Annotated in this window: 96 protein-coding genes, 1 tRNA gene and 1 riboswitch (2 of these 98 only partly in view); of the genes, 51 read left to right on the top strand and 46 right to left on the bottom strand. The window is 70.0% G+C overall.

Translation table 11 applies throughout. The annotated features are described in order from the left end of the window. Nucleotides 1-368: the 5' portion of a glycoside hydrolase family 65 protein gene (locus tag OG329_RS21070; RefSeq protein ID WP_405797195.1), read on the bottom strand. The gene continues 2,128 nt to the left of window position 1, outside the view; only the first 368 of its 2,496 coding nucleotides appear in the window; the start codon lies at nt 366-368; its stop codon lies off the left edge, out of view. A gap of 197 nt (nt 369-565) precedes the next feature. Between OG329_RS21070 and OG329_RS21065 the strand changes: the two genes are divergently transcribed. Further along, the gene (locus OG329_RS21065) at nt 566-1,297 is read left to right on the top strand and encodes a response regulator (protein ID WP_405797194.1); all 732 of its coding nucleotides are present in this window, start codon (nt 566-568) and stop codon (nt 1,295-1,297) included. 45 nt (nt 1,298-1,342) lie between these two features. On the opposite strand, the gene OG329_RS21060 is transcribed toward OG329_RS21065, so the two are convergent. The 4 genes from OG329_RS21060 to OG329_RS21045 form a co-directional block, all read right to left on the bottom strand. Beyond that, nucleotides 1,343-1,798, bottom strand: a complete 456-nt coding sequence (locus tag OG329_RS21060; protein WP_405801936.1) for a cyclic nucleotide-binding domain-containing protein — start codon at nt 1,796-1,798, stop codon at nt 1,343-1,345. Between the two features lie 166 nt (nt 1,799-1,964). Beyond that, nucleotides 1,965-3,536 carry a GAF domain-containing sensor histidine kinase gene (locus tag OG329_RS21055; RefSeq protein ID WP_405797193.1) on the bottom strand — a complete coding sequence of 524 codons (1,572 nt, stop codon included), beginning with the start codon at nt 3,534-3,536 and terminating at the stop codon, nt 1,965-1,967. Beyond that, on the bottom strand, nt 3,533-4,264 hold the full coding sequence (locus OG329_RS21050) for a GPR1/FUN34/YaaH family transporter (protein WP_405797192.1): 732 nt from the start codon (nt 4,262-4,264) through the stop codon (nt 3,533-3,535). The genes OG329_RS21055 and OG329_RS21050 overlap by 4 nt, the downstream gene beginning before the upstream one ends. A gap of 250 nt (nt 4,265-4,514) precedes the next feature. After that, nucleotides 4,515-4,919, bottom strand: a complete 405-nt coding sequence (locus OG329_RS21045; protein WP_405801935.1) for a cytochrome ubiquinol oxidase subunit I — start codon at nt 4,917-4,919, stop codon at nt 4,515-4,517. 137 nt (nt 4,920-5,056) lie between these two features. On the opposite strand from OG329_RS21045, the gene OG329_RS21040 reads away from it, so the two are divergent. Beyond that, nucleotides 5,057-5,569, top strand: a complete 513-nt coding sequence (locus OG329_RS21040; RefSeq protein ID WP_405797191.1) for a hypothetical protein — start codon at nt 5,057-5,059, stop codon at nt 5,567-5,569. A 47-nt stretch (nt 5,570-5,616) separates the two neighbouring features. Here the strand turns inward: OG329_RS21040 and OG329_RS21035 are convergent, their stop codons facing one another. The 4 genes from OG329_RS21035 to OG329_RS21020 all read right to left on the bottom strand — a co-directional run bounded on the left by OG329_RS21035 (nt 5,617) and on the right by OG329_RS21020 (nt 13,207). Continuing rightward, entirely contained in the window at nt 5,617-5,979 is a 363-nt protein-coding gene (locus tag OG329_RS21035) for a CU044_2847 family protein (RefSeq protein ID WP_405797189.1), read from the bottom strand. Nucleotides 5,980-6,059: 80 nt separating this feature from the next. Continuing rightward, nucleotides 6,060-10,370, bottom strand: coding sequence for a trypsin-like peptidase domain-containing protein (locus OG329_RS21030; RefSeq protein WP_405797187.1), 4,311 nt, complete (start codon nt 10,368-10,370; stop codon nt 6,060-6,062). 1,706 nt (nt 10,371-12,076) lie between these two features. Then, nucleotides 12,077-12,163 (bottom strand) — tRNA-Ser (locus tag OG329_RS21025). Nucleotides 12,164-12,727: 564 nt separating this feature from the next. Further along, a complete protein-coding gene (locus tag OG329_RS21020; RefSeq protein WP_405797186.1) occupies nt 12,728-13,207 on the bottom strand; it encodes a hypothetical protein in 480 nt (159 codons plus the stop codon). A gap of 405 nt (nt 13,208-13,612) precedes the next feature. Here OG329_RS21020 and OG329_RS21015 point away from each other — a divergent pair, with 405 nt between their 5' ends. Beyond that, entirely contained in the window at nt 13,613-14,242 is a 630-nt protein-coding gene (locus tag OG329_RS21015; RefSeq protein WP_405797184.1) for a dihydrofolate reductase family protein, read from the top strand. A 536-nt stretch (nt 14,243-14,778) separates the two neighbouring features. Here the strand turns inward: OG329_RS21015 and OG329_RS21010 are convergent. Together OG329_RS21010 and OG329_RS21005 are read right to left on the bottom strand one after the other, a co-directional pair. Next, nucleotides 14,779-15,900 carry an asparaginase gene (locus OG329_RS21010; protein WP_405797182.1) on the bottom strand — a complete coding sequence of 374 codons (1,122 nt, stop codon included), beginning with the start codon at nt 15,898-15,900 and terminating at the stop codon, nt 14,779-14,781. Between the two features lie 212 nt (nt 15,901-16,112). Then, nucleotides 16,113-17,672 (bottom strand): S1C family serine protease, encoded by a 1,560-nt coding sequence (locus OG329_RS21005; protein ID WP_405797180.1) that lies wholly within the window; start codon nt 17,670-17,672, stop codon nt 16,113-16,115. Between the two features lie 269 nt (nt 17,673-17,941). Here OG329_RS21005 and OG329_RS21000 point away from each other — a divergent pair, with 269 nt between their 5' ends. The 3 genes from OG329_RS21000 to OG329_RS20990 all read left to right on the top strand — a co-directional run bounded on the left by OG329_RS21000 (nt 17,942) and on the right by OG329_RS20990 (nt 20,701). Next, entirely contained in the window at nt 17,942-18,778 is an 837-nt protein-coding gene (locus OG329_RS21000; RefSeq protein WP_405797179.1) for a glycerophosphodiester phosphodiesterase, read from the top strand. A gap of 162 nt (nt 18,779-18,940) precedes the next feature. Beyond that, the gene (locus OG329_RS20995) at nt 18,941-19,462 is read left to right on the top strand and encodes an ATP-binding protein (RefSeq protein ID WP_405797177.1); all 522 of its coding nucleotides are present in this window, start codon (nt 18,941-18,943) and stop codon (nt 19,460-19,462) included. 258 nt (nt 19,463-19,720) lie between these two features. After that, nucleotides 19,721-20,701, top strand: coding sequence for a DUF5926 family protein (locus tag OG329_RS20990; protein ID WP_405797175.1), 981 nt, complete (start codon nt 19,721-19,723; stop codon nt 20,699-20,701). A gap of 279 nt (nt 20,702-20,980) precedes the next feature. Here OG329_RS20990 and OG329_RS20985 read toward each other — a convergent pair whose 3' ends face one another. Together OG329_RS20985 and OG329_RS20980 are read right to left on the bottom strand one after the other, a co-directional pair. Beyond that, complete coding sequence (locus OG329_RS20985) at nt 20,981-21,502, bottom strand: hypothetical protein (protein ID WP_405797174.1); 522 nt, start codon at nt 21,500-21,502, stop codon at nt 20,981-20,983. 216 nt (nt 21,503-21,718) lie between these two features. After that, nucleotides 21,719-22,402, bottom strand: a complete 684-nt coding sequence (locus OG329_RS20980; RefSeq protein ID WP_405797173.1) for a bifunctional DNA primase/polymerase — start codon at nt 22,400-22,402, stop codon at nt 21,719-21,721. A gap of 635 nt (nt 22,403-23,037) precedes the next feature. Here OG329_RS20980 and OG329_RS20975 point away from each other — a divergent pair. Next, the gene (locus tag OG329_RS20975) at nt 23,038-24,459 is read left to right on the top strand and encodes a PP2C family protein-serine/threonine phosphatase (protein WP_405797172.1); all 1,422 of its coding nucleotides are present in this window, start codon (nt 23,038-23,040) and stop codon (nt 24,457-24,459) included. Nucleotides 24,460-24,603: 144 nt separating this feature from the next. Further along, nucleotides 24,604-26,127, top strand: coding sequence for an aminopeptidase P family protein (locus OG329_RS20970; RefSeq protein ID WP_405797171.1), 1,524 nt, complete (start codon nt 24,604-24,606; stop codon nt 26,125-26,127). A gap of 98 nt (nt 26,128-26,225) precedes the next feature. Here the strand turns inward: OG329_RS20970 and OG329_RS20965 are convergent, their stop codons facing one another. Continuing rightward, nucleotides 26,226-26,708: an ATP-binding protein gene (locus OG329_RS20965; RefSeq protein ID WP_405797170.1), complete on the bottom strand. Its 483-nt coding sequence runs from the start codon at nt 26,706-26,708 to the stop codon at nt 26,226-26,228. A 192-nt stretch (nt 26,709-26,900) separates the two neighbouring features. On the opposite strand from OG329_RS20965, the gene OG329_RS20960 reads away from it, so the two are divergent. From OG329_RS20960 to OG329_RS20920, 9 genes are all read left to right on the top strand, one after another. Next, a complete protein-coding gene (locus OG329_RS20960) occupies nt 26,901-27,773 on the top strand; it encodes a hypothetical protein (protein ID WP_405797168.1) in 873 nt (290 codons plus the stop codon). A gap of 111 nt (nt 27,774-27,884) precedes the next feature. Further along, a complete protein-coding gene (locus OG329_RS20955; RefSeq protein WP_405797167.1) occupies nt 27,885-28,736 on the top strand; it encodes a YcnI family protein in 852 nt (283 codons plus the stop codon). Nucleotides 28,737-28,822: 86 nt separating this feature from the next. After that, complete coding sequence (locus OG329_RS20950) at nt 28,823-29,485, top strand: SCO family protein (RefSeq protein ID WP_405797166.1); 663 nt, start codon at nt 28,823-28,825, stop codon at nt 29,483-29,485. Beyond that, complete coding sequence (locus tag OG329_RS20945) at nt 29,482-29,949, top strand: copper chaperone PCu(A)C (RefSeq protein ID WP_405797165.1); 468 nt, start codon at nt 29,482-29,484, stop codon at nt 29,947-29,949. Before OG329_RS20950 ends, OG329_RS20945 begins: the two co-directional genes overlap by 4 nt. A 13-nt stretch (nt 29,950-29,962) precedes the next feature. After that, entirely contained in the window at nt 29,963-31,963 is a 2,001-nt protein-coding gene (locus tag OG329_RS20940) for a copper resistance CopC/CopD family protein (protein ID WP_405797163.1), read from the top strand. 78 nt (nt 31,964-32,041) lie between these two features. Further along, entirely contained in the window at nt 32,042-33,268 is a 1,227-nt protein-coding gene (efeB, locus tag OG329_RS20935; protein WP_405801934.1) for an iron uptake transporter deferrochelatase/peroxidase subunit, read from the top strand. 80 nt (nt 33,269-33,348) lie between these two features. After that, on the top strand, nt 33,349-34,284 hold the full coding sequence (gene pheA / locus OG329_RS20930) for a prephenate dehydratase (protein WP_405797161.1): 936 nt from the start codon (nt 33,349-33,351) through the stop codon (nt 34,282-34,284). Between the two features lie 575 nt (nt 34,285-34,859). Continuing rightward, nucleotides 34,860-36,149: a serine--tRNA ligase gene (gene serS / locus OG329_RS20925; protein WP_405797160.1), complete on the top strand. Its 1,290-nt coding sequence runs from the start codon at nt 34,860-34,862 to the stop codon at nt 36,147-36,149. Next, nucleotides 36,146-36,994: an HAD family hydrolase gene (locus OG329_RS20920; RefSeq protein WP_405797159.1), complete on the top strand. Its 849-nt coding sequence runs from the start codon at nt 36,146-36,148 to the stop codon at nt 36,992-36,994. The genes serS and OG329_RS20920 overlap by 4 nt, the downstream gene beginning before the upstream one ends. A gap of 254 nt (nt 36,995-37,248) precedes the next feature. Here the strand turns inward: OG329_RS20920 and OG329_RS20915 are convergent, their stop codons facing one another. The 6 genes from OG329_RS20915 to OG329_RS20890 all read right to left on the bottom strand — a co-directional run bounded on the left by OG329_RS20915 (nt 37,249) and on the right by OG329_RS20890 (nt 42,670). Beyond that, a complete protein-coding gene (locus tag OG329_RS20915; RefSeq protein WP_405797157.1) occupies nt 37,249-37,881 on the bottom strand; it encodes an NADPH-dependent F420 reductase in 633 nt (210 codons plus the stop codon). A gap of 203 nt (nt 37,882-38,084) precedes the next feature. Further along, the gene (locus tag OG329_RS20910) at nt 38,085-38,777 is read right to left on the bottom strand and encodes a hypothetical protein (protein WP_405797155.1); all 693 of its coding nucleotides are present in this window, start codon (nt 38,775-38,777) and stop codon (nt 38,085-38,087) included. A 295-nt stretch (nt 38,778-39,072) separates the two neighbouring features. Continuing rightward, complete coding sequence (locus OG329_RS20905; protein ID WP_405797154.1) at nt 39,073-39,792, bottom strand: ABC transporter permease; 720 nt, start codon at nt 39,790-39,792, stop codon at nt 39,073-39,075. 28 nt (nt 39,793-39,820) lie between these two features. Then, nucleotides 39,821-40,732, bottom strand: coding sequence for an ABC transporter ATP-binding protein (locus OG329_RS20900; protein WP_405797152.1), 912 nt, complete (start codon nt 40,730-40,732; stop codon nt 39,821-39,823). Beyond that, nucleotides 40,729-41,610: an ABC transporter permease gene (locus OG329_RS20895; RefSeq protein WP_405797150.1), complete on the bottom strand. Its 882-nt coding sequence runs from the start codon at nt 41,608-41,610 to the stop codon at nt 40,729-40,731. Before OG329_RS20895 ends, OG329_RS20900 begins: the two co-directional genes overlap by 4 nt. Then, complete coding sequence (locus tag OG329_RS20890) at nt 41,600-42,670, bottom strand: ABC transporter ATP-binding protein (protein WP_405797149.1); 1,071 nt, start codon at nt 42,668-42,670, stop codon at nt 41,600-41,602. The genes OG329_RS20895 and OG329_RS20890 overlap by 11 nt, the downstream gene beginning before the upstream one ends. Nucleotides 42,671-42,977: 307 nt before the next feature. Between OG329_RS20890 and OG329_RS20885 the strand changes: the two genes are divergently transcribed. The 5 genes from OG329_RS20885 (at nt 42,978) to OG329_RS20865 (ending at nt 48,467) form a co-directional block, all read left to right on the top strand. Further along, a complete protein-coding gene (locus OG329_RS20885) occupies nt 42,978-43,826 on the top strand; it encodes a M24 family metallopeptidase (RefSeq protein ID WP_405797147.1) in 849 nt (282 codons plus the stop codon). Beyond that, nucleotides 43,826-45,760, top strand: coding sequence for an SDR family oxidoreductase (locus OG329_RS20880; RefSeq protein WP_405797146.1), 1,935 nt, complete (start codon nt 43,826-43,828; stop codon nt 45,758-45,760). The genes OG329_RS20885 and OG329_RS20880 overlap by 1 nt, the downstream gene beginning before the upstream one ends. 92 nt (nt 45,761-45,852) lie before the next feature. Then, nucleotides 45,853-46,758 carry a metal-dependent hydrolase gene (locus OG329_RS20875; protein ID WP_405801933.1) on the top strand — a complete coding sequence of 302 codons (906 nt, stop codon included), beginning with the start codon at nt 45,853-45,855 and terminating at the stop codon, nt 46,756-46,758. A gap of 29 nt (nt 46,759-46,787) precedes the next feature. Further along, the gene (locus OG329_RS20870) at nt 46,788-47,732 is read left to right on the top strand and encodes a MerR family transcriptional regulator (protein WP_405797145.1); all 945 of its coding nucleotides are present in this window, start codon (nt 46,788-46,790) and stop codon (nt 47,730-47,732) included. A 144-nt stretch (nt 47,733-47,876) separates the two neighbouring features. After that, the gene (locus OG329_RS20865) at nt 47,877-48,467 is read left to right on the top strand and encodes an RNA 2'-phosphotransferase (protein WP_405797144.1); all 591 of its coding nucleotides are present in this window, start codon (nt 47,877-47,879) and stop codon (nt 48,465-48,467) included. Between the two features lie 59 nt (nt 48,468-48,526). Here OG329_RS20865 and OG329_RS20860 read toward each other — a convergent pair whose 3' ends face one another. Beyond that, nucleotides 48,527-49,420, bottom strand: coding sequence for an LLM class flavin-dependent oxidoreductase (locus OG329_RS20860; protein WP_405797143.1), 894 nt, complete (start codon nt 49,418-49,420; stop codon nt 48,527-48,529). 82 nt (nt 49,421-49,502) lie between these two features. On the opposite strand from OG329_RS20860, the gene OG329_RS20855 reads away from it, so the two are divergent. Further along, on the top strand, nt 49,503-50,384 hold the full coding sequence (locus OG329_RS20855) for an HAD family hydrolase (protein WP_405797141.1): 882 nt from the start codon (nt 49,503-49,505) through the stop codon (nt 50,382-50,384). Nucleotides 50,385-50,423: 39 nt separating this feature from the next. On the opposite strand, the gene OG329_RS20850 is transcribed toward OG329_RS20855, so the two are convergent. The 5 genes from OG329_RS20850 to hisC form a co-directional block, all read right to left on the bottom strand. Beyond that, on the bottom strand, nt 50,424-52,217 hold the full coding sequence (locus OG329_RS20850) for a GAF domain-containing sensor histidine kinase (RefSeq protein WP_405797139.1): 1,794 nt from the start codon (nt 52,215-52,217) through the stop codon (nt 50,424-50,426). Between the two features lie 61 nt (nt 52,218-52,278). Next, the gene (cydD, locus tag OG329_RS20845) at nt 52,279-56,151 is read right to left on the bottom strand and encodes a thiol reductant ABC exporter subunit CydD (RefSeq protein WP_405797138.1); all 3,873 of its coding nucleotides are present in this window, start codon (nt 56,149-56,151) and stop codon (nt 52,279-52,281) included. A gap of 29 nt (nt 56,152-56,180) precedes the next feature. Continuing rightward, complete coding sequence (cydB, locus tag OG329_RS20840; protein ID WP_405797136.1) at nt 56,181-57,182, bottom strand: cytochrome d ubiquinol oxidase subunit II; 1,002 nt, start codon at nt 57,180-57,182, stop codon at nt 56,181-56,183. Nucleotides 57,183-57,206: 24 nt separating this feature from the next. Then, nucleotides 57,207-58,736 (bottom strand): cytochrome ubiquinol oxidase subunit I, encoded by a 1,530-nt coding sequence (locus tag OG329_RS20835; RefSeq protein ID WP_405797134.1) that lies wholly within the window; start codon nt 58,734-58,736, stop codon nt 57,207-57,209. A 257-nt stretch (nt 58,737-58,993) separates the two neighbouring features. Beyond that, nucleotides 58,994-60,073 carry a histidinol-phosphate transaminase gene (gene hisC / locus OG329_RS20830; protein WP_405797133.1) on the bottom strand — a complete coding sequence of 360 codons (1,080 nt, stop codon included), beginning with the start codon at nt 60,071-60,073 and terminating at the stop codon, nt 58,994-58,996. Between the two features lie 460 nt (nt 60,074-60,533). On the opposite strand from hisC, the gene OG329_RS20825 reads away from it, so the two are divergent. The 3 genes from OG329_RS20825 (at nt 60,534) to OG329_RS20815 (ending at nt 64,294) form a co-directional block, all read left to right on the top strand. Beyond that, nucleotides 60,534-61,646: a LacI family DNA-binding transcriptional regulator gene (locus OG329_RS20825; protein ID WP_078076257.1), complete on the top strand. Its 1,113-nt coding sequence runs from the start codon at nt 60,534-60,536 to the stop codon at nt 61,644-61,646. 272 nt (nt 61,647-61,918) lie between these two features. Further along, entirely contained in the window at nt 61,919-63,319 is a 1,401-nt protein-coding gene (locus tag OG329_RS20820) for a metallophosphoesterase (RefSeq protein ID WP_405797131.1), read from the top strand. Nucleotides 63,320-63,472: 153 nt separating this feature from the next. Further along, entirely contained in the window at nt 63,473-64,294 is an 822-nt protein-coding gene (locus OG329_RS20815) for a hypothetical protein (protein WP_405797129.1), read from the top strand. A gap of 23 nt (nt 64,295-64,317) precedes the next feature. Here the strand turns inward: OG329_RS20815 and OG329_RS20810 are convergent, their stop codons facing one another. Further along, entirely contained in the window at nt 64,318-67,650 is a 3,333-nt protein-coding gene (locus tag OG329_RS20810; RefSeq protein ID WP_405797128.1) for a tetratricopeptide repeat protein, read from the bottom strand. A gap of 215 nt (nt 67,651-67,865) precedes the next feature. Between OG329_RS20810 and OG329_RS20805 the strand changes: the two genes are divergently transcribed. After that, on the top strand, nt 67,866-68,054 hold the full coding sequence (locus tag OG329_RS20805; RefSeq protein ID WP_405797127.1) for a hypothetical protein: 189 nt from the start codon (nt 67,866-67,868) through the stop codon (nt 68,052-68,054). A 219-nt stretch (nt 68,055-68,273) separates the two neighbouring features. After that, entirely contained in the window at nt 68,274-68,660 is a 387-nt protein-coding gene (locus OG329_RS20800; RefSeq protein ID WP_405801932.1) for a VOC family protein, read from the top strand. A 77-nt stretch (nt 68,661-68,737) separates the two neighbouring features. Here OG329_RS20800 and thiC read toward each other — a convergent pair whose 3' ends face one another. Continuing rightward, nucleotides 68,738-70,492 carry a phosphomethylpyrimidine synthase ThiC gene (gene thiC / locus OG329_RS20795; RefSeq protein ID WP_405797126.1) on the bottom strand — a complete coding sequence of 585 codons (1,755 nt, stop codon included), beginning with the start codon at nt 70,490-70,492 and terminating at the stop codon, nt 68,738-68,740. Then, a riboswitch (TPP riboswitch) is annotated at nt 70,487-70,629 on the bottom strand. It overlaps the preceding gene by 6 nt. A 71-nt stretch (nt 70,630-70,700) precedes the next feature. Between thiC and OG329_RS20790 the strand changes: the two genes are divergently transcribed. Then, nucleotides 70,701-72,119, top strand: coding sequence for a YibE/F family protein (locus OG329_RS20790; RefSeq protein WP_405797125.1), 1,419 nt, complete (start codon nt 70,701-70,703; stop codon nt 72,117-72,119). Between the two features lie 31 nt (nt 72,120-72,150). Here the strand turns inward: OG329_RS20790 and OG329_RS20785 are convergent, their stop codons facing one another. The 4 genes from OG329_RS20785 to OG329_RS20770 all read right to left on the bottom strand — a co-directional run bounded on the left by OG329_RS20785 (nt 72,151) and on the right by OG329_RS20770 (nt 74,642). Next, nucleotides 72,151-72,585, bottom strand: a complete 435-nt coding sequence (locus OG329_RS20785) for an SsgA family sporulation/cell division regulator (protein WP_405797124.1) — start codon at nt 72,583-72,585, stop codon at nt 72,151-72,153. A gap of 152 nt (nt 72,586-72,737) precedes the next feature. Beyond that, nucleotides 72,738-73,625: an IclR family transcriptional regulator gene (locus OG329_RS20780; RefSeq protein WP_405797123.1), complete on the bottom strand. Its 888-nt coding sequence runs from the start codon at nt 73,623-73,625 to the stop codon at nt 72,738-72,740. A 341-nt stretch (nt 73,626-73,966) separates the two neighbouring features. Continuing rightward, nucleotides 73,967-74,185, bottom strand: coding sequence for a DUF5326 family protein (locus tag OG329_RS20775; RefSeq protein ID WP_405797121.1), 219 nt, complete (start codon nt 74,183-74,185; stop codon nt 73,967-73,969). A gap of 139 nt (nt 74,186-74,324) precedes the next feature. Then, the gene (locus tag OG329_RS20770) at nt 74,325-74,642 is read right to left on the bottom strand and encodes a cupin domain-containing protein (protein ID WP_078076251.1); all 318 of its coding nucleotides are present in this window, start codon (nt 74,640-74,642) and stop codon (nt 74,325-74,327) included. A gap of 14 nt (nt 74,643-74,656) precedes the next feature. On the opposite strand from OG329_RS20770, the gene OG329_RS20765 reads away from it, so the two are divergent. The 5 genes from OG329_RS20765 (at nt 74,657) to OG329_RS20745 (ending at nt 78,512) form a co-directional block, all read left to right on the top strand. Further along, on the top strand, nt 74,657-75,037 hold the full coding sequence (locus tag OG329_RS20765) for a phage holin family protein (RefSeq protein WP_405797119.1): 381 nt from the start codon (nt 74,657-74,659) through the stop codon (nt 75,035-75,037). Nucleotides 75,038-75,043: 6 nt separating this feature from the next. After that, nucleotides 75,044-76,207, top strand: a complete 1,164-nt coding sequence (locus OG329_RS20760) for a cystathionine gamma-lyase (protein WP_405797117.1) — start codon at nt 75,044-75,046, stop codon at nt 76,205-76,207. A gap of 266 nt (nt 76,208-76,473) precedes the next feature. After that, on the top strand, nt 76,474-77,367 hold the full coding sequence (locus OG329_RS20755) for a LysR family transcriptional regulator (RefSeq protein WP_405797115.1): 894 nt from the start codon (nt 76,474-76,476) through the stop codon (nt 77,365-77,367). A 52-nt stretch (nt 77,368-77,419) separates the two neighbouring features. Then, a complete protein-coding gene (locus tag OG329_RS20750; protein WP_405797114.1) occupies nt 77,420-77,899 on the top strand; it encodes an NUDIX domain-containing protein in 480 nt (159 codons plus the stop codon). Nucleotides 77,900-78,005: 106 nt separating this feature from the next. Then, the gene (locus OG329_RS20745) at nt 78,006-78,512 is read left to right on the top strand and encodes a DUF2269 domain-containing protein (protein ID WP_405797113.1); all 507 of its coding nucleotides are present in this window, start codon (nt 78,006-78,008) and stop codon (nt 78,510-78,512) included. Here OG329_RS20745 and OG329_RS20740 read toward each other — a convergent pair. Next, nucleotides 78,439-79,677 (bottom strand): MFS transporter, encoded by a 1,239-nt coding sequence (locus tag OG329_RS20740; protein ID WP_405797111.1) that lies wholly within the window; start codon nt 79,675-79,677, stop codon nt 78,439-78,441. The two genes, OG329_RS20745 and OG329_RS20740, sit on opposite strands and share 74 nt — an antisense overlap. Nucleotides 79,678-79,885: 208 nt before the next feature. Here OG329_RS20740 and OG329_RS20735 point away from each other — a divergent pair, with 208 nt between their 5' ends. Then, nucleotides 79,886-80,359, top strand: coding sequence for a MarR family winged helix-turn-helix transcriptional regulator (locus OG329_RS20735; protein WP_405797109.1), 474 nt, complete (start codon nt 79,886-79,888; stop codon nt 80,357-80,359). A 10-nt stretch (nt 80,360-80,369) separates the two neighbouring features. Further along, nucleotides 80,370-80,834, top strand: a complete 465-nt coding sequence (locus OG329_RS20730; RefSeq protein WP_405797107.1) for a GNAT family N-acetyltransferase — start codon at nt 80,370-80,372, stop codon at nt 80,832-80,834. 125 nt (nt 80,835-80,959) lie between these two features. Here OG329_RS20730 and OG329_RS20725 read toward each other — a convergent pair whose 3' ends face one another. Then, nucleotides 80,960-82,342: a serine hydrolase domain-containing protein gene (locus OG329_RS20725; protein WP_405797106.1), complete on the bottom strand. Its 1,383-nt coding sequence runs from the start codon at nt 82,340-82,342 to the stop codon at nt 80,960-80,962. 185 nt (nt 82,343-82,527) lie between these two features. On the opposite strand from OG329_RS20725, the gene OG329_RS20720 reads away from it, so the two are divergent. After that, entirely contained in the window at nt 82,528-83,187 is a 660-nt protein-coding gene (locus OG329_RS20720) for a TIGR04222 domain-containing membrane protein (RefSeq protein ID WP_405797105.1), read from the top strand. 66 nt (nt 83,188-83,253) lie between these two features. Here the strand turns inward: OG329_RS20720 and OG329_RS20715 are convergent, their stop codons facing one another. Both OG329_RS20715 and dnaB read right to left on the bottom strand, forming a co-directional pair. After that, entirely contained in the window at nt 83,254-83,538 is a 285-nt protein-coding gene (locus tag OG329_RS20715; protein WP_405797103.1) for a hypothetical protein, read from the bottom strand. A 356-nt stretch (nt 83,539-83,894) separates the two neighbouring features. Beyond that, a complete protein-coding gene (gene dnaB / locus OG329_RS20710; RefSeq protein ID WP_405797101.1) occupies nt 83,895-86,168 on the bottom strand; it encodes a replicative DNA helicase in 2,274 nt (757 codons plus the stop codon). A gap of 423 nt (nt 86,169-86,591) precedes the next feature. Here dnaB and OG329_RS20705 point away from each other — a divergent pair, with 423 nt between their 5' ends. Beyond that, a complete protein-coding gene (locus tag OG329_RS20705; RefSeq protein ID WP_405797100.1) occupies nt 86,592-87,989 on the top strand; it encodes an MATE family efflux transporter in 1,398 nt (465 codons plus the stop codon). Between the two features lie 151 nt (nt 87,990-88,140). On the opposite strand, the gene rplI is transcribed toward OG329_RS20705, so the two are convergent. From rplI to rpsF, 4 genes are all read right to left on the bottom strand, one after another. Next, nucleotides 88,141-88,587 carry a 50S ribosomal protein L9 gene (gene rplI, locus OG329_RS20700; RefSeq protein ID WP_078076236.1) on the bottom strand — a complete coding sequence of 149 codons (447 nt, stop codon included), beginning with the start codon at nt 88,585-88,587 and terminating at the stop codon, nt 88,141-88,143. A gap of 18 nt (nt 88,588-88,605) precedes the next feature. Next, a complete protein-coding gene (rpsR, locus tag OG329_RS20695) occupies nt 88,606-88,842 on the bottom strand; it encodes a 30S ribosomal protein S18 (protein ID WP_003967857.1) in 237 nt (78 codons plus the stop codon). A 42-nt stretch (nt 88,843-88,884) separates the two neighbouring features. Then, a complete protein-coding gene (locus OG329_RS20690; RefSeq protein ID WP_405797098.1) occupies nt 88,885-89,505 on the bottom strand; it encodes a single-stranded DNA-binding protein in 621 nt (206 codons plus the stop codon). A 112-nt stretch (nt 89,506-89,617) separates the two neighbouring features. After that, nucleotides 89,618-89,908 (bottom strand): 30S ribosomal protein S6, encoded by a 291-nt coding sequence (gene rpsF, locus OG329_RS20685; RefSeq protein WP_023540278.1) that lies wholly within the window; start codon nt 89,906-89,908, stop codon nt 89,618-89,620. A 272-nt stretch (nt 89,909-90,180) separates the two neighbouring features. Between rpsF and OG329_RS20680 the strand changes: the two genes are divergently transcribed. The 3 genes from OG329_RS20680 (at nt 90,181) to OG329_RS20670 (ending at nt 92,970) form a co-directional block, all read left to right on the top strand. Next, entirely contained in the window at nt 90,181-90,504 is a 324-nt protein-coding gene (locus OG329_RS20680; RefSeq protein WP_405797096.1) for a hypothetical protein, read from the top strand. A 111-nt stretch (nt 90,505-90,615) separates the two neighbouring features. Next, nucleotides 90,616-91,734: a lipid II:glycine glycyltransferase FemX gene (locus OG329_RS20675; protein WP_405797094.1), complete on the top strand. Its 1,119-nt coding sequence runs from the start codon at nt 90,616-90,618 to the stop codon at nt 91,732-91,734. Between the two features lie 204 nt (nt 91,735-91,938). Continuing rightward, a complete protein-coding gene (locus OG329_RS20670; protein ID WP_405797092.1) occupies nt 91,939-92,970 on the top strand; it encodes an alanine racemase in 1,032 nt (343 codons plus the stop codon). Between the two features lie 114 nt (nt 92,971-93,084). On the opposite strand, the gene OG329_RS20665 is transcribed toward OG329_RS20670, so the two are convergent. Both OG329_RS20665 and OG329_RS20660 read right to left on the bottom strand, forming a co-directional pair. Then, nucleotides 93,085-94,581: a glycosyltransferase family 87 protein gene (locus OG329_RS20665; protein WP_405797090.1), complete on the bottom strand. Its 1,497-nt coding sequence runs from the start codon at nt 94,579-94,581 to the stop codon at nt 93,085-93,087. Between the two features lie 160 nt (nt 94,582-94,741). Beyond that, entirely contained in the window at nt 94,742-97,462 is a 2,721-nt protein-coding gene (locus OG329_RS20660; protein WP_405797088.1) for a transglycosylase domain-containing protein, read from the bottom strand. Between the two features lie 360 nt (nt 97,463-97,822). Here OG329_RS20660 and OG329_RS20655 point away from each other — a divergent pair, with 360 nt between their 5' ends. The 3 genes from OG329_RS20655 (at nt 97,823) to OG329_RS20645 (ending at nt 101,183) form a co-directional block, all read left to right on the top strand. Next, a complete protein-coding gene (locus tag OG329_RS20655; RefSeq protein ID WP_405797087.1) occupies nt 97,823-98,620 on the top strand; it encodes a PadR family transcriptional regulator in 798 nt (265 codons plus the stop codon). A 61-nt stretch (nt 98,621-98,681) separates the two neighbouring features. Further along, nucleotides 98,682-99,764 carry an inositol-3-phosphate synthase gene (locus tag OG329_RS20650; RefSeq protein ID WP_405797085.1) on the top strand — a complete coding sequence of 361 codons (1,083 nt, stop codon included), beginning with the start codon at nt 98,682-98,684 and terminating at the stop codon, nt 99,762-99,764. A 144-nt stretch (nt 99,765-99,908) separates the two neighbouring features. Then, nucleotides 99,909-101,183, top strand: a complete 1,275-nt coding sequence (locus tag OG329_RS20645) for an MFS transporter (RefSeq protein WP_405797083.1) — start codon at nt 99,909-99,911, stop codon at nt 101,181-101,183. A 162-nt stretch (nt 101,184-101,345) separates the two neighbouring features. Here the strand turns inward: OG329_RS20645 and OG329_RS20640 are convergent, their stop codons facing one another. Further along, entirely contained in the window at nt 101,346-102,812 is a 1,467-nt protein-coding gene (locus OG329_RS20640) for a CCA tRNA nucleotidyltransferase (protein WP_405797082.1), read from the bottom strand. A 198-nt stretch (nt 102,813-103,010) separates the two neighbouring features. Between OG329_RS20640 and OG329_RS20635 the strand changes: the two genes are divergently transcribed. The 7 genes from OG329_RS20635 (at nt 103,011) to trxA (ending at nt 113,133) form a co-directional block, all read left to right on the top strand. Continuing rightward, nucleotides 103,011-105,572, top strand: a complete 2,562-nt coding sequence (locus OG329_RS20635) for a DUF6049 family protein (RefSeq protein WP_405797080.1) — start codon at nt 103,011-103,013, stop codon at nt 105,570-105,572. Nucleotides 105,573-105,617: 45 nt separating this feature from the next. Continuing rightward, nucleotides 105,618-107,891 carry a murein biosynthesis integral membrane protein MurJ gene (gene murJ, locus OG329_RS20630; RefSeq protein WP_405797078.1) on the top strand — a complete coding sequence of 758 codons (2,274 nt, stop codon included), beginning with the start codon at nt 105,618-105,620 and terminating at the stop codon, nt 107,889-107,891. Between the two features lie 165 nt (nt 107,892-108,056). Continuing rightward, nucleotides 108,057-109,850 (top strand): protein kinase family protein, encoded by a 1,794-nt coding sequence (locus OG329_RS20625; protein WP_405797076.1) that lies wholly within the window; start codon nt 108,057-108,059, stop codon nt 109,848-109,850. 29 nt (nt 109,851-109,879) lie between these two features. Next, nucleotides 109,880-110,638 (top strand): RNA polymerase sigma factor SigM, encoded by a 759-nt coding sequence (gene sigM / locus OG329_RS20620; RefSeq protein ID WP_405797075.1) that lies wholly within the window; start codon nt 109,880-109,882, stop codon nt 110,636-110,638. After that, on the top strand, nt 110,635-111,639 hold the full coding sequence (locus OG329_RS20615) for an anti-sigma factor family protein (RefSeq protein ID WP_405797073.1): 1,005 nt from the start codon (nt 110,635-110,637) through the stop codon (nt 111,637-111,639). Before sigM ends, OG329_RS20615 begins: the two co-directional genes overlap by 4 nt. A gap of 125 nt (nt 111,640-111,764) precedes the next feature. Next, complete coding sequence (gene trxB / locus OG329_RS20610) at nt 111,765-112,739, top strand: thioredoxin-disulfide reductase (RefSeq protein ID WP_405797071.1); 975 nt, start codon at nt 111,765-111,767, stop codon at nt 112,737-112,739. A 43-nt stretch (nt 112,740-112,782) separates the two neighbouring features. Further along, nucleotides 112,783-113,133 (top strand): thioredoxin, encoded by a 351-nt coding sequence (trxA, locus tag OG329_RS20605; protein ID WP_405797070.1) that lies wholly within the window; start codon nt 112,783-112,785, stop codon nt 113,131-113,133. Nucleotides 113,134-113,240: 107 nt separating this feature from the next. Here trxA and OG329_RS20600 read toward each other — a convergent pair whose 3' ends face one another. The 3 genes from OG329_RS20600 to OG329_RS20590 all read right to left on the bottom strand — a co-directional run. After that, entirely contained in the window at nt 113,241-113,858 is a 618-nt protein-coding gene (locus OG329_RS20600; RefSeq protein ID WP_405797069.1) for a GNAT family N-acetyltransferase, read from the bottom strand. Between the two features lie 304 nt (nt 113,859-114,162). Beyond that, complete coding sequence (locus OG329_RS20595) at nt 114,163-115,305, bottom strand: ParB/RepB/Spo0J family partition protein (RefSeq protein ID WP_405797068.1); 1,143 nt, start codon at nt 115,303-115,305, stop codon at nt 114,163-114,165. Continuing rightward, a protein-coding gene (locus OG329_RS20590) for a ParA family protein (protein ID WP_079127908.1) crosses the window boundary here: on the bottom strand, nt 115,302-115,343 show its 3' end. It continues 1,035 nt past the right edge of the window; the window shows 42 of its 1,077 coding nt (coding positions 1,036-1,077); its start codon lies beyond the right edge, outside the window; the stop codon is at nt 115,302-115,304. Before OG329_RS20590 ends, OG329_RS20595 begins: the two co-directional genes overlap by 4 nt.

The following is a 115,343-nucleotide window of genomic DNA, read 5'->3' as shown; positions in this document are numbered from 1 at the left end:
TACACCGACCGCCGCGTGAGTGTGCCGTGCCGTAGATCCAGCGTCTGCCCGTACTCGATCAGCTCGGGGCCGCCGGGCGCCAGCCAGTGGCCTGGGCCCGCCCCTTCGACGCGTACGCGGTAGCGCAGCGGCAGCCAGTCGGGCAGGTTGACCATGTCCTCGTTCTCGACGCGGCGCCCGGCGACGGTGGACTCCAGCCGGTTGTAGCAACCCGCCGCGTACGTCCCCGGGCTGTGCCAGGGGCGGGCGGACGTCTCCGACGCCGACCCGCGGGTGGCGAAGTATCCGTTGCCCAGCGTGCACAGGGCTTCACGCAGACGTTCCCGCTCCGGGTCGAAGCCCTCGTACGTCCAGGTCCAGCGGTCCATGGTCCGCACCTCTGTCCCTTCGTGGGGTGCCGCCTCGGATTCCAGCCTCCCCCGGAGAGCGATTCCCGGCCAACGCACGCAAGGCCCGCCCCGGCTCCCCGCTCCGCCCCGGCCCCGTGGCCCGGCCCTGGCCCGACCCCGGAAGGTGGGCCAGGATGGAAGCGGGGCCTGGTCCACCTATGGCGGGAAGGGCCGACATGAGCGAGGTACGGGAGTTTTCGCCGTCGCACCCGATCCGGGTGTTCGTGCTCGACGACCACGAGGTCGTGCGGCGCGGCGTACAGGACCTTCTCGACGCCGAACCCGACATCGAGGTGGTCGGCGACACCGATACGGCGGCCCATACGCTGGCCCGGGGCCCGGCCCTGCGCCCGGATGTCGCCGTACTCGACGTACGGATCCCGGACGGTGACGGCATCACGGTCTGCCGGGAGCTGCGCTCGCTCATGCCCGGCCTCGCGTGCCTGATGCTCACGTCGTTCGATGACGACGACGCGCTCCTCGACGCGATCATGGCGGGGGCGGCGGGCTACGTACTGAAGGAGATCAAGGGGGCCGACCTGGTCGCCGCCGTGCGGACGGTCGCCTCCGGCCAGTCCATGCTCGACCCGGCGACCACGACCCGGCTGATGCGGAGTCTGCGCGGCGAGGAGGGCGAGGCGGAGGGGGAAGGGGAGGGCGGGACGGCGTCGGGGCGGGAGGCCCTGTCGCGGCTGTCACCCCGTGAGCGGGACATCCTCGTACTGATCGGGGAAGGGCTCACCAACCGTGAGATCGGCGGACGTCTCTTTCTGTCGGAGAAGACGGTCAAGAATCACATCTCGCGGCTGCTGGCCAAACTGGGCGTCGAGCGGCGTATCCAGGCGGCGGTTCTCGCCACTACGGAGGCGGCCTCCCACCCTGACGACCACGGCGGCGGACGCCCCTGATCAGCGCTTGTCACCCGGCACCCGGCACCCGTCACTCATCACTCATCACTCGACGGGCAAGGCGCTCGCGCTCATGTGCGGCGCGTACATGCCCAGCAGCCTGATCCGGGTCGCCTGGAGACGGTCGGCCACCACTTCCAGTACGCGCCGGTGCAGCGCCAGTCCCACGACAGGGTCCTCGTCGCACAGAGCCCGTACGGCCACGGCGTCGAACTCGTGCGCCCGGACCATGCTGAAAGCCTCCGCGCCCAACTGCCAGGTGTACGGCGGAACGAGCCACGACCAGCCCAGCAGATCACCGTGGCCCAGCAGTTCCAGAGCGCCCGAGTCCCGTGCGTGCCCGCTCAGGTCGAGGTTGACCGCACCGGTCCGGATGACCCAGAAGCGGTCCGCGGAACCCCGGTCCTCGAAGATCCGTGTGCCCGCCGGGAAGGACACCGGACGGGAGAGCGCCATCAGCCGTTCGCGTGTCCGGCCGGGCAGAGCGTTCAGCAGAGTCATGGCCATGGCCGTACCTCCCGGGTGCGCTCCGGCCGGTGATCACCCGCCACCCCGCCGGATGGGACGTAACACCAGAATGCCCCCTTTGTGATGGAACGTGGCATGGGCCGTCCGGCACGGCCAGGGGCCCGAACGGCCCATTCGCCACCCTGATCGTCCTGACTGTTCACCGGGGGACGACCGGCACCGTCCATACGAGGCGCGTACCCCCCTCGCCGGGTGTCTCGACCGTCATGGCGCCGCCCAGGCCGTGCGCCCGCTCGGCGAGGTTCCCCAGCCCGCTTCGGCGCCGGTCCGCCCCGATGCCCATCCCCACCCCGTTGTCGAAGACCGACAGGGTCAGCGTGCCGCCCCGGACCACCAGGGCCACCGACGCCGACGTGGCGTGCGCGTGCCGCGCGACGTTGCTCAGCGCCTCCCCGAGGACGGCGACGACCTGCTCGACGGCCTCCGGAGGGACATCCGTGTCGAGCAGGCCCTCCATACGCAGGGACGGCGTGAACCCGAGCGCGCGCACCGCCTGCTGGACCGCGTCGCCGACGCGCGCCCGCAGCCCGCGCCCGGACCGCCCCGCCTCATGGGCGCGCAGCCCGAAGATCGTCGAACGGATGATCTTGATGGTCTCGTCCAGATCGTCCACGGCGCGCAGCAGTCGCTCCCGCGCCTCGGGACGGTCGACAGAGCGGACGACGCTCTGGAGCGTCATCCCGGTGGCGAAGAGTCGCTGGATCGCCAGATCGTGCAGGTCCCGGGCGATACGGTCACGGTCCGCCAGCACGCTCGTCCGCTCGGCGGCGCGCCGACGCCCGGCGAGTTCCATGGCGAGCGCCGCCCGCGCGGTGAACGCCGGCAAGGGGGCGGTCTCGGCCCCGGTGAACGGGGCGCCCGAGCGGAGCCTGGCCAGCAGCAGAACGCCTCGTACCTCCTCACCGGCGATCATCGGCACCGCGACGGCCGGCCCCAGACCGCCCCACCGCGCGGGGCCGCCGACGCCGGCGGCAGTCCGGGGGTCGTACTCCACATCGGCGCTGACGAGCGGCTTGCCGGCGGACAGAGCGGCACCGATGAGGGAGCCTTCCCGGGGCAGCACCAGACCGCGGTGGGCATCGGCGGCGACCCCGGTGGCGAGAACGACACGCAAGGACGCGCCGTCCTTCTCGGGCAGGGCGAGAACCCCCAGATCGGCGGAGAGGATATGGCGCGCCCGGTCGACGATCAGCCGCAGCGCCCGCGTCTCGTCCGCCCCGGACAGCAGGTCGGCCACGACATCCGCGCCGGCCCGCAGCCAGTTCTCCCGGTCCCGTGCGCTCCCGTACAGCCGCGCGTTCTCGATCGCCGCCCCGGCGGCCACGGCGAGGGTGGCCAGCAAGGTCTCGTCGTCGCCGTCGAAATCTCCGCCGCCGCGCTTCCCGGTGAGGTGGAGTTCGCCGAACACCTCGCCGTGGACCCTGATGGGCACGCCGAGGAACGGGCCCGTGGGGGGATCGTCCAGGCGGGTGTCCGCTCCCACGACACCCAGGGCTCCGTTCTCGGCGTCCACCAGCACCACCGCCGCCTCCACGACGCGCCGCAGAAGGTGGGGGAGTTCCAGCTCCCGTCCGACCGAGAGCACCGCCTCGAGCAGGCCCCGCACCGATTCGGGACGACCGCGCTGTACGGCTCCGAGCCGCGCCCGCAGTTCGTCGGGCAGGACGTCCGACGGCCCGGGTGGCCGACCGGACGACTCGGGGCGGATCACAGCGTCCGTCGTACTCCGGCCTCCCGCTCGATATCTCTCAGTTGGCTGGCCAGGTCGCCGGTGGTGGCATGGGCGGGGCCGACCCTCCCGATGGGCAGGACCTCGTGGCCACGCGTCTCCTCGAACAGCAAGGCCCAGGCCGTGTACATCGCGACCGCCGCCAGAGCGAAGCCGAGGACGGCCCCGGCCTTGCCGATGGAACCGTTGTCGGTGACCGACGCCAGCCCGGATACGAAGAACCTGGGAGCGGCCACCACCAGTACCGCGGCCAGCGCTCTTTTCGCCGTCGCCGTCAGCAGGATGAGAAAGATGAAGATGGAGAAGGCGATGAGGAAGATCCCCAGGACTTCCTTCCCCGACGCCGGTTGTACGAAGAAGATTCCCGCCTCGACGAGCCAGCTCGCCGCGAAACAACCCATGAGCGTCGAGGCCGCCGCATCACGGCAGAGCAGCGAGAAGATGCTGACAGTGAGCTGGAGGATGAATGCGGGCAGCACGACGAGCGCGACCGCGGCCTGAGACTCCGTGGGAAGAATCCCGAACTGATAGGCGGAGACGACGACCGAGTCAATGGCGACCGTGAAGAACCCCAGCGGCAACGGCGTGGCCAGGGCTCGTAGATTGACGCGGACGATCGACCGGAGATCGGCCTCATGGCGAGCCGAATCGTAGTTCGGGGAAGGAACGTCAGAACTGCCTCCTGGACGACCTGTTGACTCTTCCGCCATGCCATCACCCTCTGCGTCAGTCGCTTCACCGTTGTACCGAGACGTCTCACATTCCAGTCCGCGCGTCCGCCGGCGTCCTTTCCGCCGTGGCCGGCGGCGCCTGGTGGAAGGGCAGCTCAGCAATGGTCACGTCATCCACGGTGCGTCCCCGGCAACACCCCGTCCAACGCTGTTCGTCCATCTGACGCATGCGCGATCGACGGCCCGAGGGGCCGCCACGGGCCGCCGTCCGGCGACGGTCGAACAGCGATCAGGCGCGGACCGGACCGGCGGGGCGACGTCGCGGCTGCCGCCGGCTGCGGCTTCCGGCGGGGACGGGTGATCCGAGGGGCAGCACGGGGCAGCGGCCAGACGTACCCGGCTGTGTACGACCGTGGTGTGCGGCGATGCCGGCGATCAGCCGCGCCGTCGAGATGAGGACCCCCAGCACCATGTGCGGAAAGCGCCACCAGAATGCCTGCGTGAAGATCGCCGCACCCCAGTCGCTCGGCGTGAATACACCGTCGACGATCGAGTAGCCGGAGGGCTGCTGCATCCACGAATTCGCCGAAAGGATCCAGAACGTGGACATCATGGTGCCGACCGACACGATGGACGTCGCCACGGACATCCGCCGCTCACTCACGCGCCCGTCGCCGTAGAGCATGATTCCGATGAATCCGGCCTCTTACCGCCCGAACCACACTCGGCGAGTCGTAACGGCTCCGCGTACCGGTGCACGAACTGCCCGTTCAGAACACCGTTTCGCTACGAGCTAGCATCAGCGGCGGTCAGCCGAACCGTAGGAGAGACGTGGGCATCACAGCGATACTGCGAAGCGTCAACGAGGAACAACTGACCCGCGCCAGGCGGGACCCGTCGTACGCGGCGCGCCTCGTCGACGAGATCCCGGAGGACGACAGCGCCCAGCGCCGCACCTTCTACATAGAGCGGTTCTCGTTCAACCTGTGGGAGTCGCTGGTCTGGGACGCGCCCGTGAACGTCTTCACGGGCGAGGAAGAGATCGACCTGAACTGGGACTACGAGGACGAAGCTGAGGCCCAGGACGACGCGGACGAGGGGGACGACGACGAGGACAGTACGGCCATGCGACTCGATCCCGGATTGATGACCGAACTGGCCGGCTGGCTGCGCGACATACGGTTCGCCGACGCGTGCGAGGGCAGCGGCGAGGCATTCACCGTCGACGACGGTTACGCCTACGACAGCTACGGCTCCGTCGACGAGGACGAGTTCAACGATTTCCGCGCCTTCGTCCTCGCGGTGGCCGAACGCGGCGATGGCGTGCTGTTCCACTTCTCCTGAAGGGTGCCGAACCGGCCCACTGCGAGCCGGCCGGCGTTCAGATGTGACTACGCCTGGCTCTGTTCCGGTCTCCACGTGGCGGTGACCGTCAGATGCGCCTGCCCGCTGCCGCTGACAATGCCGAGCTTGAGGTCGTGGCCGAACTGAACGCCGAAGGTGACGGACACCTCGGCGGGTGGGGTCGCCCCTGTCGTAACCGAGTCGTGCACGTCCTGGACCAGCGAGCCGAGGGGTTGCAGCGTCGTACGCAGCGCGTCGGAGGCGACAGCGGCGGCCCCCCGCCTGCGCCTGGCGACGGGAACGAGCGGGCCGATGCCGTCCGGTGCCTGCTCCTGCTCCTGCTCCGCGGGTTCGACGACGAAATGAACCGTGGTTCCGTCCGAGAGCGCGAAATCCTGTGAATCCTCCATGCGGATCATTGTGCGGGAGGAACCCCGCCCGGACAGCGGAGTTGCCGGACTCGGCCGCGGGATCCTCTCGCCTCTCCAGGTCAGCCACAGGGCGGCTGCGCCGGGGTTCCGTCCGGCAGAAGGTTACGCTCGGCGGGGGTGTAGTCGCGGCCCACGACATCGCACAGGGCCCGGAACTGGGCCTCGGGGCGCAGGTCGAACGTCCGGCGGCGCAAGGTGAAGGACCCCTGCACCCCTCCGAGGAACACGGTAAGGCGGCTTCCTCTGACGTAGGCCGCGGCCGTTGCCCCGTCGGGGACGTGCAGCGTGGTGGAGTTGCCGCTGTCGGCCAGGTCATGGATCGTCACTTGGCCCTTGTTGGAGGTGAGAACCCGGTCTTCGTCGCTGACGCCGATCAAGTGCCCGTCCACGGAGCCGGACGCACTGCCGGGCAGCTCCTTGCGCCTGTCGACATCCCATACCTGCACGTCTCTGCTGGTGTTCTCGACGGCAAGTCGGGAACCGCGCTCGTCGAAGGCGAGTGGAGGGGTCGGCGGTTCGTCGCTGGGCTCGAATGCCGCCGCGATCGGGAGCCCTGGCAGGGTCGCGATGTGCCGGGGGGTTCGAAGGTCCCACAGCAGGACGTCACCGAAGCCGGCGCCGCGTCGGGTTACCGCCGCGACCTGACCAGGGTGGTGCGGCCGGGGAACGAGCCGGCCCTCGGTGAAGATGTCGTCGAGGGTGCCGGCACCGGCCCGGTCGGGATCGGGATGGGCGGTTGTGGGCCGCGTCAGGAGGTCCGCGTCGGCGGCGTCGAAACGGGCAAGGCGACCGTCGACCGTCAGCAGGGCCATCTCGCTGCCGCCCAGGGCGGCCAGCTCCTCCACCTCGCTGCCTTGGTGCCCGTCTTCCTGTGCCGCTGCCTTCGCCCCGGGCAGCGCACCGTCGAGTGACACCTTGTCCTTCAGGTTCCGTACGGGGTACGCGGCGAGAAGGTTGCCCTGCCTGCTCCACACCACGACCCACCGCGAATCCGCGGTCCAGGAGAGCGTCCAGGACGGCGCGTCGTCGATGAACGGAAGCGGAACGGACTGCCGCCGGGCGCCGGACGCGTCGAGGACCTTCAGGCTGCGCTGGTCCGCGATGGCCATGAAGCGCCGGTCCGGTGACACGCTGGAGGCCGCGTTGCTGTCCGTGACGGTGAATCGTTTACGGTCGTAGCGCTCGGCGCGCACGACCATGAGCGCGGTGCCGAGCGGTACCAGGACCGCCGTCCCACCGTCGTCGCGGGGCACCACCGCGGGGCCCGCGACGGAGAGTTCCGTGTCGCGGGCGCTGGGAATGCGGGCGATGTGGGTCTGCCCGGTGCTGAGGTCGGTCAGGATCTTCTCGTCGTAGAGTCCCTCATCGGTGCCGCTCGAGGAGTCGTCCGACGACACGTGGAAACGCTGGGTGCTGTCCATGCCCAAGCGGACAGCAAGCAGCTTGGTGCGACGACCGGGGGTGGTTCCGAGGGGCTGCGAGTACGAGTCGTCACCGTTCCCGCTGATGAGGAGTTCACCACCAGCCCCCAGCTGGACACCTGAGTCCAAGTTGTCCTTGACGGTGGCGGTGTAACGCAGCCGGGAGGTGCGCAGGTCCCTGATCTCGAGGACCTTGTGGTCCAGGTCAGAGGTGTAGCTGATGGTCGCGACGGAATCCGGGTCGGAGGTGAACGCCGCCTCGTGCACTCCTCTCTCGGGGACGAGCCCCTCCGGTACGCGGATGCGAGCACCCGACTCGGTCTCCCATGCCTCGGCGAACGAGGGCGGGCACTTGGGAAGGGGGGAGCATCTGCCCGAGGGCTTCACGGTCAGCAGGAGCCGCTTGCTGTCGCTGCTGAAATCGAGAGTGCTGGTGACCCCTCCGGCCGTCGGGTGGGCTATGGACAGCGGCTCGGGGCGGGAGGAGCCGTCCAGTCGCCACAGGAGCACGACATCGGACGAACTCGAAGCGGCGAAGAAGCGGCCGTCAGGGCTCAGAGCCTGCGTGTGAACCAGTCCTTCGGGAACACCACTCAGCTCTCGTGTGCGTGGCGTGCCGCTCAAGGCGTCGGTGACCACGGTGAACCTGGGGTGGTCGCTGCTCCGCGTCGAGGTGACCACCTGTACACGACCGTCCGGGGTGGACATCATGTCCGTGGCGCGCCCCGTCCAGACCGATGGGTGGCTGGCCAGCAGGTGCTGTCCACGGACGTACTGGCTCTGTAGAACCTGGCGGGTCGTGGCGGTCGGCCGGGCGTTGTAGGCGGCCAGCGCGAGTTGCAGTGCCGTGGCCGGGTCGTCCGGCGGGCGCGCCTCGGCGGCCTGGGCGAGGAGGCCCGCGGCCTGGAAGCGGAGCTGCTGTTCGGCACGCTTCAGGCCCTGCCAGGTGGAGAGCGCCAGGACGACGGAGAGCGCCGTGAGCACGGCGAGCACTCCCACCGCGGCCCTGCGTGCGCGAATCCTGCGCCGGGAGTGGCGGTGGCTCAACCGGATGAAGGCACGCTCCTCGGCGGAGACGTCCTGGCTGTGTCCCTCGAGCCTGAGATCCGCCTCGGCCAGGTCAGCGCCGCTGAGCAGACGCGCGGGATCGCTCCGCTGCGCCTGCCAGCGGCCCACATCGGCGCGTAACTGTTCCTGCCAGGCACGGAATTCCCGGGACTCCACGAGCCAGGTCCGAAGGAGCGGCCAGAGTTCGGTCAGCGCTTCGTGTGCCAGGTCGACGATCTCCTCCTGGCCGGATTCCCCCGGTGTGTACGACAGGACGAGGAGTTTCCCCGATCGGGTCAACTCGCGTACGAGTGCGAGGAGTTCCGGAGCGAGATCGGCGGTTCGGGCGGGCCGGCGGACGAAGGTGTCGCCGTCGCCCGGCCGGGCCAACTGCGCGAACAACCGGGGAGCAAGCTCTTGCTGCTCCCGCGTCAACTGGGCGTGGACGCCGTCCGCGTGTCCTACCAGGGCCCCCGCGATGCCTCCGAGTCCGTCGTAGGCGGCATGGGTGAGCATCGAGTCGCTGCGCCGGTGCCACAACTCGGTCAGGGCGAACTGGACCAGCGGCATCCGCCCCGGCTCGTCGCCCGCGTCCGCGACGATCCGCTCGGGCAGTCCCGGCTCGAACCACAGCCCCGGCACGGCGTCGACGGGAGCGGTCACCGCGCGCTTCAAGTCGTCGTCGCTCAGCGGTGCGAGGAACTGCACCGCATCACTGACGACGTCGGACGTACTGGCCGTCACCAGTACGTTCAGGGAGTCGGGACGCGCTGTGGCGACCACCCGCAGGGCTGCCGCGCCGCGTCGGCCGGCGAGGCCGGACAGCATGCGGAACAGCTCGCGTGCTTCGGCCGGCACGGCGCGTGCGTACTCCTCGAGCTGGTCCACGAACAGCACGTGCCCGGCACCCGGGCCACGGCCCAGGACACGGACGCGCAGCTCCTCAAGGACGTCCTCACCGTCGGCGAGGAGCCGGGCCAACTCCTCGGCCCTGGTGAGGCGTTCGATCTCGCCGAGCCCCGGCTCCAGGACATCGGTCAGGGCGCGGGCGAGAACGGAAGTCGCCCGAGCGCCCGGTACGGGGCGTAACCCGGAGGCGCCGACACCCTCGTCCCGTAACCGGGGCAGCACCCCGGCCCGTATCAGGGAGGACTTCCCACATCCGGAGGGCCCGACCACCAGCACCACCGGCCGCTGGTGAAGGGCCTCCGTCACCCGGGTGATGTCGGCGTCACGGCCGTGGAAGAACTCCGACTGCTCCTCGGTGAAGGGCTCCAGTCCCTGAAACGGGCAACGCGCCGGCATGGTGTGCTCATCGATCAGATCGGCCGACGGCAGCAGATAGGCGGTGCTCTCCCCCCGGTGCGCGGCGACGGTCATGCCGACGACCCCGCCCTGGGTGTCGTCCCACACCGGAGACCCGCTGAAGCCTTCCGTGACGCGGGGCCCTGGCAGGTGCGCCTCCATCTGCAGAAGCCCCTCCCCCTGCCCGGCGCGCAGGGTGCCCCGCACCCAGACGCCGTGATCCGCACCGTCCGGGTGTCCGAACACCCGGAACGGGTGCTCCCAGACCCCGGTGCCATCGACAAGCCCCGCCGGCCTCGCGCCCTCGACGGGCCTGTCGAGCCGCAACAGGGCGACATCGGCTCCACCATGGCGCCAGGAGACCACGCTCGCCCGCGCGGAGGGACGGGCGGACAGGAGCGGGAAGTCGAGGTCCACCGACCCGCCGGGCGCCTCGTCCACGGACGCCGGGAGGTCGAAGACCTCTTCGACAACGTGCGCGCAGGTACACACCAGGTCCGCGGCAACCAGGAACCCGGCACCGGCAACGTCTCCGTCGGCCGAGCGTATCCGCACCTGCGAGGTCCCCAGAACGTCACTGCGCCACTCTGCGGCCATGCCCTGCTTCCCTCCGGCTCCGGACAACACACCCACGATCCACCGCCACCCACCGCGATGACAACTCGCCTCGCTGGTACTGATGTTGACGCGCGGAGGCGCGTCGAAGGCCGAGACTGTCGCGACGGTGCGACACGACTCGGAGGGCCAGACAGGCCGACAGTTGACTCAGTGGGGGCCGCCCACTGAGCGCGGCGTCCAGGGCCTCCCGCGCCGTACGCATCGCCTGGGCGCACCTCGGCTCAGGCCATGCGGCCTGCGACCATCCGCGGAGCCACACAGCTCACCGGGCTGGTCGGCCGACTGCCTGTCGACGGACATGGCTGAGGGGCTGGAGCGGCAGGGATGCACTGAACCGGGCGCTGCTGAACGAGGTTTCCACCCGCGCGACCCTGCCGGTGCCGGCGGACACCGTCATCCCGGTCGAGTCATCCCGGCGCGCGTAATGGTTCCTTTACGTATGGTCGAAGGTTTCGGCCGGCCCCTGACACATGCGTCATTCGTTCAACAGGTCAGTGAGTTCCTGTTCCGACCAGTGGCCCGCCACACCTGGGCAAGCCGCGACGTACGAAGCAACCGCCTTGATGTCCCAGGCTGCTGCGGAGAGCAGTCCCGCCGCCAGGTAGCGCACGTATGCCGATGACGGAGGGTTCCACCGCACGTCCTTCAGACCCCAAGGGGCCGTAAAGGTCAGCACCGGTAGCCCTTCCACTTGGCCGGCACACACGAGCGTCTCGTATCGCCCCTCACCCAAGGTCGCAGTCCCTCGGGTAAGCACCTCCGTGAGATCGATCTCCGAACCTGGCCCTGGCTCCCTGTACATCTCCTGAGCCGCGATGTCCGAGAACTGGCCCGTTGTCACCAGGTGCGCTCTCGCCAGAACCCGGCCTTCGGCCCCCGGGTCGTAGAACGCCCTGCCGCCTCCCCATACCGGCGAATCGGTCGCGAAGTACAGGGCACCCCCCAACTCAACCGGGATCGAGCGGCTGGGCATTCGCGGGTCTCTGCAACCGGGATAGGTCTTCGTAGTACCTGGCGGCCGGCCACCTCGGATGTAGAACCCGAGACGGTCCAAGTGCATGTTGGATCCGTATGACGCGTACCAGACACACTCAGGGTTGAGATCATCTGGCACGGTCGGGTCGATGGATTGCAGGGCATTCACGCGTACGCACTCCCGGGAGACGTCTTCACTCGGCTGATACGTCGTACCCAATTACATGCCGGTCTCCCGGGTGTGGACAGCAACCGGAGTTGCGGCAGGCAGAGAAAGTCGCCCGGTTCGAGGACAGCTACCTGCTCTGCTACGTCAGCGGCCGGAGGGCATCATCGGCAGACTGGCCGAGCAGATGGACCGGGACGGAGGTTCCGCCCCACGCACCGCCACCTCTGAGCCGGCGCGGCGCGAACTTGCCCGCGCCGATCGGGCAGGCGCGAGCGGAACGCGCCCTTGATCAGCCGCCCCCGCCGGGGTCCGGCTCACCAACACCGCAGGCAGGGTGGGCGCCCTGACGGGCGTCGCCGAAGGCGTCCCCCTCATTGAGCGGGTCTGGGCGGTGGGTGAGTCCGCGATTCCGGCCCGCATATGGCCCACACGCACTGGTCAACGGTGGGATATGCCGACTCAGGGTGAGACAGAGTGAACACAGAGGGCGGGACCCAGTTCGGGGGCCCGCCCTCTGACCAGCACGTTCTCTGACCTGCTGCGGTGGGTGTGGGATTTGAACCCACGGTGACATCGCTGCCACGACGGTTTTCAAGACCGTTCCCTTAGGCCGCTCGGGCAACCCACCCACGCCCCGCCCACCAGCGACGGAGCGGCTACAGCCTACCGGCTGCGACCGGCCCCCCGTGGCGTTGGTCCGTCCCTGGTCCGTGGGCTCCGGAAACGGTCCGTGGCCGAGGCCCGTCCAGGGTGCAACGCACGGGCGCCGAGCCGCCATCGAGTAGAGCCAGGACGCGTCAGCCACTCGTCCGGTTGCCCTCTCGACGGGCGGCCGGCAGCAAGAGATCCCGCTCGGGGTGCTTCTCACCCGTTGCGCTGCCGAGCACACCGAGATCGGTACGAGCGGCTTCGTGGAAGTCGTTGATGGCTCGGAAGGCGCCACGGTAAAGCTCCCGCCACTCCTCAAGGGTCCCGGAGGTCTGTCCGGTCGCCTGCCAGTCGATCGCGCGGACGGCGCTGTGCGACTCGTCCGCGGCTTCTACGACGTCGCTCAGGTTCCTGGCGAGGTTGGGCGCGGCCGCGGGATTTTCGAATCCTGGGCCCTACCGAGCGCTTCCGCAGTCCCTCTCCCGCTCGGGGTGTCGTGCTCTGCCCTGCCTTGTCCGGCCGGCAGTTCGGAGCCAGTCCTCCGTCAGCCCCTCGCAATCGAGTCGGCCGTACCAAGGTCGCGACGCATAACATCGCGGAGTTCGGCCAGCGCCGTATCGAATCTGTTCTCCAGCTCGGTGTAGCCGTCGCTGTCGATCTCCGGGCTCCGCAGGAACAGGTCTCGTGTATCCCTCAGGACCACGAAAGCCGTGCGGGCGGCTTCAACGACATCTTGCGGAGCGACGATGGCCAGTTGGTGGCGGATCTCGTACGCTCCGGGCGCCAGAAACAGCTCGCGCACCCGCTGAGGGCGCTCCCGCGCGGGGATGTTTGTCTGGGCGCACTCGTTCAGTGCGGTTCGCATCCGCGACAGTGCCGCCGTGTAGTCACCGTAAAGCTGGCGCCGCGCGTCGAGGCTCTGGCCGGCGCGGTCCCTGCGCCAACTGAGTCGGTCGGCCAGCAGCGTCGAACCAACGCCGATCACCGCCCCGAGTGCGGTACTGACAGGTGCTACCCAATCCATGCTCACGGAGCCTAGGGCCCCTGACAGACCGGGGTCGGCGAGAGGGCCGACGCCCATGTGCGCACGCAGTGCGAGAAGCCCCGCCCGCCAGCGAAGCGGCGGAGCGGCCAGCGGTACGTCTTCCTTGTCGTCGTCCGACGAACCGGAAACGGAAACGGAAACGGAACCTGATCCCCGACGCCGGCGCCGGGGCGCCGAGTGCCGCTGGAACGGGCAGAGTCCACCTGCGCATATCTTTTTGTGCTCCCCGTTGATGCGTTCAGCGCATCGGTCGTCGTCCGCACCGCCGCCGGCGTGCGTGAAACTCGTTGGTCGTGTGGTGTCGATTGCGGGCGATCCCGTTCGTCGTGGTGAGTGAGGCCCGCCGACCGGTACGGCCAGGACGTACAAGCGAAGGAAACGCGCATGCGAAAGCTGATGGTGACCACATTCGTCTCCCTCGACGGAGTCATGCAGGGCCCCGGCGGCAGTGATGAGGATCGGGACGGCGGGTTCGAGCACGGCGGCTGGTCCGTGCCGCACTTCGGGCCCGATCTCATCGAGCGGATGACCGACGTGGTCCGCCGCGCCGACGCGCTGCTCGTCGGGCGCAAGACGTACGACATCTTCGCCGCCACCTGGCCCCTCGCCGACGCGGACGACCCGATCGGGTCGAAGATGAACAGCGTGCGGAAGTACGTCGCTTCGCGGACGCTCGATACCGTGTCGTGGCAGAACTCGACGCTGCTGGCGGGCGACGTCGCCGACGCGGTCCGCGCGCTCAAGCAGGACAGCGACGGCGGCGAGATTCAGGTGCACGGCAGCGGTGATCTGATTCAGACGCTGATCGAGCACGACCTCGTGGACGAGTTCCACGTGCTGGTCTTCCCGGTGCTCGTCGGTTCCGGAAAGCGACTCTTCGGGAGGGGCACCGTCCCGGCGGGGCTGAAGCTGGTCGACACCGCCAAGTCCGACAGCGGCGTCGTCATCAGCACGTACGCGCGGGCGGGCAAGGTCGAGTACGGGGCCATGGGCCCCGAGACCGGTAACTGGTAGGAGGCCAACCTGCGCCGCGGGGAGCAGATCCACGCGATGGGCGCCCGTGTCGTCCAGGAGCAGGCGCGGGAGCCGAGCGCGGCCACGCGGACGATCCACAAGGACGGGCTGGTCACGGACGGGCCGTTCATCGAGAGCAAGGACGTGATCGCCGGGTTCTTCGTGGTCGAGACGGCGGACCTCGACGATGGCGGCCTTGAGGACGCGCACCGTCGCGAGTGGGCCTCGGTGCTCGCCGCGACGGTGCGTGTCACCCGCGATCTCGACCCGGCGGAGGAGCGCGCCAGGTCGCTCTCACCCTGCGCCTCGTCTGCGGCGTGCCGACCCCCGGCGTCGCCGGGCGTGCGCTCGACCTGGTGTGAGGTACGGAGGCTGCTGGCGCTGCTCCTCGCTGGCTACCGCCATCAGCCCGCCGTCAAGGCCGATCCACTGCGCCGCCGAAACAAAAGCGGGACGCCGCCGTCGCGTGCGGGCGGGCCATCGGCCTCTGCGACAACGGCGCCGAACGCGCGCCCTCCTCGGCGACCGCCTCGCCGCTATCCGTGGCTCTGGAACTCCGCCGTCCCCAGCGTCGTGAACCACGTACGGATCTGCGCCACTTCGTCCGTCTTCGCCAGCGAGAGCAGCAGCAGTATGCGGGCCTTCTGCGGGCTGAGGTCCGCAGCCCCGACCACCGCGCCGCCGCTCTCCTCGTCGTAGACGGCGCCGTTGCCCGTACGCGTGGTGGACGCGAACACCACGCCCTGCTTGGTCGCGTCCGCGCGGGCCGCCGACATCGACGACGAGATGCCGCCCGCGCCCGTACCGGCCGTCACGACGCCGTCCGCGCCCGCGTCGGCGAACGCCTTCACGGCCTCGCCGCCCGCGCCCTGGTAGCTGTACGCGATCTCGACCTTCGGCAGACTCTTCTCGGCGATCCTGGAGACGTCGAAGGGCGTACGCCAGCTCGCCTTGCCGCACTTCTCGACCCGCGCGGGCGCCCTGTTGATCCGGACCCGGTCCTGGTCCACGACCCCCAGCGAACCGCTCGCGCCGCTGTTGAAGGTGTCCATGCGCAGCGCGTCCGTCTTGCGCACCTCGCGCGCGGCCTGGATCTCGTCGTTGAGCATGATGACGCTGCCGAAGCACGTCGTCTTACGGCTGGCGGCGAGCTGGATCGCGTTGTAGAGGTTCGCGGGGCCGTCCGTACCGATGACGGTCCACGGCCGCATCGCGCCCGTCAGGATCACCGGCTTGTCGCTACGGACCGTCAGATCGAGCCAGTAGGCGAACTCCTCCATCGTGTCCGTGCCGGTGGTGACGACGGCCGCGTCATTCGTACGCAGAGCCTTGTCGACCGCGAGGGTCAACTCGCGGAATTCGGCTATGGAGTAGCTGCCCGAGCCCTTGTTGCCGAACTGCACGGTGGACACGTCGGCGATCTCGTTCACCTCCGGCTCGAGGTCGCCGACCAGCTCGGAGATCGGGATCTTGCCGGACTGGTAGTCCTGGAAGTCCACCCTGCTCTGGCTCACGCCGGAGATCGTTCCGCCGGTGCCGATGACCGCCACCTTGGGGCGTTTGACCGGGGACTTGTTCTGTTCGGCGGCGGTGGCCGTGCCGGCGGTCAGGGCAACGACCGCCGTCAGCAACGCGGTTCGACGCAGGATTCCTCGCATGCCGTACCTCTCCCATCCCAGGCGGACTGATCACGCCAGATCTGGAAGAAAGGTGACCGAGGCATATTTCACGGCACAGCCGTCACAGTTAAATCAGCGTTTCGCGCACGTCCCACGGACATCAGGAACGGACAACGTTCAGGGCGGGGCGCCTGAGTCGGCGCCCCGCCCTGTCTGTCCGTTTCCGTGTCCGTGTCTGTGTCTGTGTCCTTCTACTGCGTATCGCCCTTGCGCTCGCCCAAGGTGACCTCGACCTGCGAATCCTTGCCGTCGCGCGTGTACGTGATCTTGATCTTGTCGCCCGGCTTGTGCGTCCAGATCTCGCTGATCAGCGTCGGGCCGCTGTCGATCGGCACGTCGTTGAACTTCGTGATCACGTCACCCGACTTGAGCCCCGCCTTCGCGGCCGGCCCGTCCGGCGTCACCGCCGTGCCGCCGGCCCCGCCGTCCGGCGAGATCGTCGCGCCGTCGCCGCCCTCCGACATCGAGACCGTCGCGCCGATGACCGGGTAGACCGGCTCACCGGTCTTGATGAGCTGCTCGGCGACGGTCTTCGCCTGGTTGATCGGGATGGCGAAGCCGAGGCCGATCGAGCCGGACTGGGCCGACCCGCCGCCACCGCCGCCGCCCGAGGGCTGGATCGCGGAGTTCATGCCGATGACCGCGCCGCGCGCGTCCAGCAGCGGACCGCCGGAGTTGCCGGGGTTGATGGAGGCGTCGGTCTGGAGGGCGCTCATGTACGAGTTCTTGTCGCTGGTGCCGTCGCCGGAGGCCACCGGGCGGTTCTTGGCGCTGATGATGCCCGTCGTGACGGTGTTGGAGAGCCCGAACGGCGCCCCGATCGCGATCGTCGAGTCACCGACCGCCACCTGGTCCGAATTGCCGAGAGCCAGCGGCTTGAGCCCGGACGGCGGGTCCTTGAGCTTCATCACGGCGACGTCGTAACCCTCCGCGCGGCCGACGACCTCGGCCGCGTACTCCTTTCCGTTGGAGAAGGCCACCGTCAGGTCTCCGCCGTCGGCGGCCGACGCCACCACATGGTTGTTCGTGAGGATGTGGCCCTGCTTGTCGTAGATGAAGCCGGTGCCCGTGCCGCCGTCGCCGCCCTGGGCCTGCGCCGTGATGGTCACCACGCTCGGCAGCGCGTCGCCGGCCACCGCCGCCGTGCTGCCCGCCTCGCGCTTGAGCGCGGGCGCGTCGGCCGCCGAGACCGTGGTCGATCCAGTGCCGACGCTGTCGTCGTTACGGTCCGCCGCCCAGTAACCGACCCCGCCGCCGACCACACCGGCGACCAGCGCCGCCGCGAGGATCCCCGCGATCAGACCACCGGGGCGCTTGCGCGACGGCTGCGGGCCGGACGCGGGCGGCTCGCCCCATCCGCCACCACCTCCGCCGCCGCCTCCGTAAGAAGGATGGACCGGCGGGGGCGGGGGCGCCGGCCATCCCGCGTCGGGGGCCGATCCGGTGGATCCCGTCGAGCCGGGGTGGTAGGCCGGTACGGCTCCGGGCAGCGGCGGCGTGGGCTCCGAGCCGTGACCGGGCTCGGACGGGGGCACCGACGGCGGCTGTGCCGGCGGCGGCGACGCCTGCGCGGGCCCGCCGAAACCGCCGGCCCCGCCGGGCTCACTGGACCGGCCGGGCTGGTCGGGGTACCGCTGGTCCTGGGGGAACTCCCCCTGAGCGGACGCGGGTGTGCCCTCGGGAGCGGCAACCGGCACGGGAGGTACGGACGGGGCGGACGGGACCGCTGTGCCCTCGTTCTCGGTGCTCACAGTCTTTTACTCCTCGGTTCCACATCAGTCTTCGGCAGGAGTTCCGCTGTTTTCCGCCGCGTCAGTTGTCCGCACATGCCTCATCGGCATGTACACGTCTGTCGTACGTCTCTGCCCTCAGCTTTTCCCACAGCACGTCAGGCCACGGTAAGCAGGACCTGTGCGTCTCCCTGTCATCCTTTATTACGGGGCAAACGGGACGCATCCGCAGTACGCCCCCGAAGGGGCCCCGACCCACGCTTACCCCGTCTCGGTGACACGATGGCGGGGTGACCCAAGCACGGCAGCACAGCATCCAGGTCGTCGCCCACCGAGGAGCCTCCGAGGACGCGCCTGAACACACTCTGGCCGCTTACAAGAAGGCCATCGAGGACGGCGCCGACGCACTGGAATGTGATGTACGGCTCACCGCCGACGGGCACCTGGTGTGCGTACACGACCGGCGGGTGAACCGCACCTCCAACGGACGCGGCGCCGTCTCCGCCCTGGAGCTGGCCGATCTGGCCACCCTCGACTTCGGTTCGTGGATGGAGAACATGGACAGCGAGGAGAGCCCCGACTGGAAGGACCGCTCCCTCACCTCCGTACTGACGCTTGAGCGGCTGCTCGAACTGGTAGCCGACACCGACCGGCGCGTCGAGCTGGCCATCGAGACCAAACATCCCACCCGCTGGGCCGGACAGGTGGAGGAGCGGCTGCTCCACCTGCTGGCACGCTTCGGACTCGACGGCCCGAAATCCGGCGGACCGCCCGGACCGCCCGGATCAACGGGGTCGCCCGTCCGCATCATGAGTTTCTCGGCCCGTTCGCTGCATCGCATCGCCGACGCGGCGCCGCACCTGCCCACCGTCTATCTGATGCAGTTCGTCTCCCCCCGGCTGCGCGACGGACGGCTGCCGGCGGGCGCGCGGATCGCGGGACCCGGCATCCGCATCGTGCGCAACCAGCCGGGCTATGTGGAGCGGCTTCACAAGGCGGGGCACCGTGTCCATGTCTGGACGGTGAACGAGCCGGAAGACGTCGCGCTCTGCGCGAGTCTCGGGGTGGAGGCAATCATCACCAACCGCCCCAAACAGGTGCTGTCCCAACTGGGGCGCCTTGCCTGACTTGCCGGGGATTCGGAGGCACGGGCTGTGACCGGGAGTGCACCGGCGCGTTCGGTACGTGTTCGACCCTGTTGAGTGCGTCACTGACCCTCCCTTGGCCGGTTTCCGGTCCAGGCCATTGGGGCATTCACACCGTGGCGTGGGGCAAAGGAGGTCTCGGGGGTGGCGTTTGTGGTGGCACAGGAAGTGCCCACGTCGTCGAGCATGGCCGTTCCCCATGGCCCTGCGGGCGTGGGACAGGCGAGGCATCGGATGCGCGAGCAGTTGCGCGACCGGGGAATGTCGGACGCGGTCGTCGACGATGCCGTACTGATCCTTTCCGAACTTCTCAGCAATGCCTGCAGGCACGGCAGACCGCTGGGCCGGGCGGAGATCGGCGACGGGGACGTACGCGCCGCGTGGGAGGTCGACCCCGCGGGCCGGCTGACCGTCGAGGTGACGGACGGCGGCGGCCCGACCCGACCGGTTCCGGCCACACCCTCGGTCACCGCGCGCGGCGGTCGCGGTCTGAACATCATCACCTCGCTCGCCCAGGACTGGGGCGTACGGGACAGCGCGTCCGGCGAGGTGACGGTCTGGGTGCTCGTCACCGAAGGCCACCGCCGCGAGGATTTCGCTACGCGCGTCAATGTCCCCGAACTGGACTTCGCCGACACCTTCGACGCGGCCGACGACCTCGCCTGACGACCGCGGGCCACGACTTCGGCCCAGGCCCGCGGCCCGCGACGTCGGCCCGATGTCGGCCCGATGTCGGCCCGATGTCGGCCGAACAACCTCGCCCGACGCGTCGCCGGACCCGGCCGCCGCACCCCCTCCCGTACGCGAGCCGGTGCGCGCACTCCCACCGGCCCGGCCCCGAGGGGGCGTTGCGCCCAGAGCCGTACGCGCTACGGGCTAGGCTCGCGCCCGACATCGCACTGCCGCTAACGGGAGAAGCCCACCATGGCCAAGAAGCGCCCCCAGACCAAGGCCGCGAAGGCTCAGTCCGCGAAAGCTCAGCTCACGGACGGGCCGATTCCGGTCGTGGGCGCCCGCGAGCCCTGCCCGTGCGGCTCGGGCCGCCGCTACAAGGCGTGCCACGGCCGGGCCGCCGCACAAGCCGTCACCGAGCTCGTACAGCGGCCCTTCGACGGGCTGGCCGGCGAGTGCGACTGGATCGCGCTGCGCGAGCTGGTGCCCGCCGCGACCGCCGAGCTGACCCTCAAGGGCGGCCTGCCCGAGGGCGTTCCGTCCGTGACGCTCGCCACCGTCCTGCCGATGGCCTGGCCCGCGCTGCGCCGCGACGACGGCTCCGTCCTGCTCGCGCTCCAGAACGACACCTCGTCCGGCGACCTCAGCCGCGACCTCGCCGACACCCTCCAGCGGGCGCTGACCGCCGAGCCCGGCAATCCGGTCGCCGCGCAGCGCGTGCCGGCCGACGGGCCGCGCCTTCAGGACCTGCTCGACCCGGAGGCCGGCTTCACGCCGGTCGTCCACCCCGGCTTCGAGTTCTGGGTGCCGGACGCCGAGAACGCGACCCCCGACGTGACCGCGTCGCTGGAGCGCGCCAACGCCGCCGCGATCCCGACGGTGAAGCTCTCCGGCACGGACGCCGCGTACTGGTGCGAGACGCCCGACAAGAACCATCTGCGCTGGGTCATGCCATATCCGGAGGAGAAGCTGCTCGACGCGCTCGCGCGGCTGCACGCCGCCGGTACGTCGAGCCTCGGCGAGGGGACCCGGCTGGTCGGCTCCTTCCGGGCGCACGGGCTCACGGTGCCGGTCTGGGACCTGCCGAGCGCGATGCGGGCGCAGGACTGCGAGAAGCCGGCGACGGAGCTCCAGGAGCGGCTTACGGCGGCTCTGGCGGTGGACGCGCCACTGACCGGCGACGAGCGCCGGGCGCGCGGCGGGCTCACCAACCGCCAGGTGACCCTCAGCTAGATCGGCTAGGCGGTGACTTTCGTCGCCCAGAGTGACAGCCGTCACAACTACCCGTACCAGTAAGTAATTTCTTGCCCGAATACATCAGATCGAATTTGCTAACCGCCGATCTCTTGTTACCGTTCTAGAAGCCCGGTCGCTGGTGCATCCCCCGTCGCCAGCGACCGGGCGTTGGCGTTCCCCGGTACGGTTCCTGCAATTTCCGGAGTGAAGACTGCAGAGTTGTCGCGCCACTCGCGGCATCTCCCGGCGGCCCGCTTCCGTGAAGCGCCCCGACTGTCAATTGACAGTCGGAGCAGCAGAGTTGCTGCCCGACCTGAGCAGCAGCGGCCCGGTCCCGTCGGCACTTCCCGCGAACTCCGCGATCGCCCAGTACCGTGCGGGCTTTCCGGCTGTGCGTTCATGCGGAGTTTCACAAGAACCCCGCTCATCGCCGTCTTCGACCGTGCAGTGGGACTCCACGGTCCGCCCGCCGGGACCCATCAAACTGAGCACGGAACTCAATTCCTCACCCGATGTATTCCGGTAGTACGTACGGCCCCAGGTGTCCCCGTTCTCGGTAAGTACACAGGTCTGGGCCTCGATCCCGTCACGCGACGTGAGCGCCGGGCCGCAGTGCTCGACGGCCGCCGTGTCGCCCTTCCTCGACTCCTCGGGCGCGGCCGGCGGGCCCGTGAGCCGGAGGGGGACGTCGCGCCCGGAGCCCGCCGTGGGGCCGCCGGCGGGGCCCGCCGAGGCGGCCAGCGGCAGCAGGGCGGTGACCACCACCACGGTGGCGAGCCCGATCACGCGAAGATTCATGCGGGCCCACCTGCCACTGCCGGGGAGATCTTGACGGTCGGCCGAAGATATCGGCGCGATCGGGCCACCCGGAGCGCCGCGCGCCCATTTCCCGTACAACTCGGCCCACGTCGCACCCGTACGAGTGACAGCGGAAACGCCGAACCGGGCCGTACCAGCGGTACGACCCGGTCCGTGCCCGATGGCCGACGGCCCCCGGGACGCCGTACGCGGCGCTCAGTACGCGAGCCTGCTGCCGCCGTCCGGTGCGCTCGTGCTCGCCTCGACCAGCGCGTCCACGACCGCCTCCACGTCCGGCAGCCACGGCGACGCCGAGCCGGGCAGCGGCGCCCGCTCCCAGCGGACCCGACCGCCGGCCGCCTCGGACGGCGGGAGCACCAGATAGCCGCCCTCGCCGTGGAAGCGCAGCGAGCTGGGCACCCAGTCCTTGGCGAAAAGCAGTTCGCCGAGCCGTTCCAGGGTGTACGGGGCCACCAGCAGCGACCAGCGCGTGGGTGTCGCCACGACGGGGCCGAGGCGCATACCCATCTGGTCCAGTGCCACCAGCGCACGCTCTGCGGCGGACGCGGGCAGACTCACCGCGCACGGCGCGGTGCCTCCGGTGGCCATCACGATGGGGGCCGTAGGCCGGTTGGCCCACCACCAGCGCACCATGCGTTCGTCGGTCGTCGCGGCCAGCAGGCCGGGATCGAAGGGGTGCGCGCCGGGTACGGCGCACTCGGGGTCCGGGCAGGCGCAGCCGAGGCCACGATCGCCCCGGCCGCCGGACGTCTTCAGGCCGGCTCCGGGAAGTACGGGCCACTGCCACGCCGTGGCGCAGGTCAGCGCCGCTTCGAGTGGGGCAGGCATCCCCTTGCGCCTGAACAGGAGCCTGCGTCGCCTTCCGAGGATCTCGCGCATGAGCGCTCGTTCCTTTCCGTTGAACGCCGAGGTCCACATGCCACACCGGTCAATCTGTGTGCATGGCTTCACTGTGCGTATCGCTGTGCGTACAGTCGACGCGTGTCGTCGACGCTCCGCCGCCCCCGTGGACGGGGCACAGTCGGACTTTGCCAACCTGCGGCTGGGCTCACCGCTCCTGGGCCGAACGCGGTCTTCTTCATTAACCCGTGGCGATGGGTGGCGCACTCAGTGGGCTGTCGCTCCGCTGTGACAGCCTCGCCGTTCCGGGATGGTGCGCGGGCTACGGCGGGTAAGACGCCGAAGCCGTCCGTCAGGTTCCGGGGCCGTCCCAACTGCCCCTGTCCGTCACCGTTTACGTACCCATCACGTGCGGGATGACGCTCCTCCCCGATGTCGCGTGCGCTTCACCGCAAAGGCCCCTGCCGAGTTCTCTCAGTCGATCGCAGAATACAGCGCTGGGAGCATTTTCGCGCCAAGTTGGACGTCCCGCGGACACCAGCGGTTCCGCCAGGACAATGCTGGACATCGCGTCAGTTGTGCGTGTACATGTGGATGTACTGATAGTGGCGCAGAATCATCTGGTGTTTCGCGATGCTATTGCGTGAAACGCACCAGTCAGAAAGCCGGTTGCCATGAGCGCTCCGCACATGCCGAAAGTGGCTGGAATCGATTCAGTAGTTCCGGCCCCCGCGCACACTGTCGCGCCACTTGACGAGTCTCCCGGCGCATCTCCCGGCGCACCCGTGATCCTGATCCAGGACCGGCTGGCCGGCTGGGTCTCCGACCTGACCACCCTCCACGAACTCACCGAACGTCTGGCCAGGACCGGTTCGGTGGACGCGGCGCTCAACGAGGTCGTACGCGCGGGCGCCGCCCTCGTCGGCTCCTCGCGCGGTCTGGTCGTCCTCGAACCGGCGCCCCGCGCGGACGAGCGCGTCCCCAGCACCTCCGTGGGACTCGGCCTCAGCCACGCGGACATCGGCCAGTTGGAGACCGTGCCGCGCGAGGCGTCCTCCTACGGAAGGCTGCTCGACGACACCGCGGAGCCCGCCACGGCGGCCGAGTCCGTAGGCGACGTGCTCGGCGACCCGGACCTCGACGCGCTGCACCGCGACGTGGCCCTGCGGCTCGGCTACGGCGCCACGTACGCCGTCTGTCTCACGAGCGACACGGCGGGCCGGATCGGCGCCGCCGTCTGGTTTTACGACGAACCCGCCGAACCGGTGGAAAGACAGCGCCATCTGGTGGGTCTCTACGCGCGGTACGCCGCCGAACATCTGGCGCGCCTGCTGGAGCTGGAGACCGCCCGCGCGCGTGAGGCCACGATCGCCGACGAGCTGCTGCCCAGCCGGCTGCCCCGGGTGCCCGGGGTGCGGCTCGCCGTACGGCACCGGACGAGCGGGCACGACGGCGGTGACTGGTACGACGCCCTGCCGCTGCCCGAGGGCGCGCTGGGGCTGGCCGTCGGCTCGGTCAGCGGCTCGGGGCCGAGCGCCCTGGCGGCCATGGGGCGGCTGCGCGCGTCCCTGCGGGCGTACGCGGTGATGGAGGGCGAGGACCCCGTCGCCGTCCTGTCCGATCTCGAACTGCTGCTGCGGCTGACCGAACCGGCGCGCACCGCCACCGCGCTGTTCGCCTATGCCGAGCCCGAGCCGCGCAGGATCGTGCTCGCCGGGGCGGGGCACGCGCCGCCGCTGATCGTGGGGGAGCGGCGTACCGAGTTCGTCGAGACGACCCTGTCGGCGCCGCTGGGGATGCTGTCCTGCTGGGAGGCGCCGAGCGTGGAGCTGTCGCCCGCGCCAGGAGAAACGGTGCTGCTGTACACGGACGGCCTGCTGCGGCGCACCGGCGACCCGATGGACCGGGCCTTCGCGCGGCTGCACGCGGCGGCGGCGAGCGTCCCCAGGAGCCTCAGGGACGATCCGGGGGCGATCGCCGACCATGTGCTGCGGCTGGTGCTGCCGGACGGGCTCGACGGGCCCGGCTCCCCCCGCGGGGGAGGGACGGCCGGGAGCGGGGAGGACGTCGTGATCCTCGCCGCCCGCTTCGAGTGAACGGACGGATCCCGTCCGGGCGCCGCGGTCCTTCCGGCCGGCCGTCGGTCAGGTTGTCCACAGGCCCCCTGGCCTGTCTCCCGTACAGACATACGATGGTGCCGGGACCCGAAAGGTCCGATGTCGTACAAGAGGAGGCAGACCGTGGCCGAGGAGCTCATCCCGGAAACGCCGGAGACCCCGGAATCCCTGGGAAATCCGGACACAGTGCTCGATGACGCCGACGAGGCGTCGGCCGACAAGCCCGTCAAGCAGCGCAAGAACGGCCTGTACATGAGCGTGTCCGACGAGCTGGCCGAGAACATGAAGTCGGGCTGGGCCGACACGGAGCTCCGCGATCTGGAGCCCGTCGCCCAGGCGCCGTTCGCGGCGGCCCGCCGCGCCGCGCTGTCCGCGCGATTCCCGGGCGACCGCCTGGTGATCCCCGCGGGCGGCCTGAAGACCCGGTCGAACGACACGGAGTACAGCTTCCGCGCCTCTACGGAGTACGCGTATCTCACCGGCGACCAGACGGAGGACGGCGTCCTCGTGCTGGAGCCGGTGTCCGGCGGCGACGGCCACCGGGCGACGATCTATCTCACCCCCCGCTCCAACCGGGAGAACGGGGAGTTCTGGCTCGACGGCCGCCAGGGCGAGCTGTGGGTCGGCCGCCGGCACTCGCTGGCCGAGGCCGAGCGGCTGCTCGGTCTGCCCGCCAAGGACGTACGGGAGCTGGCCGAGGCGCTGCGCGAGGCGACGGGCCCGGTGCGCGCGGTGCGCGGGCACGACGCGTCCGTCGAGGCCGCGCTGGCCGACAAGGTCACCGCGGAGCGCGACGACGAGCTGCGGGTCTATCTGTCCGAGGCGCGCGTGGTGAAGGACGAATTCGAGATCGGCGAGCTCCAGAAGGCCGTCGACGCGACCGTCCGCGGTTTCGAGGACGTCGTACGGATCCTCGACAAGGCCGAGGCGACCAGCGAGCGCTACATCGAGGGAACGTTCTTCCTGCGTGCCCGCGTGGAGGGCAACGACATCGGCTACGGCTCGATCTGCGCCGCGGGCCCGCACGCGACCACCCTGCACTGGGTGCGCAACGACGGGGACGTGCGCGCCGGCGATCTGCTGCTGCTCGACGCCGGCGTGGAGACCCACACCCTCTACACCGCCGACGTCACGCGCACCCTGCCGATCAACGGCCGGTTCGACGCGTTGCAGCGCAAGATCTACGACGCGGTGTACGAGTCGCAGGAGGCCGGTATCGCCGCCGTACGGCCGGGCGCGAAGTACCGGGACTTCCACGACGCGTCGCAGCGGGTGCTCGCCGAGAGGCTGGTCGAGTGGGGACTGCTCGACGGGCCGGTCGAGCGGGTCCTGGAGCTGGGTCTCCAGCGCCGCTGGACGCTGCACGGCACGGGCCACATGCTCGGCCTGGACGTCCACGACTGCGCGGCGGCGCGGACGGAGGCGTACGTGGACGGGACGCTGGAGCCCGGTATGTGCCTGACCGTCGAGCCGGGGCTGTACTTCCAGGCGGACGACCTCACGGTGCCGCGGGAGTACCGGGGCATCGGGGTCCGCATCGAGGACGACATCCTCGTCACGCAGGACGGCAACCGGAATCTGTCGGGCGGGCTGCCGCGTACGTCCGACGACGTGGAGGCGTGGATGGCGGCCACCAAGCAGGGCTGAGTCCGGACGCTTCGAGTGGGTGAGGCCCGGTCGCGCGCCACGCGCGGGCGGGCCTCGCGCTCAGGGGCTGCACGTTCCGGGGCTGCACGTTCCGGGGCTCAGACTCCGGCGGTCGTGCCGCCCCGTGCCACCAGCGGGTTCCCCTCGCGCCATTTCAGGATCTTGTCGAAGCTGATCACCGCGCCACGCCCCGGCCGGTTCCGGCAGTGGACATGGTCGGCCAGTTGCTCGATCAGCGACAGCCCCCGCCCGTCCTCGGCGGTCAGGGCGGCGATGGCGGACCGCCGCACGGCCCGGCGGGCGGGGAATCCCGGCCCGGAGTCGGACACTTCGATACGGCACTTCTCGCCGTCCAGATACGCGGTCACCCGGTACGCCTCCGACGCCCGGGACGGCTCACCGGGGCGGTCGTCACCGCCGTGCTCGACGGCGTTCGCGCAGGCCTCGCTCAGTGCGACGGACAGATCGAAGGAAATGTCGGGGTCGACGCCCGCGGTCTCCATCGTGCCGATCAGGAGACGGCGTGCGAGCGGGACGCTCGCGGCTTCGCGCCGCAAATGGAGGGACCACCAGATGCTCATGCTCCAGCCTCCTGGCCACAGCTCGACATACCGATACGTATTGCCCCTGTAAGCGCCCCGTAAGCACATCGTCCGCGGAAAACAACTCGTTCGGCGGACGCGCCTGACCCGTCTGCCGTTGTATAGGACAGAGGGTGACCTTCCGGACCTGCCGTACGAAGCCGCCGGGCGCAGTGCGATGATGACCCGGCCATGCCGGATCGTGTCGCACACGCCGGAGCCGGTCCGAGGCTCCTGAGGGCCGCGGTGTTCACCGCGGTCTGTGTCGTGCTGTCCGCGACGGGACATGTGCTCGCCGCCTGTCAGGCCGTCCCCTGGTGGACGCTCGTCATCGCTTTCGCCGGTGTCTTCGCCGTGGCCGCGCCGCTCGCGGGACGCGCCCGTTCGCTGCCCGCCATCGCGCTCGCCCTGACGGGAGGACAGCTCGCGCTGCACGCCCTGTTCGGGATGAGCCAGCAGCACCTGACGATGCGCGCGGGCGCCGACGACGTACTGGTGCGCATGGCGGCCAAGCTGATCTGCGGGGCCGGTCCGGCGTCGCTGAGCCCCGGGGACGCGCACCGCATCGTCACCGAGGCCGGGATCGATCCCGCCACGCTCCCCGGCGGGCTCGCGCAGGGCGGTCACCTGCACGGATCGTCCGCCGACACGGCAGCCCGGACAGCGGCCGGGGCCGCCGACGGAGCCGTCGGTGCCACCGGGCTGCTGCCCGAGCTGCCCACCCTGCCCATGTTCCTCGCGCATCTGCTGGCCGCCCTCGCGACCGGCTGGCTCATGCGCCGCGGCGACCTCGCGCTCGCCCGGCTCGCCACGCTCTCGGCCCACGGGCACGGTCTCGGCGACGGCTTCGGCGAGGCGGTCGCCGACAACGCGCGGCTGCGGGCGCTGCGGGCCGCGCTCGGTCTCGTACGGGCGCTGCGCGCCGGTCTGCCGGTCACGCCCGCCCCCGGGCGCCACGAACAGCCCGCCCCGCACCGCGACACCCCGCCGTCGTACACGGGGCGGACACTCCAGCATTCGGTGATCAGGCGCGGCCCGCCGGCCGTACTCACCCTCGCCGCCTGACGCGACGACACGCTCCGTACGTACTACGTACGTAGAGCGGTGGCGTCGCGATGCCGTCGCGTATCCGCGCACGGTCCACCGTCTCTCCCACCTCGTGGAGTGTCTTCTGTCATGAACGCCTCTCGTACGAACATGTCTCGTCGCGGCGTCCCACAGCCGTCCACCACCGGTCGTACCGGTCGTCGGCGCACCGCGCGCCGCGTGGCCGTCGTCGGCGGCGTCGCCGCGTCCGCCGTCGTACTGCTCGCCGGGCCCGCCCTCGCGCACGTCGGCGTACAGCCGGTCGGCGAAGCCGCCAAGGGCGGTTACGCGACGGTCAACTTCAAGGTGCCGAACGAGCGCGACGACGCCTCGACCGTCAAGCTCGAAGTGAACTTCCCGGCCGAGCACCCGCTGGCGTCGGTCTCGCCGCAGGCCGTACCGGGCTGGAAGATCGCCGTCACCAAGAGCAAGCTCGACAAGCCGATCGAGATGCACGGCCAGCAGATCACCGAAGCCGTCTCGAAGGTCACCTGGACCGCGACGGGCGACGGCGTGGAGCCCGGCTACTTCCAGCAGTTCCCGCTCTCCATCGGCCAACTGCCCGAGGACGCGGACCAACTGGTGTTCAAGTCCCTTCAGACGTACGACGACAAGCAGGTCGTGCGCTGGATCGACGCGCCGACCGAGGGTGCCGAGCCCGAGAGCCCGGCGCCGGTGCTGACGCTGACCGCCGCCGCCACGGACGGACACGACGCGGCGGCAGGCGCCGAGGCGGGCGCCGAGCAGGCGTCGAAGGACAGCGAGGGCGAGCACAGCGAGAACGCCACCGCCTCGTCCGACAGCGGCGACGGTACGGCGCGTGCCCTGGGCATCGCCGGGATCGTCGTCGGCGCCGCAGGTGTGGCCTTCGGCGTCCTGGCCGGACGCCGCCGTACATCGTCCACCGGCACGCCCGAAACGCCCGCCACACCCGCCAGTTGACCGCCGGGCGCGGGTCCGCCACCGGGCCCGCGCCTGTCGCCCGTACTCCACGTACACCCCGTACTCCACCAATGGGAATTACCTCCATGCGCAAGAAGACCGTGCTCACCGCCGCCGCACTCACGGCGGTGGCCGCACTCACCCTGTCCGCCTGCGGAAGTGGCGGCGACGACGACGCGTCGAAGGCCGTGGCCGACGTCTCCACACAGCCCAAGACCCAAGCGGCGACCGTCCTCGACAAGCCCTTCGAGAAGCCGAACCTCGTACTGAAGGACACCGAGGGCAAGACGTACGACTTCCGCGAGGAGACCAAGGGCAAGCCGACGCTGATCTACTTCGGCTACACGCACTGCCCCGACGTCTGCCCGCTGACGATGAGCAACATCGCCATCGCCAGGAAGGCGCTGCCCAAGGCCGACCAGGACAAACTCCAGGTCGTGTTCGTCACCACCGACCCCGAGCGGGACACCTCCGCCGAGCTGGCCAAGTGGCTCCCGAGCGCGGGCGATCCGTCGTTCGTCGGGCTCACCGGCGACTTCCCGACCATTCAGGCGGGCGCGCGTCAGGTCGGCATCGGCATCGAGCCGGCGACGACGGAGAAGGACGGCAGCGTCGTGTCCATGCACGGGGCCCAGGTCATCGCGTTCTCGCCGAAGACGGACGGCGGTTACGTCCTGTACGGCGAGGACACGACGGCCGACGACTACACGAAGGACCTGCCGAAGCTCATCAAGGGCGAGACCCCGTGAGGGGGCGCGGCGGCCGGCTCACGGTCGCCGGGGCGGTGGTGGCGGCACTGCTGGCGGCGCTGGCAGGGTGCTCGTCGGCGGACGCGTCGCAGGACCAGCCTCAGTTGAAGATCGGCGGGGCTTTCATTCCGCAGCCTGTCGGCGACATGGCGTCCGGCTTCTTCACCGTCACCAACAGCGGTGACGCGGCGGACAAGCTCACATCCGTCACCAGCGACATCTCGGACGACATCACGATCCATGAGACCAAGGACCAGAAGATGCGGGAGGTGAAGTCCTTCGACATCCCGGCCGAAGGCGAGCTGACCCTGGACCGCGGCGGCAACCACCTGATGTTCATGGGCCTGAAGAAGAAGCTCGAGGAAGGCCAGCGGGTCGCCGTGGAACTGCACTTCGAGAAGACGGGCCCGACGAAGGTCGACCTTCCTGTGAAGGCGGCCACCTACAACCCCACGCGGCACTGAGGGACTGACCCATATGACGGCCACCGCCCCCCGTATACGGCAGTCGCGGCTGATGCGACTGCTGTTCGTCACCGCCGTGCTCGTCTGCGGCCTCTTCGGCACGTTCTCCGGTACGGCGTCGGCGCACGCCGCGCTGACCGCGAGCGATCCGAAGGACGGGGCGGTGGTCGACGTCGCCCCCAAGGACGTCACGCTCACCTTCTCCGAGCAGATCGCCATGGGCGACGACTCCATCAGGGTCCTCGACCCCAGCAGCAAGCGCGTGGATGTCGCGAAGATGCGTGATCTGAGCGACGGCGGCACAGTCCGTTACGCCGTCGACCTGAAACCCGGACTGCCGGACGGCACGTACACCGTGGCCTGGCAGGCGGTCTCCGCGGACAGCCATCCCGTGTCCGGGGCGTTCACCTTCTCCGTCGGGGCACCGTCGGAGACGACGGCCACCGTGTCCGGCCAGGAGGCCGGCGGCGGAGTCGTCGGCACGCTGTACGACACGGTGCGCTACCTCTCGTACGCCGGATTCATCCTGCTCGTCGGCGGGGCGGCGTTCATCCTCGCGTGCTGGCAGCGCGGCGCGTCCGTACGGCCGTTGCAGCGGCTCGTCGTCGGCGGCTGGGTCACCCTGACCGCGGCGACGCTCGTCCTTCTCCTGCTGCGGACTCCGTACACCGGGTCCGGCCAACTGGGCGACGCGTTCGACCTCGGCGGGCTGGCGGACGTACTGGACACCAAGACGGGGGCCGCGCTCGTCTCGCGGCTGCTGCTGCTGGGGGCGGCGGCGCTGTTCATCGCGGTGCTGTTCGGCGCGTACGCGAAGCGCGTGGCACAAACGGAATCCGAAACGGACGACGGGGAAGGGCCGGACGGCGGGGGGCCGGACGGCGGGGAGGGGTCGGGTGACGCGGGCTCCGAGGCGGGGAAGGCGAAGGCCGATCTCACCTTCGGGCTGAGTCTGGGCGGCGCGGTCGTCGCCGCCGGAATCGCCGGGACATGGGCGCTGTCCGAGCACGCGTCGACCGGGATCCAGACCGGCCTCGCCATGCCGCTCGACGTACTGCACCTGCTGGCCGTGGCGACCTGGCTCGGCGGCCTCGTGTCGCTGCTGACCGCCCTCCACCGGACGCCGGACATCGAACGGGCCGCCGTGCGGCGCTTCTCCCGGATCGCCTTCGTCAGCGTCATGGTCCTGGCGGCGACCGGGCTCTACCAGGCATGGCGGCAGGTCGGCTCCTGGTCCGCGCTGGGCGGTACGTCGTACGGACAGCTTCTGCTGGCCAAGGTCGCGCTGATCGCCGTGCTGCTCAGTGCCGCCTGGTTCTCGCGGCGCTGGACGGGGCTGCTGGGCGATCGGGCGACGACCGCCACGCAAGCCGGCACGGAAGCCGAAGACGGGGAGGCGGAGGCCGCGGACGGGGACGGTTCTGACGGCTCCGATCCCGAGCGCGCCGCTCAACTCGCCCGCCAGCGGACCGCGTTGGCCACGGCCCGCAAGAAGCGGAGCCGGGACGCCGACACCGAGCGGTCCGGGCTGCGCCGCTCCGTACTGACCGAGGCGTGCGTCGCCCTCCTGGTGCTCGCCGTCGCGACCGTGCTGACGGGCACCGAGCCAGGACGTACGCAGGAGAAGGAGGTCGGCCGGTCGGACTCCGGGGCCGCCGCGCCCGCGACCGCCCGCCCCGTCAACCTCACCGCGCCCTTCGACACCGGCGGTGCGAACGGCAAGGGCACACTGCGCCTCACCCTCGACCCCGCCCGCTCGGGCAACAACCTCATGCACGTCTGGATCGACGACCCGGCCGGCAAGCCGATGGATGTGCCCGAGGTGAAGGTCGCGTACACCTTGAAGTCCGAGCAGATCGGCCCGCTCCCCGTCGTGCCCGAGCATCTGGCACCGGGACACTGGAGCGCGAGCGGCGTACAGATCCCGATGCCCGGCGACTGGCATCTCCAGGTGACCGTGCGGACCTCGGACATCGACCAGACGACCATCGAGAAGAACGTGAAGATCGGCTGACCCGTGAGCGACACCCGTACGACCAGCGACACCGGATCCGGCGCCGACACCGACGGCCGCGCAGCCTCCTCCCCTGCGATCTCGCGGCGGCGGCTGCTCGGTACGGCCGGCGCGGCCGGCGCCGCCGGGCTCGTCGCCGGGGCGGCCGGCGGGAGCGCCACGTACGCCGCCACCCGCCCCGAGGCGCCGACCGCCCTCACCACGGTCGGCTCGTCCACTGTGGCCTTCCACGGCGCCCACCAGGCCGGTATCACCACCCCGATGCAGGCCCGCGGCCATCTCGTCGCCCTCGACCTCGCACCGGGCGCCGGGCGCAAGGAGGCCGCGGCGCTGTTGCGCCGCTGGTCACAGACCGCGCGGCGGCTCATGGCCGGCGAACCGGCCGGGGCGGGCGACACAGGCGTCGCGCTGGACGCGGGGCCCTGCGCGCTGACGGTCACCTTCGGTTTCGGGCGGAGCTTCTTCGACCGTACGAAGCTTCTCGCCCGGCGCCCGTCGGCGCTCGACCCGCTGCCGGCCTTCTCCTCGGACCAGCTCGACGCCCGCCGCGGCGAGGGTGATCTGTGGGTGCAGGTCGGCTCGGACGACGCGCTCGTCGCCTTCCACGCGCTGCGCGCCCTTCTTAAAGAGGCGGGCGACGCGGCGCACGTGCGTTGGCAGATGAACGGCTTCAACCGCTCGCCCGGCGCCACCTCCCGTCCCATGACCGCGCGCAATCTGATGGGCCAGATCGACGGCACCGGCAACCCCAAGCCGGCGGAGCCCGACTTCGACCGGCGGATCTTCGTCCCGGCGAAGCCGCCGGCCGGGACACCGGACTGGATGGCGGGCGGCTCGTACGCCGTCGTACGCCGGATCCGGATGCTGCTCGACGACTGGGAGGCCCTGCCGGTCGACCGCCAGGAACTCGTCATCGGCCGCCGCAAGTCCGACGGCGCCCCGCTCACGGGCGGTGTGGAGACGACCGCGCTCGACCTCGACAAGACGGGCCCGGACGGCAAGCTCGTGATCCCGGACAACGCGCACGCCCGGATCTCGGCGCCGGAGCAGAACGGCGGGGCCGCGATGCTGCGCCGCCCCTTCTCCTTCCACGACGGGATCGCGGCGGACGGCACCCCCGACGCGGGTCTGCTGTTCATCTGCTGGCAGGCCGATCCGCTGAAGGGCTTCGTGCCGGTGCAGCGCAAGCTCGACCGGGGGGACGCGCTGTCGGCGTTCGTCCGGCACGAGGCGAGCGGGCTGTACGCGGTGCCGGGCGGTGCGCGCGAGGGCGAGTATGTCGGCCAGCGGCTGCTGGAGTCCTGAACGTTCCGCGAGAACGCTCTACGGGAACCCTCTGCGGGCGGGCGTCCTGGGCTGTCCGCCGGTCGGACTAAAGTGACCACATGTCGGCCACGCGCTATACGTACCTCGGCCCCGAGGGCACCTTCACCGAAGCCGCCCTCCGCACCCTTCCGGAAGCCGCCACGCGGGAGCTGGTCCCGATGGTCTCGGTGCCCGCGGCTCTCGACGCCGTACGGCACGGGGACGCCGCGGCGGCCCTCGTACCGATCGAGAACTCGGTGGAGGGCGGCGTCACCGCGACCCTCGACGAACTCGCCTCGGGCGAGCCCCTGATGATCTACCGCGAGGTGGTGCTGCCGATCGCCTTCGCGCTGCTCGTAAGGCCGGGTACGGCGCTGTCCGACGTCAAGACGGTGACCGGTCATCCGGTGGCGCAGCCGCAGGTGCGCAACTGGCTGCGGGCCCATCTCCCGAACGCGCTGTGGGAGTCGGCCGCGTCGAACGCGGACGGCGCGCGGCTGGTCCAGGAGGGGCGGTTCGACGCCGCCTTCGCGGGTGAGTTCGCGGCGGCGACGTACGGGCTCGAAGCCCTCGTCACCGAGATCCACGACGCCGAGAACGCGGAGACGCGCTTCGTCCTGGTGGGCAGGCCCGCGCGCCCGTCGGCGCCGACCGGCGCGGACAAGACGTCGGTCGTGGTCTGGCTCGGCGACGACCACCCGGGCGCGCTGCTCGAACTGCTCCAGGAGTTCGCCGTACGCGGGGTCAACCTGATGCTGATCCAGTCGCGGCCGACGGGCGCGGGTATCGGTAACTACTGCTTCGCCGTGGACGCCGAGGGCCATATCGCGGACCGGCGCGTGGGCGAGGCGCTGATGGGGCTGAGGCGGATCAGTCCGAAGGTGCGGTTCCTGGGGTCGTACCCGAGGGCCGGGGTGGCTCCGCAGGATGTGGGGCGGCTGCGCGCGGGGACGTCGGACGCGGAGTTCATCGACGCGGCCGACTGGCTGGCCCGTAGCCAGGACGGCCGGATCTGAGCCGGCGGGGGCGGCGGGGCGGCGAGGGCGGCGGCCGGTCCGTTGTCCCCAGAGTTATCCACAGGTGGGTCTGTCACCCTGGGGACAAGTCGACAGTACCGGCCGACAAGGTCGACAAATCGGCTCAGTCACCGCACTTCCGTCCACAGGGCGGCAGGTGGCCCGTGTCACCTCAATGTCACCCCAATTCCATTGATCAACTCCTTAGAGGGATCAAGCCCCACCGAATGAGGGCGTGAAACGGGTTTAAGAGGGGAATCCTCCCGCTCCCACATGGGCTTTCACCGTGATGCCGCTCTCGGTCCACAGATCCCCCACACAGCCTGTGGATAACTTTCCGAACGAGGATGCCTCTGTGGACAACGTCGGCCCAAGTGCCGCGCGCCACAAGGGAAATGAGTCAACGGCACACTCACCGATGCCCCTTTCCGGGGAATTGGCCACCCGATATTGACGAAGACGCCTCTTCCTTTTCGCGCTTTCCCCACTCTCCCCAATTGCGGCAATTCAGACAAAGTGCCACACACTGAAATATGAGGTGGGGCGGCGGAAGCGCGCACCGGTAGCCTGGTGGGGTGATTGACCTTCGCCTGCTCCGAGACGATCCCGACCGTGTCCGCGCCTCGCAGCGCGCCCGTGGAGAGGACGTCGCGATCGTCGACGCCCTGCTCTCCGCCGACGAGCGGCGCAGGGCCTCCGGCGTCCGCTTCGACGAGCTGCGATCCGAGCAGAAGACGCTCGGCAAGCTCGTGCCCAAGGCCACGGGCGACGAGAAGACCGAGCTGCTGGCCCGTACGCGCGAGCTGTCCGCCGCCGTCAAGGCCGCCGACGTGGCGCAGCACGAGGCCGACGAGGAGGCCAGGCGGCTGCTCCTCCAACTGGGCAACGTCGTGCACCCGGACGTGCCCGTGGGCGGCGAGGAGGACTTCGTCGTCCTCGACACGATCGGCGTGCCCCGCGACTTCGCCGCCGAGGGCTTCGAGCCCAAGGACCATCTGGAGCTGGGCGAAGCGCTCGGCGCCATCGACATGGAGCGCGGCGCGAAGGTCTCCGGCTCGCGCTTCTACTACCTGACGGGCGTCGGCGCCCTGCTCGAACTCGCCCTGGTGAACGCGGCGATCGCGCAGGCGACCGAGGCCGGCTTCATCCCGATGATGACGCCCGCGCTGGTGCGCCCGCGCGCGATGGAGGGCACGGGCTTCCTCGGCCAGGCCGCCGAGAACGTCTATCACCTGGAGAAGGACGACTACTACCTGGTCGGTACGTCGGAGGTGCCGCTCGCCGCGTACCACATGGACGAGATCATCGAGGCCGACAAGCTGCCCCTGCGGTACGCGGGATTTTCGCCGTGCTTCCGGCGTGAGGCGGGCACGTACGGCAAGGACACCCGGGGCATCTTCCGGGTGCACCAGTTCGACAAGGTCGAGATGTTCTCGTACGTCGACCCGGCGGACGCCGAGGCCGAGCACACACGGCTGCTGGAGTGGGAGAAGCAGTGGCTGACCGGCCTCGGGCTGCCCTTCCAGGTGATCGACGTGGCCACGGGTGACCTGGGGGCCTCGGCCTCGCGCAAGTTCGACTGCGAGGCGTGGATCCCGACGCAGGGCAAGTACCGCGAGCTGACCTCCGCCTCCAACTGCGACGGTTTCCAGGCCCGCAGGCTCTCCGTACGGATGCGTGAGACCAGGGACGGCAAGCAGCATGTGAAGCCGCTGGCGACGCTGAACGGCACGCTCTGCGCCGTACCGCGCACGATCGTGGCGCTGCTGGAGAACCACCAGCGGGCCGACGGTTCGGTGTGGGTGCCGGAAGTGCTCCGTCCGTATCTGGGCGGGCGCGAGACGCTGAATCCGATCGCGAAGTGACCGGCTCCGCCGTCCCGGCGTCCGCCGCCGACCCGGCCGCCGCCTTCCCGTACAAGCTCGTCGCGACCGATCTCGACGGCACGCTGCTGGGCGAGGACCACACGGTCTCCGCGCGCACGCGCGAAGCGCTCGCCGCCACCACGGCGGCGGGCGCCGCGCACATCATCGTCACGGGGCGGGCCGTGCCGTGGACGCGCGCCATCCTCGACGACCTCGGTTACGACGGGTTGGCGGTCTGCGGCCAGGGCGCGCAGGTTTACCACGCCGGTGAGCACAGACTGCTGACGTCGGTGACGCTGGACCGGCAGGTGGCGGTCCTCGCGCTGTCGAAGCTCGAGGCGGAGGTCGGTCCGCTGGCGCTGGCCGCGAGCCGTGACGGTCTCGACGGTGATGTCCTGGTGGGGCCCGGCTACCGGCTGGAGGGAGACCTGCTGCCCGTGCTACTCCTGGACGATCCCGCCGACATGTGGACCGCGCCGATCAACAAGGTCTACATACAGCATCCGGAGCTGAGCGACGACGAGTTGGCGCAGGCCGCGCAGGAGACGGTCGGCGGCATGGTCGCCGTGGTGATGGCGGGTCCGGGTGTGGTGGAGATCCTGCCGCTGGGTCTGAGCAAGGCGACGGGGCTGTCGCTGGCGGCGCGGCGGCTCGGTCTGACGGCGGCCGACACGATCGCGTTCGGTGACATGCCCAACGACATCCCGATGTTCGACTGGGCGCGGCACGGCGTGGCGATGGCCAACGCGCACGAGCGGCTGAGGGCCGTGGCGGACGAGATCACGGCGTCGAACGGCGACGACGGAATCGCCGTGGTGCTGGAGAGGCTGCTTCAGCACCAGTGAGAGTGGGGAGGGGGCGGTCCACGCGCGAGCGCGCGCTCGAAGCGACCGCCCCCTTGGGCGGGTCACCGTCGGCTGCACGGAGCGGAAGTGGTTACTCCGGTGCCGGGTCGGGACTGCCCTGTCGGGAACCCGACGGACTCGCATTACCGGTCATCGCCGCGCTCCTCTCCCGGTCCAGTGGTACCTGACATGACCACTGTCCCCCCGTAAGGGGGTTGAGCGCCAGCGATTTACCTCAGGCTTTGGCCTTTGGGCTACTTGGCGACCGTTTTCGGCGGTACGACCCTGATGTTGAAGGTGTGCGTCCCCAGGGCCTCGGCGATACCGATGAACAGCAGCGCGTGGTGCTCCTGGCCGCGCGCCGTCTCGATGCCGCCCAGGTCGAGTCGGGAGTCGGCGGGCCAGCCCAAGTCGCCCAGCAGCGCCCCCACCTCGGCCTTCGCACCGGCGTCGTCCCCGGACAGGAAGACCGTGCTCTCGCCGCTCAGCCCGCCCGGATCGACCATCGCGGCGCTGTCCATCGTGACGAGCGTCTTGACGACCCTGGTGTCCGGGAGCGCCCGCTGAAGCTGCTCGCCGATGCTGGAGTTGGGGTGGGCGAGGGCCATGTCGTCGGTGAGGCCCACCGCGATGTCGAGAAGGATCTTGCCGGCGAGCTCCTTCCGCAGCCCGCCGAGCAGTTCGAGTGACACGGTGCCGGGGGTGGCGTTGACGACTGTCTCGCCGTGCTCCACCGCCTCGGTCAACCCGGCCACCGGCAGGCCGAGTTCTCTGTCCGCCGCCGCCTTGGGGTCGCGTGAGCCGAGTACGACGTCGTGGCCGGCGGCTGCGGCTGCGGTGGCCACCGCGCGGGCGACGTTTCCTGTTCCGAGAAATCCGATTCGCATGACCACGACGCTAGGCGCGGACATCGGGGCAGGTCATCGGGCGCGGGGACCAGAACGGGCGTCCCGTAACCGCTTGCGTCCTAGGCGTATCCGTACGCGGACCTAGGTCCGAAGTGCCGCCTTCTGTACGGAGGCGGCCCCCGCCCGGACCGGGAAGGGGCCGCCCGCCTGCGTACGGAAGGGTTGCCGTCGGACCGGACGGATCAGCGGCGCTTACGCGCCCGCCGCAACTCCCCCACCTGCTGGGCGACGTGATCCACCTTGGCGTCCACCCGGTCGATACGGTCGGACATCTCGCACAGCCGGTTACTGATCGCGGCGACCACCTGGTTGGTGGCGTCGAGCCTCCGGTCGAGGTTGTCGAGCCGGTACGACATCCGGTTCAGCACCGGCCCCAACTCCTGGAGCGCCACGCCGACCCTGCCGAGGCAGGACTCCACGTCGGTGACGCGCCGGTCGAGCGAGGCGTAACCCTCGCGCCAGCCTTCTTCGGCGTCGAGGAGGTACGTACGGACGCACCGCGCGATGTCGCTGTCGCGCAGAAGCATCGCGATGTTGAGGACGGCGCGGCGGTTGTGGAGGGTGAGGCTGGAGCGCCTCTGTGGATAACTTCCGTCGCCTCCGGATGAGAGTGACATGTTGTCACTCTGATATTCACGCAGGTCAGAGCCGCGTAGCACTCGCAGACCATTCTCGGACAGCTCCGCGCGATGCCGCGCGGTCAACTGCCTGATGACGTCTGTGGATACTTCGAAGTAGCGGGCGACGTCCTCCGTCGTGACATGTACGCCGTCCGGCAGCAGCCGCAGAGCCTTGACCTTGTCGAGCGCGTCGACGCGCGTCATGACACTGTCGCGCATCGAGCGCGATTCGAGCAGGGCACCTTCGGGTGGCATGGATGTGCCTTCCATTCGTGAACCGATGATGGACGGCCCTCTCCCCGGGCATCAGGGGCGGAGGTCGGCTCACGGTGGCTACTCACTCAATGACCGGTGCGGCTTTCGATCCGGCACCGGCAATCCCCAGCTTCACGAAAACTCGGCGTCACGAACTCCAGTTGCCTCCACGCACGCGGAACAACGAGCCGATAAACCTACAGTTACGCGGCGACCCCCGCCCACCGGGCGGGGGTCGCGGCGCCGCGCGTACTCACGTACTCACGTACTCGGGTACGACGTGGGAGATCTGCGCTCACTCGTCGCCGGCGAGGGTCAGCGTGCGCAGCTTCTGCCCGGCGTACCAGGTCGCGACGATCGTCACGCCGGCCAACAGGACGATCGCCAGCGGCAGTCCGACCTCCGAGGTGATCATGCCCTCACCGCCGACCTTCTCGGCGACCGCCAGCGACCACTGCTGGACACTGAGCGTGCGCGCTCCCGCGATCAGGCTGCCGAACAGCGTCTCCCACACCAGCGCGTAGACGAGGCCGATGACGACCGCGTGCCGGCTGACCGTGCCGAGCAGCAGGAACAGCGCGCTGTAGGCGATGGAGGCCACCAGCGCGGCGATGGTGTAGGACACCGCGATCTGCTGGCCGTTGCCGTTGAGGATGTATCCGGCGATCAGGGTGGGGACCGCGGAGAACGCCATGGTCACGGAGATCGCGACGATCAGCTTGGTGAAGATGATCGTCGGCCGTTTCACGGGCTTCGCCAGCAGGTAGACGATCGATCCGTCGTCGATCTCGGGGCTGATGGCGCCCGTTCCGGCGATCACGCCGATCAGCGGGATCATGGTCGCGAGGGCGAAGCCGCCCAGGACGTCCGAGGCGGTCTGGTCGTCCACGCCTTCGAAGGCCCGCACGGCCACGGCGATGAGGATGAGCAGGGCCGGCAGGATGAACAGGACGGCGGCCCGGCGCCGGCCGAGCAGGGCCCGGTAGGTGAGCCGGGCGACTGTGGGGTGGTACATGGACGTCACAGCTCCTTGTCAAGGCCGCTCAGGCCGCTACGAGGTACGAGAAGACCGATTCGAGGGACTCGTCGGACGGCGAGACCTCGAGCAGCCGGATGGAGTGCTCACGGGCGACCTTCGGCAGCAGCTCGGTGAAGCGCCCGAAGTCGACGGCCTGGATGCGCAGCGCGCCCTCGGTGACGTCGACCTCGATACCGGCCGTGGACGGATCGGCGATCAGCGCGGCGGCCAGGACGCGGTCGTCGCTGGACCGTACGAGATAGCGGTGCGGCCGGTCGGTCATCAGCCGGCGGATCTTGCGGAAGTCGCCGGAGGCCGCGTGCCGGCCCGCGACGATCACCTCGATGTGCGCGGCCAACTGCTCGACCTCCTCAAGGATGTGCGAGGAGAACAGGACGGTACGGCCGGAGTCGCCCATCCGCCGCAGCAGGTCCATCAGTTGCATGCGCTGGCGCGGGTCCATGCCGTTGAAGGGCTCGTCGAGGAGCAGCACGGACGGTTCGTGGACGAGCGCGGACGCCATCTTCACGCGCTGGCGCATGCCCTTGCTGTACGTCGCGATCTTGCGGTCCTGCGCGTACTCCATCTCGACCGTGGCGAGCGCCTTCTGGGCCTCCTTCTTACCGAGGCCGTGCAGTTCGGCGTTGGCGACGACGAAGTCGAGCCCGGTGAGGAAGTCGTACATCCCCTCCCGCTCGGGGACGATGCCGATCGCGCGGTAGACGGACTCGTTGCGCCAGATCTTGGCGCCGTCGAGGGTGACGCTTCCGTTGGAGGGTGACAGGAACCCGGCCATCATGTTGATGAGCGTGGACTTGCCCGCGCCGTTCGGTCCGAGCAGTCCGGTGACGCCGGGGCCGACAGTCATCGTCACGTCGTTGACGGCGACCACGTTGCCGAACCAGCGCGACGCGTGCTCGATGTTGAGGGTGGTCACAGCCCGACCTTCCGGTAACGGCGCATGAGCACGGCGTACGAGCCGAGGATGAGCGCGAGGACGACCAGCAGATAGACGACACCGACGCCGGCCGAGGGGCCCACCTCGCCGGGGAACGACGACTTGGCGCCGAGGAACGCGGTCCCTACGCCGTCGATGAGCGTGATGGGCGAGAAGAGGCCGAGCCATTCGACGGCGTTGCCCGAACCGCCGTGGAAGGAGATCGCCTGGACGGTGGAGACGGCGCCGTAGGTGATGGTCAGCGTGGCGATCACGGCGGCGACGCCGAAGCCGCGGCGCGGGGTGAGGGCGGCCATCACCAGACCGAGTCCGCCGAACAGCAGTGACAGCAGCGCCACGGACACGAGTCCCTGGCCGAAGCCCTTGGTCTGGTCGACGAAGTCCATCTTGGCGAGCAGCGAGCCGAGGTAGAGGATCACCAGCGGCGCGGCGGTCAGGACGAAGAGGGCGGAGGCCATCGCGCCGTACTTGGCGACGACGTAGTCGACGCGCTCGATGGGGCGCGAGAAGTACAGCGGCACCGTCTTGAACCGCAGGTCGCGGGAGACGGACTGCGGGGCCTGGGCGGCCAGGAAGAGCCCGATGACGGCCTGGGTGACGATCGCGTACTGCGTGTAGGGGACCGGCAGGGTCTTGAGGTTGGTCGTGACGGCGACAGCGACCATGATCGCGGCGGGCAGGCACATCACGGCGAACAGGATCATCGGCAGGATCTTGGACTTGCCGGAGCGGCCGAGGCCGTAGGAGCCGCGCAGGGACTGCGAGTAGAGGGAGCGGCGGGCGTAGGCGCGGCCGAGCCGGGGGCCGTCGTAGTTGCGGTAGCCGATGTTGTGGATCTGGGTGAGGTCAGTGCTCATCGCTGCCGCCTCCCTTCTGGAGTGCCAGTTCCGCGCCGGTCTGGGCCCCGCCGCTGTGTGCCGTTCCGGTCTGTGCCGCGCCTGACGGCGCCGGTACGGCCTGCGCGCCGGTGGCCGCCGACGCGGCGTCCTTCGTGCGGAAGACCTCCGCGATGTGGTGGCGGCGCTGTTCCATCCGTACGAGGCCGAGGCCGAGTTCGGCGACGGTGTCGCGTACGACGTCGTACGTCTCCTCGCCCGTCGCCTCGATCAGCAGGATGTGGCCGGCGCCCGGCAGCCCGTCCTCCTCGCCCGCGTGGAGCGACAGTCCGGCCGCGGTCAGGGCCCCGCGCAGGGCGCCGGTGCCGTCGGGGTGGGTGTCGGTGTCGGTGACCTCGACGGCGAGCGTCGCCGTCGTCTGCGTGAAGTCGCTCGTGGAGCTGGAGCGCAGCAGCTTGCCGCCGTCGATGACGACGACGTGGTCACAGGTGCGTTCGAGCTCGCCGAGGAGGTGCGAGGTGACGAGGACGGAGATGCCGAAATCCGTGTACACACGGCGGATCAGGTTGAGCATCTCGTCGCGGCCGACGGGGTCGAGACCGTTCGTCGGCTCGTCGAGGAGGACGAGTTTGGGGTCGTGGACCAGCGCCTGCGCGAGTTTGACGCGCTGCTTCATGCCGGTCGAGTAGCCGCCGATGGGGCGGTACCGCTCCTCGTACAGGCCGACATGGCGCAGCGTGTCCGCGGTGCGTTCACGGGCGGCGGTCGGGGGGAGTCCGGACATGCGCGCCATGTGGACGACGAGTTCGGTCGCCGATACGTCGGGCGGCAGGCAGTCGTGCTCGGGCATGTATCCGACGCTCTCGCGGATGGCGGCGCCGTCGGTGGCGACGTCGAACCCGAGCACGGCGGCCCGGCCTTCCGTGGCGGGGGACAGTCCCAGCAGGATCTTGATCATGGTGGACTTGCCGGCTCCGTTGGCACCCACCAGACCGGTCACACCCGGTCCGATGTCCAAGGAGAGCCGGTCAAGCGCGGTTACCCGGGGGAACCGCTTACTCAGGCCTTCAGTAGCGATCACAGTCACGTTGAAGACGGTAGTGGCGCACACCACAGCGGACGTCAGCCCTGACGGTTGTCTCGAGGTCCGTCTTGAGGTGTACGGACCCGTAAGGGCAGCGTCAAAAGTCAGTCCGAAGGGTGGAGGTCGGCCGGAACTGACCGGAACTGGCGGGAACTCGCCGGAACCGGCCGGAACTGGCCGGGATATGCCGTCGGCGGAGAGTTTTCCACAGGCTTGACGGGGCTCTTGACGCAGCCGCCGGACATTGTCACATTCATCAGTGTCACGTTACGAACACGTACCGCACACGGCATGGAGGGGTGGCATGGCATCAGCGGTGACGGGCGAACAGACCGCGGAGCTGCGGGGATTCAGATCCGTGCAGCGCCTGGCCTACGAGTGCGCGGAAGCGGTGGCCGCGCGCCTGCGGCCGGGTGTCACGGAGCGCGAGGCGGCCCGGATGCAGCGCGACTGGCTGCGGGCGCGCGGGGTGCGCGACTGGTTCCATCTGCCCTTCGCCTGGTTCGGGGACCGTACGGCCTTCACGGGGTTCCGGATCCCGCTCCAGTTCTTCCCCACCAACCGCAGGCTGGCGCCGGGCATGCCGTTCATCCTCGACATGGCGCCGGTCCACCGGGGTTTCACCGCCGACGTCGGCTACTCGGGCTGTCTGGGCCCCGACCCGAACCCGCTGCACGACAAACTGCTCGCCGATCTTCAGGCCCACCGCGACCTGCTGCTGCGCGAGGTGCGCGAGCGGCGTCCGCTGCGGGAGATCTACCAGGACGTGGACCGGCTGATGGCGCGGCAGGGATATGAGAACAGGCACCGGGCCTACCCCTTCGGCGTGATCGCCCACAAGATCGACCGCGTGAAGGACCGGCGCTGGTCACCGCATGTCCTCGGGTTCGGTACGCAGGCGCTGAAGGGTCTGGCGAGCGACGCGCTGCACGGGCACCGGGAGGGCTGGTCGCCGCTGTGGAGCCCGTACAGATTCTCCGACCACCCGCCGAGACCGGGGCTGTGGGCGGTCGAGCCGCACCTCGGATTCCGGGGCACGGGCGCCAAGTTCGAGGAGATCCTGGTGGTCACCGACTCCCGGGACCCGGCGCAGAGCGCGTTCTGGCTGGATGACGATCTGCCGCATGTGCGGCGTTGGGCGGAGGGTGCGTGATGTCGCTTCAGTCAGTTCCGCGGCCGGCCGGGGCGCGTGAGCGCCGGGTGCGCACGGGCGGCGTCGATCTGTGCGTGGCCGAGCTGGGTGATCCGGCGCGGCCGACGGTCGTGCTCGTGCACGGGTATCCGGACAGCAAGGAGGTCTGGTCGCAGGTCGCGGAACAACTGGCCGGGCGATTCCATGTGGTGCTGTACGACGTGCGGGGGCACGGCGGTTCGACGGCGCCGAAGCCGCTGCGCGGCGGCTTCACCCTGGAGAAGCTGACGGACGACTTCCTGGCGGTCGCCGACGCGGTGAGCCCGCACCGGCCGGTGCATCTGGTGGGGCACGACTGGGGGTCGGTGCAGGGCTGGGAGTTCGCGACCGTACGGCGCACGTCGGGCCGCGTCGCCTCGTTCACCTCCATGTCGGGGCCGTCGCTCGACCACTTCGGGCACTGGATCAAGCGCCGGATGACCCGGCCCACCCCGCGCGCGGTGGGCCAACTCCTCGGCCAGGGCGCCAAGTCCTGGTATGTGTACATGCTGCACACGCCGGTGCTGCCCGAACTCGCGTGGCGCGGGCCGCTCGGCAAGCAGTGGCCCAAGCTCCTCGATCGGTTCGAGAAGGTGCCCCGGGGGCGGACGCCCGCACGAGGGGAATCGGGAGGGGAATCGGGCGGCGCGGAACAGGCCGACGCGTATCCGACCGCCTCGCTGCCGGACGACGCCGCGCACGGCGCCTGGCTCTACCGGGACAACATCCGCGCCCGGCTGCGCAGACCGCGCGCCGACGCGCACGCCCACGTTCCCGTCCAGCTCATCACTCCGACCGGAGACGCCTTCCTCTCCGAGCGGCTGTACGACGACCTGGAGCAGTGGGTGCCGCAGTTGGTGCGCCGTACGCTCCCCGCCCGGCACTGGGTGCCGCGTACGCGACCCGATCAACTGGCCTCCTGGATCACCGAGTTCGTCACGGCCCACGAGCCCGAGCCTGAACCCGGGCATGAATCCGAGGCGCGCAGGGAGAGCGGCGCCGGCGGCGCGGCGGTCAGCGGCCCGACCGGCAAGGCGCGTCGGGAGAGCCGGGCCCGCCGGGCGCGGGATCTGGTGGCGAGCGGCCCCTACGGGGAGCGGTTCGGCGGGCAGCTCGTCCTGGTGACCGGCGCGGCGAGCGGCATCGGCCGGGCCGTCGCGTTCGCGTTCGCCGAGTCCGGCGCCCGGGTCGTCGTGGTCGACCGGGACGCCGAAGGGGCCGCCAGGACCGCCGAGATGGCCCGGCTGATCGGCGCACCGCGCGCCTGGGCCGAGACCGTCGACGTCGGCGACGAGGAGGCGATGGAGAAGCTGGCCGAGAAGGTCGCCACCGAGTACGGCACGGTGGACGTCCTGGTGAACAACGCGGGGATCGGGCTCTCGGGCCCGTTCCTGGACACCACGAGCGAGGACTGGAAGAAGGTCCTGGACGTCAATCTCTGGGGCGTCATCCACGGCTGCCGGCTGTTCGGCGGGCAGATGGCCGCCCGCGGCCAGGGCGGCCACATCGTCAACACCGCTTCGGCGGCGGCCTATCAGCCCTCTCGGGCGCTGCCCGCCTACAGCACCTCCAAGGCGGCGGTGCTGATGCTCAGCGAATGCCTGCGTGCCGAGCTGGCCGGCCAGGGCATCGGGGTCAGCGCCATCTGCCCCGGCTTCGTGAACACCAACATCACGGAAACCGCGCGGTTCACGGGAGTCTCGGCACAGGAGGAGACCCGACAGCGGAAGAGAACGTCCCAGTTGTACGGGCTGCGCAACTACCCGCCGGAGAAGGTCGCCGACGCCGTCCTGCGGGCGGTCGTACGCAACGAGGCCGTCGTACCGGTCACTCCGGAGGCCCGGGGACTTCGGTTGCTGTCCCGCTTCGCGCCCAGGACGCTGCGCGCGATCGCCCGTCTGGAGCCGCCGCTGTGAACGCCGGACACGAAGCCGGACGCGAAGCCGGACACGAGGCCCGACGCGAGGCCCGACGCGAGGAGAGCGGCGAAGGCCGCCCGGAGAGAGCGGTGACGGACGAGGCGTATGTGATCGCCCCGCGGCGGGTGTCGTTCGACTGGCGCGAGACTCCGCTGCACTGGATACCCGACGAGCCAACCGCCACGCACGTCATCAACGTGCTGCATCTGCTGCTCCCCGCGGGCGAGCGCTGGTTCGTCAAGGTCTTCAAGGAGGCCCTGCCACTGGTCGATGATCCGGTGCTGCTCAAGGACGTCAAGGGCTTCATGGGCCAGGAGGCGACGCACAGCGTGCAGCACGCGTATGTGCTGAACCACCTGGCGGAGCAGCGGCTGGACACCGAGCCGTACACCCGGCACGTCGACTATCTCTTCGAGATCCTGCTCGGCGAGAAGCCGCCTTTCGGGGTGCCGTGGCCCGAGCGGGAGTGGCTGCGCTTCCGGCTGGCGATCGTCGCGGCGATCGAGCAGTTCACGGCCGTCCTGGGGGACTGGGTGCTGCGCGCGGACGCGCTGGACCGGGCCGGGGCGGACGAGGTCATGCTCGACCTGCTGCGCTGGCACGGCGCCGAGGAGGTCGAACACCGGTCGGTGGCCTTCGACATGTACCAGCACTGCGGCGGCCCCGATCCGGTGCGCTACGCCCGCAGGCTGGAGACGATGGCCGTCACCGCTCCGGTGATGCTCTGGCTCTGGGGGTGGGGAGCGGCGTATCTGATCCGGCACGATCCGCAGCTCGCGGGCCGGGGGCGCTACTCGCTGCGCGAGCACAACCGGGCCATATCCAAAGGTCTGTTGCCCACCTGGCGGGAGCTGGGTGCGGCGGTGCCCCGGTACTTCCGGCGGTCGTACCACCCCTCGCGGGAGGGTTCGCTGCGCAGGGCCGTCGACTATCTCGCGACCTCGCCGGCGGCCCGCGCGGCGGCCGGTGCCGTGGGCCGCGCCGCACTGGGGTAGCGGGTGCCGGGGCGGTGGAAGGAGTGAGCGTGTCGGGGACCCCGAAGACCGGCCGGTACCGCATCGAGGACCTGGCGCACGCGAGCGGCGCCACGGTCCGGACCATCCGCGCCTACCAGGACCGGGGGCTGCTGCCCGCCCCGGAGCGGCGGGGCAGGGCCAATGTGTACGGGGACGCGCATCTGGCCCGGCTGCGGCAGATCGCGGACCTGCTCGACCGGGGCTACACGCTCGCCTCCATCAAGGAGTTGCTGGAGGCGTGGGACGCCGGGCGCGGTCTCGGCGGGGTGCTCGGCCTGGTCACCGAGGTACATGGGCCATGGACGGACGAGCACGCCGCCCGGATCACCCGCGCGGAGCTGGACGAGCGGTTCGGCGGCTCCCCCGACGAGGCGGCGCTCGCGGAGGCGGTGGAGCTGGGGGTGCTGGAGCGGGTCCCCGGACGGGACGACGAATTCCTCGTACCGAGCCCCCAAGAGCTGTCGGTGGCCGTCGAGTTGTACGCGGCGGGGGTGCCGCTGGCCGCGATCTCCGTCCATCTGCGGGAACTTCGCGGTCAGGTCGAGCACATCGCCGCGCGTTTCCTGGAGTTCACGACCGAGCACGTCTTCGCGCGCTATCTGGGCGATCACCCGCCGACCGACGCGGACGCGGCGGAGGCGGCGTCGCTCGTACGACGGCTGCGCCCGCTCGCACGGCAGACGGTGGACGCCGAACTGGCGCGCGCCATGCGGTTGTTCGCGACCCGCCGTCTCCAGCGGCACCTGTTGGCCGAGGACCCGGAGCCGGAGGGCGAGCGGACCCGTTCCGTGCGGTTGCCGGCCGACACGATCGAGGCCGTACACAGGCTGGTTGGCGAGGAGAACGCCCCGGCGTTCATCGCGGCGGCGGCCGAACGGGAGCTGCGGGCAAGGACGTTGGACACTCTCGCCGCAACCCACAGACAGAACACCCAACTTGACCAAATAGGCTAATCCGGGCGCGAGTTGTCCACAGAGTCGCCAAATAGCCTGTGGATAACCCGAGTTGACTGTGGATCAAACATTTCCACCCTGATCGTTTTTGGATCGGATCGAAATAAGTGGCGCCCGCGCGAGATCACCGGGCACGCTGTGGGAATGACCAGAACACGAACACCGGGCGCGGGAACGCCCGACGCCCAAACGCCCGACGAGCGACGCACCGTGAAGGTGTCGAAGTACCTCTCGAAACACCTGCGGCACCAGCCCGAGCGGATCGGACTCACGCTCGACCCGAACGGCTGGGTGGAGGTCGACGCGCTGCTGCGCGCCACGGCGGACCACCGCTTCCCCATCACCCGCGCCGAGCTGGACCACGTCGTGGCCGCCAACGACAAACAGCGCTTCACCATCGAGGGCGACAGGATCCGCGCCAACCAGGGCCACACCGTCGAGGTCGACCTCGACCTGCCGCCGGCCGAGCCGCCCGCGTACCTCTACCACGGCACGGTCGCCCGCAGCCTCGACGCGATCCGCGCCGAGGGCCTGCGGCCCATGACCCGCCACGACGTCCATCTCTCCCCCGACCGCGAGACGGCGACCCGCGTCGGCGCCCGTCGCGGCCGGCCCGTCGTCCTGCCCGTGGACGCGGGCGCGATGCACCGCGACGGCCATGTCTTCCGCGTCAGCACGAACGGCGTCTGGCTCGCCGAGGCCGTACCGCCGCGCTACCTCCGCTTCACCGGCTGAGCCCCGCCGCCTGAGCCCCGCCGACGGAGGTTCACCGACTGCGGTTCACCGACCGAGCTTCACCGACCGAGCTGCGCGAGCCCTTCCGTGGCGATCCGCTCGAACAGGGCCGGATCCATCGCGAAATCCGAGTCCGGGATCGGCGCGTGGACCACGATCTCCGTGATCCCCAGCTCGAAGTGCCGTCCCGCGAAGTCCACGAACGCGTCGAACGACTCCAGCGGACGCCCCGGCGTGAAGCCGCTGAGCAGGATCTTCTCCAGACCGGCCACATCACGGCCGACCTCCGCGCACGCGTCGCCGAGCCGCCCGATCTGCCCGCGGACCGCCTCCAGCGACTCCTTGGCCGTACCCGACTCGAAAAGCTTCGGATCCCCCGTCGTCACCCACGCCTGACCGTGCTCCGCGGCCAGCCTCAGCCCGCGCGGCCCGGTCGCCGCGACGGCGAACGGCAGCCGTGGCCGCTGCGCACAGCCCGGAATGTCGCGGGCCTCGACCGCCGAGTAGTACGTCCCCCGGGCCGTCACCGCGTCCTGCGTCAGCAACCGGTCGAGCAGCGTCACGAACTCGCCGAACCTGTCGGCCCGTTCACGCGGCGACCAGGGCTCCTGTCCCAGCACCACGGCGTCGAAGCCCGTCCCGCCGGCCCCGATCCCGAGGGTGACCCGGCCGCGGGAGATGTCGTCCAGCGAGATCAGCTCCTTGGCGAGCGTCACCGGATGCCGGAAGTTCGGCGACGTCACCAGCGTGCCCAGACGGATCCGCTCCGTGGCCCCGGCGGCGGCTGTCAGGGTGGGGATCGCGCCGAACCACGGGCCGTCCCGGAAAGTGCGCCACGACAGATGGTCGTAGGTGTACGCCGCGTGAAAGCCCAGCTCCTCGGCGCGCGACCACTCGTCGCGACCACCCTCGTGCCAGCGGCGGACGGGAAGAATCACAGTGCTCAGACGCATGGGCCCGACCCTACGTGCCGCCGCGCGGCCTGAGGCGTGAGGGCGCTCACATGTGCGGGCCGCCGCGCTCACGTGCGAAGCGGTGCGGGAGAATGGGCGGGTGACCTCAGCTAGCGAGTCCCCGCTCCCCGCCCGCCCCCGGCTGATCGCCACCGATCTTGACGGAACGTTGCTGCGCGACGACAAGACCGTCTCCGAGCGCACCGTCGCCGCGCTCGCCGCCGCCGAGGACGCCGGGATCGAGGTCTTCTTCGTCACCGGCAGGCCGGCCCGCTGGATGGGCATCGTCAGCGACCATGTGCACCGGCACGGCCTCGCCATCTGCGCCAACGGCGCGGTCGTCGTCGATCTGCGCGGCGGGCCCGCGGGAGCCGGCGAGCTGGTCAAGGTCCGGGGGCTGGACCCGGCCGTCGCGCTCGGCGTCGTACGGGCGCTGCGCGACGCGGCGCCGGGCACCTCGTTCGCCGTCGAGCGGACGACGAGCTTCGACTACGAGCCGCAGTACCCGCCCTTCCTGGACGACCCGGGCGTGACCGTCGCGAGCGCCGAGAAGCTTCTTCAGGAGGCCGGGGCGGGCGACGGCGACGCGATCGTCAAGCTGCTGGCGCACCACCCGACCCTGACACCCGACAGTTTCCTGACGCTCGCCCGTACGGCGGCCGGGCACCTGGCCGCCTTCACCCGCTCCAGCCCCACCGCGCTGCTCGAGATCAGCGGCCTCGGGGTGAGCAAGGCGAGCACGCTCGCGCTGTGCTGCGCCGAGCGCGGTATCTCCTCCGACGAGGTCGTCGCCTTCGGGGACATGCCGAACGACGTGGAGATGCTGGGCTGGGCCGGTACGTCGTACGCGATGGGCAACGCGCATCCGGATGTGATCGCGGCGGCCTCCGGGCGCACCGTGGCGAACAACGAGGACGGTGTCGCCGTCGTCATCGAGCGACTGGTGGCACGCGCGCGGGCCTGACGTTCCGGCGGGCGACGCGGCGGGACACCCTTTTAGAACCTAGAGCGGGGCCTGCCAGATCACCGTCGTACCGCCGCCGTCCTCGCCCAGCCCCGGCCCGACCTCGCTCGACCCGCCCAGTGACTCGGCACGCCGCCGCAGATTGCGCAGACCGCTGCGCCGGCCGCCCTCCGGGATGCCCACGCCGTCGTCGGCGACCGACAGTCGGACGGCGGGTGTGCCGTCGGGCAGTTCGGCGCTCGCGTCCACCGTGACCTCGATCCGGGAGGCCCGCGCGTGCCGGAAGGTGTTGGAGAGGGCTTCGCGCAGCGCCGCGATGAGGTTCTTGCCGGTGAGTTCGCCGACGGCCGAGTCGACCCCGCCGACGAAGCGGTGCGTGGGCTTGAAGCCGAGTGGCACGGCCGCCATGTTGATCTCGCGCAGGACGCGGGTGCGCAGGGTGGACGGCGCCTCGGCGGGGCCCTGTTGGAGCGCGAAGATGGCCGTACGGATCTCCTGGATCGTGACGTCCAGTTCGTCGACCGCCTTGCCGACGCCCGTACGCACCTCGGGCACGTCCGACTGCCGCTGCGCGGTCTCCAGCATCATCCCGGCGGCGAACAGCCGCTGGATGACCAGGTCGTGCAGGTCGCGGGCGATCCGGTCGCGGTCCTCGAAAACCGCCAGCCGTTCCCGGTCGCGCTGCGCCTCGGCCATCATCAGCGCGAGGGCGGCCTGCGAGGCGAACTGGGTGCCGAGGGTGCGTTCCGACTCGGTGAAGGGGCGGGCGCCGACGGCGCGCGGGGTGACGAGGACGCCGAGCACCCGGCCGTCGCTGTGCAGGGGCAGCAGCATGCTCGGGCCGTAGTGGGCGGACAGCGGGGAGGTCAGGCGCGGGTCGGTTCTGGCGTCCAGGTACACGGACTCACCCGCCAGCAGCTTGGCGGCGATGGTGCTCTCCGCCGAGACCCGGGCGCCGAGGTAGGAGTCCAGGGTTCTGGAGGAGACGGCGACGATCTCCAGTCCCCCGTCGGACGTGGGCAGCAGGACGATGCCGGCGGCCGAGTCGGCGAGCTTGCGGGCCTGTTCGGCGACGACGGTGAGGGCGTGGTGGGCGTGCTCGGCGTAGTCGGTGTGGTCGGTGCCTTCACCGGTGCCTTCACCGGTGCGGTCTCCGGTGCGGTCGGAGTGGTCGGCCTCCGTGCCGGAGAGCAGGGCCGTCGTCACGGCGACCGACCCGTCGATCCACCGCTCGCGCTGCCGGGCCGCCTCGTACAGCCGCGCGTTGCCGATGGCGAGGCCCGCCTCGGTGGCGAGCACCCGCACCAAGTGCTGGTCGTGGTCGGTGAATTCACCGCCGCCGTGCTTCTCGCAGAGATACAGATTCCCGAAGATCTCGCCCTGGACGCGGATGGGCACACCGAGGAACGTCCGCATCGGCGGGTGGTGCGGCGGAAATCCGGCCGCGCGCGGATCGGCGCTGAGGTCGGCGAGCCGCAGCGGTTCGGGGTGCTGGATCAGCTCGCCGAGCAGTCCGCTGCGGCCGTCCGGCCGGCGGCCGATCCGCCGCGCGACGTCCTCGCCGACGCCGTAGGTGACGAAGTCGCTGAGCCCGTCGCCCGTCTCGTCGACGACGCCGAGCGCCGCGTAGCGGGCGTCGGCGAGCCGGGCCGCCGTCTCGCAGATCCGGTCGAGGGTGGAGTGCAGATCGAGGCCGGTGCCGACGGAACGCATGGCTTCGAGCAGTTGCGGGACGCGGGCGGTCAGCTCGGTGGACAGGCCCTGGAGACGGCGCGCGGCGTCGGCCTCGCGGGCGGCGTCGTCGCGGGTGTCATCGGGTTCGGGCGCTGTCATACCCTCGACCCTAATTAGTCCTATTTCATATGGAAAGTCGGTTCCGGGCCGGCGGTGGCGCTCAAGCCGGTTGCCCGGCCGGCACGACCGGCACGACCGGCGCGACCGGCGCGACCGGCACGATCGGCACGGCCTGCGCGACCGGGCCCCGCTCGCGCTCCAGCATCGTGCGCAGTGGCCCCGCCACCGCGACGAGTTCGGCGTACGGCCCGCGCTGCGCCACCCGCCCGCCGTCGAGCACGATCACCTCGTCGACCGCGTCGAGCCCCTGAAGCCGGTGGGTGATGAGCAGCGTCGTACGCCCTTCCGTGACCGCCAGCAGGTCCGCCGTCAGCGCGTCGGCGGTCGGGAGGTCGAGATGTTCGGCGGGCTCGTCCAGGACGAGGACGGGGAAGTCGGCGAGGAGCGCGCGGGCCAGCGCCAGGCGCTGCCGCTGGCCTCCGGAGAGGCGGGCGCCGTGCTCGCCGACGAGGGTGTCGAGGCCGGCGGGAAGCGCGTCGACCCACTCCAGCAGGCGGGCGCGGCGCAGGGCGTCGCGGAGGTCGTCCTCGGTCGCGTCCCTGCGGGCGAGGGCGAGGTTCTCGCGTACGGAACTGTCGAAGAGGTACGCGTCCTGCGCGCACAGCCCGACGAAGCGCCGCACCGTGTCGCCGTCCAGCGCGGCGGCGTCCGTCCCGCCGAGGCGGACGCCGCCCTCGCGCGCGTCCAGGAAGCGCAGCAGCACCTGCGCGAGCGTCGTCTTCCCGGCGCCGGACGGCCCGACGACGGCCACCCGCTTCCCGGCGGTCAGGGTCAGGTCGACGCCGCTGAGCGCGTCGCGCTCCTGCCCCGCGTACCGGGCTGTCAGGCCGCGTACCTCCAGCGGGAACGGCGTCGCGGGAGCGGCGGCCGGCCGCGCGGGCTCCTGTACGGGGACGGGCGCGTCCAGCACCTCGTAAACCCGCTCGGCGCCGCGCGCGGCCCGCCGCCGGTAGCGCACCGCGAGCGGCAGACCGGCGACCGCCTCGAACGCGGCGAGCGGGGTCAGTACGACGACGGCCAGCGCGACGCCCTCGAGCCGCCCGCCGTGCACGGCGCCGACACCGGCGTACGCGGCGGCCGACACCGTCAGCCCGCAGATCAGCGCGGACAGGCCGCCGCCGAGCGCGGTGGCGGTGGCGCCGCGTGCGGCGACGGCCGTCAGCGTCGCGTCGGCGGCGCGCGCGGCGCGGATACGGCTGCCGAGGGCGCCGGCGACGGTCAGTTCGGCGCAGCCTTCGAGGAGTTCGGCGACCCGGGTGGCCAGCAGGCCGCGCGCGGGGGCGAGTCGCCGCTCGGCGCGGCGCGCGTGGGCGCCGCTCACCAGCGGCACGCCGACGCCGGCGGCGAGCAGTCCGGCGGCCAGCACCGCGCCCGCCTCGGGCAGCAGCCAACCGGTGAAGGCGACGGCGCCCGCGCCGACGAGCACGGCGGAGCCGACCGGCAGCAGCCAGCGCAGCCAGTAGTCCTGGAGCTCGTCGACGTCGGCGACGAGCCGGGAGAGCAGATCGCCGCGCCGGGCCTCGCGCAGCCCGGCGGGGGCGAGGCGTTCGAGCCGCCGGTAGACGGCGACCCGGAGGTCGGCCAGCATGCGGAGCACCGCGTCGTGGGACACGAGCCGTTCGGCGTACCGGAAGACGGCCCGCCCGATCCCGAAGGCGCGGGTCGCGGTCACGGCCACCATCAGATACAGCACGGGCGGCTGCTCGGACGCCCGCGAGATGAGCCACCCGGACACGGCCATGAGCCCGACGGCGGAGCCGAGGGCCAGACTCCCCAGCACCAGCGCGAGAACGAACCGCCCCCGCAGGTCCCCGACGGCGGCGCGCATCCGGGCGAGGGGGGCGGCGGTGGGGGTGGGGGCCTCGTCGTGGCGCGTGCCCCGGGCGGAGCCCACGGCCGCCGACCCCGACGTACGGCATACGCCGGCCGGCAAGGCGGGCCCGGCGCCCGAGGCGGCACTCCCGGAGTCGTACGGCCGGCCCGGCGCCCCGCCGGAACCAGGGGTCGCGTCCGGTCCGGCGCCCTCGCCGGGCGGGCCGAAGGCCCCGGCGGCACCGACCCCGTCGAAGGCGGAGCCCGGCGTCCGCTGTGCGTCGACCGACCGGGCGGGCCCGGCGCCCGTGACGGCAGACGCCGAGCCCGACGTCCGGCCCGCAAGGGACGGCCGGTTGGGCACCCCGCCCGAACCGGCAGCGGTACCCGGACCGGCCCCCGCGCCGGTGTCGCCCGCCGCCGAGTCCGGACGCCCGCCCGCACCGAGCGGCCCGCCAGGCGCCCCGCCCAGTTCGATCACCCTGTCCGCCACCGGCAGCAGCGCCGGGCGGTGGATGACCAGGATGACCGTGCGGCCCGCCGACAGCCGGCGGACGGCGTCCACGATGCCCGCCTCCGTCTCCCCGTCCAGCGCCGCCGTGGGCTCGTCCAGCAGAAGCAGCGGGCGGTCCGCGAGGAACGCCCGTGCCAGGGCGAGGCGTTGGCGCTGGCCGGACGAGAGGCCCGCGCCGTCCTCGCCCAGTGCCGTGTCCGCGCCCTGGGGGAGCGCGGTCACGAAGTCGTACGCCCCCGCGTCTCGCAGCGCCTCGCGCACGGCGGCGTCGTCCGCGTCCGGGCGGGCCAGACGTACGTTCTCGGCGACCGTCCCCGCGAAGAGATACGGGTGCTGCGGCACCCAGGCGATCCGTTCGCGCCAGCGGTCCAGGTCCAGGGACGACAGGTCGCTCCCGCCCACCCGTACGCGGCCCCGCGTGGGTGCCGTGAAGCCGAGCAGCACATTCAGCAGCGTCGTCTTGCCGACGCCGCTCGGGCCGACCAGGGCGACCGTCTCCCCCGGTTCGACCACCAGCGAGACCGCGTCCAACGACGGTTCCGTACGGCCTTCGTGGCGTACCGTCACGCCCTCCAGCTCGAGCCGCGGGGAATCCGGTACCGGTACGTCAGCCCCGCCACCCGAACCAGCGGGCCCGGACTCCAGAACCGCGAAGATCTCCTCCGCCGCCGCCAGCCCCTCCGCCGCCGCGTGGTACTGCGCCCCCACCTGCCGCAGCGGCAGATACGCCTCGGGTGCCAGGATCAGCACCACCAGGCCCGTGTACAGATCCAGATCCCCGTGGACCAGCCGCATCCCGATCCCCACGGCCACCAGCGCCACCGACAGCGTCGACAGCAGTTCCAGCGCGAAGGACGACAGGAAGGCGATCCGCAGCGTACGGAGCGTGGCCCGCCGGTACTCCGAGGTGATCTCCCGCACCGACTGGGCCTGCGCCTTCGCCCGCCCGAAGACCTTCAGCGTGGGCAGCCCGGCGACCACGTCCAGGAAGTGCCCCGACAGCCGCGACAGCAACTGCCACTGACGGTCCATCCGGGACTGCGTGGCCCAGCCGATGAGCACCATGAACAGCGGAATCAGCGGCAGCGTCAGCACGATGACACCCGCCGACACCCAGTCGTCGGTGACGATCCGCGCCAGTACCGCCACCGGCACCACCACCGCGAGCCCGAGCTGCGGCAGATAGCGCGCGAAGTAGTCGTCCAGCGCGTCCACCCCACGCGTGGCCAGCGCGACGAGCGAGCCGGTGCGCTGACCGCTCAGCCACCCCGGCCCCAGCTCGGCCGCCCGTTCCAGCAGCCGCCCCCGCAGCTCGGACTTGACCGCCGCGCTCGCCCGGTGCGCCGCCAGCTCCGTCAGCCACGCGACCAGTCCCCGCCCGACGGCGACCGCGCCCAGCAGGAGCAGCGGCGTACGCAGTCCGGCGGCGTCGAGCCCGTCCTCGAACGCGCCGACGACCACCTCGGCGATGATCATCGCCTGGGCCACGACCAGCCCCGCACCGGCCAGTCCCAGGACCACCACCGCCACCAGGAAGCGCCGGGTGGCCCGTGCGTACCGCAGCAGACGCGGATCGATCGGTTTCACGTGAAACACCCGTCCAATCAGCCAACGGCCTAGTGCGCGTCCGCGATGTGATGCGTACCGATGCGCTTGCGGAAGACCCAGTACGTCCAGCCCTGGTAGAGCAGCACCACGGGCGTGGCGATGCCCGCGCACCAGGTCATGATCTTCAGGGTGTACGGCGTCGAGGACGCGTTGGTCACCGTCAGATTCCACTGCTCGTTGAGCGACGACGGCATGACGTTCGGGAACAGCGTCAGGAAGAGCATCGCGACGGCGGCCACGATCGTCAGCCCGGAGAGCGCGAACGACCACCCCTCGCGGCCCGCCCTGATCGCCACGATCGCACCGACCAGCGCCAGCACCGCGACCACCATCGCGCCCAGGCTCGCGCCGTCACCGCTGTCGGCCTGGGTCCAGCCCAGGAACCCGAGCGCCAGCACGGCCGTGAGCAGCCCCAGGACGAACGCCAGTCGCCGTGCCCGCGCCCGGATGTCCCCCACCGTCTTGAGCGCCGCGAACACCGCGCCGTGGAAGGTGAAGAGGGTCAGCGTCACGAGCCCGCCGAGGATCGCGTACGGGTTGAGCAGGTCGGCCAGGTTGCCCACGTACTCCATCTCGGCGTCGATCTTCACGCCGCGCACGATGTTCCCGAACGCCACGCCCCACAGCACGGCCGGCAGCAGTGAGGTCCAGAAGATCGCGTGTTCCCAGTTGCGCTGCCACCGCTCCTCGGGCCGTTTGGCGCGGTACTCGAAGGCGACACCGCGCACGATCAGACAGACCAGGATGAGCAGCAGCGGCAGATAGAAGCCGGAGAAGAGGGTGGCGTACCACTCGGGGAAGGCCGCGAAGGTCGCGCCGCCCGCCGACAGCAGCCACACTTCGTTGCCGTCCCAGACGGGGCCGATGGTGTTGATGAGGACCCGGCGCTCCTTGCGGTTGCGGGCGAGCAGTTTCGTCAGCACGCCGATCCCGAAGTCGAAGCCCTCGAGGAAGAAGTAGCCGATCCACAGGACGGCGATCAGTACGAACCAGACGTCGTGGAGTTCCATGACTCAGATCAGCTCCTCAAGTCCTCAGTAGGAGAAGGCCATCGGGCGGTCGGCGTCCTCGGAGTCGTGGCCGCCGATCTTCGTGGGTGGGTTCAGGTCGTCGTCCGTCAGCTCCGGCGGTCCCGCCTTGACGTACTTCACCAGGAGCTTGACCTCGATGACGGCGAGCACCGCGTACAGCAGAGTGAAGATGATCATCGAGGCGAGCACCTCGCCCTGGGACGTGCCGGGGGAGACGGCGTCGGCGGTGCGCAGCACCCCGTACACCACCCACGGCTGCCGGCCGGTCTCGGTGAAGATCCAGCCCCAGGAGTTGGCGATCAGCGGGAAGAGCATCGTCCACAGGGCGACGAGCCAGTACATGTGCGCGAAGCGGGGGCTGAGCGCCTTGTTGCGGAAGAGGACGAGATTCGGCACCTCGTCCTCGCCGGTGCGCAGCGCCTTCGGCAGCAGGAACTTGCGGCGGGTCAGCCAGAGTCCGAGGAGACCGATGCCCAGCGACGCCATGCCGAAGCCGATCATCCAGCGGAAGCCCCAGTACGCGACGGGGATGTTGGGCCGGTAGTCACCGGGCCCGTACTTCTCCTGCTCGGCCTTCTGGACGTCGTTGATGCCGGGGACGAAGGACTCGAAGTCGCTGTGGGCGAGGAAGGACAGCAGACCGGGGATCTCCAGGGCGACCTTGTTGTGGCCCTCGTCCACGTCCCCGTACGCGAAGAGCGAGAACGGCGCGGGCGCCTCGCCGTCCCACAGGGCTTCGGCGGCGGCCATCTTCATCGGCTGCTGCTCGTACATGATCTTGCCGAGTGTGTCGCCGCTGACGGCGGTGAGCAGGCCGGCGGTCACGAGGGTGACGAGTCCGAGCCGCAGCGAGGTCCGCATCACCGGGATGTTCTCGCGGTGCCCCTTGCGCTTACGGCGCGCGAGGTGGAAGGCGGAGATGCCGACCATGAACGCGCCGCCGACCATGAAGGCCGCCGTCATGGTGTGGAAGAACTGGGCGAGCGCGGTGTTCTGGGTCAGTACGGCCCAGAAGTCGGTCAGCTCGGCCCGGCCGCGCTCCTCGTTGATCCGGTAGCCGACCGGGTGCTGCATCCAGGAGTTGGCCGCCAGGATGAAGTAGGCGGACAGGATCGTGCCGATCGAGACCATCCACATACAGGCCAGATGGATCTTCTTGGGCAGCTTGTCCCAGCCGAAGATCCACAGGCCGATGAAGGTGGACTCGAAGAAGAAGGCGATCAGCGCCTCGAAGGCGAGCGGGGCGCCGAAGACGTCACCCACGAAGCGGGAGTAGTCCGACCAGTTCATCCCGAACTGGAACTCCTGCACGATGCCGGTGACGACACCCATCGCGATGTTGATCAGAAAGAGTTTGCCCCAGAACTTCGTGGCCCTGAGGTACTTCGGATTGGACGTCCGCACCCAGGCGGTCTCCAGGCCGGCGGTCAGCGCGGCGAGGGAGATCGTGAGGGGGACGAAGAGGAAGTGGTAGACGGTGGTGATGCCGAACTGCCATCGCGCGAGAGTCTCGGGAGCCAGTGCGATGTCCACGTCGTCTCTCTCCTTCTCCTGACGAGCCGGCCTGGTGAGCGGCCTGGTGAGGCGGCAGCTTGCCCTATAGATCCCGGTCGGAACGGGAGGAACCGGGAACCAGGGACGCGCTTGTGAACGCGTTCACATTCACAAGCAAAAGTATGGCGCACGGCCCGACCCGATCTTCAAGGGGGGGGGTCCCCTTCGAACATCGGGCCGTGACCGCGCGCCGGAGCACGCCCCGTACGGGCCGCTCAGAACGCCGTACCGCCCGCTCAGATCTCCTTGCGGAACGATTCCGCCGTGTGCAGGAACAGGTCGTTCGCCTCGTACTCGCCGATCGTGACCCGCACCCCCTCGCCCGCGAACGGCCGCACCGTCACGCCCGCCCGCTCGCACACCTCCGCGAAGTCGGTCGTACGGTCCCCCAGCCGCAGCCACACGAAGTTGGCGTGCGTCTCGGGCACCGTCCAGCCCTGCCGACGCAGCGCGTCGTACACCCGCGTGCGCTCACCGACCAGCGACCCCACCCGCCCCAGGAGTTCGTCCTCGGCGCGCAGCGAGGCGACCGCCGCGTCCTGCGCGATCTGGCTCACACCGAAGGGCACCGCGGTCTTGCGCAGCGCGGCGGCCACCGGCTCGTGGGCGATCGCGAAGCCGACCCGCAGCCCCGCGAGGCCGTACGCCTTGGAGAAGGTCCGCAGCACGGCCACATTCGGCCGCTCCCGGTAGATCTCGACGCCGTCGGGGACATCGGCGGCACGGATGAACTCGCGGTACGCCTCGTCCAGCACCACCAGGACGTCGTCCGGCACCCGGTCGAGGAACCGCTCCAGCTCCGCCCGGCGCACGACGGTGCCGGTGGGGTTGTTGGGGTTGCAGACGAAGATCAGCCGCGTCCGCGCGGTGATCGCGTCCGCCATCGCGTCCAGGTCGTGCACCTCGTCCGCGTCCAGCGGCACCCGCACCGACGCGGCGCCCGAGACCTGGGTGATGATCGGGTACGCCTCGAAGGACCGCCACGCGTAGATCACCTCGTCGCCGGGGCCCGCGGTGGCCTGAAGCAACTGCTGGGCGACGCCCACCGAGCCCGTACCCGTCGCGAGATGCGAGACGGGCACCCCGAACCGGTCGGCCAGCTCGCTCACCAGCTCGGTGCACGCCAGATCGGGGTAGCGGTTGAACGCACCGGCCGAGGCCAGCACGGTCTCCAGCACACCGGGCAGTGGCGGGTAGGGGTTCTCGTTCGACGACAGCTTGTACGCGACGGGCCCGCCGGTCGCCGCCGGCCTGCCCGGCTTGTAGGTGGGAATGCCGTCCAGCTCGGCGCGCAGCTTCGGGCTCGTCTCGCTCACCGCGGGTCCTCCTCGGGCGTTGTGGGGCGTTCCGGGGGCCATACACATCATCGGTTCGCCTCGTGCGGATGTACCAATACTGCTCACCTTAAGAGGATTGACGGGCCCTGCGAATACCGGCCGCGAGACCGGTTCCCCGCTGGCCATGACACCGGCCGTCCACCGCCCGCGGGACGGCGGGCGCGACGGCCCGCGACGGGGGGAGCATTCGCGTACCTGGCGCGCGCCGGTGGCTCACTCCGTGGCGCGCATCACCCATGGGGGTGAGTTGAGACCTCTTCGAAACATCGGACACTCGCCAGGCCCATCCAGCTCCACGCTTGACAGACAACAACCGAATCGCCCAACGGCCTTGATTTCCAAGCCTCTTGAGCGTTGTTGATCATGCAGAAACGTGCCTCTTGGGGAGTGATTCCGCGACCGGCCTTACCACCTTGATGAGCCCTACTATCGGCTCGCCATGACACCAGCAGGGAAACACCAGGTGAGCCGGACGGACACATCCCGCCGGGGCAGCCGGCAAGGTCGGGCGGGCATCCGGGACGTGGCCGCCGCAGCCGGTGTCTCCATCACGACCGTCTCCGACGCCCTCAACGGCAAGGGACGGTTACCCGACGCCACACGCCGACATGTCCGAGAAGTCGCCGAGCGGCTGGGCTACCGCCCGTCCGCCGCGGCCCGAACCCTCCGTACCGGCAAGTCAGGTCTGATCGGCCTGACCGTGACCACGTACGGGGATGAACCTTTCACCTTCACCGAATTCGCCTACTTCGCCGAGATGGCACGGGCCGCGACCTCCGCGGCGCTCGCCCGCGGCTACGCCCTCGTCATCCTCCCCGCCACCTCCCGCCACGACGTCTGGTCGAACGTCGCGCTCGACGGCACCGTCGTCATCGACCCCTCCGACCACGATCCGGTCGTCACCGAACTCGTCCGCCAGGGCCTGCCCGTCGTCTCCGACGGCCGCCCGGCCGGCACACTCCCCGTCACCGCCTGGGTCGACAACGACCACGAGGCCGCCGTACTCGACCTGCTCGACCATCTCGCCGCGGCCGGCGCCCGCCGGATCGGGCTGCTGACCGGGACCACCACCGACACGTACACCCGGCTCTCCACCACCGCGTATCTGCGCTGGTGCGAGCGCGTCGGACAGGACCCGGTGTACGAGTCGTACCCCGCGCACGACCCCTGCGCCGGGGCGGTCGCCGCCGACCGGCTGCTCGCCCGGCCCGACCGCCCCGACGCGGTGTACGGCCTCTTCGACCCCAACGGCACCGATCTGCTGGCCGCCGCGCGGCGGTACGGCCTGCGGGTGCCCGAGGACCTGCTGCTGGTCTGCTGCAGCGAGTCCACCGTGTACGCGACCACCGAACCGCCCATCACGACGCTGTCGCTCAAACCGCGCCGTATCGGCACGGCCGTCGTACAACTCCTCATCGACGCCATCGAGGGGATCGACAACGGGCGTCCCGTCGAGCAGGTGATACCGACGGAGCTGATCGTCCGGACCTCGTCCCAACGGCGCCCGCCGCGCACCACGGTCAGCGCTCCGAGGTCCCCCGCGAGAGACTGACGCGGCCGGGGCACCGATGGAACACCGGTAGGGACGCGGGCAGGGACGCGGGTAGGCTGCGGTCTCATAATTCGGACGATCCGCGTGAAAACAGCCGTTGAAACGCGGGTGGAATCGGATTGACCACCCCTGGTGCGTCACACAGGGGTGGCCGCATTCCTATGATGGGCGCACGACACCGCGGACCTTCCCCTACCTCCGGTGGGGATGTCCCCGCCCGGCAGGGCGGGCCCGAGAGGTGTACGCCAGGCGCGACGGTGGTGGAGGGGTCGATGACGCAGGGGGCCGGGACCGGTCAGGGACCCGTGGTGCGGACGGCGACGTTGCGCGATTTCCGGGTGCCGCCGTACACACAGGTCCCCGCGCGGGCGGGGCAGCCTGAGCCCGCGACGTCCGGGACGCCGGACGACCGGCCCGGCGCTCCGGGAAGCCTCGGTGAGCCGCCCCGTACGGACCCCAGGACCGACTCCGCCCAGGCACCGACTCCCGTGGCCACGAACGTCTCTGACGCCCCGTCGCCTCCCGATCCGCGCCGCCTCGTCGGTACGGAGGCCGGCACCCCGGACACGCCCGCCACACCGGCTGTACCGCCCGCGCCGCCCGCGCCGGCGGCGCCCGCGCCCGCCACCGACGACGCCACCTCCTCCTCCCGCATCTCCGGCATCTCCCGCATCACCGACCACGGCGGCAACGTCGGTCACGTCGGTCACCCCGGCAACGCCATCCCGCGCGACGAGGTCCCCGAGGGCTACACCCCCACCGAGCGCGACCTCCCGGTGATCAAGCGCGCCGACAAAGCCCGGACGCGCGTCGACCCCGCCGAGAGCCCCGCCGAGGCGGACGGCCTCGGCCCGCTCTACGTCGTCGGCGACGTCCACGGCTATCTGGACGAACTCGTCGCCGCCCTCGCCGAACAGGGCCTCATCGACCACGAGGGCAACTGGGCCGCCGGCAACACCCGCCTCTGGTTCCTCGGCGACTTCACCGACCGGGGACCCGACGGCGTCGGCGTCATCGACCTCGTCATGCGGCTCTCCGCCGAGGCCGCCGCCGCCGGCGGCTACTGCAAGGCCCTGATGGGCAATCACGAGCTGCTGCTGCTCGGCGCCAAGCGCTTCGCCGACACCCCCGTCAACTCCGGGGCCGGCACCGCCACCTTCCAGGCCGCCTGGCTGCTCAACGGTGGCCAGAAGACCGACATGGAACGTCTCCAGGACGTCCATCTCCAGTGGATGTCGCGGCTCGACGCCCTCGTGGAGGAGGACGGGCATCTGCTGATGCACTCCGACACGACCGCGTATCTCGACTACGGCACCACCATCGAGGACGTCAACGACAACGTCCGCGCCATCCTCACCCGCAACGACGCGGACGAGTGCTGGGACATCTTCCGCAAGCTCACCAAGCGCTTCGCCTTCCGCGACAACGGCGGCCCGGAGGCCGCCAGGGAACTGATGGCCGCTTACGGCGGGCGGCGAATCGTCCACGGCCACAGCCCGATTCCGTATCTGCTCGGCGAAGTGGGCACCGAGGAACCCTCGGACGGCGAGGAGAACGCCGGACCCGTGGTCGACGGGCCGCATGTGTACGCGGACGGTCTCGCCATCGCCATGGACGGCGGAGTGACCATGGCCGGAAAGCTTCTGGTCGTACGGCTGCCGTTGCATAACTGAGCAGAGTGGGGGCAGGTGATTTCCGTGAACCCCCTGTCACCCCGTGCCGTAACCGCTCTACCATCGGCTTATCCGTAGCAGGCTCTCCTCCGTTTTCGCCAACCGCCCGTTCTTTACGGGCAATCCGGCTCTACGGAGCATCGGGGGACGCACATGAACAGCGCTCCGCATCTGCTGACCGAGGATCGCGCCGATTTCGAGCGGATTCTCGACGAGACGCTGCGCCATGCGCACGAACGTCCGGATCTGGCCGATGTGGGACAGCGGCTCAATACCGAACAACTGCGCACCTTGGCTCTCAACGCGACGTCTTTGATAACCGCCGCCGCCGCGGCCGAGTACGAGCACTACGCGAAGGTCCGGGAGGAATTCCGTACCCCGGCGACCTCGCCCGCGGGCAACTCCGTACTGACTCCGGCGGCGGAAGGATCACCCGGATCCACCGAGACGGGCGCGGGTCTCGCCGCCGTCGTCGCCGTGCTGGTGCCGGTCCTCGCGGGCGCGGCGGCCCTCGTCTTCCTGCTCGTCGGCTACACCTTGCGGATGCTCAGCCCGGTGCCCGCCTTCTCGGACACGCTGCTGACCGTCGGCTGGTTCTTCGGCGCCGTCACGGTCCTCGGCCTGGCGGTCGCCGCAGCCGGGCTGCTGATCACGGCCCTGCGCAACGCCTCGACGCAGGTCCCGGCCGACGAGGGCGACGGCTCGTGGCCCGACGAGGTGTCGCGGGCCCGCGAGGCGTGGCGCGTCGCCGTACGGGAACGCGGGATCCTGCCGTTCCTGCGCGAGGCCCTGGCCGCGCCCGGCGTGGAGCCGGCGCCGAAGCCCCGCCCGGCGCAGCATCTGCCGAAGATGGGCTACAGCCGCCCGAACTTCTCCAGCCCGGACGACGGCGCCACGGCCGGCCAGCGTCCGACGTTCTCGAGCCCGGACTTCTCCAGCCCCGACTTCGGCGGCCCGGAGCACCGGCCCGAGTAGGCGAGCGCGGGCGCCACAGGGGCTCAGCCGTTCCGGCCCGTCCGGCCCTCGATCGCGTCGCGGTGAGCGGCCAGCGCTTCCTGGACGGTCGCGATCCAGCGATGGTCGTTGTCGAGCACGGCGGACAGCGCGGACAACGTCTGCTCGAAGGCCGTGGTGGCGTCCTCGGGCACGAGCAGACCCATGTCGAGACGGCACTGGTCCCGGCGGAAACCGGTCATCAGAGTCTCCGAATGGTTCACGCCGAACTCGACGGCTTCGGCGGCCAGGACCTGTTCGTACAACTCCAGCGCCTCGGCGCGGTCCCCGTGCAGATGCGCCATCCGGGCCAGGCAGTAACTCGCCTTGCGTGTCTGCTTGTTGTCGGGGCCGAGGATCTGGGCGTACGAGGAGACCACCTGGCGCAGCTCGTCCCGGGCCTCGTCGTGGCGCTCCTGCTTCTCCAGGGTGTGGGCCAGGCAGTGCCGTTCGGACAGTACGACGGAGTCCTGCGGGTCCACGGTGACGAGCCGGTCCGCCAGCACCGCGCGGATCTCCCGCTCGGACTCCGCGAGGCGCCCGCTCCGGCGCATCAGATCGCCGCGCATGTGCCGCAGCCGTAGAGCCCGGGGGCGTACGGGCGAGTGCGCGTCGTCTCTGCCGTCGAACCAGACGAGGGATCCGTCAAGCACGTCCATGGCGTCCGTCTCCCGGCCCTGCTGTTCGAGATTGTTGGTCAGACAGCGTGTCAGGTCCAAGTACAGGTCCGTTCCCTGGCTGTCGACGGCCTCCAGTTCGTCCAGTACGGACTGATATTCCATCTCCGCCTCGGTCCACCGCTTGGCGGCGTCCAACGCGTGTGCCATCTGGTGGCGTTGGTGCAACGGAAGGAAACGGTGATTCCTCGACGAGAGGCTTTCCGTGTGCTCGATCATGGCTCGGAACTCGGCGTTGGCCCCCACCTCGTCGTGGCTGCGCGCCATCATGGTCTGGGCGAGAGTCCCGTGGATGAGCAGCGTGTACGGGTCGTTGGGGCCGAGTACCCGGCGGCTGGTCAGCAGCAGATCACGCAGCTCGGCCTCCATCTCGGCATGGGACGTCTGCCCGCTCTCGTGCCGGGACACGGCGAGGTCGTAGCGAGTGATCAAGGTCTCCGAGTGATCCGGGCCCAGCTCCGCCGACTGCTCGGCCAGCAGGTCCTCGCACTCCCGGACCGACTCCGCGTCATGGCTGCGCACCATCATCAGTTGGCTGAGCAAGCTGTGCGTGATCAAGGTGTACGGGTCGCTGGGACCGAGTACGTCGCGCCGGGCCTTACGTACCTTCCGCAGCTCGGCCACCGTCTCGGCATCGGATGCCTGATCGTTCTCGTATCGGCAGGCGGCGAGGTCCTGGCGAGTGATCAGGGTCTCGGGGTGGTCCGGGCCCAACTGGGCCGATTGTTCGGCGAGTACGTCCGCGCACTCGCGCACCTGTTCCTCACCACCGAGCAGAGTGATGGCCGCGCGGTGGCGGATGGACAGGCGGACCGGGTGGTCCGGGGCGAGCGCGGCGCCTCGCCGGGCCAGCAGCCGGGCGACCTCCCCGGCGGTGTCCGAGCCCGCGAAGATGTAGAACGCGAACGCGGCGAGTCCCGCGCGCAGCAAGGGCAGCAGTACCTCTTGCTCGTACTCGTACTCGTACTCGTACTCATCCTCGTCCTCGTCCGCATCCGGGGCCGCGGCGAGGGCGGCGACGACGTGCGGGCCCAGCAGCCGCCACCAGGGCCAGTTGACCGGCTGCTCCGCGACGACCGTGCTACCCCCCTCGAGGATCCCGGCAACGGCGCGCCAGATGACCCGGCGCTCGCCGGCCGCGCTGTCGGCCAGCCGCAGCGCGTTGGCCTCCAGCACCAGCCGGTGGCTGACCAGGCAGGGCACCGGCGTACGGTCGTCGGCCCGCTCGCCGTCCGGTGCGATGTCGACGACATCGACCAGGCTGAGATCGATCAGCGCCTCCAGGGCCCGGTCCGCCTGGTCGGGTTCCGCTGCCGACTGGAGCGTTTCGGAGTCCAGCAGTTCGACGGGGAAGGGCGCCGGGGCACAGCAGGACAGCAGCCGCATGAGGAAGCGGGCCTCCGGCAGCCGCTGTTCCTCCAGGAGATCGAGGGACAGCTCCCAGGTGCGTCCCACCAGCCGCCGGTGCATCTGCTCGGTCCCCGCCTCGTCCAGACGCCGGCGTTCGCCCTGGTCGAGGAAGTCCGCACCGGCCTCGCCCAGCGCTTCGGTGTACGTGGCGAAGCTCCGCAGCCGCCCACCGGGCCGGGGGCCCCGGTGCCGCAGCAGCCCGGCGCCGCGCGCCGAACGGGCCAGATAGGAGCCCGCCAGCTTCAGAGCCAAGGGCAGTCCGTCCAGCCGCTCGGCGAGTACCTGTGCCTCGGCCGGATCGCCCGCCTCCCCGGCGAGGTCCAGCAGCAGGTCCCGCCCGTCGGCCGGACTCAGCACGCCGATCCGGTGGGTGTCCGCCTCGTGTCCCCAGACACCGGGCGTGCCGACCCGCGAGGTCACCACGGTCAGCCCCGCCCGGCTGGAGCGCAGCCAACCGGTGCCGTCACCGGGGACGCCGGTCTCCGCCGCCAGCCACGCGGGCTCGTCGGCGTTGTCCAGCACCAGCAGCCAGGGGTGTTCGGCGGCGTCCAGTTCCCGCCAGACAAGATCCGTGGCGCTGAGCCGGCCGGACCACGCCGCTTCGACGGTCTCCTCGTCGGCGCCCAGCTCCCGCGCGACCTCGCGCATCCCGGTGACCAGCCGGTCGGACGTGGCGGCGGACAGCCAGAAGACGCGGTAACCCCGGTCCCGGGCCTGCCGCGCCAGATTCAGCGCCACGGTGGTCTTGCCGCAGCCGCCCATGCCGAAGAGGATCTGCGCCCGGCTCTCGCCCTGGGCCAGCCGGCTCTCCAACTGGCCGAGCAGTTCGTCACGGCCGCGGACCCTGGACGGAAGTTCTCCGTACGGCGGACGGATGGAGAAGGTCCCGGGGCCGGTCGGGGCGGACGGCGGCGGTGACGTCTCCGCCACGACGTCGGTGTCGGGCCGACCCCCCTCCCTGATCGCCCGCTTCTCCTCGTCGAAGGCGTCCCTGGCCGCGTCGTACACCGTCCGCCAGGCCAGGTCGGGGGTAACATCGCAGCCGCGCAACAGGCCCGCGATCGTCTGCCACTTGGGGACGTGCCGACCGGTCAACACGTCGGAGATCGTCGTACGGCTGATTCGGGTGCCGGCGGCCAGGTCCCGCACACCGAAGTAGCCCGCCCGCTGCGCCACCGTCCGCAGACGGTCCGCCAAGTCCCGTACCGCCTGGGGCACTTCGGGGACAACCTGCCCAAAACCCGCTGCCACGCGATCCCCTCCCCGTGTCCTTTTTTGTCGGTTCCGAGCCTATGCCGGTGTCCGGCCGGACGTCCCCCGGACAACCGGACATCGAGTGTCCGGCCAGGCCCGCGCCGCGCTGTCCGCCCGCTGTCCGACAGCCGTTGGGGACAGCGGCCCGCCCGAATACCACTGAGGCAGCGGCGGACAGCGCCGCGTCGCCGGAGGGAAAAGGGGAACGGGGAATGGAACTGCTCATTGCCGGGGCGGACTTCGTCCAGGCGTATGCGACGGAACTGTCGGTGGGAATCGGCGCGCTGCGGCTGGCCCTGGACACGGTGCGGGGCGTCCGGTCACTGCTGCTGCGCCGCCGGACGGACCGGTCGGCGGGTGGCGAAGCCGGCGACCCGGCTCGGAGCCCCGGTACTCGTTGACCGGTCCCTGAGACCGACACGGAGGCCCGATCGAGAAGTCGATCGGGCCTCCTGCGTCGGACAACCCGGCCGCCACGCCCGTCCCGGTCGTCCCAGCGTTGAATCGGACTCAACAATCGTGTTCCGATCCCGTCTTGTTGGCGGAGTCCCGCCGGCGGATCGTAAGAAGCGTCCATCCGGCCAGCACCATCTCATCGCCCTGGAGAAGAAGTGACCTCTCTGCGCGTCAAGGCATTCGACCACCTCGTCCTCAACGTCGGGGATGTCGAACGGGCTCTGCGCTTCTACGTGGGACGCCTCGGTCTGGAGCCGGTACGCGTTGCCGAGTGGCGCGCCGGCGAGGTCCCGTTCCCCTCCGTGAGAATCACCCCTGAAACCATCCTCGACCTGCTCGACCGCCCTCGGGGAGAATCCAACGTCGACCACATCTGCCTGACCGTGGAACCGCTGGACTGGGGCGATTTCATCAGGTCGGAGACCTTCTCCGTCCTCGAAGGCCCTGTTGAGCGCTTCGGCGCACGGGGAACCGCCACGTCGGTCTACGTCCTGGACCCGGACGGCAACACCGTGGAGCTGCGCTGGTACCCGCAGGACGCCACGGTCTGACCGCCCTCGGGAGCCCGGTCCGGGTGGCCTGCCCGGACCGGGCTCCCGAGGACGAATTCAGCCGCCGGCCCCTCGCGTCAGTCCGCGAGCGGGAGATAGACCCGGTTACCGCTCGCCGCGAACTCCTTCGATTTCGCCGCCATGCCCGCCTCGATCTCGTCCTGCGAACCGCCGTGATCACGCCGGATGTCGTGGGAGATTTTCATCGAACAGAATTTCGGCCCGCACATCGAGCAGAAATGCGCGGTCTTCGCCGGCTCGGCCGGCAGCGTCTCGTCGTGGAACTCCCGTGCCGTGTCCGGGTCCAGCGCCAGATTGAACTGGTCCTCCCAGCGGAATTCGAACCGGGCGTCCGACAGCGCGTCGTCCCATTCCTGCGCCCCCGGATGCCCCTTGGCCAGATCCGCCGCGTGTGCCGCGATCTTGTACGTGATGACGCCGGTCTTGACGTCGTCGCGGTTGGGCAGACCCAGATGCTCCTTGGGGGTCACGTAGCAGAGCATCGCCGTACCCCACCAGGCGATCATCGCCGCGCCGATGCCCGAGGTGATGTGGTCGTACGCCGGGGCGACGTCCGTCGTCAGCGGGCCGAGCGTGTAGAACGGCGCCTCCTCGCAGATCTCCTGCTGGAGGTCGATGTTCTCCTTGATCTTGTGCATCGGGACATGGCCCGGCCCCTCGATCATGGTCTGTACATGGTGCCGCTTGGCGATCGAGTTCAGCTCGCCCAGCGTCCGCAACTCGGCGAACTGCGCCTCGTCGTTGGCGTCGGCGATCGAGCCGGGGCGCAGACCGTCGCCGAGGGAGTACGTCACGTCGTACGCCGCGAGGATGTCGCACAGCTCCTCGAAGTTCTCGTACAGGAACGACTCCTTGTGGTGGGCCAGGCACCACGCCGCCATGATCGAGCCGCCGCGCGAGACGATGCCGGTCTTGCGGCGGGCCGTGAGCGGCACGTAGCGCAGCAGCACGCCCGCGTGGACGGTCATGTAGTCGACGCCCTGCTCGGCCTGTTCGACGACCGTGTCCTTGTAGATCTCCCAGGTCAGCTCCTCGGCCTTGCCGTCGACCTTCTCCAGCGCCTGGTAGAGCGGCACGGTGCCGATGGGGACCGGGGAGTTGCGCAGCACCCACTCACGGGTGGTGTGGATGTTGCGGCCGGTGGAGAGGTCCATGACCGTGTCGGCGCCCCACTTGGTGGCCCAGGTCATCTTGTCCACCTCCTCCTCGATGGAGGAAGTGACCGCGGAGTTGCCGATGTTGGCGTTGACCTTCACCAGGAACCGCTTGCCGATGATCATCGGTTCGATCTCGGGATGGTTGACGTTGGCCGGCAGTACGGCGCGGCCGGCGGCGATCTCGTCGCGTACGACCTCGGGCGCGACGTTCTCCCGGATGGCGACGTACTCCATCTCCGGGGTGATGTCGCCCCGCCGGGCGTACGCGAGTTGGGTGACCGGCTGTCCGTCGCGGCCCCGGCGCGGCTGGCGCGGGCGGCCGGGGAAGACCGCGTCGAGATTGCGCAGCCCACCACGGGGTGAGGTGTGTTTGAGGCCGTCGTCCTCGGGGCGGACGGGGCGGCCCGCGTACTCCTCGGTGTCGCCCCTGCCGATGATCCAGTTCTCCCGGAGCGGTGCGAGTCCGCGCCGTACGTCGGTTTCGACGGTGGGGTCGGTGTACGGCCCCGACGTGTCGTACAGCGTCACGTCGTCGCCATTGGTGAGGTGCACCTGACGGACCGGCACCCGCAGGTCGGGGCGCGATCCTTCCACATATCCCTTGTGCCAGCCGATGGTGCGTGCGGCAGACGTGCGTGCGTCCTGAACGGTCATTTGAGACCTACTCCCTACGCCGGCATTACCCGGTAACAGGTTCGGCGGTCGACGCAGCTCAGGGGTCCGGGGAAGCCCCGGAACTCCACAGTCAGCGTCCTCTCAGCCCGGTGCTCCGAGCTCCCGCGTGTGTAAAGGCACCACCACGCTAACGCGATGTCGGGCGTGCTGAACAGAGGGCCTCCGCCGTTCTTGCGATGATCGGTCGGTGACCACACCCCAGCAGACACCCGAAACGCACGGCCGCGCGCAGGGCCAGGCGCACGGCCACGCGCAGGGCCAGCCGCATGGCCACTCGCACAGCCACGGCCCGGCCGCGCCGGTCTCCAAGCATCTGCGCAAGGTCATCGCGGCGGTGCTGATTCCCTTCGCCACGGCCGTCGTTGTCGGACTCGCGGTGCTCTGGCCCGGTGGCACCCCGGCGAACGAGCGCACCGGTGTCGGCTTCGACCGGCAGACCGTACAAGGCGAGGTGGTGAAGATCGAGAAGGTCGACTGCAAGGACGTGAATGCCGGCCAGGTCCCGCCGACGGGCGACACGTCCACAGCGCAGGGGCGTGCGGCGCAGGCCGCGCAGACCGGGGACTGTGTGAAGGCGACGGTCGAGGTGAAAAGCGGCAAGGACACGGGGCGTACGTTCGTCGAGGTCGTCCAGCCGGACGCGCCGCGGCAGTTTCACGTGAAACAGGGCGTTGTGGTGGCTTACGCCCCCGACGCGCCGCACGATCTCCAGTACTCGGTCACGGACGTGGACCGCACATTCCCGATGGCGCTGCTGGCCGGGATCTTCGCGCTCGCGGTGATCGTGGTGGGGCGGCTGCGCGGGCTGATGGCACTGGTCGCGCTCGTCATCTCGTTCGCCGTACTGACCCTGTTCATCCTGCCGGCGATTCTCCAGGGCTCGAATCCGCTGATCGTCGCGGTCGTCGGCGCGAGCGCGATCATGCTGCTCGCGCTGTATCTGTGCCACGGTCTGACGGCCCGTACGTCCGTCGCCGTGCTCGGCACGCTGATCTCGCTGCTGCTGATCGGACTGCTGGGCTCACTGTTCATCGGCTGGGCGAGTCTGACGGGCAACACGGACGACAACACCGGGCTGATCCACGGGCTGTATCCGGAGATCGACATGAGCGGTCTGCTGCTGGCGGGCGTCGTCATCGGATCGCTCGGTGTGCTGGACGATGTGACGGTCACCCAGACGTCGGCGGTGTGGGAGCTGCGCCAGGCGGATCCGGACATGGGACCGCGTGCCCTCTACCGGGCGGGTATCCGCATCGGGCGCGATCACATCGCGTCGGTGGTCAACACGCTCGTACTGGCCTACGCGGGCGCCGCGTTGCCGCTGCTGCTGCTCTTCTCGATCGCCGGTTCGAGCGTGGGGACGGTGGCCACCAGCGAGCTGGTGGCCCAGGAGATCGTACGGACGCTGGTGGGGTCGATCGGTCTGGTCGCGTCGGTGCCGGTGACGACGGCGCTGGCGGCACTGGTGGTGTCGGCGGACCGGCCGGGGACGGCGGCGAGGGTGCCGTCCGGGGCACCCTCGGGATCTGCGCCGAAGGCGCCTTACGCGGGCGCGTTCGGCGGCTTGCGGACGCGCGGCGGAGGCGGGCGGCGCCGTAAGGCGTAGCCCGCCGGCTGCGGTTGGGGCTCGGCCGGGCTCAGCCCGCGTTCTCCTCGGCGAGGATGCGCCCCAGCGTCTCCTCCAGATTGGTCTCGAAGTCCCCGAGAGCCATCTCCTGGCCGAGCGGGACCAGCCGGTCCGTACGGTCGAGGAAGGCCACCAGCGGCGGGGCGCTGACCCGGAACAGGGCGTGCTCGGTGCCGACCTGGAGCCGGATGTGGACGTCGGAGAGTTCTTCGGGCTCGGTCGGCGAGATGTACACGTCGCCGTCGCCGGTGGGTTCGTTGATGCCGTCGACCAGCAGCTCGCGGCCGAAGGCCCAGGTGACCGGGGCGTCGCCGGGCAGATGGAACGTCATCCGCACCGCGTAGGGGTCCGCCGTCTCGTAACGGAGCTCCACGGGAATGCGGAATGAGAGCTCTTCGGAGACGAGGAAATTCATCAGGACTTCGGCCTGAACCAACTCGCGCATCATGTACCCCGCAGTGGATGACGGAAAGTTACGGAGAGTAAGAAATTCTGAGGGATTTCGGGGGTTTGAGGGGTGAAAGGTCCGATATTGATGCCCCTTGATCCTCTTCTCAATCGTCCAGCACGCAGTAACGGATCACAAGGAGTGATATTTCAGATACTGATAGAGAATTCCAGCGAGCCGATCATGTTTCCGATCTCTTTGCATAGCCGTTCGACAGCCGGAAGCAGCTTTTCCTCCTGATGCAGCGGCACGGACGTGGCCAGCGCCGCGACCGTCGGCCCGGCGGTGACCGGTACGGCGGTGACCGGTACGGCGGCGCAGACCTGGCCGAGCGCGTACTCCTGGCGCTCCAGCACCGGTCCCGTACGCCCCATGGCACCCAGGCGGGACAGCAGCGCACGCCGGTCGGCGACGGAATAGGGAGTGAGCGGGCCCACGGGATACCGGTCCAGATGGTCCCGCACGGCGTCCTCGTCGAGCTGGCTCAGCAGACACTGGCCGATCGCGTGCGCGTATCCGGTCTCGCGGAAGTCCGCCCATTCGGCGACGGCGGGCGCGGCGGGGTTGTCGGCGACCGCGACGATCTCGATCTCGCCGTCGCGGTAGATCGCGAAATAGACCGGCGCCCCGATCAGATCGCGGCAGTGTTCTATCGATTCGGCCATCGTGCGCCGGGCCGCCCGCCGCGTCCGGGGGCCTGCTCCGGCTCCGGAGCCGGCCCCGGAGCCACTGCCGGAGCCGCCGACCGCGGGAATTCGGCCGGCCCCAGCGTCTCCGCCGGTCTCCGGCCCCTCGCCGCTCACCAGGCGGTCCACCGCGTCCCCGAGGAAGAACACGCCCTTCTCACGGCGCAGATAGCCCTCGTGGGTCAGCGTGCGCAGCAGGTGATAAGCGGTGGGGAGGGGGAGTCCGGCCTCACGGGCGAGCTGTTTCGCCGGGGCCCCGTTCGGATGGGCGCCGACCGACTCCAGCAGACGCAGCGCACGCCGAACCGAACCGATCAGGGTAGGGACCGCTGTCGTGCTCACTGTGGCCAAAGGTCACCCCCGGGCGTACTGACGGGCGTGCGCCCGCTCGCGGGGGCCGCCCCCGCGCCCGCCACACCCTCGGGGGCCCGAGACAGAGTCTGAGGTCCGGCGCCGAGAACTCGCACAATGCGTTGGTCAGAACGACCGTCGACGCTGTTTTCGCAGGATGTGGCAGAGGCTTGCCACTCTAATGGCAGCCTCTGGGGTGGGAGTGGTTTCGTCTCCGCCTTTCCCCCGCGCGGGCTAACGCCGGGCACGGGGGCCGCCCCCGCAGGGGGCGGAACGGCGGCGGGACGAGGGGTACGGCGGTACGGCGCTACGGCGGTGGGCTGACGGTACGACGGGGTGGGCTACCAGTCGCCTCGCGAGGACGAGGACGAGGTGAACTTCCGTACCGCGTAGAAGATCCCGCCGACCAGCGCCACCAGGATCAGCACCTTGAACAGCAGGCCGATCACAAATCCGACCACGCTCGCGATCAGCCCGCCGAACACGACGAGCACGACCACGGGCAACGCGATCCACTTCACCCACCAGGGCATTCCCGCGACAATCTCCCGTACCGCCATCGTCCTTACCTCGTTCCGTGAGTGTGTACGTGTATGCGTTCCCGCTGCCTTCGATGCTAGAGCGGCGCGGGGCGCGGCGGAGGTCCCGGAGCCCTGGAACTCCCCTGATCCGACCCTGACCGGTCGTGAGGGTCCGGGCTCACCCCTCCGGAGGGGAGAAGACGACCATCACCCGCAGGTCCTCGGTGATGTGGTGGAACTTGTGCGGCTCACCGGCCGGTACGTAGACGACGCTGCCGCGCCCGACCTGGGTCGTCTCCATACCCACGGTGATCGATGCGCGTCCGCTCACGACGAAGTAGACCTCGTCCTGGCGGTGCGGCTGCTGTGGGTCGATGGTGCCGGCGTCCAGCGCGTACAGGCCGACGGACATGTTCCGTTCCCGTACAAACTGCAGATACGCCCCGTCGTTGGCGGCACGTTCCGCCTCCAGCTCATCCAGTCGGAATGCCTTCATGCCACGATCTCACCATGAAGAATTTCGTAGTCAAGACGATCGCCAACGCGGGTGCCCTGGCGGTGGCGATCTGGCTGATCAACGGCATCACCCTGACCGGCGACAGCACCGGCAGGAAGGCGCTGGCGCTGGTGGTCGTGGCGTTGATCTTCGGAGTGGTGAACTTCGTCGTCAAGCCGATAGTCCAGTTGCTGACCCTGCCGCTGTTCATCATCACCCTGGGGCTGTTCACGCTGGTCGTGAACGCGCTGATGCTGCTGCTGACCTCCTGGCTCGCCGACAAGCTCGACCTGAGCTTCCATGTCGACGGCTTCTGGACGGCCGTGCTCGGCGGGCTCATCATCTCGATCGTGTCGTGGGCGCTGAACGTCGTGCTCCCCGACGACAAGGACTGATCGCCCATGGAACCGGTAGAGCCGGTAGAGCCGGTCAAGGGGGCCGCGCCCGGTCTCGGGGACGGCACACGTGCCGTACGAGCCGGGCTGCCCGACCCGGTGAAGTACGAGCCGACCATGCCGGGCCCGGTGTTCGCCGCCCACTTCCATCTGCCGGGCGAGCCGACGGGCCCGTACACCTACGGCCGCGACACCAACCCCACCTGGACCCATCTGGAACGGGCCATCGGCGAGCTGGAGGCACCCGGCCGGGCCGTCGAGACGGTCGCCTTCGCCTCCGGGATGGCCGCGATCTCGGCGGTGCTGTTCTCGCACCTGCGCACCGGCGACGCGGTCGTGCTGCCGGACGACGGCTATCAGGCGCTGCCACTGCTGCGGGAGCAGCTCACGGCGTACGGCATCGCGGTACGGACCGCGCCCACCGGCGGCGACGCCCAACTCGACGTGCTGGCGGGTGCCAGGCTGCTGTGGATCGAGACCCCCTCCAACCCCGGCCTGGACGTCTGCGACATCCGCCGCCTGGTGCGGGCCGCGCACGAGGCGGGCACGCTCGTCGCCGTCGACAACACGCTCGCCACCCCGCTCGGCCAGCGCCCGCTGGAGCTCGGCGCCGACTTCTCCGTGGCCAGCGACACCAAGGGCATGACGGGCCACGGCGATATCCTCCTGGGCCATGTGACCTGCGAGGATCCCGAGCTGGCCGCGGGCGTACGACGCTGGCGCAAGATCGCCGGCGCCATCCCCGGACCGATGGAGGCATGGCTCGCCCACCGCTCACTGGCCACGCTCCATCTGCGTATCGACCGCCAGTGCGCGACCGCGCTGCTGCTGGCTCAGGCACTGACCGGACACGCCGATGTGAGCGCCCTGCGCTACCCCGGACTGCCCGACGACCCCTCGCACCCCCTGGCGTCGGCACAGATGCGGCGCTACGGCTGCGTGGTGTCGTTCGTCCTGCCCGACCGCGACCACGCCGAACGCTTCCTGGACGGGCTGCGCCTGGTGGACGACGCGACGAGCTTCGGCGGTGTGCGCTCGACGGCGGAACGCCGGGGCCGATGGGGCGGCGACGCGGTACCGGAAGGCTTCATCCGTTTCTCCGTGGGCGCGGAGGACCCCGACGACCTCATCACCGACGTCCTGCGCGCACTGACGGAAGCGACGGGCTGACCGGGTCGCCGACTCGTCGGCTCGTCGGCTCGTCGGCTCGTCGCAGGCGGAACGGACGGTCCGAGCCTCCCCCCTCGTGGCTCGGGCCGTCCATGGGTTCCACGCGCGGAGAATCACGTCAAAGAACCACATCCACAAGGCTAGTTGACTCTGCGTCAGTGTCCAATCACAGTAGCGACAGCCGCCTATCGACTTATTTATAGTTGGACGCTGCGGCCACGGGCCTGGACGGGTTCGGACAGGGCCGGAAGTTGAGGAGGGCTGACATGGACCTGGCCCTGCTACGCACCTTCGTCACCGTGCACCGCGCCGGATCCTTCACCCGTGCCGCCGCCCTGCTCGGGCTCTCCCAGCCCGCCGTCACCGGCCAGATACGCACCCTGGAACGCCAGTTGGGCCGCCCGCTGTTCCTGCGCCAGGCCCGGGGCGTCACGCCCACCACCATCGGCGACGAACTCGCCCATCGCGCCGCGCCCCACCTCGACGCCCTGGTCGAGATCGCCGAGACCGGCCTCGACGAGGAGTCGGGGGTCCGGACGCTCCATCTCGCCGGGCCGCCGGAGTTCACCTCCGTACGCGCCCTGCCCGCGCTCACCGCGCTGATAGGCCGGGGTCTCGCGCTCCGTGCCTCCTTCTTCACCAACGCCGAGGAGACCCTGGACGGCCTCGCCGCCGGGCACCACGACCTCGCCATCGCCACCGCCCGGCCACGCGGCGGACTGCTCACCGCGACCCCGCTCTGCGACGAGGAGCACGTCCTGATCGCCTCGCCGCGCTGGGCGGCGCGGCTGGGCCACGACGTACTGCGCAAGGGCCACGTCGTCCTGGAACAGCTTCCCGTGGTCGAGGTCCACGAGTCGCTGCCGCTCGTCTCCCGCTACTGGGCGTCGGTCTTCGACTCACGGCCCGCCTCCGCCGGCACCGTCATCGCGCCCGATCTGCGCGCCGTCCTGGAGAGCGCGGCGGCGGGCGCCGGACTGGCCGTACTGCCTCGCTACCTGTGCGAAGCCGCACTGGAACGCGGCGAGATCGTCGCTCTCTACGACCCGCCGGTGCCCCCGCTGCGTACGTACTTTCTCGTCGTACGCACCGGCACACTCGCCCTGCCGCACATCGCGCGGGCGCATGAATGGCTGCTGCGCGCTTCGGTCGACTGGTGACCGCAGGGCCCCGGGGAGTTTCGACACGGCCGTATCGGGCCACGCTCTTCCCATGACCGAACGGCCCGTGGTCAAGCGCACCGCCCGCGCCATCCTGCTCGACGGCGACCATCTCGTCCTCATCAAGCGCACGAAGCCGGGCGTGGATCCGTACTGGCTGACCCCCGGCGGCGGGGTCGAGCCCGACGACGCCACCGTCGTCGCCGCGCTCCACCGGGAGATCGACGAGGAGCTGGGCGCCAAGATCACCGAGGTCGTGCCGTGCTTCGTCGACACGGTCGAGCACATCGCGGACGGCGGCATCACCGGCGTGAAGGTGCAGCACTTCTTCGTCTGCCGGCTCGAATCGATGGACCCGTCGCTGCGGCACGGGCCGGAGATGGACGAGCCGTGCGGGGAGTACGAGATCGTCCGGGTGCCGTTCAGCCGGGTCGGGATCGCCGCCGTCCATCTCGTACCGCTGTCCCTGCGGCACTATCTGGACGGCAACATCGAGGGCGTACGGGCGATGCACGCGCCTGACCTGGGCTAGCCCGCCCTGGTGGCTCCCGGGGCTCTACCCGTACGCCGAGGCTAGTACGGGCGGTTACTCCCGCTGTCAGACGCCCTCCGGTGCGAATCACGACACCGTGTTTCACGTGAAACCACTCAAACGACCCGCCCGCCGGGCGCTGCTCGTCGTCCATGTCGCCGTCTCCGTTAGCTGGCTGGGCCTCACGCTTGGCCTGCTCACGCTCGGTATCACCGCGTACACCACCGGCGACTCCACCCTCACCGAGGCGTCCTACCGTGCGATGAAGGTCTTCGCCGACTGGCTGCTCGTGCCGGTCGCCGTACTCACCCTCGTCAGCGGTCTGGTGCTCTCTCTGGGGACGCCCTGGGGTCTGGCCAGCCACCGCTGGGTCTGGGTCAAGTTCTGGCTCACGCTGATCACGGCCGCGGCGACGGCCTTCGCGCTCCGGCCGGAGATCAGCAACGCCGCGGGCAACGGCGGCGTACCCGACATCAGCCTGATCGCCGCGCCGTCGGTGGCGACCGGTGCGTATCTCTTCATGACCGTGATCTCGCTGCTCAAGCCCTGGGGGCTGACCCGCCGGGGGCGGCGACTCCGGGCTGTCGGACCGGCGTCGGAACGTCGGCGGTAGCGCTTGGAACTCCGGCGGCGACAGCGCGGCGTTCCAGGGTGTGCGAGACGACGGCGAGAAGCAGCGCCGACGCGGCGAGCGCCGCACCGACCCAGTTGGGCGCGGTGTAGCCGAGGCCGGCGCCGATGGCCAGGCCGCCGAGCCAGGCGGCGAGGGCGTTGCCGAGGTTGAACGCGCCGATGTTGACGGCCGAGGCGAGCGTCGGGGCACCGGACGCCTGGTCCAGTACGCGCTTCTGGAGCGGCGGCACGGTCGCGAAGCCCAGCGCACCGATCAGGGTGAGGGTGACGGCCGCCGCGATCTTGTTGTGCGCGGTGAGGGTGAACAGCGCCAGGACCACGGACAGCGCGCCGAGTGCCACGTACAGCATGGGCATGAGGTGGCGGTCGGCGTACTTGCCGCCGATGAGATTGCCGCCGACCATTCCGAGGCCGAGGAGCACCAGGAGCCAGGTCACGGAGGAGTCGGCGAAGCCGGCGGTCCGCGTCATCATCGGTGTGATGTAGGTGATCGCGGCGAAGACGCCGCCGAAGCCGAGGACCGTCATCCCCATGGCGAGCAGGACCTGGACGTTCCGGAAGGCGGCCACCTCGTGGCTTATCCGTACGCCACGCGGTCGTGGCTGCTGCGGTACGAGCTTGGCGACACCGGCGAGACCGACGACTCCCAGGCCCGCGACGAGCAGGAAGGTCGCGCGCCAGCCGGTGGTCTGGCCGACGTAGGTGCCCAGGGGGACGCCCACGACATTGGCGAGGGTGAGACCGGTGAACATCATCGCGATGGCGCCGGCCCTCTTGTGCGGGGCGACAAGCCCGGAGGCGACGACCGAGCCGATGCCGAAGAACGCGCCGTGGGCGAGCGAGGCGACGACACGGCCGGTGAGCATGAGGCCGAAGGTGGGGGCGAGGGCGGACAGGACGTTGCCCACGATGAACAGGCCCATCAGCACCATCAGCATGCGCTTGCGGCTGACGCGGGTGCCCAGGATGGTCATGATCGGCGCGCCGAGTACGACTCCGAGGGCATAGCCACTGCCCAGATGGCCCGCGGTGGGGATGGTGACGCCGTACTCGGTGGCGACCTCGGGGAGCAGCCCCATGATCACGAACTCGGTGGTCCCGATTCCGAACGCCCCGATGGCCAGGGCGAGGAGCGCGAGTGGCATGGGTGTGGCCTTTCCCGAAGCGGGTATGTGCGCGCCGCCTGTGCGCCGCCGCGTGCGCACCGTCACTGCTTGCGTGTGCGCTTTACAAGCGTGGACAATACTTGCAGACGCCGTTTAATCGCAAGCGCGCTATATTGCAGACGTGCCCTATCCTGGGCCCTGGAAGCTCCGGTCAATGGAGACGACGGAGACGACGGAGGAAGACGACATGTCAGCCACGGACCCCGCACTCACCGGGCTCGCCCACGGCTGGGTGGCTCTCTCCCTGCTGCACAGCAGGATCGAGACGCATATCGAGCGGGCTCTCCAGAGCGGGCACGATCTCAGCGTCCGCGAGTACTCACTGCTCGACGTCCTCAGCCGCCAGCACGACGGCGAGGGCGGACACCTCCAGATGAAGGAGGTCGCCGACGCGGTGGTCCTCAGCCAGAGCGCGACCACGCGTCTGGTCAGCCGTCTTGAGGACCGGGGGCTGCTCGCGCGTTACCTCTGCCCGACGGACCGGCGCGGGATCTATACCGACGTGAGCGAGTCGGGCCTGCGGCTCCTGGCCGAGGCGCGGCCGACGAACGACACCGCGCTGCGCGAGGCCCTGGACGCCGCGGCGACGAATCCCGAGCTCGCGCCGCTGGTCAGGGCCGTGGAGGAGCTACGCGTGCCCGCGCGGCCGGCCCCGGCGTAATCTGCGGTCCATGAACGATCTGCACATACGGCCGGCCGGCGCCGGTGACCTCCCGGAGATCGTGGCGATGCTCGCCGACGACCCACTGGGTGCCGCGCGCGAGTCCCCGGACGACCTCACCCCGTACCTCAAAGCCTTCGATCGGCTCGCCGACGACCCGAATCAGTACCAGGTCGTCGCCGAGCGCGACGGGCGAGTCGTCGGCACGCTGCAACTGACGATCATCGCCGGCATCTCCCGCCGGGGCGCGACGCGTTCGGTCATCGAGGGCGTGCGCGTGCACGCCGACGAGCGCGGCTCCGGCCTCGGCACCAAGCTGCTCCAGTGGGCCATCGATGAATCCGGGCGCCAGGGCTGCCAGTTGGTCCAACTGACGTCGGACGCGACGCGTACGGAGGCCCGGCGCTTCTACGAACGGCTCGGGTTCACCGCCTCCCACGTCGGATTCAAGATGAACCTGGAGGGGGGAGGCTGAGGCCCGGACGGGGCAGGGGCGGGGTCGGGTCCGGTCGGGTCAGGTCGGGTCGGGTCGGGGTCGGGTCCGGTCGGGTCAGGTGCCGTTCGTCCGGTTTCATGTGAAATCCGGTTTCACGTGAAACATCACAGACCGCGCCAGCCCTGCTCGTCCACCCCGCCCGGGACCGCGTCCCCCGGCTCGTACGGCTCGCGGGTGTAGACGAAGGAGCCCAGGTCGAGATGGCTCACCTGGCCGTCCGGGCGGCGGACAACCCTCAGCGTCTCCCCCATGTAGTAGCCGTCGAGGCCCTTCCACGTACCATCCGGTCGCGCCACGAACCGGGACCGGCGGCCCGCGCTCAGCGGCTTGAAGTCCAGACCACGGTCCGCCGTCAGACGCAGAACGTACGGCGTGGCGCCCCAGTACCACGGCCCCGTCAGGTCCAGCAGCGTCTGATCGACCTCGGGCAACGGCCGCCACGGCTCGGGGATACGAGGCTCCGCCTCCGCCACGATGTTGATGAGTTCGGCCGCGACGACACCGACGGGCGGGCCCGAGGTGACATTGGCGAGCGTGACGGCGACCAGCCCGTCCTCGATGCTCACCCAGAGCGCGGCGACGAAGCCCGGCAGCGAGCCCGTATGCCCGACGAACGTGCGACCGCCCCCGTGGACGAGCTGTACACCGAGCCCGTAACCGCCCTGCCAGTCACCGGCCTCAAGCGGTGTGGCGGGCGTCCGGGCTTCCCGTACGGACTCGGCGCTCAGCACCCGGTCGTCGCCCTCGGCGAGGAACGCCCCGAAGCGGCACAGGTCGTCGGCCGTCGACCAGAGCTGGCCCGCCGGGGCCATCAGGCCCAGATCCTCGGCCGGTTCGGGCAGGATCGCGTCGGCCCAGGGATGCACGGCCCAGCCGCCGGCCGCCGGGGCGACGGGCTGTGCGCTCGTACGGTGCATCGACAGCGGCTCCAGAATCTCCCGCCGCAGCACCTCCTCCCACGGTGCGCCGCGCAGCGCCTCGACCAGCGAACCGAGCAGGGTGTAGCCGGGGTTGGAGTAGTGGTGCAGCCGGCCGGCGGGGTGCAGCACCGGGTGCTCGCCGAGCACGTCGGCCAGCTCGGGGCGCGTCGTACCCGGTGTGCGCTCCCACCAGGGGGCCGGGGCCTCGGCCGCCAGACCGGCCCCGTGGCCGAGCAGTTGGGCGATGGTGACCTCGCCGACCCCGGTGCCGGGCAGGTGCTTCTCCAGCGGGTCCCCGAGATCGAGCAGGCCCTCGTCACGTAGCCGCAGCACCAGAACGGCGGTGAAGGTCTTGGTGATCGAGCCGATCCGGTACTGGGTGTCCGCATCCGGCTCGTGACCGTCCACACAGCTACGCCCGCCCGACCAGACGGTGCGCCCGTCGCGCGCGACGGCGGCGACGAGCGAGGGGGCGCGGCCTTCGGACTGCGCGGTGGCGATGCGGTGCAGCAGGGCCCGCCGCGTACCGGGCAGAAGGTCTTCGAAAGATTCGACAGGTGAGGTCATGGTCCACATCTATCGGTAGAGCCCTGTCCCGTCGACCGCATTTCGGCGATGCGGCCATGAGGACGACGGCCGCACAGCCCTACGGCCGTACCTCAAGTCTTGCTCTGAACTCCCGTCGCCCCAGGGCCCGTTCCGGGCATCGCCGCCATAATGGCGAAAGACGACATCGGGGACAGGGGGCTCCCATGCGGACCATGATCTGGCGGCGCGTCCCGGCGGCCGAACGACGACTCGAAACGTACGAAGTGGCCTATCTGGCCGGTGGACCCCAACGCGTCCTGGAAGCCGCGCTCTTCGCGCTGCGCGACCGGGAGGCCATCACGATGGTCGGCCCCCGCGTGCGCGCGGTCGAGGACGACGGCGGAACCACCGAGCACGCGGCCGAGCACCCCGTCGAACGGGCGCTCCTCGCGAGTTGCCCACGGGGGAGGAGCCTGACGGCCGTCGCGAACGCCGTACGAGGCGGACCGGAAGTCGCGGAGATCGCGCGCGGTCTGGCCGCCCTCGGCCTGCTCAGGGGCGCCCGGCACCGGCTCACTCAGGCGGGCAGGAGTCAACTCGCGGCGGCGAGGAAGGAAGGCACGTTCCCCGCGTACGTCTTCGAAGGCCCGTCCGCCCACCGGGACCGGCGGCTGCGCCGCATCGTCGCGAGTACGGCGATCCCCGCCGGTCTGGGACGGTCGCTGATACGTCTGGGCAGGACCACCGATCCGGACTACGACTACGACTACTCCGACTCCGACTCCGACTACGGCCCGGACTCGCCTTCCGGCACACACTCGTCCTCGGAGCCAGGCGGTTTCAGTTGCGGAAGCGGTGGCGGCGGGGGCGGAGGCAGCGATTAGGGCGTGTCCGGTGGCCAGTCCGTCCGGCTCACCTGGTCGGCGGCGTCGGGGTGGCCGACACCATGGTCAGCACGGTGCTGGAACACCGCTGAGGTCTTCTCCGGCGATGAGCAGCCGGTAGCCGTAGTCGACGGCGTCCTCGGCCAGCAGCCCCGCGTGACGCCGCTCCCATTCCCCGGTGGCCAGATCTTCCCTTTGCCGGTCCATCGCCGGCTCCATCACCTCGGCGGGCTGGACGGCGAGGCTCGAACTCGCCTGCCGAACAGCCGGGTCGAGGTACTGCTCCGGCCGACGCCAGAACGCGGTCAGGAATCCGTCGGTGAAGTCCCAATCGGCGCGTCGCAGCGGCACTTTCGTCGTCCGGAGCGAGGAAGGACACGATGCCGTGGGCCATCTCAGCATGGTGGCAGCCTGCCGCGCTGAGTGCCGGTAACGGGTATCGCGACCAGTGACCCTGCTGCTCCATCACCCGCTGCCACGGGCCTGCTCATAGGCGTACTTACGAGGTGGCTCCGTCACGGGCATGAGCGACGACCCAGCGGACGGCGGCCTCGTCGCACAGCACGGCCCGGCCGTCGCGAACCGTCGCGGCCCTCGCCGCGTGGATACCGGTCGGCTCCCGAACGGGGCCGCGGGACGGGGCGAGGAAACGCCGCAGTTGCTCCAGGCATGGGCACATCGTCCTCGCCCAAGCACGTCGGCACGGCTCAGGTCTGTGCCATGTCCACGAAGCGCGAGTAGTGGCCCTGGAACGCCACCGTGATCGTCGCCGTCGGGCCGTTACGGTGCTTGGCCACGATCAGGTCCGCCTCCCCCGCGCGCGGGGACTCCTTCTCGTACGCGTCCTCCCGGTGCAGCAGCACCACCATGTCCGCGTCCTGCTCGATGGAGCCCGACTCACGCAGGTCCGAGACCATCGGCTTCTTGTCGGTGCGCTGCTCGGGGCCACGGTTCAACTGGGAGAGCGCGATCACCGGCAGCTCCAGCTCCTTCGCCAGCAGCTTGAGGTTTCGCGACATGTCCGAGACCTCCTGCTGGCGGCTCTCCGCGCGCTTCGAGCCGCCGGACTGCATCAGTTGGAGGTAGTCGATGACCACCAGCTTCAGACCGTTGCGCTGCTTGAGCCGGCGGCACTTCGCGCGGATCTCCATCATCGACAGGTTCGGCGAGTCGTCGATGTACAGCGGTGCCTGCGACACGTCAGGCATGCGGCGGGCCAGCCGTGTCCAGTCCTCGTCCGTCATCGTGCCGGAACGCATGTGGTGCAGCGCCACCCGTGCCTCCGCCGACAGCAGGCGCATCGCGATCTCGTTGCGCCCCATCTCCAGCGAGAAGATGACGCTCGGCAGGTTGTTCTTGATGGACGCCGCGCGCGCGAAGTCCAGCGCGAGGGTGCTGTTGTGGGTGGGGATCATGGCACGGGTCGCGAGGTACAGGTGCGCGGGGTTGTCCACCTGGACGCAGCGGACCGGGATGCTTTCGACCTCCTCGACATCCGTGATGAAACGCTGCTGCCGCTCGTCGGCGGTGGTGAATTCGATCGTGTAGGACGTGGCGGACTCTTCCGGCTGTCCTTCGACGCGCTCGGTCGACATCCCGCACCGGTACCCCAGGCTCAGCACCAGCTCACACAAGCCCTCGGCGAGGGTGCGATTCGTGACGGCGAACCGCACCGACCCGGTGCCGGTCACGGTGCCGCCGGTGTCGAGAAGGCCGGCGAGGAGCGCCCGGCGCTGCGGGAGGGAGGCCCGTAGGTACTCCTGGGGGATGGGCGTGGTCCCCAGGCCGGCGCCCAGGGTGTGTGGAGGGACCGGCAGATCGCGCTCGGGCAGGTCGAGCGGCGCGGTCGTCCCTACGGAGTGGTTCGGGCGCCGATCGGACGTGACACACCGGACCGTTCCGGCGATCTCCTTGGTGGTCTTGACCGACGCCCGGCGGGAGTCGGAGTCGCCGAAGTCGCGGGAATCGTGGGAATCGCGGGTGTCCGTGAGCCACTGGTGTTCGGCATCGGCGACGACACTCGCCCCGTCATCAAAAGTGATCTTGTAGCAGGGACGGTCACGCATGACGTCGGTCGCGGCCACCACCCGGGTCGGCCGGCCCGTCGCGTCAAGGAGGAGGTCGCCCGGCCGGACCTCTCCCATGGTGGTCCAGCCGGTGGGGGTGGGCAGCGGGGTGTCCAGGGCGAGGGCCTTTCCCATGGCGGGACGGGCCGCGATGACGATCATCTGGCCGGGGTGCAGCCCGTTCGTGAGCGAGTCGAAGTCCGTGAACCCCGTCGGCACACCCGTCATCTCGCCGCTGCGTGAACCGATCGCCTCGATCTCGTCGAGCGCGCCCTCCATGATGTCGCCGAGGGGCAGATAGTCCTCGCTGGTGCGCTGCTCGGTGACCGCGTAGATCTCGGCCTGGGCGGAGTTGACGATCTCGTCCACGTCGCCGTCCGCCGCGTATCCCATTTGCGTGATCTTGGTGCCGGCCTCCACGAGACGGCGCAGCACCGCGCGCTCGTGGACGATCTCCGCGTAGTACGACGCGTTCGCGGCTGTCGGCACCGACTGGACCAGGGTGTGCAGATACGACGCTCCGCCGACGCGGGTGATCTCACCGCGCTTGGTCAGCTCGGCGGCCACCGTGATGGGGTCGGCCGGCTCGCCTTTCGCGTACAGGTCGAGGATCGCCTGGAAGACCGTCTCGTGCGCGGGGCGGTAGAAGTCGTGGCCCTTGATGATCTCCACGACATCGGCGATGGCGTCCTTGGACAGGAGCATGCCGCCGAGGACGGACTGTTCGGCGTCGAGGTCCTGCGGAGGCACCCGTTCGAAACCGGGTGATCCGCCGTCCCACGCGGCGTTGTCCCTGCCGCGCTCGTGCTGCTCGTCGCGGCCCCTTCCCTCACCCCGGCGCTGGCGGGAGACCGGCAGACGATCGCTCGGACCGGCCTCGGTCCAGGGGTCGTCCAATGGCTCGGGAACGCTCATCCGGCCACCTCCTCCCGTCCGCCAAGCGGACCTCGCCGTGCCACTCTTTCTACGGCACGACACTGACAAATCGAGTGGCCTGACTCCGGTTCCGGCGCGTCGGACGTCGGTCCACGGTAGGCCCGCGGGGACCGTCCGCCAATCTGGTTATCCACAGGCCATGTGGACGAAGGACCATATGCTGTGGAGAACTCCGGCGAACCTGTGCACGGACCGGGGGACAGCACTGTGGACAACCTTGCAGCCCTCCTGCCACACCGGCTCTGACCTGGCCTTTCTCCATCCACCGGCTGTGGGGGAGAAAAACTTTTCAAGCTGGTCCAAGATCCGAGCAAACGGCGCACAGCAGCGCCCGAATCTCATCAATAGGTAAGGATCACATCCGCATTGCATCTCTTACCTGTGGAAGATTAGATTGAGCGCATGACACAGGTCCCCACGGCATCCGGTCCCGGCCCGGACAGCGGCGCCGACCGTGGCCCCGGCAGCAGTCCGGACCGTGGGTCCAAGACGGCCCGCCGGCGCCATGATCGCGAGATCATCGCGCTCGCCGTACCCGCCTTCGGCGCCCTCGTCGCGGAGCCTCTTTTCCTGATGGTCGACAGCGCGATCGTCGGCCATCTCGGTACGCCGCAACTCGCCGGTCTGGCGATCGCGGCGGCACTGCTGACCACGGCCGTGAGCATCTTCGTCTTCCTCGCCTACGCCACCACGGCGGCCGTCGCGCGCCGCGTCGGCGCGGGTGATCTCCAGGCCGCCATCCGCCAGGGCATGGACGGGATCTGGCTCGCCCTGCTGCTGGGTGCCGCCGTCATCGCCGTCACCCTCCCCCTGGCCCCCTGGCTCGTCGACATCTTCGGCGCCTCGGACACCGCCGCCCCGTACGCGATCACCTATCTGCGAATATCCAGCCTCGGTATCCCGGCCATGCTGGTCGTCCTGGCGGCGACCGGCGTCCTGCGCGGTCTCCAGGACACCCGGACCCCGCTGTACGTCGCCATCGGCGGCTTCGGCGCCAACGCGGTCCTCAATGTGGTACTCGTCTACGGCGCCGGGCTCGGCATCGCCGGTTCCGCCTGGGGCACCGTCATCGCCCAGTTCGGCATGGCCGCCGCCTATCTGGTCGTGGTCGTACGAGGGGCCCGCCGCCACGGCGCCTCGCTGCGGCCCGACTCCGCCGGTATACGGGCGAGCGCCCACGCGGGCGTCCCTCTCCTCGTCCGTACGCTCTCCCTGCGTGCGGTCCTGATGATCGCCACCGCCGTCGCCGCCCGTCTCGGCGACGCCGACGTCGCCGCGCACCAGATCATCCTGTCGCTGTGGAGCCTGATGGCCTTCGCGCTCGACGCCATCGCCATTGCCGGGCAGGCGATCATCGGCCGCTATCTGGGCGCGAACGATCCCCAGGGCGCCAAGGACGTCTGCCGTCGCATGGTGCAGTGGGGTGTGGTCTCCGGTGTGGGGCTCGGGGTGCTCATCGTGCTGGCACGCCCGCTGTTCATTCCGCTGTTCACGGGCGATCAACTGGTCCAGGACACCTTGCTGCCCGCGCTGCTGGTGGTGGCCGTCACCCAGCCGGTCGCGGGCATCGTCTTCGTGCTGGACGGCGTACTGATGGGCGCGGGCGACGGCCCCTATCTCGCGAAGGCGATGGTGGTGACGCTGGCGGTCTTCGCACCGGTCGCCCTGCTGGTGCCCGTGTTCGGGGGCGGGCTCACCGCTCTGTGGTGGGCCATGACGCTGATGATGGCGGTCCGCCTGGTGACTCTGTGGGTACGCACCCGGTCCGGCCACTGGCTGGTCACCGGCGCCACACGCTGACCGGAGCCGGCCGGGCGGGCAGGGCGGGCCAGGGGAGCAAGCTCGGGCTCCCGTTTCACGTGAAACAGAGGGCCGCACCCCCGGCTGGGGTGCGGCCCTCTCACTGTCTGCCGTCCACCGGGCGCGCCCGGTGGACCATGCGGTCAGAACCCTAGGCGGGCACGACCTCGACGCCGAACTTCGCGGCGACCTCGGGGTGCAGACGCACGGACACCTGGTGCGAGCCCAGGGTCTTGATCGGCGAACCGAGCTCGATACGGCGCTTGTCGACCTCCGGGCCACCGGCGGACTTGATCGCCGAGGCGAGGTCGGCCGGGGTGACGGAGCCGAAGAGACGGCCGGCGTCGCCGGAGCGAACAGCCAGACGCACCTTCACACCTTCGAGGCGGGCCTTGATCTCGTTGGCCTGCTCGATGGTGGCGATCTCGTGGATCTTGCGAGCGCGACGAATCTGCTCGACGTCCTTCTCGCCACCCTTGGTCCAGCGGATCGCGAAACCACGCGGGACCAGGTAGTTGCGGGCGTATCCGTCCTTGACGTCGACGACGTCGCCGGCGGTGCCGAGGCCGGAGACCTCGTGAGTGAGGATGATCTTCATGATTAGGTCACCCTCCCCTTATCGCGCGGTGGACGTGTAGGGCAGCAGCGCCATCTCACGGCTGTTCTTGACTGCCGTGGCGACGTCACGCTGGTGCTGCGTGCAGTTGCCGGTGACGCGGCGGGCACGGATCTTGCCACGGTCGGAAATGAACTTCCGCAGCATGTTCGTGTCCTTGTAGTCCACGTACTGGGTCTTGTCCTTGCAGAATGCGCAGACCTTTTTCTTAGGCTTGCGCACAGGCGGCTTCGCCATGGTGTTTCTCCTGTGTGATCAAGAAAGTGGGAGCAGGCCGCCCTAGAAGGGCGGCTCGTCCGAGTAGCCGCCGCCGGAACCACCGGAGCCGCCGGAACCGCCGGAGCTTCCGCCCCAACCGCCTCCGCCGCCCCCGCCGCCCTGCGGGGCACCACCGGCCGGCGCGCTGGTCGCCCAGGGGTCGTCGGCGGATGCTCCGCCGCCGCCCTGCTGGCCACCGCCGGGGCCGCCGCCCCAGTTGCCGCCGCCCTGCTGCTGACCGCCGCCACCGCCGCCGTAACCGCCCTGGGCGCCGCGACCGGTGGTCTTGGTGACCTTGGCCGTGGCGGTCTTCAGGCTGGGGCCGACTTCCTCGACGTCCAGCTCGTAGACCGTGCGCTTGACGCCTTCGCGGTCCTCGTACGACCGCTGCTTCAGCCGGCCCTGCACGACGACGCGCATGCCCCGCTGAAGCGACTCGGCGACATTCTCCGCCGCCTGACGCCAGACCGAGCAGGTGAGGAACAGGCCGTCGCCGTCCTTCCACTCGTTGGTCTGCTTGTCGAAGATGCGGGGAGTGGACGCGACACGGAACTTCGCGACCGCCGCACCGGACGGGGTGAAGCGCAGCTCGGGGTCGTCGACGAGATTGCCGACGACCGTGATGACGGTCTCGCCTGCCATTGGGTGAACCTCTCGGCGGGGATTTGCTTCTGCTGCTGGCTGCTACTCGGATCCGATAACCGCTGAGCTGATGCCACCACCGGCGATTCTCGCCGGGAGGGGTACCGAGAACTCAGTGGGTCTCGGGACGGAGGACCTTGGTCCGGAGGACCGACTCGTTCAGGTTCATCTGTCGGTCGAGCTCCTTGACGATCGCGGGCTCAGCCTGCAGATCGATGACCGAGTAGATGCCCTCGGGCTTCTTCTTGATCTCGTAAGAGAGACGACGACGGCCCCAGGTGTCGACCTTCTCCACCTTTCCGTCGCCCTCACGGACGACAGAGAGGAAGTTCTCGATCAGCGGGGAGACTGCTCGCTCCTCGAGATCGGGGTCGAGGATGACCATCACCTCGTAGTGACGCATGTGGAACCCACCTCCTTTGGACTCAGCGGCCACGGTCGTTCCGTGGCAGGAGGGTCGTGATGCGTGAGCAACGGTATCGGCCGCCACTGACAATCCCGCTCGACGAGCGAGGATCGCGTTCTGGCCTGGGCAGACACCGGTGCAGACCGTACAGACTACCTCTTGACCGCCTTCCGGTTGAAATCCGGCCGGGTACGGACGCACGCTGTACACATCGGGTGTGGGCGGCGCTACCCTGCGCCGCCTTCCGGCAAGGCGCCAGGAGGTGCCCCATGGCACAGGCAATGCAACCCATGCGACCGAAGACAACCGGTTCTCTCTTCGCCACCGACCACCGGCCCCATCCCCTCCAGGACGTTCTCCTGTGGGTGACGGCGGTACTGGGCGTCACCGCCTTCATCTCGGGGATGTTCCACAACCTGCATCTGCTCAGCTCCTGGACGGGGCTCATCGGCATCCTCACGGGTCTGTACAGCCAGTTCGTCTCGGTGACCACCCACGAGCGGTTCGCGACGCTCATGGGCCTGGGCTCGGCGGCGGTCGGCTTCTACCTCGGGATGGCACACGGCGGACCGTTCGGCGGAGTAGTGGGCTGAGGGCCGCTGCGCCCCGTGGCCAGCCGGGGCGCTCCATCGGCAAGTAGGCTTCGGCGCGAGAGCCCGGAGCCCCCCTACTCCATGGGGACACATCTGCGAGGAGCGCCCCGCATGACCCTGACGCTGAGCACCATCAGTCGCGAGCAGCATCTGGCGTACATCCAGAGCCTGCCCGCGGCCAGCCACTGCCAGGTCCCCGCGTGGGCGGACGTGAAGACGGAGTGGCGCTCGGAGAGCCTGGGCTGGTTCGACAGGGACGGTCAGTTGGTCGGTGCCGGGCTGGTGCTCTACCGCCAACTGCCCAAGATCAAGCGGTATCTGGCGTATCTCCCCGAGGGCCCGGTCATCAACTGGTACGCCCCCAACCTGGCCGACTGGCTCCAGCCGATGCTGGCGCACCTCAGGAGCCAGGGCGCGTTCTCCGTGAAGATGGGGCCGCCGGTGGTGATCCGCCGCTGGGACGCGGCGGCCATCAAGTCGGGGATCCAGGACCAGGACGTCAAGCGGCTGCGCGACGTCGAGGCCACCCACATCGAGCCGCGTGCCTTCGAAGTGTCCGACCGGCTGCGGAAGATGGGCTGGCAGCAGGGCGAGGACGGCGGGGCCGGCTTCGGAGACGTACAGCCGCGCTATGTCTTCCAGGTGCCGCTGGCGAACCGGTCGCTGGACGATGTCCTCAAGGGCTTCAACCAACTGTGGCGACGCAACATCAAGAAGGCGGAAAAGGCGGGCGTCGAGGTCGTCCAGGCCGGCTACAACGACCTGGAGGAGTGGCAGCGGCTGTACGAGATCACGGCCGAGCGCGACCACTTCCGGCCCCGCCCGCTCTCGTACTTCCAGCGGATGTGGACCGTCCTCAACTCCGAGGACCCCAACCGCATGCGGCTGTACTTCGCCCGGCACGAGGGGGAGAACGTCGCCGCCGCGACGATGCTCATCGTGGGCGGCCATGTCTGGTACTCGTACGGGGCGTCGGCCAACCACAAGCGGGAGGTCCGGCCGTCGAACGCGATGCAGTGGCGGATGCTGCGTGACGCCTATGCGATGGGCGCGACCGTCTACGACCTGCGCGGGATCTCCGACTCGCTCGACGAGACGGATCACCTGTTCGGTCTCATCCAGTTCAAGGTGGGCACGGGCGGCGAGGCCGTCGAGTACGTGGGTGAGTGGGACTTCCCGCTCAACAAGCTGCTCCACAAGGCTCTCGACATCTACATGTCTCGCCGTTGACCCCGACCTGGGCGTCGACCCGGGCCGCGACGCGGGTCCGGGCCCCGGCGCGGCCGACAGCGGAGTGCCGGCGGTCAGCAGGCTGCGGTGCGAGACGCCGGAAAACCCCGTCGGCTCACCCAATAATTGCGTAAGGCCCCCAAGGCCCTCAAGAACGTTCATATCCTTCATACACCGCAGCCACGAGAAAGGTTCCGGACCGGCATGGCGCTCTCCCTCTACGTCGACACCGCGCGCTGGCGGGCGCACCAGAAGTCGGTCATTGACCAGTTCCCGGGCCTCGTCCCGGTCTGCAAGGGCAATGGCTACGGCTTCGGTCACGAACGGCTCTCCGAGGAGACCTCCCGCTTCGAGTCCGACATCCTCGCCGTCGGCACCATCTACGAAGCCGCCCGCATCAAGGACTGGTTCAGCGGCGATCTCCTGGTCCTGACCCCGTTCCGCCGCGGCGAGGAGCCCGTACCGCTGCCCGACCGCGTCATCCGCTCCGTCTCCTCGGTCGACGGCGTCTTCGCCCTGGTGGGCGCCCGCGTCGTCATCGAGTGCATGAGCTCCATGAAGCGCCACGGCGTCCGCGAGGACGAGCTCGGTCAGCTCCACGCGGCCATCGAGGACGTACGCCTCGAAGGCTTCGCCCTGCACCTGCCTCTCGACCGTACGGACGGATCCGACGCGGTCGAGGAGGTCATCGGCTGGATGGACCGGCTGCGCGCGGCCCGCCTCCCGCTGCACACCATGTTCGTCAGCCATCTGCGCGCCGAGGAACTGGCCCGTCTCCAGCGGCAGTTCCCGCAGACCCGGTTCCGCGCCCGCATCGGTACGCGGCTGTGGCTGGGCGACCACGGGGCGACCGAGTACCGGGGCGCCGTGCTGGACGTGACGCGCGTCGTCAAGGGCGACCGGTTCGGCTACCGCCAGCAGCGGACCGCCTCCGAGGGCTGGCTGGTGGTCGTCGCCGGCGGCACGTCGCACGGTGTCGGGCTCGAGGCCCCCAAGGCGCTGCACGGCGTGATGCCGCGCGCCAAGGGCGTGGCGCGGGCGGGTCTGGCGACGGTCAACCGCAACCTCTCGCCGTTCGTGTGGTCGGGCAAGCAGCGCTGGTTCGCCGAGCCGCCGCACATGCAGGTGTCGATCCTGTTCGTGCCGGCCGACGCGCAGGAGCCCAAGGTGGGCGACGAGCTGGTGGCGCATCTGCGCCACACGACGACGCAGTTCGACCGGCTCGTGGACCGCTAGGCCACATCCGGACGACCCGAACGCGAAAGGCCGGTCGGCGCCCCACCCGGGCACCGGCCGGCCTTTCCGTCGTTCAAGCGTTCAAGCGTTCAAGCGTTCCGCCGTTCAAGCCCCTCACGCCGCCCCGGGTGGCCGCACCCCCCACGAGACCCGCTGCGACGCCTCCACCGTGTGCGCCGTGTGCGCCTGCGGCCGGGCCGCCGGACCGAGTACGAACACGTCCCGCGCCCCGTCCAGCACCCCGCCCGACGGATCGTCCGAACCGTCGCGCCGTACGCCGTCGCGCTCCGGCAGCAGCGCGTCCCGTACGACGACGGCGCACAGGTACAGCGTCCCCAGCAGGTGCAGCGCGATGGCCAGTTGGTAGCCCTCGGTCGGCAGCCCCTTGTGGGCGTCCCCGCTCGTCGTGTACGCGAGATACATCCAGATGCCCAGGAAGTACATGACCTCGCACGCCTGCCAGATCAGGAAGTCGCGCCAGCGCGGCCGGGCCAGCGCGGCGAGCGGGATCAGCCACAGGACGTACTGCGGCGAGTAGACCTTGTTGGTCAGGATGAAGGCGGCGACGACCAGGAAGGCGAGCTGCGCGAACCGGGGCCGACGCGGTGCCGTCAGGGCGAGCGCCGCGATGCCCGCGCACGCCAGCACCATCAGCACCATCGACCAGGTGTTGACGGTGTCGACCTCCAGGGACCGCCCCGTGCGCTGCGTGATGATCAGCCAGAACGATCCGAAGTCGACCTGCCTCTCCTGGCTGAACGTGTAGAACTTCTTCCACCCCTCCGGCGCGAGCAGCATCACCGGCAGATTCACCAGCAGCCACGAGGCGGCCGTACCGCCCAGCGCCACCCCGAACTCCCGCAGCTTCCCCGCGCGCCAGCACAGCAGCAGCAGCGGCCCCAGCAGCAGTACGGGATAGAGCTTGGCCGCCGTCGCGAGGCCGATGAGGATGCCGAAGGCCAGCGGACGGCCGCGCGACCACATCAGCATCCCGGCCGCCAGGAGCGCGACGGCCAGCAGGTCCCAGTTGATGGTGGCGGTGAGGGCGAAGGCCGGCGCGAGGGCGAGGAGCAGGGCGTCCCAGGGGCGGTGGCGGTGGATGCGGGCGACACAGACGGCGATGACCACCGCGCAGATCATCAGCATGCCCGCGTTGACCATCCAGTACACCTGTTCGCGGTGCTGGATGGAGCCGCCGTCGGGGGTGAACCAGGAGGCGACCTCCATGAACAGACCCGTCAGGACGGGGTATTCCAAATACCCCATATCGCCGTTGAGCTGGTCGAAATACGGCGTGAGATTGTCGGCGAAGCCACGCCCGAGGAACAGGTGCGGGATGTCGGAGTAACAGGCGTGCGTGTACTGGGAGCTGGCACCCCGGAACCAGGCCCAGTCGTAGCAGGGCATCTTCTGCACCATGCCGAGCGCGAACATCCCGATGGCCACCAGCGCGACCACCCGTACCGGCGTGAGCCGACTGGTGCCGTACCAGGCCCAGCGCCCGATGGGACCGCCGATCAGCTCGCTGCCGGCCGCGGCGATCCGGTCCCGCCTTGTGGGCGGTACGACCGGCCGGTCCTTGGGCACCGCGATGTCTTCTGTGCTCGGCATGCCGCCCATCCTGCCGTACGCCGCCGCGGTGGTACGGCGAAGGCCGCCGCACCGGGACGCACACGGTGTGTGTACGTCACTGGCACGACGGCCTTCGCGTCGCTCTCAGGAGCCCCCGCCGACCCGGGCCATCGGGGCCGGGTCAGCGGTCCGGGCCGCCTCAGCCTCCCGGCCCACCGATGATGCCCCCACCGTTGCCGTTGCCGTTGCTGTTGCCGCCTTCGGGATCCCCGGTCTCCGTCGACGAGCTGGACGAACTGCCCGGACCCCCGATCACGCCGCCGGAATCCTGACCGCCCGGACCACCCGGATCGCCGGTGCCACCGTCCTCACAGCCGTTCCACTGGTCACAGGACTCGGACGCCGACTCGGACGGCGACTCCGACGGCGACTCCGACGGCGACTCCGACGGCGACTCGGACGGCGACTCCGACGGGGTCTCGGACGGGGTCTCGGACGGGCTCGACAGGCCGCCACCGAAGACGGCCTCACCGATCGGCTCGGCCTCGGGGAACTTCTTGGCCGGCGTGTTCTTCATCGCCACCGTCATGTACTCGCGCCAGATGTCGGCCGGGAACGACGCACCGTGGATCTCGTCCTGGCCGCCGGTGCCGAACATCTCCAGGAACTCGCGGTTCTTGTTCTCGGCGTTGTCGTCCAGCCGGTACATGTCGATGGCGGTCGAGAGCTGCGGGGTGTAGCCCACGAACCAGGCGGACTTGTTGCCGTCGGTGGTGCCGGTCTTGCCGGCCACCTCCCGGCCGTCCGGCAACTGCGCCGAGGTGCCCGTGCCGCCCTTCTCCATGACCACGGACTTCAGGACGTCCGTCACGTTGTGCGCGACATCGGCGTCGAATTTGCTCTCGGCCTTCTCGTCGTACTTGAAGATCGAGACGCCCTCCTTCTTGACCTCCTGGACGGAGTACGGCTCACGCTGCGTGCCGTTGTCCGCGAAGGTGGCGTACGAGCCCGCCATGCGGATGGCGCTGGGGTCGGAGATACCGATGGAGAACGACGGGTTGTTGCCGCCCGGAAGGCTGTCCTCCAGCAGTCCCGCGTCGACGGCGGCTTCCCGGACCTGCGGAATGCCGACGTCCATACCGAGTTGGACGAAGGGGGAGTTGGCCGAGACCTTCATGGCTTCGCGCAGATTGATGTCGTCGTAGCTCTCGTCACCGTCGTTGCGCTGAAGCCACTCCTTGCCCTTGTCGTTGGTCCAGACGTCGCCGTTGTATTCCTTGATCTTCAGTTTGTTCTGGCCGCTGTACTCGCTCTTGTCCGGCGAGACCTTTGTACGTGAGTCGGCGCCCTGCTCCGGCCCGAGGTCGGGGTCGCGTACGCCGTCACGCATCGCCGCCGCCAGGACGAACGGCTTGAAGGTCGATCCGACCTGGGCACCGGTCTGGTCGGCGTTGTTGGTGAAGTGCTTGGTGGCGTCCTGCCCGCCGTAGATGGCGACGATCTTGCCGGTCTCGGGCTCCACCGAGGCGCCGCCGAACTGGACGTGGGTGTCCGTCTTGGGGCGCTTGTCGACATCGATGTTCTTGTCGTAGATCTCGCTGACGGCCTTGTTGAGAGCTTCGACCTTGTCCTTCTCGAAGGTCGTCCTGATCTCGTAGCCACCCTCGGCCAGGTCGTCGGCCGTTATGCCGTCTTTGTTGTTGTTGATGAAGTACGCCTTGGCGAGGTCCACGAGGTAGCCGACCTGGCCGCCGAGCTGCGCCGCCTTCTTCGGCGGGTCGGGCATCGGGAATTCCTTGATCTTCGCCCGCGCCGCCGCGTCGAGGTGCCCGTCCTTCACCATCTCGTCGAGGATCCAGATCCAGCGCTTCTTCGCCCGCTCGGTGTTGGCCTCCGCGCTGGCGTTCGTGTCGATCGACTCGGCGCCGTTCGGGTCGTAGTACGTCGCGCCCTTCAGGAGCGTCGCCAGGAAGGCGCACTGGCTCGCGTTGAGCTCGTTGGCGTCCACGCCGTAGTACGTACGGGCCGCCGCCTGGATGCCGTAGGCGCCGCGTCCGTAGTAGGCGGTGTTGAGGTACCCCGCCATGATCTCGTTCTTGGACTTGTCCGCGTCGACGCGGATGGTGATGAAGAGTTCCTTGACCTTACGAGTGAGGGTCTGGTCCTGGCTGAGCATGGCGTTCTTGACGTACTGCTGGGTGATGGTCGAGCCACCCTGCGTCTCGCCGCCCTTGGCCATGTTGAACACGGCCCGTCCGATGCCCATCGGGTCGATGCCCGAGTCTTCCCTGAACGTCTTGTTCTCCGCCGAGATCACGGCGTTCTGCATCTCCTCCGGGATCTTCTCGATCCCGATGATCTGCCGGTTGACCTCACCGCCGGTGGAGACCATGGGCGTGCCGTCGGCCCAGAGGTAGACGTTGTTCTGGGCCTTGGAGGCCAGGCTCGGATTGGGCGCCTCGATCGTGGCGTACGCGATCGTGGCCGCGGTCATCAGACTGCCGAAGAAGGCGATGCACAGGCCGGTCACGAGCTTCCAGGACGGCACCCAGCGACGCCAGCCGTACTTGTCGTGGCGCGGGTAGTCGATCAGCCGCTTCTTGCCCGGCCGCCCGCCACGCCCCCGGCCGGGACCGTCGGGACCGCCACCGCCGCGGCGGCCACCGCCGCGGCCACCCGCGCCGGCGCCGCCGCCCTCGGCGGCACGACGACGGCCGCCTCGCTGTGCGGCCTTGCGTGCTTCGGCTCGGCCTCCGTAAGAAGGCTCCGGTTCGTGAGAGCCGGAATGGGAGGCCGTGGGGACTCCACGGGAGGGGTCCGCGCGGCGGCCGGCCGGCCGCTGCGCGGCGCGCCTGGCCGCGGCTCGTCCGCCACCCTGGCCACCTTGCGGCTGCGGCTGTTTGCGACGGTGCTCGCTCATCGAACGACTACTCCTCGGGCAGGCGCGAACGCCTGGAAGCGGCAGTTGAGTTCCGGTCCCCCCGAAATGAATACGGACGTGCCCGGCGTCGGGCTCAGCCAGCATGCATCCAGAACGATGACGCTCTCACACGTCACGCGGTTCCCGGTGGTCTGCATGGCGCACAGACTACGCAGGGTCAAACCCACCAAGATCTGAACTTCACCCCAAACCAGGCAAGTTACTCGCTGTGAATCCCTGATGTGACGCCGTTCACCATGGCCCCTCTTGTCGCAGCAGCATCGGTGTTCTATCGTCCCGATGTATCGAGTCGATACATCGGGACGGCATAAGCGGCCAGGACGGCGGAGGAGGCGAACAGTGAGCAGACGCTCGGGCATCCTCGAGTTCGCTGTCCTGGGTCTGCTGCGCGAGTCTCCGATGCACGGCTACGAGCTGCGGAAACGGCTCAACACCTCGCTGGGGATCTTCCGGGCCTTCAGCTACGGGACGCTGTATCCGTGCCTCAAGACGCTCGTCGGCAACGGCTGGTTGATCGAGGAGCCGGGCAGTGCGCCCGAGGAGGCGCTCGCCGCGTCACTCGCGGGCCGCCGCGCCAAGATCGTCTACCGGCTTACGGCGGAGGGCAAGGAGCACTTCGAGGAGCTGCTGTCACAGACGGGCCCGGACGCCTGGGAGGACGAGCACTTCGCCGCTCGCTTCGCCTTCTTCGGACAGACGGAGCGCGAGGTACGGATGCGCGTGCTGGAGGGCCGTCGCAGCCGGCTGGAGGAGCGCCTGGAGAAGATGAGCGCTTCCCTGGCCCGTACCCGAGAGCGCCTCGACGACTACACGCTCGAACTTCAGCGGCACGGCATGGAGTCCGTGGAGCGCGAAGTGCGCTGGCTCAACGAGCTGATCGAGAGCGAGCGGGCGGGGCGGGATCAGCGACGATCCGCCCCGGACAGCCCCGCGCCACAGCGGGACAGCACATCGGACAGCACGACGAGCAGCGCGACGAGCAGCGCGAAAACCGGCTCGAACAGCACGACCAGCACGACCGGCTCGAACAGCACAACGGGAGACGAGGACGGCCTGCCCCGGCTCCGGGGGACTTCCGGGGGTTCGCCTCCGGAAGCCTCCGGCCCGCCGGATCCGTCCGAGGACACCACCACGTGAGGTTCCGCATCAGCGCGGGGCTTCATCGCAACATTGAGATCACACACAGGGAGCAACCAGGATGGGTTCCGTTCGCGTAGCCATTGTCGGCGTGGGCAACTGTGCCGCCTCGCTGGTGCAGGGCGTCGAGTTCTACAAGGACGCCGATCCGGCCGGCAAGGTGCCCGGCCTGATGCACGTTCAGTTCGGCGACTACCACGTGCGTGACGTGGAGTTCGTCGCCGCCTTCGATGTCGACGCGAAGAAGGTCGGTCTCGACCTCGCGGACGCCATCGGTGCCAGCGAGAACAACACCATCAAGATCTGCGACGTCCCGAACTCGGGTGTGACCGTCCAGCGCGGCCACACCTACGACGGACTGGGCAAGTACTACCGCGAGACGATCGAGGAGTCGGACGACACACCGGCCGACATCGTCCAGACCCTCAAGGACCGGCAGGTCGACGTCCTGGTCTGCTATCTGCCCGTCGGTTCCGAGGCCGCCGCGAAGTTCTACGCGCAGTGCGCCATCGACGCCAAGGTCGCGTTCGTCAACGCTCTGCCGGTCTTCATCGCCGGTACGAAGGAGTGGGCGGACAAGTTCACCGAGGCCGGTGTCCCGATCGTCGGTGACGACATCAAGTCGCAGGTGGGCGCCACCATCACGCACCGTGTGATGGCGAAGCTGTTCGAGGACCGCGGTGTCGTCCTGGACCGCACGATGCAGTTGAACGTCGGCGGCAACATGGACTTCAAGAACATGCTGGAGCGCGAGCGCCTGGAGTCCAAGAAGATCTCGAAGACGCAGGCCGTCACCTCGCAGATCCGCGACCGTGACATGGGCGCCGACAACGTCCACATCGGTCCCTCGGACTACGTGGCGTGGCTGGACGACCGCAAGTGGGCGTACGTCCGTCTCGAGGGCCGCGCCTTCGGTGACGTTCCGCTGAACCTGGAGTACAAGCTGGAGGTCTGGGACTCCCCGAACTCCGCGGGTGTCATCATCGACGCCGTGCGCGCCGCGAAGATCGCCAAGGACCGCGGTATCGGCGGCCCGATCCTCTCCGCGTCCTCGTACTTCATGAAGTCCCCGCCGGTGCAGTACTTCGACGACGAGGCCCGCGAGAACGTGGAGAAGTTCATCCACGGCGAGGTCGAGCGCTAGATCCCGTCGGGGGAGCACGGATCTCCCCCGCACACGCACCACGCACCACGCACCACGCACCACGCACCATGTGAAGGGTCCCCGGGCGGTCTGCCCGGGGACCCTTCACATGTGACGCGCGTGCCATGTGTGACGCTGATCCACATGTCTGCCGTGCGCGATCTGCGCGTACTCCTGCGTCTGCCCGACTTCCGCCGTCTGCTGACCGTGCGTCTGCTGTCGCAAGCGGCGGACGGAGTGTTCCAGGTCGCGCTGGCCGCGCACGTCGTGTTCTCCCCCGAGAAACAGACCTCCCCCGGCGCCATCGCGTCGGCCATGGCCGTGCTGCTGCTGCCCTACTCGCTCATCGGCCCGTTCGCCGGCGTACTGCTCGACCGCTGGCGGCGGCGCCAGATCATCCTGTACGGGAATCTGCTGCGGGCCGTCCTCGCCGCCTGCACCGCCGTGTTGATCCTCTCCTCCACTCCGGACTGGCTGTTCTACGCCTCCGCGCTCGCCGTGACGGCGGTGAACCGGTTCGTACTCGCCGGGCTCTCGGCCGCGCTGCCCCGCGTCGTCGACGACGGACACCTGGTCGTCGCCAACTCCCTCTCCCCGACGGCCGGTACGCTCGCCGCGACCGCGGGCGGCGGACTCGCCTTCCTGGTGCGGCTGCTCGTCTCCAGCTCCGATGCCGCCGTGGTGCTGCTGGGCTCCGCGCTGTATCTGACATCGGCGCTGGCCTCCGTCACGATGGCGCGCGATCTCCTCGGCCCCGATCCGGGGCTGGTGCAGCCACGGCTGAAGACCGCCCTCGCCTCCACCGCACGCGGACTCGGCGACGGGCTGCGCCATTTGGCGCAGCGCCGTGACGCGGCGGTCGCGCTGCTCGCGATGACGCTGATGCGCTTCTGCTATGGGGCGCTGACCGTGATGGTGCTGATGCTCTGCCGCTACGCCTGGTCGAACAGCCAGGACGACGGGATCGCCCTGCTGGGCGTGGCGCTCGTCGTCTCGGGGGCCGGTTTCTTCGCAGCCGCCCTGGTCACACCGTCGGCGGTCGGCCGTCTCGGCTCGTTCGGGTGGATGGTGGTGTGCGCGGCTTCGGCGGCCGTGCTGGAACCGGCACTGGCGCTGCCGTTCGCTCCCGCTCCGATGCTCGTCGCCGCGTTCGTCCTCGGTCTGATCACACAGGGCGCGAAGATCGCGACGGACACGGTGGTGCAGACATCGGTGGACGACGCGTACCGGGGGCGGATCTTCTCTCTCTACGACGTGCTGTTCAACGTCGCGTTCGTGGGCGCGGCCGGGGTCGCCGCGCTGATACTGCCGCCGGACGGCCGCTCGGCCCCCCTCGTACTCGCGGTGGCGGCGCTCTACGCGGGCGCCGCGGTGGGGCTGTTCCGCTGGAAGAAGCACGCGAAGACGAAGTACGGATAGCGCGGCGAGTACACGCAGAGCACGCGCGAAGGGGGCGATGTTTCACGTGAAACATCGCCCCCTTCGGCCGACTTCGACCCGGCCGACCTTGACCGGCCAACTCCCCCCGGTCGATGTTTCACGTGAAACATCGACCGGGGAGTCCGGACCCGGTGCCTGGACTCAGTTCTGCTGGGCCCACCATTCCTTGAGCGCGCTGACCGCTTCGTCACGCCCCATCGGCCCGTTCTCCAGCCGCAGCTCCAGCAGGAACTTGTACGCGGCCCCGATCGCCGGCCCGGGACCGACGCCCAGCGTCTCCATGATCTGGTTGCCGTCCAGGTCGGGCCGGATGGAGTCCAGCTCCTCCTGCTCCTGCAACTGTGCGATCCGCTCCTCGAGGCCGTCGTAGGCCCGCGAGAGTGCGGTCGCCTTGCGCTTGTTGCGGGTGGTGCAGTCCGAGCGGGTCAGCTTGTGGAGCCGGTCCAGCAGCGGGCCGGCGTCACGTACGTACCGGCGCACCGCCGAGTCGGTCCACTCACCCGTCCCGTAACCGTGGAAGCGCAGATGCAGCTCCACCAGTCGCGAGACGTCCTTCACCAACTCGTTCGAGTACTTGAGGTCGGTCATCCGCTTCTTGGTCAGCTTCGCCCCCACCACCTCGTGGTGATGGAAGGAGACACCGCCATCCTTCTCGAAGCGCCGTGTCCGGGGCTTGCCGATGTCATGGAGCAGCGCGGCCAGCCGCAGCACCAGGTCCGGCCCGTCCTCCTCCAGGTCGATGGCCTGCTCCAGAACGGTCAGCGAGTGCTCGTACACGTCCTTGTGCCGGTGGTGCTCGTCACTCTCCAGCCGTAGCGCGGGCAGCTCGGGCAGGACGCGCTCCGCGAGTCCGGTGTCGACCAGCAGCGCCAGGCCCTTGCGCGGGTGGGCGGAGAGGATCAGCTTGTTCAGCTCCTCCCGTACGCGCTCCGCCGAGACGATGTCGATGCGCTCGGCCATGGCCTTCATGGCGGCGACGACATCGGGGGCCACCTCGAAGTCCAGTTGCGCGGCGAAGCGCGCGGCCCTGAGCATGCGCAGCGGATCGTCGGAGAAGGACGCCTCGGGGGTGCCGGGCGTGCGCAGCACACCGGCCGCGAGGTCCTGGAGACCGCCGTGCGGATCGATGAACTCCTTCTGGGGCAGCGCGACGGCCATCGCGTTGACGGTGAAGTCCCGGCGGACGAGATCGTCCTCGATGGAGTCCCCGTACGACACCTCGGGTTTACGCGACGTGCGGTCGTAAGCCTCGGAACGGTAGGTCGTGATCTCGATCTGGAAGCTCTGCCGGCCGTCCCCGACCTGGCCCTCCTTCTGGGCACCGACCGTGCCGAAGGCGATCCCGACCTCCCACACCGAGTCCGCCCAGGGCCGGACGATCTTCAGTACGTCGTCGGGCCTGGCGTCGGTAGTGAAGTCGAGGTCGTTGCCGAGGCGACCGAGGAGGGCGTCCCTCACCGAGCCCCCGACCAGGGCGAGGGTGAAGCCCGCCTCCTGGAATCGGCGTGCGAGGTCGTCGGCGACAGGGGACACCCGCAGCAGTTCGCTGACCGCGCGGCGCTGCACCTGACTCAGTGCAAGGGGAGTCTCTTCGTTGGCGTTCGGCACAACAGAAAAGGGTACGTGCCCCGGCCGGCCCCGGCGCCCGAGTTTCCGGTGCACCGGAAACCACCGCCCCATGAGATTCTTCCGATCATGAGGGGCGGTCCCCGGCACTTCGTCACAGCGCACATCGTTACCATGCGTGGACGCACAATCGACGACGACCAACGACGACGACCATTGACGACGAGGACGGGCGGGCGCGTGGCCGAGGCGGCAGACATCCAGGGGATGAAGCACTCTCCTGCCCGCCGACGACTGCGGCGCACCGCCGCGGTAGCCGCAGGGGTGCCGCTCCTGGCCGGGCTCCTGGGGGGCCTCGCGGCGCCGCAGGCGTCCGCGGCGGGCCCGACCGCCTCGCCGCTCTCCGCGGCCACCACACGGGCAGCCACGGCTTCCCCGGCGAGCGCCGCCGCCGAACCGTCCGGTTCGAGCACCGTCGCCGTCGCGCTCGACACCCTGGCGCCCAGCGCGCCCACGAAGGGCGACACCCTCACGATCTCCGGCACGGTGACCAACAAGAGCAAGAAGACGGTCACCGACGCCCGGGTCGATCTCCGGGTGGGCCCGCAGCTCACCGGCCGCACCGCCATCGACGACGCCGTCGAGCGCTCCAACGACACCACGTACGATCCGCTGCCGGTGGGCGGCAAGTACAAGGTCGAGTTCAAGAAGCTCGCCTCGGGCATCAGCTACGACTTCGCCCTGTCGGTACCGGTGAGCAAGCTCGGCCTCGGGGCCGACGGTGTCTACCAGCTCGGTGTGACGCTCACGGGCCGGACGGCGGCCGAACAGTACGACCACACGCTCGGCGTCCAGCGGACGTTCCTGCCGTGGCAGCCGGAGTCGGTGGACAAGAAGACCAAGTTCACCTACCTGTGGCCGCTGATCTCCACCTCGCACGTCTCCGCCGAGACCGGCTCGGACGACCAGCAGACCCCGGTCTTCGAGAACGACGACCTGGCCGAGGAGCTGGCCCCCGGCGGCCGGCTGGAGCAGCTTGTCTCGCTCGGCAGCCAGCTCCCGGTGACCTGGGTGGTCGACCCGGACCTGCTGGCCACCGTCGAGGCGATGACCGACCCCTACCGCGTCAAGGACGGCGACTCCACGGTCGCGGGCAAGAACCAGCTCGTGGCCAGGACCTGGCTCAACGCCCTGGAGAAGGCCGTCCAGAACAACGGCGACATCGTCGCGCTGCCCTTCGGTGACCCCGACCTGGCGTCGCTGGCCCACGGCGGCGAGAACGTCTCCGGCACCCTCGGCCATCTCCAGAGCTCCAGTGAATTGGCCGGGAAGACCGTGGAGACCATTCTTCACGTGCGGCCCGCCACCGACTTCGCGTGGCCCGCCGACGGCGCGGTCGACCCGTCGATCGTCGATGTGGCGACCTCCGCGGGCGCCGACAAGGTGATCTCCCGCAGCGACAGCATCCAGGACAACCTGCCGTACACGGCGAGCGCGGCGCGGCCCATCGGCGGCGGTACGACGGCCGTGGTCAGCGACACCCGGCTGTCCACCGCCTTCGAGGGCGATGTGACCAAGGCGGGCAGTTCCACGCTGGCCGTCCAGAAGTTCCTCGCCCAGTCGCTGGCCGTGAATCTCCAGGACCTCTCGAAACAGCGCGACATCGTCGTCGCCCCGCAGCGGACGCCGTCGGCGAGCCAGGCGCAGTCCATGGCCCGTGCCCTCCAGGGCCTGGACGGGCAGCGCTGGACCCAGCCGTCCGATCTGGTCGCCGCCGCCGCTGCCGAGCCGGACACCAACGCCACCACCAAGGTCCCGGGCGCCTCGCGCTATCCGGACAAGCTCCGTGACCAGGAACTCCCCCCGTCGGCGTTCGACGAGCTGAAGAAGATGGGGGAGCGGCTCGGGAAGTTCAAGGCCATCCTCACCCTTCCCGACCGGGTGGCGACGCCCTTCGCCAACGCCGTCAACCGGGCGGTCTCGACGTCCTGGCGGGGCAACGCCACCGGCGCCGAGCAGTACCGCGACTCGGTGAACCGCTATCTGATGAGCCTCGCCAGCGAGGTCCAGCTCATCCAGAAGTCCGAGCTGACGCTGTCCGGGCGCAGCGCGACCATCCCGGTGACGGTCCAGAACCAGCTCCTGCAAGGCGTCGACAACCTCGTCCTGCGTCTGCAGTCCACGAACGCGACCCGTCTGAAGCTGGACGACGGCAGCGCGGTCGCCGAGCAGCCGATCAAGATCGACGGCGGGCACACCCAGGTCGTGAAGTTCACCGGCGCGGCCAACGCCAACGGCCCGGTGGAGCTCACGGCGCAGCTCTACACGGCCGACAACCAGCCGTACGGCAACCCCATGACGTTCCAGGTCAGGGTCTCCGAGATCACTCCCACGGTGATGCTCGTCATCGCCGGCGGTGTGCTGATGCTCGTCCTGGCCGGGGTCAAGATGTACAGCCAGCGCAAGCGGGCGGTGGCGGCGAAGGCGGCCGAGGACAAGGCGGCCGCGGACGCCGGTGCCGAGAGCGCCGAGGCGGACAGCGCCGACGACGGTGACTCCCCCGGCGGCGGCCGGGACGACAGCGGCCCTGACGACGACGGCGCCGACGACGCGGATCCCGCACCGGACCCCGCACCGGACCCCGTACCGGACCCCACCCCGGACCCCACCGCGCCGCCCGCCACGCAGGAGACCGCGGACGGCATCGACGGCGCCGGACCCGGGCAGCCGAGTGACCCGACCCCGGACACCCGTCCGGAAAGCGGGGACCCGTCGGGCAAGGGTGAGAAAGTGGACCGTTGAGCGATGTCGTGGCCGGCCGGCCGGGGACGATGAGGTGGGGTAACCATGAACACGCCGTACGACGGTGACCGCGGGCCAGGTGCTGGCGGCGATCCGGCAGGGCATGTTCCGCCGCAGCCCCCCGCCGCCGACCCCAACTCACCCGCGCCCGACCCCGTACAGGATCCGTACGCCCAGAACCCGTACGCGCAGCCCTCCTACGCCCAGGACCCCTACGGCCAGCCGCCGTACAGCCCGGACCAGTACGCCCAGGGCGCCTACGCGCAGGATCCGTACGTCCAGGACGCCTACGCCCAGGACCCCTACCGCGCGCAGGATCTCTCGGCGCAGGACCCGGTGTCCGAGGCGATGTACGACCGCGCCGCGCACCCGCCGCCGCCTCCCGGCACCTATCCGGAGACGATGCCGCTCTACCAGCAGCCGCCCGTCCAGCAGTACGCGCCCGATCCGCGCGTCTGGGCCCAGCCCCCGCCGCCGGAGCCCGACGGTCCGTCACGCCACCTTCCGTACGGCGACGACCCGAGGACCACGCAGTTCACGGGCGTCGACGAACTCGTCACCCGGGCACGCACCGACGAGCCGGAGCCCGACGCGTTCGCGCATCTCTTCCGCGACCAGGAGGGGATGGGCCGGGCGCCGGCCACCGTCCCCGAGGTGGTGGCCGCGCCGGCGCCCGCGAAGAAGGCCGCCGGACGGGCCTCGAGCCTGCTGAAGTCCAGCGCGGTGATGGCGGCGGGCACGCTCGTCTCCCGGCTCACCGGCTTCGTACGCTCCGCCCTGATCGTGGCCGCGCTCGGCGCCGCCACCCTCGGCGACACCTTCCAGCTCGCCATCACCCTGCCGACGATGATCTACATCCTGACCATCGGCGGCGGCCTCAACTCCGTCTTCGTCCCGCAGCTCATCCGTGCGATGAAGGACGACGAGGACGGCGGCGAGGCGTACGCGAACCGGCTGCTCACGCTCGTCATCGTCATCCTCGGCACGCTGACCGCGCTCTCGGTGTTCGCCGCCCCGGTGCTGGTCCGCCTCATGTCGGTGAGCATCGCCGACAATCCGGCGGCCAACGACGTCGCCGTCACCTTCGTGCGCTACTGCCTGATCACCATCTTCTTCATGGGCGTGCATGTGGTGATGGGGCAGATCCTCAACGCCCGGGGCAGGTTCGGCGCGATGATGTGGACCCCGGTCCTGAACAACATCATCATCATCGCCACCCTCGTCATGTTCATCTGGGTGTACGGCACGGCCGAGGACTCCGGGATGACGGTCGCGTCCATCCCGCCCCAGGCGGAGCGCCTGCTCGGCGTCGGCGTGGTGCTCGGCCTCACCGTCCAGGCCCTCGCGATGATCCCCTATCTCCGGGAGACCGGCTTTCGGATCCGGCTGCGTTTCGACTGGCGGGGCCACGGCCTCGGCAAGGCCGCGAAGCTCGCCAAGTGGACCGTGCTGTTCGTCCTCGCCAACCAGGCCGGCGTACTGGTCGTCTCACAGCTCTCCACGGCGGCGGGCGTCGACTCGGGCACCCAGGGCGCGGGTTACATCGCCTACTCCAACGCCCAGTTGATCTGGGGCATGCCGCAGGCCATCATCACCGTCTCGGTCATGGCCGCCCTGCTGCCCCGGCTCTCCCGCTCGGCGCACGACGGCGACACCGGAGCCGTACGCGACGACATCTCGCAGGGCCTGCGCAACTCGGCCGTCGCGATCGTGCCCGTCGCCTTCAGCTTCGTCGCCCTCGGCATCCCGATGTGCACGCTGATCTTCGGCTCGTCCGGCATCGAATCGGCGCGCTCCATGGGGTACATGCTGATGGCCTTCGGCCTCGGCCTGATCCCGTTCTCCGTGCAGTACGTGGTGCTGCGTGCCTTCTACGCGTACGAGGACACCCGGACCCCCTTCTACAACACAGTCATCGTGGCCGTCGTGAACGCCGCCGCCTCCGCCGTCTGCTTCCTCGTCCTGCCCTCGCGCTGGGCGGTCGTGGGCATGGCCGCCTCGTACGGCCTCGCCTACGCCGTCGGTGTGGGCATCGCCTGGCGCAGGCTCAAGAAGCGCCTGGGCGGCGATCTGGACGGCTCGCACGTGCTGCGTACGTACGCCCGCCTCTGCCTGGCGTCCGTCCCCGGGACGATCGCCGCCGGGGCCGTCGCCTATTTCGTGCTGGAGAAGCTCGGCAGTGAGGTGCTGGGCTCGTTCAGCGCACTGGCGGTCGGCGGCATCGTCCTGCTGGGGGGCTTCTTCGTCGTCGCGCGGAAACTGCGCATCGAGGAGATGAACACCCTGGTCGGGATGGTCCGGGGCCGCCTCGGACGCTAGGTCGGACCTGCGCCCGCCACGGAGCGGCTGATGTCTCGCCGGTGCGGTGCGGGGGGCCGAGCACAACCATCGTCAGCCGCCGTGTGTCGTGCATAGCGTCCGACTGTGGGCACAATTGGCGTGGCTGTTGGACAGTGCGCAACGGATGGGGAGGCAGGAGCGACGGTGGCGGAACGGAGCACGGCTGCCGTCGAGGTGGCCGACAACAGCGGTGACGAACCGCCGGCCGCCCAGGCGGACAAGGCCACCACCGACGAGGTGGCCGACGGGGTGGCGGAAGCCGAGAACGCGGAGGAATCCGCGCCGGAGGGCGGGGAGTCCAAGCCCGGGAAGCCGGGCTCCGGGGACGGGGATCCGGAACCGGTACCGGCGAAGCCGAAGGGCGGCGAGCGGGAGAAGGCCCCATCGGCCATGGCTCCACCCGAACTCCACAGCGGCCACAAGCTCGCCAGACGCTACCGGCTCGAAGAGTGCGTCACCCGGCTGGACGGATTCAGCAGTTGGCGCGCGGTCGACGAGAAGCTGCGCCGCGCGGTCGGCGTGCACCTCCTGCCCGCCGACCATCCGCGAGCCCGCTCCGTACTGGCCGCGGCCCGCTCCTCCGCGCTCCTCGGCGACCCGCGCTTCGTCCAGGTCCTCGACGCCGTCGAGGAGGACGACCTCGTCTACGTCGTCCACGAGTGGCTGCCCGACGCGACGGAACTCACCGCGATCCTCGCCGCCGGCCCCATGGAGGCCCACGACGCCTACCAGCTCGTCAGCCAGGTCTCCCAGGCGCTGGCCGCCGCGCACCGCGAGGGCCTGGCCCATCTGAAGCTGACCCCCGGAGCCGTACTGCGCAGCTCCACCGGCCAGTACCGCATCCGCGGCCTCGCGGTGAACGCCGCCCTGCGTGGCATCAGCGCGGAACGCCCCCAGCGCACCGACACGGAGGCGATCGGCGCGCTCCTGTACGCGGCGCTGACCCACCGCTGGCCGTACGAGACGGACGCGTACGGCCTCGCGGGGCTGCCCAAGGGCGTCGGTCTGATCGCCCCCGACCAGGTACGGGCCGGCGTCCACCGCGGTCTGTCCGAGCTGGCCATGCGCGCGCTGGTCAACGAGGGCGCCACCGCCTCGCGCCAGGACCCGCCCTGCACCACCCCGGACGAGCTGGCCAAGGCCGTCGCCGAGATGCCGCGCGTACGGCCGCCCGAGCCCACGTTCGCCGCCCCGCCGGAGTATCAGCGCACCACCTACCAGCAGGGCTCGTACGCGCGCCCGGCGGCCCCTGTCGGGCAGCCCGCCGCGCGGCCGGTGCCCGTCCCTCCGCCGCCCCTCCAGAGCCGTACCGGCAAGGCGCTGAAGTGGACGGTCTCCGCGCTCCTCATCGCCGCGCTGGGACTGGCCAGTTGGCAGGTCGCCGACCACATGCTCAACCGCAAGAACTCCGACGGGACGACACAGTCGCAGTCGACCGGCGGCGATCAGGAGAAGCCCCCGCCCCGGGCCCCGAAGAATCTGAAGATCGCCGAGACCGGGGTGTTCGCGCCCGGCGGCGACGGTGTGAAGGCGGAGGACGTCCACCTGGCCACGGACGGCGACACCGGCACGTCCTGGATCACCCCGAAGTACTCCGGCTACCCTAACTTCGGCAATCTGCCCAACCGCCGTGAGGGCAGCGGGATAGTCGTCGATCTCGGCAGCGTGCAGGATGTGTACGGCGTCGATGTGGCCATGTACCGGGGCGGCCAGAAGGCCGAAGTCCTCGCCGCCGGAGAGGACGCCTCGTCCCCGGTCGCCCTGTCGGACTTCTCCCAGCGCATCACCGAACTGGGGCAGACCGACAGCAATCTCAAGACGACCCTGGACAAGCCCGTGAGAACACGGTACGTACTGATCCACATCACGGAACTCGCCGAGGACGGATCCGCCGACCAGTTCCGGGGCGGAATCTCGGAGATCAAGGTCATAGGCTGACCCTGCGGACCAGGGGAGGGGGCTCACCGTTGGAAGACGCCACACTCGGCGGCGTGGACGACCAGGACCTCCTGGCACGCCATGTCGCGGGGGACCCCGACGCCTTCGGTGAGCTTGTACGGCGCCATCGCGACCGCCTCTGGGCCGTGGCGCTGCGCACGCTGGGCGACCGCGAGGAAGCCGCCGACGCCGTGCAGGACGCGCTCGTGTCCGCCTTCCGCGCCGCACACACCTTCCGCGGCCAGTCCGCCGTCACGACCTGGCTGCACCGCATCACCGTCAACGCCTGTCTCGACCGGGCGAGGAAAGCCGCTTCCCGCAAGACGTCTCCCGTGGACGACACGGAGCGCCTGGAGCAGCTTCTCGAACCGCACGAGTCCGCCGAGGCACCCGCCGAGCGCCAGGACCTCAACCGCCAGCTTCTCGTCGCCCTCGCCAAGCTGCCCGCCGACCAGCGGGCCGCCCTGATCCTGGTCGACATGCAGGGGTACCCCGTGGCGGAGGCCGCGCAGGTCCTCGACGTACCTGTCGGGACCATAAAGAGCCGCTGCGCGCGCGGGCGGGCCAGACTGCTGCCGATGCTCGCCCATCTGCGGGAGAGCACCAGTGGGCTCGACGGGAGAGCCGGGAGAGCCGGCCTCGGACCACAGAGGAACCGGACGCCGGGCACATCCGTCTCATCGGAGCCGGTACCACACGACAGAGGACCGGACACAGGGCCAGGCAGCGGGCCAGACGCGGGACCACAGGGTCCTGCCGCCGTGAAGGGAGGAGGTGGGCGCGCGTGACAACCACGACCGGCACGACCGAGCACCCCGACGTCTCGGAGATCTCCGACCTCACGGAGGGCCTGCTCTCCCCCACGCGGAGCGTCGAGGTACGCGACCACCTCGACGGCTGCCCGGTGTGCGCCGATGTGTACGAGTCGCTGGAAGAGATCCGCGGACTGCTGGGCTCGCTGCCCGGCCCGCCGCGGATGCCCGCCGACGTGGCAGCGCGGGTCGACGCCGCCCTGGCCGCCGAGGCGCTGCTGAGCGCGACCGCACCGGACCACGTCGCGGAGAGCGTGACCGCCGATGTTTCACGTGAAACATCGCGCGCCGACGAAACCGCCACCCACGAGACCGACGACGAGAGCGGGTCCGAGCCCGCCCCCGCCGCCGTCACGCCCGGCGCCACGGCGGCCGTCACGCCCGCCACCGACGCTTCGCGGGCGGACCGCCCCGCCGGCCACCCACGAGCGGCCACCGGCCCCGGCCGTGCCCGCCGGCTTCGCCGCCGTCGCGGCGCGATCCTCGGTGCCGTGTTCGGAACGGCGGCGATCGGCGTGAGCGTCCTGCTCTTCCAGACCGTGTCGTCCACCGGCGGCAGCGACAAGTCCTCCTACAAAGCGGACTCGGGAGAGAGCCAGGCCAACGGCGGCGGTGAGGTGTTCTCCGGCACCGGGATCCAGGACAAGGTCCACTCCCTGCTCACCACCGGCGACCGTCACTTGTCGGGGAAAGGGGACCCGGGCGTGAACTCCACCAAGGAAGCGCCCAGCTCTGCGGCCTCGCCCACGCTCCAGATCCAGGTGCCGCCCTGCGTTCTCCAGGGAACGGGCCGCAAGGAGACACCGCTCGCCGCCGAGAAGGGCACGTACGACGGTATCGACGCCTTCCTCGTCGTCCTGTCGGATCCCGCCGACAGCAGCCTCGTACGGGCATACGTCGTCGATGCCGCCTGCGTCGACGTCACGCCGCCCGTCAAGGGCGAACTCCTGCTGACGCAGACCTACCCCCGCCGCTGACACACTGCCCGGCGCCGCCGGGACCTCGCGGGAATGCGGGGCCCGTAGGATCCGTTGGGTGGGGTGAGAGTCTGAACCGCCCCGTTGGCAGTAGCAGGCAGTCTGCAGAGACGAGGAACAAACCCGTGAGCGACGTCCGTAATGTGATCATCATCGGCTCTGGGCCGGCCGGCTACACGGCCGCGCTCTACACCGCACGCGCGTCGCTGCATCCCCTCGTGTTCGAGGGTGCTGTCACGGCGGGTGGCGCGCTGATGAACACGACCGATGTGGAGAACTTCCCGGGCTTCCGCGACGGCATCATGGGTCCCGATCTGATGGACAACATGCGGGCGCAGGCGGAGCGGTTCGGCGCCGAGCTCGTCCCGGACGACGTCATCTCCGCCGACCTCACGGGGGAGATCAAGACGGTCACCGACACGGCTGGCACGGTACACCGGGCCAAGGCCGTGATCGTCACGACCGGCTCGCAGCACCGCAAGCTCGGACTGCCCCGTGAGGACGCGCTCTCCGGACGCGGAGTCTCCTGGTGTGCCACGTGTGACGGGTTCTTCTTCAAGGACCAGGACATCGCCGTGGTCGGTGGTGGCGACACCGCGATGGAGGAGGCGACCTTCCTCTCCCGGTTCGCCAAGTCGGTCACGATCATCCACCGCCGTGACACCCTGCGGGCCTCCAAGGCCATGCAGGACCGGGCCTTCGCCGACCCGAAGATCCGGTTCGCCTGGGACAGCGCGGTCGAGGAGATCCACGGTGAGCAGAAACTCTCCGGTCTGACCCTGCGCAACACCAAGAGCGGTGAGACGTCAGAGCTGCCGGTGACCGGGCTGTTCATCGCCGTGGGCCACGACCCGCGCACCGAGCTGTTCAAGGGCCAGCTCGACCTGGACGGCGAGGGTTACCTCACGGTCGACGCTCCCTCGACGCGTACCAACCTCACGGGTGTCTTCGCCGCCGGCGACGTCGTCGACCACACCTACCGTCAGGCGATCACCGCCGCGGGCACCGGATGCTCGGCCGCCCTCGACGCCGAGCGCTTCCTCTCCGCGCTAGCGGACGGCGCGAAGGCCGCCGAGCCGGAGAAGACCGCCTCCGTCTGACCACCCATACCGATCAACACCCCACAAAGTTAAGGAGGCCGCCGTGGCCGGCGACCTGAAGCATGTGACCGACGATTCGTTCGAGGAAGACGTCCTCAAGAGCGACAAGCCCGTACTGGTGGACTTCTGGGCCGCCTGGTGCGGACCGTGCCGCCAGATCGCTCCGTCGCTCGAGGCCATCGCGGCCGAGCACGGGGACAAGATCGAGGTCGTCAAGCTCAACATCGACGAGAACCCCGCCACCGCGGCCAAGTACGGCGTCATGTCCATCCCGACGCTGAACGTCTACCAGAACGGCGAGGTCGCCAAGACCATCGTCGGTGCCAAGCCCAAGGCCGCCATCGTGCGCGACCTGGAGAGCTTCATCGGCGAAGGCATCTCGGTGACCAAGTAGCACCACGCGCGCCGCACGCGCGATGTTTCACGTGAAACGGGCCCGTCCCCCTCACCGAGGGGGACGGGCCCGTTTCTGTCGCTCCCGCCGAATCCACGGCACCGCGATCAGAGCGGTCTGAGCGCCGGATCCTTCTGGACCGCTCCCAGCAGCCTGTCCAGCGCGTGCTCGACGTCTTCCTTCCAGGACAGCGTGGTCCGCAGATCAAGCCTGAGCCGTGGATACGTGGGATGCGTCCGTACGGTCTTGAAGCCGACCGCCAGCAGATGATCCGCCGGCAGCACACACGCCGACTCCTTCCAGCGCGCGTCACCGAACGCCTCGATCGCCCTGAACTCACGTCGCAGCAGATCCTTCGCGACGGTCTGCACCATCACCCGGCCGAGTCCCTGCCCCCGATAGCCCGGCTTGATCCAGCCGGTCATCAACTGGACGGCGTCGGGAGCGACCGGACTCGTCGGGAACGCGGTGGCGCGGGGCACGTACGCCGGAGGCGCGTACAGCACGAAGCCGACGGGCACGTCGTCCACATAGACCACCCGGCCGCACGACCCCCACTCCAGCAGAACGGCCGAGATCCAGGCTTCCTTCTCCTGCCGGGCCCGGCCGGCTGCTACCGCCGCTGCTCCCCTGACCGGATCAAGCTCCCAGAAGACGCACTCCCCGCATCGCCGGGGGAGGTCGGGAAGGTTGTCCAGCGTGAGCGGTACGAGCCGACGCCCCATTGAGGCAGTTCCTCACTTCCTGCGCCCGCCGCGCCACGAGCCGCGGTCAGGGCGCTGCGCTCCCGAAGCAGGCTGCCGACGAAGCCGCCGACGACCCCGAGGCCGAGTCCCGCTGACATCAGTTGGCTGCGGCTCACCATGTGCATGGCCCCGCCCTTCCTCTGAGGTGGATCAAGGTGGATGCGCCATACCAGAACGCATCGTATCCACCCAGAGGTGCCTCGGACAGCGGGGTACGGCAAAGGGCGGGCCGTGTTCCGGTATGCACCGGACAAGGCCCGCCCCGATGGCGGTGTGAGGAGCCTCAGCCCTCGTCGGGCTCCAGGCCGTTCGACCGGTCCGGACCGTCCACGCCCTCGGCGCCGTCGTCCTCGGAGTCGGCAAGTCCCCTCTCCAGCACCCGCCCCTCACCGGGAGCGAGAGTGCCGAGAATGCGCTCCAGATCGACCAGCGAGGCGAACTCGACGGTGATCTTCCCCTTCTTCTGACCGAGGTCGACCTTCACCCGGGTCTCGAAGCGGTCCGACAGCCGGGAGGCCAGATCGTTGAGCGCGGGCGACGGCAGGGCGCCGGCGCGCGGGCCCTTCGGCCGGGTCACGCTCTTCGGCCGTGAGGCCATGAGGGTCACGATCTCCTCGACGGCGCGTACGGACAGCCCCTCGGCCACGATGCGGTGGGCCAGTTGGTCCTGCTCGTCGGAGTCGTCCACCCTGAGCAGTGCCCTGGCGTGCCCGGCCGACAGCACTCCGGCGGCGACCCTGCGCTGCACGGGAATGGAGAGCCGCAGCAGCCGCAGTGTGTTGGAGACCTGCGGGCGCGAGCGCCCGATCCGGTCGGCCAGTTGGTCGTGCGTGCAGTGGAAGTCCTTGAGCAACTGGTCGTAGGCCATGGCCTCTTCCAGCGGGTTCAACTGTGCGCGGTGCAGATTCTCCAGGAGCGCGTCCAGGAGCAGCTTCTCGTCCTCGGTGGCCCGGACGATCGCCGGGATGGCCTCCAGACCTGCTTCCCGGCAGGCCCGCCAGCGCCGCTCGCCCATGATGAGCTCGAAGCGCTCCGGCCCCAACTGCCGTACGACGATGGGCTGGAGCAGTCCCACCTCCTTGATGGAGGTGACGAGTTCGGCGAGAGCGTCCTCGTCGAACACCTCGCGGGGCTGCCGAGGGTTCGGCGTGATGTGGTCCATCGGTACTTCGGCGAAGTACACACCCTCCGGCGGGGTCACCTCGGCCGGGGCCGGGGCGTCCTGGGCGGGAATCTCCGCCGACTGCGGTGCGGACGGCTGCGGCAGCAGCGCCGCCTTGGCCGCCGCGATACCCCGGTCCGCCGTGAGTACCGACGGGGCTCCCGAAGTGGGAGCGTCTCCCGAGGAGTTCGCCTGCTTCTCCTGCGGACCAGGGGGGATCAGCGCATTGAGCCCACGCCCCAAACCTCTACGTCGGTCGCTCACTGCGTCCCCTCCGAAATGCTCTGCTGACTGTTGCCGAT

It is taken from the genome of Streptomyces sp. NBC_01506 (assembly GCF_045040295.1).
GTDB lineage: Bacteria > Actinomycetota > Actinomycetes > Streptomycetales > Streptomycetaceae > Streptomyces.
This window is presented reverse-complemented; position numbering and strand designations above follow the sequence as displayed.

Coding starts and splice junctions, on each gene's coding strand:
- OG329_RS21065 (WP_405797194.1), top strand. CDS start 566: ATGAGCGAGGTACGGGAGTTTTCGCCGTCGCACCCGATCCGGGTGTTC.
- OG329_RS21060 (WP_405801936.1), bottom strand. CDS start 1,798: ATGACTCTGCTGAACGCTCTGCCCGGCCGGACACGCGAACGGCTGATG.
- OG329_RS21050 (WP_405797192.1), bottom strand. CDS start 4,264: ATGGCGGAAGAGTCAACAGGTCGTCCAGGAGGCAGTTCTGACGTTCCT.
- OG329_RS21035 (WP_405797189.1), bottom strand. CDS start 5,979: ATGGAGGATTCACAGGATTTCGCGCTCTCGGACGGAACCACGGTTCAT.
- OG329_RS21030 (WP_405797187.1), bottom strand. CDS start 10,370: ATGGCCGCAGAGTGGCGCAGTGACGTTCTGGGGACCTCGCAGGTGCGG.
- OG329_RS21020 (WP_405797186.1), bottom strand. CDS start 13,207: ATGGATTGGGTAGCACCTGTCAGTACCGCACTCGGGGCGGTGATCGGC.
- OG329_RS21015 (WP_405797184.1), top strand. CDS start 13,613: ATGCGAAAGCTGATGGTGACCACATTCGTCTCCCTCGACGGAGTCATG.
- OG329_RS21010 (WP_405797182.1), bottom strand. CDS start 15,900: ATGCGAGGAATCCTGCGTCGAACCGCGTTGCTGACGGCGGTCGTTGCC.
- OG329_RS20990 (WP_405797175.1), top strand. CDS start 19,721: ATGGCCAAGAAGCGCCCCCAGACCAAGGCCGCGAAGGCTCAGTCCGCG.
- OG329_RS20985 (WP_405797174.1), bottom strand. CDS start 21,502: ATGAATCTTCGCGTGATCGGGCTCGCCACCGTGGTGGTGGTCACCGCC.
- OG329_RS20980 (WP_405797173.1), bottom strand. CDS start 22,402: ATGCGCGAGATCCTCGGAAGGCGACGCAGGCTCCTGTTCAGGCGCAAG.
- OG329_RS20975 (WP_405797172.1), top strand. CDS start 23,038: ATGAGCGCTCCGCACATGCCGAAAGTGGCTGGAATCGATTCAGTAGTT.
- OG329_RS20965 (WP_405797170.1), bottom strand. CDS start 26,708: ATGAGCATCTGGTGGTCCCTCCATTTGCGGCGCGAAGCCGCGAGCGTC.
- OG329_RS20960 (WP_405797168.1), top strand. CDS start 26,901: ATGCCGGATCGTGTCGCACACGCCGGAGCCGGTCCGAGGCTCCTGAGG.
- OG329_RS20955 (WP_405797167.1), top strand. CDS start 27,885: ATGAACGCCTCTCGTACGAACATGTCTCGTCGCGGCGTCCCACAGCCG.
- OG329_RS20950 (WP_405797166.1), top strand. CDS start 28,823: ATGCGCAAGAAGACCGTGCTCACCGCCGCCGCACTCACGGCGGTGGCC.
- OG329_RS20940 (WP_405797163.1), top strand. CDS start 29,963: ATGACGGCCACCGCCCCCCGTATACGGCAGTCGCGGCTGATGCGACTG.
- pheA (WP_405797161.1), top strand. CDS start 33,349: ATGTCGGCCACGCGCTATACGTACCTCGGCCCCGAGGGCACCTTCACC.
- OG329_RS20915 (WP_405797157.1), bottom strand. CDS start 37,881: ATGCGAATCGGATTTCTCGGAACAGGAAACGTCGCCCGCGCGGTGGCC.
- OG329_RS20910 (WP_405797155.1), bottom strand. CDS start 38,777: ATGCCACCCGAAGGTGCCCTGCTCGAATCGCGCTCGATGCGCGACAGT.
- OG329_RS20905 (WP_405797154.1), bottom strand. CDS start 39,792: ATGTACCACCCCACAGTCGCCCGGCTCACCTACCGGGCCCTGCTCGGC.
- OG329_RS20895 (WP_405797150.1), bottom strand. CDS start 41,610: ATGAGCACTGACCTCACCCAGATCCACAACATCGGCTACCGCAACTAC.
- OG329_RS20885 (WP_405797147.1), top strand. CDS start 42,978: ATGGCATCAGCGGTGACGGGCGAACAGACCGCGGAGCTGCGGGGATTC.
- OG329_RS20880 (WP_405797146.1), top strand. CDS start 43,826: ATGTCGCTTCAGTCAGTTCCGCGGCCGGCCGGGGCGCGTGAGCGCCGG.
- OG329_RS20865 (WP_405797144.1), top strand. CDS start 47,877: ATGACCAGAACACGAACACCGGGCGCGGGAACGCCCGACGCCCAAACG.
- OG329_RS20860 (WP_405797143.1), bottom strand. CDS start 49,420: ATGCGTCTGAGCACTGTGATTCTTCCCGTCCGCCGCTGGCACGAGGGT.
- OG329_RS20850 (WP_405797139.1), bottom strand. CDS start 52,217: ATGACAGCGCCCGAACCCGATGACACCCGCGACGACGCCGCCCGCGAG.
- cydB (WP_405797136.1), bottom strand. CDS start 57,182: ATGGAACTCCACGACGTCTGGTTCGTACTGATCGCCGTCCTGTGGATC.
- OG329_RS20825 (WP_078076257.1), top strand. CDS start 60,534: ATGACACCAGCAGGGAAACACCAGGTGAGCCGGACGGACACATCCCGC.
- OG329_RS20820 (WP_405797131.1), top strand. CDS start 61,919: ATGACGCAGGGGGCCGGGACCGGTCAGGGACCCGTGGTGCGGACGGCG.
- OG329_RS20815 (WP_405797129.1), top strand. CDS start 63,473: ATGAACAGCGCTCCGCATCTGCTGACCGAGGATCGCGCCGATTTCGAG.
- OG329_RS20805 (WP_405797127.1), top strand. CDS start 67,866: ATGGAACTGCTCATTGCCGGGGCGGACTTCGTCCAGGCGTATGCGACG.
- thiC (WP_405797126.1), bottom strand. CDS start 70,492: ATGACCGTTCAGGACGCACGCACGTCTGCCGCACGCACCATCGGCTGG.
- OG329_RS20785 (WP_405797124.1), bottom strand. CDS start 72,585: ATGCGCGAGTTGGTTCAGGCCGAAGTCCTGATGAATTTCCTCGTCTCC.
- OG329_RS20775 (WP_405797121.1), bottom strand. CDS start 74,185: ATGGCGGTACGGGAGATTGTCGCGGGAATGCCCTGGTGGGTGAAGTGG.
- OG329_RS20770 (WP_078076251.1), bottom strand. CDS start 74,642: ATGAAGGCATTCCGACTGGATGAGCTGGAGGCGGAACGTGCCGCCAAC.
- OG329_RS20765 (WP_405797119.1), top strand. CDS start 74,657: ATGAAGAATTTCGTAGTCAAGACGATCGCCAACGCGGGTGCCCTGGCG.
- OG329_RS20760 (WP_405797117.1), top strand. CDS start 75,044: ATGGAACCGGTAGAGCCGGTAGAGCCGGTCAAGGGGGCCGCGCCCGGT.
- OG329_RS20755 (WP_405797115.1), top strand. CDS start 76,474: ATGGACCTGGCCCTGCTACGCACCTTCGTCACCGTGCACCGCGCCGGA.
- OG329_RS20750 (WP_405797114.1), top strand. CDS start 77,420: ATGACCGAACGGCCCGTGGTCAAGCGCACCGCCCGCGCCATCCTGCTC.
- OG329_RS20740 (WP_405797111.1), bottom strand. CDS start 79,677: ATGCCACTCGCGCTCCTCGCCCTGGCCATCGGGGCGTTCGGAATCGGG.
- OG329_RS20735 (WP_405797109.1), top strand. CDS start 79,886: ATGTCAGCCACGGACCCCGCACTCACCGGGCTCGCCCACGGCTGGGTG.
- OG329_RS20730 (WP_405797107.1), top strand. CDS start 80,370: ATGAACGATCTGCACATACGGCCGGCCGGCGCCGGTGACCTCCCGGAG.
- OG329_RS20725 (WP_405797106.1), bottom strand. CDS start 82,342: ATGACCTCACCTGTCGAATCTTTCGAAGACCTTCTGCCCGGTACGCGG.
- OG329_RS20720 (WP_405797105.1), top strand. CDS start 82,528: ATGCGGACCATGATCTGGCGGCGCGTCCCGGCGGCCGAACGACGACTC.
- dnaB (WP_405797101.1), bottom strand. CDS start 86,168: ATGAGCGTTCCCGAGCCATTGGACGACCCCTGGACCGAGGCCGGTCCG.
- OG329_RS20705 (WP_405797100.1), top strand. CDS start 86,592: ATGACACAGGTCCCCACGGCATCCGGTCCCGGCCCGGACAGCGGCGCC.
- rplI (WP_078076236.1), bottom strand. CDS start 88,587: ATGAAGATCATCCTCACTCACGAGGTCTCCGGCCTCGGCACCGCCGGC.
- rpsR (WP_003967857.1), bottom strand. CDS start 88,842: ATGGCGAAGCCGCCTGTGCGCAAGCCTAAGAAAAAGGTCTGCGCATTC.
- OG329_RS20690 (WP_405797098.1), bottom strand. CDS start 89,505: ATGGCAGGCGAGACCGTCATCACGGTCGTCGGCAATCTCGTCGACGAC.
- rpsF (WP_023540278.1), bottom strand. CDS start 89,908: ATGCGTCACTACGAGGTGATGGTCATCCTCGACCCCGATCTCGAGGAG.
- OG329_RS20680 (WP_405797096.1), top strand. CDS start 90,181: ATGGCACAGGCAATGCAACCCATGCGACCGAAGACAACCGGTTCTCTC.
- OG329_RS20675 (WP_405797094.1), top strand. CDS start 90,616: ATGACCCTGACGCTGAGCACCATCAGTCGCGAGCAGCATCTGGCGTAC.
- OG329_RS20670 (WP_405797092.1), top strand. CDS start 91,939: ATGGCGCTCTCCCTCTACGTCGACACCGCGCGCTGGCGGGCGCACCAG.
- OG329_RS20665 (WP_405797090.1), bottom strand. CDS start 94,581: ATGCCGAGCACAGAAGACATCGCGGTGCCCAAGGACCGGCCGGTCGTA.
- OG329_RS20660 (WP_405797088.1), bottom strand. CDS start 97,462: ATGAGCGAGCACCGTCGCAAACAGCCGCAGCCGCAAGGTGGCCAGGGT.
- OG329_RS20650 (WP_405797085.1), top strand. CDS start 98,682: ATGGGTTCCGTTCGCGTAGCCATTGTCGGCGTGGGCAACTGTGCCGCC.
- OG329_RS20645 (WP_405797083.1), top strand. CDS start 99,909: ATGTCTGCCGTGCGCGATCTGCGCGTACTCCTGCGTCTGCCCGACTTC.
- murJ (WP_405797078.1), top strand. CDS start 105,618: ATGAACACGCCGTACGACGGTGACCGCGGGCCAGGTGCTGGCGGCGAT.
- OG329_RS20600 (WP_405797069.1), bottom strand. CDS start 113,858: ATGGGGCGTCGGCTCGTACCGCTCACGCTGGACAACCTTCCCGACCTC.